This is a genomic window from Nonomuraea insulae, assembly GCF_042656245.1.
Map to the genome: position 1 here is coordinate 1 of NZ_JBHSPA010000059.1, position 99,550 is coordinate 99,550.

The following is a 99,550-nucleotide window of genomic DNA, read 5'->3' on the forward strand; positions in this document are numbered from 1 at the left end:
GCCGCCGCCGCTCGAAGGGTTCGTACGGTGTCGCGGCGGATTTCCGGCTGCGTCAGGACCGGCCTCAGCCAGCGGGCGGTGGCGGCGTCTCCGCGCAGGGTCAGCCGGCCGAACGCGAGCGGGAGCCGCCGGAGCATCCGGAGCCGCATCTGCTGCATGAACAGCCCGAACATCCGGGGTGAGAGTTTGCCGGCGAGGACGAGTGTCCTGCCTGTCAGCCCTGGCGGGAAGTTGTCGAACGCGTCGCATGAGGCGAGCACGACCCGCCCCACGCGTGCGTCGCCGTCGCTCATGAGCAGTTGGACGAGCGCGCCGCCGGTGTCATTGCCGACGAGGGTGACGTCATGGAGATCGAGGCGTTCGAGGAGCTCCGCGACGAGCCGCGCGATCCCGGCGAGCGACAGGTCGGCGTCGGCGTGCATGGCGTGGCGGTGGGCACCCAGCGGCAGCGTCGGCGCGACGCATCGGTGATCGGCCGACAGGTCGGCGATCACCTCGTCCCACAGGGAGGCGTCCATCATCAGCCCGTGCAACAGCACGAGCGTGGGCCCTTCACCCACGTCCTCGTAGGCGACCCTCCCGGCGGACAACTCGATCTCCTTCACCCTCGACCACCCTCGTACGCGGGGGCGGGGGCTGAGCGGTCCGTCGGCGAGCGATCGACCAGGTGCGGGAGGGACTGCTTGGCGTTGACGATCGCCGCCGCGACCAGCAGGGCGAAGGCGAGTACGGCCGCGACCGTACGCGCCGCGTGTGCGATCTGCCAGCGATCACGGATGTCGGCCCAGTTCGGGGGAGGCGCCGTGACGCTCCACCCGGCCTGATCGCCGTTGATGGGGAGGTTGACGATCAGCGTCGTGACGAAGACGGTCACCAGCAGGACGAGCGCCGCCGACGTCAGCCAGAAGGCACGGCCTCTGCCCTTGGCCGCGAGGGCGACCAGGATCGCGGTGGTGATCAGCGCCGGAATCAGGGTGACGGAGGCGAGGGTGTCCAGGCGGTCGAGTTCGATCTGCCGGACCTGGGTGTACACGGACCCGTCGTAGTCGCGCAGGGACAGCTCGAAGATGAGGACCCCGGTGACGAATCCGGCGAACAGCCCTGCGAAGGTCAGACTTAGAAAGCGTATGTATCCAGCGAGCGAATCGTTTCTCATGATCGGTTTCCTTTGCGAGCAGCAATGAGCTCGACTCAGCGTGTCGAGTGGATGAAGGAGTCGATGATGGCGGCGAGTTCCGGTCCCTTGTCTTCCTGGACGAAGTGGCCGGCGTTCTCGATGGTGGTGTGCGCTTGTCCCGCAGCCCCCGCGATGCGGTTGCGCAGGCTGTCCGGGCCGCCGCCGACTCCGTAGTCCCTGTCGCTGAACGCGACCAGGAACGGGGTGTGCAGGTTCTCCAGCACCTCCCACGCCTTGCGGTTCGCCGCCGACGCCTCGTCGACGGGGGTGATCGGGATGAGCAGCGGGAACTGGCGTGCCCCTTGCAGGTACGACTCGTCCGGGAACGGCGCGTTGTACGCGGCGCCCACGGCCGGGTCCAGCTCGTTCACGGTGCCCCTGTCGATGACCTTGGCGATGTCGAACGGGTTTGACCGCTGGCTGAGCTGAAGCCAGATGGCGAAGTTGGCGACGAGCTCCTCTTCTCCCGTGGGGAAAGAGGTGTTGGTCGCCAGCACGCGACGGAACCGGCCGGGGTTCTCGGCCACCATGCGAATGCCCAGCAGGCCGCCCCAGTCCTGGCCCACCAAGGTGATGTCGTGCAGGTCGAGGCGGTCGAGCACCGTCTCCGTCAGCCAGCCGACGTGGCTCTGATAGGTGTAGGAGAACCGGTCGCCAGGCTTGTCGGACTTGCCGAAGCCGATGAGGTCGGGGGCCACGCAGCGATGCCCGGCCGCGACCAGTGGCGGGATGATGTGCCGGTAGATGTAGCTCCACGTCGGTTCGCCGTGCAGCAGCAGAACCGTCTCCCCGGACGCCTTGGCCGGATCGCTCGGTCGTTCGTCCACATAGTGCACGCGCAGCCGGGTGCCGGCGCCGTCGTTCGCGTCGATCTCGACGTAGTGCGGCGCGAACGGGTAGTCGGACAGACTTTCGAAGCGGGCCTCGGGCGTACGCAACACCCGGATGCCCTGCTGCGGAGTGCGCTCTGCGTCAACCATGGTCTTCTCCTTGATCTCTGGACCGTGTCAGTTCTGGAAGGCGGCGGCGTGGTCGGCGACCCACTCGCTGAAGGTGCGCGCGGGGCGGCCAAGGATCTTCTCCACCTCGTCGGTCACGCCCTCGGCGGGCCCGGCACCTCGGGCGTACCTGGCCAGCAGGGCCTCGACGAATGGCTTCGGGAGGCCGCGCTGGATCATGCTCTGCTCGAATGCCTCCGGCGGAACTTCCTGATAGCGCAGCGGCCGGCCGATCACCTCGCCGATGGCCGCCACCAACTCTTCGTGGGACAGGGAGCGCGGGCCGGTGAGCCGCACCTTCTGGAAGGTCAACTCGGCGCCGAGCAGCGCGCGGGCAGCGACCTCCGCCAGGTCCCCTTCGTGGATCAGAGGCTCGGCGAACGCGGCGTACGGGCCGCGGACGACGTCGCCGGCACGGACCTGAGGGGCCCACGTGCGGAGGGTGTTGACGGCGAAGGAGGCGGGCCGCAGGCTCACCCAGTCCAGGCCGCTCGCGACGGCGGCATCCTCTGCCTCCTTGTTCCTATCCCCCTGGAAGCGGGACGGCTGGTCGGCCAGGTCGTCGTCGACGTTGACGGCAGAGAGCGCCACCACTCGTTGGACGCCGCGCTCCTTGGCGAGCGCCAGCAGGTCGGCGGCCGCTTCTCCCACGGCGCGCGGGTGAAGGAAGAGAGAGGAGACGCCCTCCAGGATCGCGCCCATGGTGTCCGGCCGCGACGGGTCGCCCACGACGACCTCGACGCCGGCGGGCAGACCGGCCGCTTGCGGGTCGCGGGTGACGGCACGCACCTTGATGCCTTCGCCGGCGAGCACGCCGGCCAGGGGGCGTCCGACGGTGCCGGTGGCACCGGTTACCAGGATCATGACAGGCCTTTCTTCGGTCAGACTTTCTACGATATTCATATTATATGAAACTGATACGTGGTGCGCGGCGAGGGTCGGCTCGTCGCGTTGTCAGACTGGTTGCGCCGCTGGGGTGTGCACCCGGTGGCGGTGGAGAGCACCGGCGATTACCGGAAGGCGACCTACTCCGGTTGGAGGCCGCAGGATTCGCCTGTGACCTGCTGGACGCGGACGTCCGTAAGCTCACCGCGGATGTGAGCCGACCCTGAGCTGATGACGCTCGCGTCCGCGATCGAGGGCGCCGACGCGGTGCTGTTCGCTCTGGGCTCGCGGAAGAAGACCGAACCGGTGTCTCCTCGACGGGCGCGGACCATCGCCGAGGCGATGCGGGCGACCGGCGTACGCCGTCTGGTCGTGGTCAGCGGCGTGGGGGTCACCACGATCCCTACCCCCGGCCGCCCGAATCCGCCCAGGCGCGAACCGGGCGCCGGCTTCGAGATGCGCTACCTGACCACCCCGTTCGCCAAGATCGTGATCGGCGCACAGATGGCGGATGCCGCGTTGATGGAGGACTTCCTGCGGGGTACCGACCTCGACCGGACGGTCATGCGCGTCCCGCTGGTCGTCGACAAGCAGTCGATCATCGATCTGCGGCCCGTCTACCACCGCCTGGAGGAACGCATCCGTGCGCACGTCATCTTGTGCTGACTCGCGCTGCTGCTCATCCGCATCATCGAAGCTCGCGGCCGAGGGCGGAATCACCTACCACGCACACGTGAATCGACCAAGGCAGCGTGGCGGCAGAGCAGTCGTCACGGCGCCGCTCGGAAATCGATCGTGTTCATCTGTTACGTCTACCCCTCGCGTTTCGTCATGGCAGTGACACCACCGAGATCCAGAATGGAAGAACCCACCATGACCACGTCCACAACGACCGCGCGGGAGAACCGCCAGTCGCGACTGCCCAACCCCGCCACGCTCATCCCCGAGCTGGGAGGGGTCGCCGGAGCCCTGTTCAAGGCCACCGGGAACGGCTCGATCCCGAAAACCACGATCAGCCTGGTCCAGCTGCGCGCGGGCCAGCTCGTCGGTAACACCTACCTGACCGTCCTGCACACCGGCGACCTCCGCAAGGCCGGGGAAGCGGAGGAGCGCATCACCGCCGTGGCGTCCTGGCAGGACGCGCCCTACTTCACCGACGCCGAGCGGGTCGCACTGGCGCTCGTGGAGGCCGTCCTCACCCCCAACCCGCACGGCGAGCGAGTCTCCGACGACCTGTACGCCCAGGCATCCGCCCACTACGACGACAAGGCGCTCGCCACGCTCACCATTTCGATCGGCCAGGTCTTCTTCTTCATCCCCCTCGCCCTCATAGGCAAGCCGCTCCCGGGCGTGTCGCCCGCCGAGCAGTGGAGGGAGTAACACCCAACATGCAGGGTGAGGACACGGCAATCGTGCCTCACCCTGAGTGCTTCCAGCTCAAAGCCAGTTCGCAACTCGGTCACATCACGCTGACAGGGTGGGGCAACACTACTGGGGTGACCTGACGGCCGAGCCCGGCGGCATCGACTACCTCGAAATCAAAGGCCATCGGGGCCCGCGCGCTGCTCACCGGCTACCGCTATTCCCCCGTACATCCCCATCCTGCACCGCTCGATGACTCCGCTACCGCTTACCGCTGGTTGCTCGATCAGGGGATCGACGCCAAGCACGTCGCTCGCGGTCGTCGGCGATTCGTCTGGAGGCGGGTTGTCCGTCTCGACGATGCTGCGCGCCCGCGAGCTGGGCCTTCCCACGGCGGCCGCGGTGATGCTGATGTCGCCGTGGGTGGACATGGCGCTCAGCAGCCAAACCTTCGAGACGAACCGCGAGACGGAAGCCTTCTTCTACAAGGAGGTCGTGGCAGGGCTGGCGGCCATGTTCTTGGGCGGTGCCGACCCGAAGGATCCGCTCGCCAGCCCGCTCTACGCCGACTTGACCGGCCTGCCACCGATGTGCATCCAGGTGGGTGGCGACGAAACGCTCGGCCTTGCCTAGGGGGAGGTTCCCGATTTCGGGAGCCTCCTCGCGCGACGGCCCGGCCACCTTCGCCGCGATGATGCTCAGCGACACAGCGAGGTTCGCCGTCATCGTGTCCCCCGCCCTGGTTACTCGCGTCATCGCCGGCCTGATCCCGGTGGCGGTTGAGGGCTGGACCGGACTCTGCCGGCGGCCGCGATGCGGCTGCCCCTCCGGTGTGGCATCCGCACCTGAAAGACACTCGCCCGATGGTGAACCTGGCGTCAGGTTTGCCCGGGGGCGAACCGCATCCGATTGCCGGGCGTTGAGACGCCTCGGAGCAGGACCGATGAGTTTTGGCAGAGCGCCGCCTCAGTACAGGTAGAGGGTCGGCAGACGACCGAGGTGGCTCCTCCGGGGTTGCGTTACGCGGCGTTCCTGTTGGCCGACGGGGTGAGTTTCGTGCACGTCGTGCTCGTGGAGGGGGATGACAATCCGTTGTCGCGGTTGGCCGCGTTCCAGGAGTTTCAGCGTGGTGCGGCCGACCGCATGGCCGGCCCGCCCGTGAGTGCCGGCGCGACGGTTGTCGGTTCCTACCGTTTCTTCACACCATGATCTAAATGCAGCAGAAGGAGAAGGCAATGGCTCTTCCGCAGGTCGTGTCCCGCGAGGAGTGGCTGGCAGCTCGGCTGAAGCTGCTGCCGCAGGAGAAGGAAGTCATGCGGGCGCAGGACGCGGTCACCGCACAGCGCCGCGAACTGCCGATGGTCAGGATCGACAAGGACTACACGTTCGAAAGCTCCGCCGGTAAGGCCGGCCTCGGCGACCTGTTCGAGGGCCGCCCCCAACTCATCGTCTATCACTTCATGTGGAACGAGGGCTGGGAAGAAGGCTGCCCGAGCTGCTCGTTCGCGGTCGACAACGTGGGGCGCCTGGAGCACCTGCACGGCAGCGACACCACGTTCGTGCTCGTCTCCCGCGCACCGCTGGCCAAGATCGAGAGGTGGAAGGAGCGGATGGGGTGGACGATCCCGTGGTACTCCTCGGCCGGTAGCGACTTCAACTACGACTTTCACGCCACCAACGACGAGTCCGTCGCGCCCGTCGAGTACAACTACAAGGACAAGGCGACCATGGAACGGGAGGGCCTGGAGTACGCCGTGAACGGCGACGCCCAGGCCATGAGCGTCTTCGTCCGCGACCAGGACACCGTCTTCCACACCTACTCGACCTACGGGCGCGGCGCCGAGGTGATGTTGAGCACCTACCACTATCTCGACCTGACCCCGCTCGGCCGCCAGCGCTACGTTAACGAGTTCCCCTATCACGATGCCTACGACGGCGCAGGGGGCCACTCCCACCACGCGCACCACTGAGCCGCATGGCAAGGGTGACGCCTCCGAACGGAGGCGTCACCTCTCCATCTCGAACACGAAGGTCATGGAATGCACGGGAGTCATGGAATGATCGAGTCCGTACCACTCAGGTGGATACTCATCCTTGTGCTCGCGGGCACCGGACTGTGGTTCTTGCTCCGCGGCGTGCGACCCGGCTCCGGTGGCGCGTCATTAGCCGTCACCGACAGGATCTCCCACCTGGCCCACGCTCTCATGGCTGCGGCGATGCTCGCCATGATCTGGCCGATGGGATGAGTGGAGGGGCGATGACGCGGACGGCACAACGACAGCCGGACATGGCCGACGATGCGCCCGACGAGGGGTTCGTCCGGCTGAGCGAGCCCTTCCGGCGGGAGTTGCTGGCGCACTGTTACCGGATGCTCGGCTCGATCCACGACGCAGAGGATGTGCCCTCCGGGCTGGGCGGCCCGAGCGACGACCCGGACGAGACGCTGCGCTCCCACCAGCCGGAGGTGCCATGGCTGCAACCCGCTCCCGACATGCTGTTCGGTGCGGGCGGCGCGGTCGGCGGGTACGCGGTTCAGCTCGCCAAGCGAGCCGGTGCCGGCGTGACCGCGACCGCCAGCGCGCGCATCCGCCCCTTCGACGCGGACCGGATCATCGACTACACCGCCACCCCCGTTCTGGAGGCGGTGGCCGGGCAGCGATTCGACGTGGTGCTGAACCTGGCACCCACCAGCCCGCAGGAGACCGCGCGACCCGGTCACCGACGGCGCAGCCTTTGTCAGCACCACCCCCGGACCCGACGACGCCGGACGCGGGGTGCGGACCGTGCGGGTGTTCGTGCGCAGCGACGCCACCCAGCTCACCGAGCTGATCGCCCGCGCCGACGCCGGTGAGTTGAAGATCGAGGTGGCCGAGCGGCGCCCCCTGACCGACCTGGCCACCGTCCACGACGAAGCCACCGCCGGACGGCTGGCCGGAAAGACCATCCTGATCCCCGTCTGAACGGCGACATTCCCCATAACTACCCATGGAGCAAGCATGATCTGGACAGCCGGCTTCCGCACCGCCGTGATCAGTCCCTACGAGCAGATCCAGCTCACCGAGCCGCGCGGCTTCGCCAACCAGACAGTACGTCAGGTGCTCCACATGGCCGGCGGCGGAGAACGCCTCCGCGTACGCCTGACGAACCTCTACGGCCGCACCCCCTTGACCATCGCCGCCGCGACGGCCGCCACCGAGCACGGGCAGGCCGTCCTCACCTTCAACGGCGCCGAGAAGCTCACCATCCCGCCGGGAGAAGAGGCAGCCGCTGACCCGATGGATCTCCCCGTCGCCGCCGGCGCCGACCTGTTCCTCAGCCTCTACCTCCCTGAGGAGACAGGCCTGGCCACCTATTCCCACAAGCCCATGGAGACCGCTCACATCGTCGGTGGGAACCACGTCACCTCTCCCGCACTCGTTGAGGCCGAGCAGGTAGAAGCCAGGTTCTACGTCTCGGGCGTCGACGTGCTCACCCCGGACGACACCACGATCGCCGTGGCGTTCGGCGACTCCTGGTTCGAAGGAGTCGGCTCCACCACCGGCGCGAACAACCGCTCCGTGGACGTCCTCAACCGGCGCCTCAGGCGGGGATGGGTCGTCAACCAGGGCATCGCCGGAAACCGCCTGCTGCGGGACGAGGTCGGCGAGCACGCGCTGGCGCGCTTCGACCGCGACGTCCTCTCGATTCCCGGCCTGACCCACGTCCTGGTGCACTTCGGCATCAACGACCTCGGCCTCCCCGGCATGTCCGGCGAGCCTCCCGCCACTTCCGACGCCCTCATCGAGGGCTTCAAGGCTCTGGCCCACCGCGCCCACAAGGCCGACCTGAAGATCCTCGCCGCCACCATCGGCCCCTTCGCGGGCGCCATCTACCCCGGGATCAGCACCCCCGAGGGCCTCGTCGCCCGACGCGAGGTGAACGACTGGATCCGTACCACCGACACTTTCGACGCCGTCTTCGATGTGGCCCAAGCTGTCGAGAACCCCGAAGCCCCCGACTACATCCACCCCGCCCTGGACAGCGGCGACGGCATGCACCTCAATGACAAGGGCGCCCAGGCCATGGCCAACGCCGTAGACCCGGAAACCCTCGCCCTCTAGCCCGTTCTCCGCATGATCGTTTCTTGGTTCGGCCAAAGATGGCGGGTTGGACCGTAGGACAGGGGATGAGTGGTCTTTCGGGTCAGCCTCGCCCTGAACGAGGTCGCGGACGCCGGCGTTGCGGTGATCTCTCCGGCTGCGACCTCGGGCGTCCTCATCACCGCGTATGACCAGGGCATGTGCGGCCGCCGACACCTTGCAGGGCAAACTGCTCGGCCATCTCGCTGTCGAGGACGGCTAGCCTACCGCGATGATCTTCACACTGGACGACAGCGCCGAGCGAGCGCTGTCCACCCAGGGCGTGAAGCTGCTCGACCGCCTGGTACACCAGCCCCGAACTTCGCGGCGCGCATCAGGACGGCCGATCCGAGCACGACGATATGAGTTACGCGGCGGAGTCGTACGACGCGGTGGTGCTTGGGGCGCTGGCGGACGTACCCGGTGACCAGCCGGACGTCTACCAGCTCGCCGGTCGGCAGGAGTGTCTGGGAGGCCGCGGCGGGATCGTTTTCACGCAGCCGGGCCATCTCTGGGTCAGGGCTGAACGGGCAGGCCGCATCCCTGCGGATCGGCAACGGAACGTTTTCGGGCATGACAAAGACACTTTCTGCGGGAAGTTCGAGGAATTACGCCTTTTCGAGCCGGCTGGTGAGCGGAAGCAGCACCAGCGGGATCACGACGGCCGCCGAGAGTGCGATCAGCAACGGCACGCGCTCGCCGGGCGTGAGATGGTGCAACAGCCGGATGTGGATCGCCAGGTGCGGCGCGGCGAACACCAGGTACACGGCAAGCGCCGTACGGGCCATGCTCCGCCGTACGATGAAAACGCTCACGCCCAGCACCACCGACGTGGCCAGGCTCATCGCGCCGTAGTCCATCATCAGATGCGCGTTGTACGGCATGCGCATTCCCACCCAGGGGATGTCGAAGAACGAGCGGGGCAGCAACAGCGCCCAGCCCCCCACGGCGAACTGCGCCACGGCGAGGAAGGCCAGGCCCGCGCGCAGCCAGGTGCGGGCGCTCATGCGGTGAGGAACTTCTCGAAGGTGATCCGTCCGTCGGCGTGCTCGGGGGTCAGATGTCCACCTTCGCGGAAGCCGCGGATGCCGGCCCCAGGCATTGGCACCGACACCACCGGCCGGCGGCTGGAGCGCGAGCGAGCATAGACGCGGGCCAGATCGGCGGCGGGGCGCACCTCGGGCCCGCCCAGGTCCGGCACCCGGCCGGCCGGCGGCGCGCCTGCCAGCGCGGCCAGGCGGGCGGCCACCTCGCTCGCGTCGATGGGCTGGAAGCTGACACCGCTGGGCATCACGATCGCCGGCAGCCACCGCTGGCTCGTGCACATCCAGACGATGAGCTCGTGGAACTGGGTCACGCGCTGGATCGTCCACGGCAGGCCGGAGCGTTCCACGAGCTGCTCACAGGCCAGCTTCGCCCGATAGTAGGGCATGTCCACCCGGCCGACGCCGACGATGGACACGTACACCAGATGCGGGCGCCCTGCTCGCACCGCCGCCTGGATGAGGTTGCGCGTGCCATCAATGTCCGCACGGTCGTTACCGGTCGCGCAGTGGACGATCACGCCGACGCCGTCGAGCGATTCCTCCAGGCCCTCACCGGTGAGCAGGTCACCACGGCATGTCTGCTCGTCCGACGGCGGCTTGCGGCTCAGCACGCGGACGGCATGACCGGCCGACAGAAGTTGTGGCACGAGCGCGCGGCCGAGCCGGCCGGTACCGCCCGTCACCAGGAACGGGTTCGTCACGGGTAGAAACCCCTCACGGAGAGCGCGATGCCGGAGCGTTCCGGCCTCGCGCGGCTGTCAGGTCACCGCCTCACGCCGGGTCCCGGCGTTCGCGGTCACCCATTTAGAACCGGATAGGCCTCCGGAATGTGACAACCGGAGTTTGTCGGGGTTGGCGATGATGCGAATCCCGCTGATCCGGCCGTCCGACGTCTCCGGCACCAGCACGCCGACCAACTCCTCACCGGCGCGGGCCAGCAGCCCCAGCGTGCCGTTCACCTCCGCGGCCGACAACCTCACCCCTTGGCCGGAGATGCTCAATGAGCCCACCAGGTAACGCGCCACCCGGGCGATACCGGAGATGGGCCGCCGGGCAGCGCCGACCCTGCCACCACCGTCCACCCACACGGTCACGTCCTCGGCCAGCACCCTCTCCAACCCAGGCAGGTCCCCCTGTTCCGCGGCTGCCAGGAAGCTTTCCACCAGGTCGAGGCGGTAGGCATGGTCCACCCGGCGATCGAAGCCGCCACGCGCCTCGGCCAGACGCCGGCGAGCTCGGGTGTACAGCTGCCGGGAGTTCGCCTCGGACGAGTCGATGACCTCGGCCACCTCTCGATGGCTGTAGTCGAAGGCCTCACGCAGGACGAACACCGCGCGCTCCACCGGGTTGAGCCTTTCCAGCAGCACCAGGAAGGCCAGCGAGACCAACTCCCGCTGCTCGGCGCTGTCCAGCGGGCCCAGAGCGCCGCCCTCGGTCAGCACCGGCTCCGGCAGCCAGAAACCGACATAGCTCTCCCGGCGCGCACGCGCGGACGTCAACCGGTTCACACACAGGTTGGTGGCGACCTTGGCCAGCCACGCCCACGGCGACTCGACAGTGCTCGCCTGATGCCAACGCAGGAAGGTGTCCTGGACGACGTCCTCGCCTTCCTCAGCCGAACCCAGCATCCGATAGGCCAATCCGAACAGCTTCGAGCGGTGCCGCTCGAACTCCTCAACCGCATCAACTGTCACGCCCACAGCCTCTCAGGCCACCTTGTGGGCCTGGTCGTATGGATGGCATGCGCGGCGTCGTTCACCCTTACGACAGCGCCCGACGCAACAGCTCCCCGGGTACAGCCGACGCGGGGCCGGACCGGCAGGTCGTTCCGGCCTCAGCGGCTCACGGCGGTCTCCTGTTCCATACGCGACAGCTTCTCGGGATTGCGTACGTGGTAGGCGCCGGTGACGTAGCCGTTCTCCACTCGCACCGCCAGCACGCCGTCGATCTCGCCGTTGACTCGGACGAGCAGCCCCGGGCCGCCATTGATCTGCACCAGCTCGACCGACCTTTTCCCGTCGCGCTTCCACCAGCCGACGGCCAGCAGGCGAGCGACGTTGTCGATCCCCACAATGGGCCGCAGCAGGGCATGCTTGACACCGCCGCCGTCGCTCAGGGCGACGACGTCCGGCGCGAGGATGTCGAGCAGGCTCTGCAGCTCGCCGGTTTCGACCGCTCGCTGGAAAGCCTGGAGGGCGGCTCGGTGCTCGGCCGGGGAGCCGGCGCCGCGTGGCCGGCGCGCGGCGACGTGTGCCCGTGCCCGGTGGGCGATCTGGCGGACCGCGGCTGGGCTCTTGTCGACGGCCTCGGCGATCTCGTCGTAATCCAGATCGAACACCTCGCGCAGCACGAACACCGCCCGCTCGGTCGGCTGAAGCGTCTCCAGTACCAGCAGCATCGCCATCGAGACGCTGTCGGCCAGCTCCACGTCCTCGGCCACGTCAGGCGAGGTCAGCAACGGCTCGGGCAGCCACGGCCCGACGTAGGACTCCTTGCGCCGGTCCAGCGTACGCAGCCGTTTCAGCGCCTGCCTGGTGGCGATCGTTATCAGGTACGCGCGCTGGTCCAGCACCGGGCCCAGGTCGACGCTCACCCACCGCAGCCAGGTCTCCTGCAGGACGTCCTCGGCGTCGGCGGCAGAACCGAGGATCTCGTAGGCGAGGGTGAACAGCAGGTTGCGGTGGGCGACGAACGCCTCGGTAGCCGAGTTCATGCGGTGGTCACGAGCGAGGGGCTCGGGTGTGCCCGTCGGTTGCTCGCTTCGTTCGCTCATCGCTGGTTCCCGCCTGTTCGTTCGCGACCGTGCAATATCCATACGATCCCGGTCTCCGCCGCTTTGTGACACCAACGGTCGGTGGTCTATGTCACATGGGCCTGGCTGTCACAAGGAGCGGGTCGCCGGGATCTCTTGCTCGTAACGACGCAACACCACGAATAAGGAAGTCCCAACCATGTCCACACCCACGACGACCGACCTCCGGTCGCGCATGCCCAACCCCCTCCCGTTCGTCCCCGAGATGGCGGTGGTCGCCGAAGGCCTGCACAAGGTCATGAAGAACGGCTCGATTCCGCAGGTCACCATCCACCTGCTGCAGCTGCGCGCCGGACAGATGCTCGGCAGCACGTACTTCACCATCAGGGAAACCGGCAACCTGCGCCAGGCGGGGGAACCGGAGGAGCGCATCACCGCCGTGGCGACCTGGCGGGACGCCACCTACTTCACCGACGCCGAACGGGTCGCGCTGGAGCTGGTGGAGGCGGTGCTGTCCCCGAACCCGTCCGGGGAGCGCGTCCCCGACGAGCTGTACGCCAAGGCGTCCGCACACTACGACGACAAGGCGCTCTGGACGCTCATCATGGCGATCGCCCACATCGGCTTCTTCACCCCCGCCGCTCTCATCGCCAAGCCGATCCCCGGCATGCCCCCCGGCCAGAACTACAGCGAGCAAGAAAGGCAGGAAGCATGAGCATCACCAAGTACGCGGTGGCAGGAGCGACCGGCCGGCTGGGCCGCCACGTCGTCGACGTCCTCACCGAACGGGGGCACCAGGTCGTGCCGATGTCCCGAGCCACCGGCGTGGACATCATCACCGGTGAGGGCCTGGCCGAGGCCCTGCTCGGAGTCAAGGCCATCATCGACGTCGCCTCGTGGCACGCCTCCGATCAGGAGGCGGCGACGGAGTTCTTCCGCACGTCGGCCCGCAATCTGCACGAGTACGGCCGCAAGGCCGGAATCGCCCAGATCACCGTGGCGTCCATCATCGGCGTCGACAAGGCCACCGCCGGGTTCCTCGCCGCCAAGAAGGTGCACGAGGAACTCCTCCTGTCCGGCCCGCTGCCCGTGCGCATCCTGCGGGCCGCGCAGTTCCACGAGTTCGTCGCTCAGCTCCTGGACTGGCAGCAGGACGACGTCGCCTACATCCCGGCCCTGCCCACCCAGCTCGTAGCCTGCCGCACCGTGGCCGAGACACTGGTCGACCTGGCCCTCGACCCCGGCGAGCCCGCCCCGGGAACGCCGATCCCCGAGATCGCCGGACCCCGAAAGGAGAGCTTGGCGGAGGTGGCCGCGCTCCTCGGCGCCCGCCGAGGCATCAAGGTCGTCGGCGTCGACGGCTCGGGCATGCCCGATGCCGAGATCGCCGCCGAGGGCGGGTTCCTGCCCGGCCCGCACGCCAAGCTCGCCGGCCCGACCTTCCAGGAGTGGCTCGACACCCAACCCTGAGCCGGCCACTGGTTTCGGAGCTCCACGACGCTGAGCTTCGAGAACAAGGGCTTCCTCCGAACCTTGCCCCTCGGGGACTCAGCAGTTCCCTCTGAGCCAGACGCACGGTCCGATCTCCTTGGGCGCCTGGATTCGTCACCGCATCCTCAGAAAGGGACTCACCCATGCCCGTCACCACGATCGACACAACGACCGCACTCGTCCTCATCGACCTGCAGAACCTCGTCGTCGCCCTCCCCACCACCCCCTACACCGGCCCCGAGGTGGTGGCCCGTGCGGTCGACCTGGCTGACGCCTTTCACCACCACGGTGCCCCGGTTGTCCTGGTCCGGCTCACGGGCGGCGCGGACGGACCAGATGCTGCTCCAGGACGCACCGAGATTCCACGCCCGCCCGGCCCTCTGCCCGCGGGCTGGGACGTCATCGTCGATGACCTGACCGGCCACCCCGGCGACATCACCGTGACCAAGCGCACCTGGAGCGCCTTTCACGGCACCGACCTTGACCTGCAGTTGCGCCGCCGCGGTGTCACACAGCTTGTGCTGGCCGGGATCGCCACCAGCATCGGCGTGGAGTCCACCGCCCGCGCCGCCTACGAACACGGCTACAACGTCACGCTGGTGGCCGACGCCATCGCCGATCGGGATGCGGAGGCGCATCGCCACAGCATGGAACGGATCTTCCCACTCCTCGGCGAGAGCGCTACCACCGCCGAGATCATCGACCTGCTGGCCAAGACCCGCGCCTGACGGTCTCACACGATCACGAGATGAATGGACAGACGATGACGCAAACGCCGGAATTGCCGCTGCACATGCGGCGCAATGGGTTCGACCCGGTCGAGGAGCTGGCCCGGGTACGCGACGGAGAGGGTGTGGTCCGGGTCGAGACGCCGTTCGGCTCGTCCGCCTACCTGGTCTGCCGCCATGAGGACGTTCGCCAGGTGCTGTCGGATCCGGCCCGGTTCAGCAGCGCCTTGACGCCGTTCCCGGGATCTGGGCAGATGAGCGCCGACGAGTCGGCCAGGATGCAGGCCGGGCAGCTGATCGGGTTCGATCCGCCCGAGCACACGCGGTTGCGCCGGATGCTCACCCCGGAGTTCACCATGCGCCGGATGCGCAGGCTGGAGCCGCGGATCACCGAGATCGTCCAGGCGGCCCTGGACGATCTGGAGCGGGCCGGTAAGCCGGCTGATCTGGTGGAGCACTTCGCGCTGCCGGTGCCCTCGCTGGTGATCTGCGAGTTGCTGGGTGTGCCGCAGGCCGACCGCGCGGAGTTCCACGAGCGCGCCGTGCGCCTGCTGGACACCTCCTTGCCGATGGATCAGCGCGTCGCGGCGCAGCGGGAGGACCGCGCCTACATGGCCGGCCTGGTGGCCCGCGCGCAGGCGGATCCGGGCGAGGACATGCTGGGCATGCTGGTACGCGAGCACGGCGACGATCTCAGTAGCGACGAGCTGGTCGGCATCGCCGGGCTGCTGCTGCTGGCCGGGCACGAGACGACCTCGAACATGCTCGGCCTGGGCACCCTGGCCCTGCTGCGGCACCCGGAGCAGCTCGCGCGGATCCGCGAGGATCCGGCCCAGGTCGAGCCCGCCGTGGAGGAGTTGCTGCGCTGGCTGTCCATCGTGCAGTTGCTGCCGCCGCGCACGACCACGACGGAGGTGGAGATCGCCGGGCATGCCATCCCCGCGGGCTCGCTCGTGATGTGCTCGCTTCCCGCCGCCAACCGCGACCCCGCCTTCATCGACGATCCCGGCACCCTCGACATCACCCGGGGAGCCGCCGGTCACGCCGCCTTCGGCCACGGGGTGCACCACTGCCTCGGGGCGCCGCTGGCCCGGATGGAGATGCGCATCGCCTTCCCCGCCCTGCTCCGGCGCTTCCCCGGTCTCGCCCTGGCCGACCCGGACGAACAGGCCGACTTCCGGGCCTTCAGCATCGTGTACGGCGTGCACACGCTACGGGTGACCTGGTGAGCGGACAGCCACCGAGAGCCGACACCTCACCCACCCGGCATCTACGTCCGACCCAGCACCGATGCCGTCGCAACTGCGGTTGCCGACCTGGCCCAACCCGGCGCCAACGCCGTTGACATAGGCCAGCTCAATCGCGTGGACCGGGTGGTTTGTCTTAAATGGATCGCGGACGAATCGCCCGCTCTGTCACCGTGGCAGGATCTGCGCAGGACCGCATGCCAGCACGTGGCGAGGAGATGGCGACCACCACCGCCAGCGAGGTGAGAAGGGCACTGCAGGATCTCCTGAAGCGCTGGTCGGACCAGGCCGCGCTGAGCTTCCTCGCATGACGCGCAGGAGGTGGTGGGGCGCGGGCGTCCCACTCCGCGGGCTCCAGGTGGGTCAGGTAGCCGATGAGCAGGATAACGTCGAGGGCGTCCACGTCGGGGCGCATGACGCCCTCGGCACCTTCTTGATATGGACAAGCGACTCGACCTGAGTGCCGCGGCCGGATAAGTCCCCGATCCGGGCCAAAACTCCTAGGGTCCTGTGTCATGACCCTTGTTCAACATCACCTGGAAAATGTTCGAGGCGCCGCCCAGGGGGGCGACTGCGATGCCGCGCGCGAATACGGCAGACTCCTGAGTCTTCTCCCGGGCGAGATGGAGGAGCCCGATGATGAGTGGCCGTGCGTGCGGTGGCTTCGTGTCGCGCTGGAAGCGCGTCCTGAGGATCATGAGGCTGCTGTCTTGCTGGCCGCCCGCCTTTCTCATGACGCCGATGCCCTCGTCCACGCCTTTGGGCTCGACGACGAGGATGAGGATTTCGACGAGGAGGGCGAGGCGGACGACGAGGAAAGCGACCGGGCCAGGAGGGACTGCGAGCGGATGCGAAAGGAGGCGCGGCGGCTCTACGAGCAAGTGCTACGAGCAGATCCCGCGCATCCAGCCGCTAGCAGCGGGTTGGCCGCTTTCGAGGGCACGCCCTTTTCGGTGTCGCCCTACAGCCACTACCTGGTCAAGGGGGAGTATTGGAGCGGCACGGTCGGATGCCGTGAAACACTCGTCGTCAGTGACGCCGAAGAACTGCGGTGGGCGTGCGATGACTGGTTTGCCGATGTCGCTGGTCTCGGCGCCTACCATCTTTCGGTGTACGCCTCGGGTGAGCGGCTGAGCCATGCGAGCCTGGAGCCACTGGTCCCGACTGCCGATGGGTTTCTGGACTGGTCGATGATCACCATCCCGCCACTTCCCGCGGAACCCCTGCCTCACGGCCATCCTGCGCTGCTGGAAAACGGCCACATCTCGCACTACGGCTGGTACTCCCTCGACCTCGGATGACGTCAGGGCTGATCGTAGACGTACGTCCGCGTCCCGATGGGCAGCCCGCTCGTTCCGCAAGGGCATGATCGGTGCGGCCATGCCGTACATCCCGCCGATCGTCTACCCTGGCGTGGTCGCCGCGGTTGCCACCATGGCCCTGGCCGCCACCGCGATCCCGGCTGACCCAGGCGCCAGGCGCCCGCGCGTGAGGGTCCGGCTTCGGCCGGGGGCGCAGGACAACGGCCACCTTTCACTTGCAGACCAACGATCCAGCCCAAGCACCGCACCGGACTGCTCGGCCTGATCTGAGCCTGGGTCTCGAGGTGCGTCAGCGCTGGTCGCGCCAGGCCTCCGCCAGGATGCGGGTGACGGCGGTGCTCAGCACTCGTACGCCGCGGGTTGAGCCGGGCTCGATCCCGACCAGGTCGCGAACCCGTCGGAGCCGGTAGTCGAGAGTGCGGGGATGCACGCGCAGTGCCGTCGCGGTGCGCATCCGGTTCATGTCGTTGCGGTAGTAGGAGTCGAGCGTGGCCACCAGGTCGGGACCACTCGCCAACCGCCAGGTCAGCTCGCGCAGCCACTGGTCGACCTGCGGCATCTGGGCCGCCCCCAACTCCACGAACACGTCGGCCACGCCGTACACCTGGTGGGGGACCCTCTCCACGGGCGCCGCCTGGCAGACCCTGCGGGCCAGCGAGATCGGGTCCGCCAGTGCATACGCCCGGCCCGGGGCCGCCCCGACCGAACACGGTCCGGACAGCTCGGCGAAGTCGCGGATCAGGGACAGCGCCTGGGACCGCGCCGCCGCCTGCCCGTCGATCGGATCGGCGCCGTCGCACGGCACCAGCGCCACGAACTCATCCGACTTGTGCCAGGTCAGCGGCATGTGGTGGCAGTTCAGCAGTGTCCTGACGACCTCGTCGCGCCGCTGGTTGTCAGGCCAGCCGTCGGAGATCCGAGCGATCGTCACCAAGTAGTGGTCTGACACCGGCAGATCGAGTTCGCGGGCCAGCTGTGCCGCCGCAGGCTCGTCGGAGAGGAGCATCCCCGCGAGCATCTGGATCCTGGCCACGACAGGCAGGAAGCGCTCCTGGCCTTTGAGGTATCCGTGCGTGTAGGCGTTCTGCGCGGTAAGGCCATGGTGGGCGACCCATCCGAGCATGCACATCACCCCGCCAAGGTCGTTGGGGCCGGCTGCCTCGTGGATCTCGCGCAGCGTGAGATTGGCGTGCAGGAGCAGGACCTGCCGCTGGGATGCCAGCGAGACGCCCACCTCGCCCCGCGACATCCCGACCGAGGACATGTACGCCCGGTCCTGCTCGGTGAACGGCTGCTCCTCCGCGGCCAAGTCGATGGTGCGGCGCCGGAGCATCACCGCGAAGTCCAGCATCGCGGCGGACCCTCGGGTCTCCGCGGCCAGGCTGCGGTAGTCCGCGAGTTCGTGGGTGTACATCTCGACCGCCCGCCGAGCATTGGCATCCAGGCGGCTGCGTAAAGTCCGGAACAGGTTGCCCATTTCTGCTCTCCTTCACAGCCGGCCATCAGATTGACCGTAATGATCAATGGGTTTACTTGACTGGCATTGATTGCGCAAGATGACAAAGCTCGGAGTGAAGTGATAATTTAAATTTCCTGTTTGACGCGTTAACTCCGCCCGCAGCGGCCCAGGTCGTCGGCGTGGTCCGATGGCATGCCCCTGGGCGGTCGCGGGTCCACGATCACCGCCGCGGGGACGGCTCGTCCTCGCCCGGCAATGCCGCGTCAGACCTCGGCAGCGTGGCCTTCGGCCCGAGACTCTGTGGAGCGCCCAGACGGTGGGTGCGCCCTTGTCACTTGTGACAAGACGCACGGCGGCGGCCCGGCCAGGATCATCACAGCTCACGATGACAAGGTGTAATCCTGCTGAGACCCTGTCCCCATGAGGCGACCACCCATCGCGGCGGCCTTCATCGCACCGCCCGCAACGGCATTGTCCACAGCCAGAACTGATGTCTCTTCCGTCCACTTGACGCTTTAAGGTCGGACCATCGCTCCTTGGAGATGAGTGTGATCACCGTGGCGCTTTCGCTGCAGAAACTGCCGACGAGATACGCCGATGACACGCTCGGCCGGCAAACAATTACGGTGAGAACTTGTTAGGCCACGGCGAAGATTCGCCGCATTCAGCGCCCGGCCGGCCGGGCGGGCACCCGGTCACCGTGGACCTGCGGTCGTCATCGCCTCGCGCCGTCTGGTGGCTGCCGGTGGAGGAGTCCGTGCCGGGCGCGCCGCGGGTCGTGCTCGCCGATCGCGCGGCGCGCGGCGAGTTCGCCGCCCTGCAGGCCGTGCTGCACCAACTCGGTGTGCCGACCGTACGGCTCGACGCCGCGCACGCGGCGGCGCCTCCGGCGTGCCAGGACCCGCCCGCGTATCCGGATGACGGGCTCCCGGGCCGCCCGGACTCGCTTGACCTCACGATTTCCCTCGACGGCGGGCTCGTCACCATGGACGGCCGCTGCCTGCGGCCGAGCGTCGTGTGGGCCCGCGGGCCGATGCCCCGGGCGATCCCGGGAACGCCCGGCCCCGCCGGTTCGCTGATCCGCGCCGACTCCTGGTCCGCCCTGGTCGACCAGCTCGCCGCGATCGCCCCCGCCAGCCTCCCGGGCCGTCGCCTCGGCCGCCTGGCGCAGCTGGCCGGCGCGGCCGCGGCCGGTGTGCGCACGCCGCGCACGATCGTCACGACCGACCCCGGGGCCGCCGCCGCCGAACTGCCGAGGGGCAGGCTCGTGGTGAAGGTGCTGGACGAGCACTTCGTCGAGACCGCGCCGGGACGTATGGTGGGCCTGCTTCCGGAGATCGCTGACCGCGAGACTCTCGTGTGCCGCCCGTCCCCGGGCTTCCCGATGATCGTGCAGGAGTACGTCGAGCACGACCTCGAACTGCGCGTCTACTACCTGGCCGGCGACGTCCATGCCTTCGCCGTGACCAAGCCGTCGCCGGACGCGCCCTGGCGGGACCCGGCCGGCGTGTCGGTCCGCGCGACGCCGGCTCCGCCGCGGGCCGTCGAGGTGGTGCGGCGGCTCGCGCGGGATTGGGGGCTGGTCTTCGGCGCCTTCGATCTGCTGCTCGCCGCCGGAGAAGTCGTCTTCCTGGAGGTCAACGCGGACGGCGACTGGCGCTGGTTCGAGGCCAAGGCCGGCACCCGCGCGGTCACGAACGCGGCCGCGTTGATGGTCAGGACGCTGCACCTGAACGTGCTGCGGGCGACCTCGCCGCCGCCGATCAGCGGCGTACTCGATTTCCTCCTGCTCGGCACCGAAGCGTTGTGACGTCGAGGGAGGCGCATGAGCACCGCCGCATCGTCTCGCCTGTACTGCTCGATACTCGGCCCCCTCCAGGTCCGGGTGGACGAGCGCGACGCCGTCATCGGCGCTCCCAAACAACGGCTTCTTCTCGCGCTGTTGCTGTGCCGGGTGAACGCGGTCGTGCCGGCGGCCGACTTGATCGACGCGTTATGGGGGGAGATACCGCCCCGTACGGCCCGGAAGAATCTGCAGGTCTATGTCTCCGCATTACGTAAGATCGCGGGCGACCGGATCGATTTCCACGGCTGGGGATACCGGTTCCGCGCCGGCCCCGACGAGCTCGACCTGCTGCGTTTCAAGGAGCTGGCCAGGACCGGGCGCAGCGCGATCCACGGCGGGAATCTCGCGGCGGCCGCCGAACTGCTCGGTGACGCGGTCGGCATGTGGCGGGACCAACCGCTGACCGAGTTCGCGCACGTGCCGCAGGTGGTCCGGGAGATGGCCCGGTTCACCGACCTGTTCCTGTCGATCTACGAGGACTGGGCCGAGCTGGAGATCGAACTCGGCCACCACGTCGAGGCCCTGAGCAGCCTGGACGTCTTACCCGCGCGATTCCCCACCCGGGAGCGGATCGCCGCGGCGCGGATGACAGCGCTGGCCCGGTGCGGGCGCGCGTCCGAGGCGCTGTCGCACTTCGAGGAGCTGCGCCGGCACCTGGCGACAGAGATGGGCATCGATCCCAGCCCGGTGCTCAAGAGCCTCTACCAGGACATCCTCACCGGCGTGGTGGCCCGTTCCGCGCCGCCGGCCGCCGGGGTCGGGGCCGGGGTCGGGGGCGGGGGCGGGGGCGGGCCTGGGACCGTGCGGATCCCCGCCCTGGCCAATCAGCTACCGCGCGACATCGGCGACTTCGTCGGCCGGAAGGCGGAGATCCACCGCATCATGGACGAACCGGCCGCGGTCATCCTGATCACCGGCGAGCCGGGCATCGGCAAGACCGCCCTGGCCGTCCACGTCGCGCACACCCTGACCCCCGCCTACCCCGACGGCGCCCTGGTGGTCCCGCTCTGGCGCAGGGGCGGCGGATCGCACGCCATCCGCGACCTCCAGCACGAGATCCTGGAGGCCGTGGGGGTGAGCACCGCCGGGGTGCACGACGAGGACGTGCTGGCGTCGGTATGGCGGTCCTGGCTGGCCAAGCGCCGCGTCCTGCTCATCCTCGACGACGCCCCCGACGAGTCGAGTGTGCGCATGCTGCTTCCCGGCTCTGGGGACAGCCGGGTGCTGGCCACCAGCAGGAGCAGGCTGAGCGGGCTGGAGTCGGTGGCGCGGATCGGGCTGGGCGAGCTGTCGGCCGCTGAGGGCGTCGAGTTCCTGGTCAAGCAGATCGGCCGCGAACGGGTTCTCGCCGACCGGCCCGCGCTCACCGCGCTGTTCGACAGGTACGGGCGCTCCCCGCTGATGTTGCGCCTGCTCGGCGGCCGGTTCGCGCGGCTGCCGCACGTGCCGCTGGGTTTGCTGATCGAGCGGCTGACACGGGCCGAGAGCGTGCTGGACGAGTTCGCCGCCGGCGACGTGTCGCTGCGGGAGCGGTTCGAGGAGTTCTACAACCGGACGTCATGGCCGCACCGGCAGGCGTTCGTCGCGCTGGGCGCGCTGGACGGGCCGCCGTTCAGTCATGAGGAGCTGGTGGCGGCGCTGGACGGGCCGGAGGCGCCCGCTGAGCGCGTCATCGAGTCGCTGCTGGAGGCGAACGTGCTGTCGATGCCCGATCGCGAGATCGACGTGGCGGCAGAGGTCACCGCGCACTCGCTGATGTACACGATGTCACCACTCGCCCACCTGTTCGCGACCGAACTTCGCCGCGCCCTCGACGTCTGATCCTCTCCGGCACGACCCCCGCGGCACGCGTGCCGAATTCGTCGTTCTCTTTTCGCGGATATCTAAAACACCGTCATACGCCCACATTCGTGGGGTTGTACCGCCCGCATATTCCGAGGTGATACTCGACATGAAAACTCGACCCCAATTAACGGGAGAGGTGGCGGGTATGGCCGTGTCGGGCGACGTGGTGACGGCCGAGGCGCTGACCAAACGATATCGACGCAGCGAGACACCAGCCGTGGACGATGTGTCGTTCGAGATCGCGCGGGGCGAGACGATCGGGCTGCTGGGCCCGAACGGGGCCGGGAAGACGACCCTGATCAAGATGATCTGCGGGGTGACCGCCCCCTCCTCCGGCCGGGTCCAGGTGTTCGACGCCGACCCCGTACGCCAGCCGGTGGCCGCCAAGAGCGGCATCGGGGCGATGCACCAGATCGCCCCGTTCGACGAGATGCTGCCGGCGCTGGACAACCTGCGGATCTCGGCGAGGTTCCGCGGCGTGCGGTGGCGGGACGTGCGGCCGTGGGCGCTGGAACTGGCCGAGTTCCTCGGCGTGGCCAAGGCGCTGCCGCAGCTGTGCTTCCAGCTGTCCGGCGGGCAGCGGCAGCGGCTGCAACTGATCCGCGCCCTGATCACGCTGCCCAAGCTGCTGATCCTGGACGAGCCGTCGGCTGGCCTGGACGTGGCCGGACGGCACCAGATCGAACGATTCGTGACCTGGCTGCGCGAGGAGCACGGGGTGACCGTGCTATGGAGCAGCCACCACATCGACGAGCTGGAACGCAACAGCCAGCGGGTGATGGTGATCAACCGCGGCCGGGTGCTGCGCTTCGCCAAGCCGCGCGAACTGGTGGAGGAGTTCGGTTCTGTGCACCTGCGGGTGACCGTGGACGACGCCGGGGCGGGCGGGGCCGTGGCGGCCTGGGCGGAGAACGCCGGGCTGACCGCCACAGCCGAGGAAACCGAGGTACGTATCGAGGGCGCCCGCGCCAGGGAGATGCTGCCCGAGCTGACCCGGCACTGCCAGGACCACGACATCGTGATCAGCGGTGTGTCGACCGCCCTGGACTCTCTGGAGACGGTTTTCCTCCGGATGACCGAGAACGAGGGCTGACATGGCCACCAAGCTGACCTTCGAGACCGCTCCGCCCACCGTGGCCCCGCGGGCCGCCGACCTGTTCGCGGTGATCTACCGGGAGTACGCGCTGCTGGCCCGCAACCGGATCAACCTCATCCTCAGCCTGGCTCCGATGCTGGTGTACCTACTGCTGGTGAACACCTCGCTGAGCAACCTGGTCGGGAGCATCTCCTACCGGGGCGCCGATCTGCGGTTCGCGGTCTTCCTCTTGCCGATGGTGCTGGCGATGTCGATCGTCAGCGCGTCCGGCACCTCCGGGGTCGCGTTGTTCCAGGAGGAGCTGAGCGGGGTGGCGACCCAGCTTTGGTCGTACCCGATGCGCCGTTCCCGGTTCCTGCTCGGCAAGCTGCTGGCCGGGGTGTCGCTGGTGCTGGGCCAGAGCCTGCTGGCGCTGGGCGTCGCGGCGCTGATCTTCGACCTGCCGTTCGGGCTGGAGGGCTGGGCCGGGCTGCTGGTGGCGCTGACGCTGGCCGCGATCGCATTCAACGGGCTGTACCTGGCCGCGGCTATCACGATCACCGACTTCCAGACCTTCATGGTGCTGTCGAACGTGTCGATCCTGGTGCTGGTGTTCAGCGCGCCGTCGATGTACACGGTCGACCAGATGCCGACGGTGCTGCAGTGGATCTCGGCGATCAACCCGCTGACCTACGCGATCAACGGGATGCGGGACGCGGCGCTGTTCGGGTTCGCCGACGCGTGGGTGAATCTGCTGGTGCTGGCACTGATCGCGATGGTCACGTACGGGGTGGCCGGGCGAGCGCTGCTGAACCGGGCGCGGAACCTCTGACCGGGCGGGGACATGCTTACCGAGAGATTTCCTGACGGGCCCAAGATACGGCTCCCCGGCACGGACCGGGCCCGTGATCCGGCGGCCACGCTGGCGATGGCCGGGCGGGCGGCGCGCAAGGTCGGGGTCACCCGGGTCGCCGACATCACCCGGCTCGACACCGTGGGGATCCCGACGTTCCAGGCGATCCGCCCGGCGTCCCGCACGCTCGCCGTGTCCCAGGGCAAGGGCGTCACCCCCGAACTGGCCAAGCTGTCGGCGGTCATGGAGTCCATCGAGCTGTGGCACGTCGAACAGGCCCTGCCGGCGGCCGTGACCGCGCCCCCGCGCGAGGTCGCCGGCCGGCTGGGTTACGACGTCCACGCCCTCGTCCCGGCCGCACCGAGCCTGCTGCACGACGGGCTGCCGCTGGACTGGCTGACGGGCATGTCGCTGGAGGACGGCTCGCCCACGCTCGTGCCCCGGGACACCGTGGCTCTGACGCTGGAACGCGGGACCGGCTGGAACCCGCCGCTGTTCTTCGCCTCCAGCAACGGCCTGGCCGGCGGGAACACGCGGGTGGAGGCCACCCTGCACGCCCTGTACGAGGTGATCGAGCGGGATGCGGTGACGGCCGCGGTGACCGGTGGCCGTCCGTCCGGCGGGGTCCGCGTCGATCCCGGCACGTCAGGTTCGCCGATCGTGGACGAGCTGTGCGCGACGATGGCGCGGGCCCGAGTCCGGCTGGAGGTCAGGCATCTGCCGTCGCCGACCGGGCTCCCGTGCTTCCTGGCGCGGATCACCTGCGATGACTATCCGCCGTCCTTCTTCGGGTTCGGCTGCCACCTGAGCTCGGAGATCGCGCTCACCCGGGCGATCACCGAGTCGGCGCAGGCCAGGCTGGCGTACGTGTCCGGGGCGCGGGACGACCTGCGGGCCGACTTCAACGACGGCGTCCCCCGCCAGGGGCGCCCCGAGCCGCCGCGGGAAGCGGCCGGGCCTGTTCCCGTCCTGCGGGCGCACGACACCCTGGCCGAGGACCTGGAGGACGCGGTCAAGCGGGCTGCGGTCGCGTTCGGCCACCCGCCCCTCGTCGTCGATCTGACCCGCGAGGAGGTCGGCGTACCCGTCGTCAAGGTGGTGGCGCCAGGCGCCCGTGTCTGCCCGGAGGTGATGTGATGAGTCCGGCAGGCGGGCGCACGACCGTGGTCTACGCCGGTCCGACGATCTCTCCCGATGAGATCCGCGAGGTGATCCCCGGGGCGCGGGTCCGGCCGCCCGTGGCCCGCAACGACCTGTTCACCGAGGACTGGGCGCCCGGGGACACCGCGGTCATCATCGACGGCTACTACCGCGAACGCCTGTCGGTGGGCCACAAGGAGATCCTCTGGTTGCTCGCCGAGGGCGTGCGCGTCATCGGCGCGGCGAGCTTGGGCGCGCTACGGGCGGCCGAGCTGGGCCCGTACGGCATGCGCGGCGTGGGCACGATCTTCCACATGTACGTCACCGGCGAGATCGACGGCGACGACGAGGTGGCGGTCCTGCACGGCCCGGCCGAGGTGGGCTACCCGGCCGGCACGGTGGCGATGGTCAACCTGCGTCACGGCTGCCGCGAGGGGGCCAGGACCGGCCTGGTCCCGGAGGCCGTCGGCGCGCGGATCCTGTCGGCGGCCAAGGCCAGGCCGTTCACCCATCGGACCTGGCACGAGCTGGAGGAGGACGTGCCCGAGGAGGGCGTACGGGACGGCCTGCGCACCCTCCGGCAAATGATCGCCGCCGGCGAGTGGGACCTCAAACGCCTGGACGCCCTGTCGGCCCTGCGAGACGCCCGCGACCCGGGCGCCGGATCCCCCGCCGCCCGCCCCGATGACGCGGCGCTGACGGGGATCACCCGGAACCAGGCGCTGGGGTGGGGGTCGAGGCGGGAGTACGCGCCCGGACGCTGGATGTCCGATCTGGATGTGCTGACCGCGGCGCGGCTGTTCGATGATGGCTACCCTCGCCTGCACGAACAGGCGCTGACGGCCCTGCTGGCCGACTTCGCCGCGGCTCGCGGCATGAACCTGGAGGAGTACGTCCGCACCACGCTCGGCGTCGCCGGGGAGTTGCCAAGCCCTCTCGCGGCGTGGCTCACCGAGGCGGAACACGCCACCCTGCCCACGGGCGATCAGCTCCGGCTGGTCATGGTGCGGGTCTGGCCGATCTGGAAGTCGGCCGACTGGCGGCCGGCCGTCATGGCGCGGATCCGCGGCACGGAACAGTGGGAGCAGTGGGCCGACCTGGTCGCGCGCGCCGACGAGGTCGCGGAGCAGAGCAGGGGGCGGCTGGTCGTGCCACCGCCGGAGTTCTGCGGGCGGCTGTTCCTGCGCCACTGGCCCGGTACGCCGCCGGAGCTCGCGATGGCGTGCCGCGGGTTCCTCGGCGTCGAGGACCTGGGGCATGCGGCCGCCCGGTTCTTCGCCCTGGACGTGCACCGCCGGCGCACCCCGGACGGGCCACGGTGACGACCGTGCCGGCGCGGCTGTTCAACCCGGCCGCGCCGGAGCACGCCGCGGACCCGTACCCGATGCTGCGCCTGATGCGAGAACAGGCGCCGGTGTACCGGCACGTCGCCCCGGCGACCGGCCGGGTGTTCTGGTATCTGACCAGGTACGCCGACGTGCGCCGCGCGCTGGCCGAGCCGAACCTGGGCCGGCAGCTCGACCGGCTGCCACGCGAGCTGGCCGCACGGCACCGCGCCTGGGAACACGATCCGCTGCCGATGGTCCGCAGGAACGTGTTCAACCTGGACCCGCCCGACCACACCCGGCTGCGCCGGTTGCTGACCCCGGGGTTCGGTGTACGAGCGGTGGCGGCCCTCGAACAGCGAATCCGACACGCCGCCGACGAACTGGTCGATCGCATGGGCGGCCCCGGGGAAATGGATCTGATCCAGTCGCCGGCGCAACCGCTACCCATTTTGATCATGGCCGAGCTGCTCGGAATCCCGCCAGGGGATCTGCCCCAGCTCCGCCGCTGGAGCGACGGCATCCTGCGCAGCCGGGACATGTCGCTCGCGCGACGCCGCGGAATGGAGCTCATGGCGTATCTGCAGCGCAAGCTCGCCGAGCGCCGCGCCGCCCCTGGTGACGACCTGATGTCGCAGCTCATCGAGGCCGAGCGGGACGGTGGGATCGGGCGTGCCGAGTTGATCTCCAGCGTGTTCCAGCTGCTGCTGGCCGGCGACGAGACGACGGTCAACCTGATCGGCAATGGGATGCTCGAACTGCTGCGTCACCCCGGCGAGGCGGCGCGGCTGCGGGCCCGGCCGGAGTTGATCGACTCGGCGGTCGAGGAGATGCTGCGGTTCAACGGGCCGGTGGGGCACTCCCGGCCGCTGTACGCGCTGGCAGACGTGGAGATCGCCGGCACGACGATTCCGTGTGGCGACACCGTGATGCCGATGCTGCTGGCGGCGAACCGTGATCCGGCGGCGTTCCCGCGGCCGGATGAGTTCGACATCGCCCGCGCGCCGAACCGGCACCTGGGCTTCGGCCACGGCATCCACTTCTGCCTCGGCGCGGCGCTGGCCCGCGTGCAGGTGCGGGCCGCGGTCGGCGCGCTGGTCCGCCGCTTCCCCGGCATGACCCTGGCGGCCGCCCCATCCGACCTGGACTGGACACCGGATCTGTTCGTCCGCGGCGTACGCCGGCTGCCCGTGCGGCAAGGCCGGTGATTCCTCCTCGCCTCGTCCCGGAATCCGGCGGCGAACCGGCAGCGCGGGGCTGAGGGCTGGTCGTGTGTGGTGGCGGGTGGTGCCAGCGTGCGTCGGCCCTGGGGGCGGCACGCCCATATTCATGCGGTTTTCACGAGGCCCACATTTGTGGGGTTGCCCGCCCAATATATCGCAAGCTCATACTCAATAGTGAAACTCGTTCGCCCCGAAAAGAAAGGTGGAAGGGATGACCTTCGACGCGAGGGAAGCGCTGCGTACGGCCGGAATTCTGAACGGCTCAGAGTCGCCGGAAGTGGCGCAGGCGCTCGGCATCCTGTCCCGCGAGGAAGTGGACATGCTGGTGTCGCTCAAGGGCAAGATCTCCGCCGCGTTGCCGGAGGTGCTGGCGCACTCTCTCGGCAACTGGACCACGCCCGAGGCGACGCAGCAGAACTTCGACCCGGCGATGCTGTGCGCATGCGCCATCTGGTCCGGGGCGGGACAGAACGCCTCTTAACCGATAGGCGCGGCGCCCACATTCGTGCGGTTTCCACACGGCCCACATTCGTGGGGTTGCCCGCCCTGGATATCGCAGGGTCATAATCGAGCCGAAACTCGTTCGCCCCGAAAAGAAAGGTGGAAGGGATGACCTTCGACGCGAGGGAAGCGCTGCGCACGGCCGGAATTCTGACCGGCTCGGAATCGCCGGCGGTGACGCAGGCATTCGGTGTCCTGACCCACGAGGAAGTGGACATGCTGGTGTCCCTGAAGGGCCGGATTCCCGCCGCGCTGCCGGAGGTGCTGGCGCACTCTCTCGGCGGCTGGACCGCGCCTGAGGCGACGCAGCAGAACTTCGAGCCAGGCATGCTGTGCGCGTGCGGCATCTGGTCCGGGGCGGGACAGAACGCCTCTTAGCCGGCCTCCCGCCGTAGGAGCGGCCGCGGCCGCTCACCCAGAAGAGCTCGCAGGTGCGGCCGAAGGGCCCGATCCGCGGCGTGCGGCGGGCGGGCGCCGAGATCGCACCTGCGAGCCGACGCAAGAGAAAGGGAGTGGACATGCCCGGGAAGCTGACCGGAAACCGCGCGTTGTTCGAGGTGCCGGATGGGCTGACCTATTTCGTGCGCGACGGAGAACACCTGGTGGTCAACCCGCACGTCGGTGGCCGATGCGTGCTTGATCCGCGGGAATTCGGCGTGCTGCGGGCGCTGGCCCAGCCCGCCGCGAACGGGACTCCCGCGCCACTTGAGCCGACTCTGGAAACCGAGCGGACCCTCGCCAAACTCATTCTGAGCTGGGTCGTCTACTACAACGGGAACCACCCGAACATCAGGCTCAGCGAGCCGGCACTGCGGACGGTGTACTACGCCATCACCGACGGCTGCAACCTGCGCTGTCCTTATTGCTACGCCTCCTCGGAGAAGTGCCTGCCGGGCGAGCTCGACACCGCGGAATCCCTGGACCTGGTCTCGCGGGTCGCCGATCTCGGCACCGGGACCCTCGTGTTCACCGGCGGCGAGCCGATGCTGCGCAAGGACCTGTTTCAGATCGCGGCGCACGCGAACGGCAGCGGCCTGAAATCCAACATCATCACCAACGCGACGATGATCAGGACGCCGGCGCAGGCGGAGCGGATCGCCGAGCTGTTCAGCCAGGTCACGGTCAGCATGGACGGCGGCACCGCCGAGACGCACGACCGCACCCGCGGCGCAGGGGCCTTCGACAAGACGCACCGGGCGCTGCGACTGCTCAACGACGCCGGCGTGACGCCGAACATCAATCACATCGTCACCTCGGAGAACGTGGATCACCTGGAGGATTTCGCGACTTTCCTGGACGGGCTGCGGGTGGATGCCATCCGGTTGATGTACCACAACAACCTGGGCCGCGGCGTGACCGACGAGTACGACTTCGGGTGGGCCGACCATCTGCGGATCCAGCAGCTCGTGTGGACCGTGCCGGTCGCCGGGAAACTGCGCCCGCTCGGACCGAAGCCGATATCGCCGTGCTCGATCAAGGGCAACTGCGGAATGGGCGGCAGCGAGATCTACATCAATTCCCTCGGCGACGTGTATCCGTGCAAGCTGGTCACCGGCCGCGAGCATTTCGCGGGGAACGTCAGACGGCAGTCGCTGGACGAGATATTCGCCACGCCGGTGCTGCGCGGAATGCGGACGAGCACCGTCTTCGGCGGCGAGTACCACGACGACTGCGAACGCTGCTACATCAAGGCCACCTGCGGCGGCGGCTGCCGAGCCGCGCACATGGCCGAATCCGGGGACGTACGCAAGAACAGCCGTCACCTGTGCCGCATCCTGCGGCACGGCGTCGTCACCCAGATGTGGCAGGAGGCCGGCGTCAACCCGCTGGACATCGCCGCGCACGACACCGAGATGACCACGCCGCGCCTGGTCGCCACCGACGAGGTGCACGCGGTGTACGACGACTGGAAGAACTTCGTCCCCATCTCGCCTCCCAAGCCCGGGGGCAAGCCGACGGCCAGGACCAGGCCGCCCGGCGTCGCGGCCAGGGGCGTACGGGTCGGCGAACTGCTCCCGATAACCCCCGTCAAATAACCCGGGTGTAGAGCCGGAATCACAGGAGGTGGCGTGTGTCGCTCCGAATCAGTGACGCGGTGGTATGGCAGGAGACGGGCGAGGGCATCTCGCTGTACCACACCGAGACCGGGGATTTCCGTACCCTGAATGAAACAGGTTCCAAGATATGGCTGCTCGTCGCCAACAGCGGCGAGGCCCAGCCGGTCGCCTCGGCCCTGTCCCGCGAATTCGCCGGCACCAACGCGACCCTGATCAAGCGGATCGTGGTGGACGTCCACGAATTCATCGGCACGATGGTGGAACAGGGCCTGTTTGAGGAGAGCCTGACGTGACGACCGCGATCGTCCTCGGCGGGGGGTTCGCCGGCGTGCTGGCCGCCGCGGTGCTGGCCCGGCACGCGGACGACGTGCTGGTAATCGAGGGCGATCGCTACCCGTCAGGGCCGCACCCCAGGCGGGGGCTGCCGCAGGCGTACCACAGCCACGTGCTGGTCACCGGCGGGGCGCGGGCGCTGGAGGACCTGCTGCCCGGCACCCTGGAGGCACTGTACGCCCGGGGCGCGCACCGCCGCGGGCTGACCGGCGAGGCGCTGATCCTCAGCGCGGAGGGCTGGTTCGGACGGTACGACACCGGCGCGTATCTGGTGTCGTGCACCCGCGGGCTGCTGGACCAGGTGGTACGCCACCGGGCCCTGGCCGGTGGCAGGGTCACCGTGTGGCAGGACGCCCGGGCGCTGGGCCTCTTCGGCGACGCCGACCGGGTCGCCGGCGTGACGATCAGCCGCGGGGGCGGCCCGCCGGAGACCGTCGAGGCCGATCTCGTCGTGGACGCGACCGGCCGCCGGTCGAACGCCCCGAGATGGCTGACCGGGCTCGGCGTGCCGGAGATCGCGGAGGAGGTGATCTCCTCGGGGCTGGCGTACGCGACCCGGCTCTACCGGGCCCCCGCCGGTCTCGCCGCCGGCATTCCGGCGATCATGATTCATCCCGGGGCGGCGGACCGGCAGCCGGGCCAGGGGGCCACGCTGTTCCCGATCGAGGATGACCGCTGGGTCGTCACCCTGACCGGCACCCGAGGCGGCGAGCCGCCGGCGAGGGAGCCGGGTTTCGCCGCGTTCGCCCGCGGGCTGCGCAGCCCGATGGTGGCCGAGCTGATGGCCGCGGCCACGCCGCTCGGCGGCATCCGGCCGTACCGGGACACCTCCAACAGGCGGCGCTTCTTCGAGCGGACGCCCCTGCCCGAGGGCTTGCTCGTGATCGGCGACGCGGTCGTCGCGGTGAACCCGGTGTACTCGCACGGCATGGCGATCGCCGCCCTCAGCGCGCTCCGCCTGGACCGCGAGCTGACGCGGCATGGCGGCGTGAAACCCTCCCGCACCCCCGAACTCCAGTCCGCCGTGGCCGAAGTGGCGGACCCGTCGTGGCGGATGGCGGTCGGTCAGGACAGCCGGTACGCCCTGCCGGATGACGCCCCGCCGACGGAGGCGGCCGCGGTCCAGCGCCGGGCGCAGTCCCTGCTGAGCCGGGCCACGCTGACCAGCCCCGAGCTCGCGACCCGGCTCTTCCACGCCCAGACCTTGATCGCCCCCGCCGCCGAGCAGGAGAGGACGCCATGACCCGTCGAGCCGTCCCGCTGATCCCGCGCGCCCTGTTGTTCGGCAACCCGGCGTACCTGGCCCCCGGGCTGTCCCCGGACGGGACCAGGCTGCGATTCCTCGCCCCGGACGAGGGCGTGCTGAACGTCTGGGCAGGCCCGGCGGACGCGCCGGACGAGGCCAAGCCGGTGACCTGTGATCGCGGGCGGGGCATCCGGTCCTCCGGGTTCTGCCACGACGACCGTACGCTGTACTACCTGCAGGACCGTGACGGCGACGAGAGCTGGCGGCTCTATCTGGTCGATCTTGAGACGGGGGCCGAGCGCTGCGTCACACCGTTCGAGGGCGTGCAGACACGGGTGCTGGCGCACAACCGCTGGCAGCCCGGCACGATGCTGATCGGCCTGAACAAGGACCGGCCCGAACTGCACGACGTGTACCGCCTCAACCTGGCCACCGGCGACCTCATCAAGATCGCCACCAACCCCGGCTACCTGAGCTGGGAGATCGACACCGACCTGCGGGTCCGCGGCGGAACCGCGATGAACCAGGACGGGACCCTCACCATCCACCTGACCCGGTCCGGCGCGGACGAGCCCGCGCCGTGGCTGGAGGTGCCGCGCGAGGACGTCATGGGCACTCGCGTCGCGGGCTACTCCCGCGACGGCCGGACGATCTACCTGCTGTCGTCGATCGGGGCGAACGCCACCCGCCTGTACGCCGTGGACGCGGGCACCGACAGGCGTGTCCTCCTCGCCGAGGACCCCGTCTACGACGTGAAATCCCTGGAGGTGGACCCGATCCACCGGCTCCCGCAGGCAGTGCTGTTCGGCCGGGACCGCGACGAGCGGATGTTCCTCGACGACGCGTACGCGCGGGCCGTCGCCCGGCTCGGCGAGCTGCTCGCGGAGATCGGCGTGCACGGGGAGCTCGACATCGACCGCTCCGAGCGCGGCGACCGGCGGTGGGTCGTGGCGGTGGTGGCGTGCGACGGGCCGGTCCGCTACTACGTCTACGACCGGCACGACGATCGCCTGCGGTTCCTTTTCTCCCACCAGCCGGACCTGGACCGCTACCGGCTCGCCGAAATGGAGCCGTTCGTGTTCGGCGCCCGCGACGGCGTCGAGGTGCACGGATATGTGACCTGGCCGCCCGGCGTCGAACGCCGCGACATGCCGGCCGTGGTGAACGTGCACGGCGGGCCGTGGTGGCGTAATTCCTGGTGTTTCGACGAGGAGGCGCAGTTACTGGCCAACCGTGGATATGCCTGTATTCAGGTTAATTTCCGCGGATCTGTGGGCTACGGCAAGGAATTTCACAACCTGGGCGCCAAGCAGTGGGGCGCGGGGATGCACACGGACCTGCTGGACGCGGTCGCGTTCCTGGCCGCCCGCGGCGCGGTGGACCCGGCCCGCGTGGCCATCATGGGCTGCTCGTACGGCGGTTACGCCGCCCTGGCCGGCGCGGCCTTCACCCCCGGCGCGTTCGCCTGCGCCATCGACCTGTGCGGGCCGTCGAACCTGCTGACGCTGCTGGAGGGCGGGGCGTCGTACCGGCGGACGGTGGACTCCTTCATGCACGCCCACGTGGGCGATCCGGAGACCGAGGGCGACCTGCTGTGGGAGCGCTCGCCGCTGTCCCGGGCCGGCGACATCGCCATCCCGCTGCTGATCGTGCAGGGGGCCAACGACGTGCGGGTGCCCCGTCAGGAAGCCGAGCAGATTGTCGCGGCGCTGCGGGCAGGAGGGGTGCCACACGAGTACCTGCTGTTCGAGAACGAGGGGCACGGCCTGCTCAGGCCGGAGAACCGGGAGGCGTACTACGCCGCCGTCGAGCGTTTCCTCGCCGAGCATCTGGCTTAGGACGAAGCCGCCGCAGGCGGCCAGATGCCCACGTGCAGGAGCTCGTGGGCGTAGCAGTACGCCACCAGCTGGCTGCGATTACAGCACGCGAAGCGGTCCAGCAGTTTGCCTATCCTCTCGGCCACGGTGTATCTGCTCAGGCGCATTTCACGCGCGATTCTCGTCGTCGTGTACCCGGTGGCGAGCATGACGATCAGTTGCCTGTCGCGATCATTAATCAGGTCATCGGAAACGAGAGTCATAAGAAGTCCCCGGACGGATCGTATTGACCGCGGGCGCCCCAGACGAAAGCGCCTCCATCCCGAACGCTAAGAGAACCCGCTTAAATATCGGTATGGCGTGACCATGTGCCCGGTTATACGCCACCGTCAGCGCGGTCCTGTCTCCGCAAGGCGCCGGACGCCGGGAAGGCCGGCTCAGGGCCAGTATGGCGATGACATGGCGGCACCATACCGGCGCAAAACCCACCAGATCTAGCCTGATGGTCAGTGATCCGATGGCCCCGTCGGGCGACGTGATCGGGAGGTAACCGATGAACAGCGACGAGGTGCTGACGCGGTCGGAGCCGTTCGACGCGTTGTCCACGCTGCGCGCCGCCGGCCACCCCATCGACCTGCTGAGCGAGCGGCAGCGGCAGGTGTTCGCCGAGCTCGGCCGGCCGGAGGTGGAACTGCTCAATTCGATCAAGATCCGGCTGGACGCGGCGGCCGGCGAAGTCGAGGGACAGGAACTCAAACTCGTATGAGTGCCAGGGGCGCACGCCCGGCCCGTCGGCGCGTGGTCGTCGTGTTCATCGACCTGGTCGGCTCGACCGAGCTCGCCGAGCGGCTCGACCCCGAGCTGCTGCGCAACGTCCTGGACCGCTACTACCGGGCCTGCACCGCGGGCATCGCCGAGCACGGCGGTGTGGTGGAGAAGTACATCGGCGATGCGATCATGGCCGCGTTCGGCATCCCGATCAGCAGCGAGGACGACGCGCTGCGTGCGGTGCGGGCAGCGCACGCCGCCTTCGGCCGGGTACGCCGGCTCAGCGACGAACTCGCCCCCACCCACGGCATCCGGCTGGACGTGCACTGCGGCATCGCGGCCGGGGAGGCGATGGTGATCGACATGCCGGGCACGGACCTGCGGGTCATTGGCGACACCGTCAACACGGCCGCCCGGCTGCAGTCGGCGGCCGGCACCGGCGACATCCTCATCGGGGACGAGGTGGCCCGGATGGTCCGCGCGCACGCGCGGTTGGAGCCCATGCCGCCGCTGCGGCTGAAGGGCAAACGCGATCCGGTGCGGGCCTGGCGCCTGCTGTCCCCCGGCTCCCAGGACGTGGCACGCGATGATGACCAGGCGCCGCTGATCGGCCGGGACGATGAGGCGCGGCAACTCCACCAGGCGTACCAGCGGGCGGCCCGGGACCACCGATGCTGCGTGGTCACGCTGCTCGGGCTCCCCGGCATCGGCAAATCCCGGCTGGTGCGCGACTTCACCGGCGGGCTGCCGGCGGAGACGTCCGTGCTCGCCGGGCGGTGTCCGTCGTACGGCGCGGGCATCACCTACCGCCCCATCGCCGAGATGCTCGAATCCCTCAACGGCGACTGGCCCCGCGTCGCGCCCGCGCTGGAACCGGCGAGCGTACGGGCGCTGCGCGGCCTCGCCGCAGCCGACGCCGGAGCCGATGCGGCCGGTGTGGAGGAGATCGCGCGGGCGGTACGGGGATTGTTCGAGGCGCTGGCGCGACCCCGGCCACTGGTGGTGATCTGGGAGGATCTGCACTGGGCGGAGCCCACCCTGCTCGAATTGATCGAGGGTTTGGCGGCATGGCTGCTGGACGTGCCGGTGCTGCTGGTCTGCGTGGCACGGCCCGAACTGCTTGATCTGCGGCCCACCTGGGGAGGCGGCATGGCCTGCGCGTACGCGCTGGAACTGGGCCCGCTCGACCCGGCTCAGATGCGTAGCCTGGTCGCCTGTCTCGCGCAGTCGGCCGCAGCGGGGGGATCACAGGACCGGGCGGGCGGTGCGGAGGTGATCGCGCATGGGGTCGAGCCACTGCTTGAGCAGGTGGCGGAGGGGGCCGACGGCAATCCGCTGTTCGCCGAGCTGATGCTGGAAACGCTGGTCGAGGAGGGGGCGGACGCGCCGCTGCCGCCCACCGTCCAGGCGCTGATCGCGGCCCGGCTGGACCGGCTCGGGGACGGGGAGCGCGATGTGCTCGAACGGGCCGCGACCATCGGGCAGGTGTTCACCCAGGACCGGCTCAAGATCCTGCTTCCGGATGACTCGCCCGATCCGAACGGTACGCCGGACCCCGGCGATCTGGGCGCTCCCGACCTGGATGAGCTGCTGTGGAGGTTGCTGCGGCAGCGCGTGATTCGCCGCGCGGAGCTGCCCGGCTCGTACCATTTCACCCAGACATTGACCCGGGATACCGTGTACGCGATGACCCGCAAGGAGCTCAGGGCCGCCTGGCACCTGACCCTCGCCGACCGGCTCTCCCAACGGGCTCGCCACCCACTGGCCGCTTCGCCGGATCCGTCGCCGGCCGCGTCCTTCGAAGAGCCGTCGCAGGGGGATCTCGCCCATCATCTGGAGACGGCGTGCCTGCTCAAACGCGAGGTTCAGCCGGACGACCCACTGCTGCCGACGCTCACGGTGCGAGCCGCCCGCGCCCTCATCGGCGAGGGTACCCAGGCCCTGCACCGTAAGGACCTGCCCGCCGCCCTCGCTCTGCTGGAGCGGGGGCGCGAGCTGCTGCCGCCGGGCGATCCCGGGCATCGGCGGCTCGCGGTGCGGATCTGCGACGCGGGACTGGCGCGCGGCGACCGCGAACGGGCGTTCGCGGCCGTGGAGGCCGCCGAGTGGATGCTGCCCGGCGATCGGCGTACCAGCCTGACCTGCGCGATCCAGCGAGAGACGCTGAGCGTGCGGTTCGGAATCGCCCCGCCGGCGCTGGACCCGCTGCGGGAACTGCTGGCCGCCGATCCGGCCGACGACCTGAGCTGGTGCCGTTTCCACGAATTGGAAGCGCTGACCCGCCTGGGTGAGGGCCGCTTCGGCGGTGCGGAGGCGGCGCTGCGCGCGGGCCTGGACCGGGCCCGCTCCCTGGGCGACCGCTACGAGGAGAATCGGCTGCTCAGCGGGGTGTGCGAGTTGGCCCAGTGGTCGTCCACGCCGATCGCGGAGGGCCTGGCGCTGTGCGCCGAGCTGTCGGCCAGATTCGCCGACGACCGCGCCCTGCTCGTGCCGGTGCTGATCACCCAGGCCCGCTTGCTGGCCCTGGCGGGGGAGATGTCCGATGCCCGCACGGTCCTCGCCACCGCGGCCCGGCACGCCGCCGACCTCCACCTCGACCTCGCGGCCACCGCGGTCACCCAGGTGAGCGGCCTGGTGGAATCGCTCGACGGCCGCCCCCCTGCGGCGGTGGCGCTGTTCCGGCAGGCCGCCGGAGCGCTCCGCGCGGCCGGGCAGCCGGGTCCCGCGGCAACCCTGGACATCTACACGGCGCGGGAGCTGATGCGGCAGGGAAAGCACGGGGACGCCGCGCGGGCGCTGGATCGCGTGGACGCCGCCGGCGTCCGGCTGCAGGCGCGCGGCGAGCTGATCCTGCTGGCCCTGCGCGCTCGCCTCGCGTCGCTCGAAGGCGACCACGGCCGCGCGGTCACGCTGGCGGCGGAGGCCGGGGAACGGCTGGACCACACCGACGACCCGTGCCTGCGCGGCGACGTGCTGGCCGAACTCGCCGACGCCTACCTTACGGCGAACCACCCCGCCCAGGCGGCCGACGCCGCCGACCGAGCCCGGCGGTACTACGCGGCCAAAGGCGCCGCCTGGCCCCGCGGAGGCGTAAGCCCCGCCCTGCGGCTCGCCGACCGTAAGGAGACGGACCGGTGACCACGCGAGTGACCGGATCGCCAGGGACGACACCGCCGCCGTGGCGCAGGGAGCGGCCCGCGTCCTTCCCCGGCATGCCCGCCTGGAGCCTGGCCACCTCCCGCCTGGGCCTGGAGGAGTTCCAGGTGAGCCGCCAGGGGGAGATCGACCGGGAGTGGGCGTGGGGTGGGGCGGACGGGTCGGGGGTACGGGTCTGTGTGGTCGACACCGGCGTCGACGGCGAGCATCCCCTGGTCGACGGCTTGGCCCGATCCCTGGTGGTCGTCCAGGGCGACGCCCCCACGGACGAGGTGAACGCCGGCGCGGCGAAGACCGGCGGCACCGCGCACGCCGACACGGGCATCGTGGCCGCCGACGCACTCTCGAGTGGCGACCGGGACCGCGGAGCGGCGGTCATCGACTGCGAGCCGATCGACCCGGCCGGCCACGGCACGGCCTGCGCGGGCATCATCCGCTCGATCGCCCCCGCCGTCGAGCTCACCTCGGTCCGGGTGCTGACCGACGGCCGGTCCGGCAGCGGGGCGGCCCTGCTCACGGGCCTGCGCTGGGCCGTCGACGAGGGCTTCGACGTGATCAACCTGAGCCTGTCCACCACCCGCCGGGAGTTCCAGGTGCCGTTGCAGGAACTCGCCGACCGCGCCTACTTCCGGCGCAGCCTGCTGGTGGCCGCGGCGCACAACATGCCGCTGCTCAGCTACCCGTGGACGTTCTCCTCGGTCATCTCGGTGGCCAGCCACGACGAACCAGATCCGATGACGTACTACTACAACCCCACGCCGCCGGCCGAGTTCCACGCCCGCGGCGTGCGGGTCCCGGTCGCCTGGCCGGGTGGCAGGAGGATCCGCAGCACGGGGAACAGCTTCGCCGCGCCGCACATCACCGGCATCTGCGCCCTCATCATGAGCAAACACCCGTGGATGACACCTTTCCAGCTCAAGTCGGTGCTCTATTTGGCCGCGAACAATGTCACCGAATCCCATGGAGGCCTCAATGGCCGTACGTGACCCGCTGCCCCCCGGCGACGTCGAGATCACCGAGCGCCGGCTGCTCATGTCCGTCGTCGAGGTGGCCCGGCACGTCTTCGACGCCGCCGCCGCGTCGATCTTCCTGATGGACGGCGACACCGGCGAACTCGTCTTCACGGCCGTGTCGGGCAAGGGCGAGGGACATCTGTTGGGGGCGCGTTTCCCGCGGGGGACGGGGATCGCGGGCTGGGTGGCGGCGAGCGGCCAGCCGATGATCGCGGACGACGTGGAGGAGGTCTCTCAGTTCGCCCGGAACGCGGCCGAGTCCACCGGCTTCGTCCCCTGCAGCATCATGGCGGCGCCGCTGATCCGGTACGAGGAGTGCATCGGCGTGCTGGAGGTGCTGGACCGTTCGGACGCCCTGCGCGGCGAACTCGCCGACGTGGACCTGCTGGCCCTGCTCGCCACGCAGGCCGCCTGCGGTCTGGAACTGCTGCTCCGATTACGCCACACGCACGCCGCCGCGGCGGCGTCCGGCGCCGACGACCTCCACACGCTGCTGGAGCGCATCGCCGTCCGCGTATTGTCGGGGAACGGCTCGGCCAACCCCGTCGCCCTCAAGCTGCTCGTCGCAGCCGACGAACTCCTCGCCTGATCCACGCTCCGCGCCCAGTCGTGCTGCGGCATGATCGCGCCTGCCACCATCATGCTGGTCGTCTTCGCCACCTTGAGAGCTGACTTCCGTCATGCGGGGCCTGTGACACAGCGCACTGACCTTCGCCGAGCGGAGGGCTCATGCTGGCGCCATGACCATTCGTCGATTCAGCACGTTCGCTTCGCGGCTGGGAGCCGCGACTCTGGCCGCCGCGCTGCTCGCGGCCGGCCCCGTGGCCGCCGCTGAGGACGGCGGCCTCGACCGGCAGCGGCTGCGCCAGACGCTGGACGCCATGCACGAGGCCGGCATGTACGGCACCTATGCGAACGTCGTGGACGGCCGGCGGAGCTGGAAGGGTGCCGCGGGCGTCGCCGACGTGAAGACCCGTCGCCCGATGCGTCCCGAGATGGTGCACCGGGCCGGGAGCATCACCAAGTCGTTCGTCGCCGTGGCCGTGTTACAGCAGGTCGGCAAGGGCACGATCGAGCTCGACGCCCCCATCGGCCGCTACCTGCCGGATCTGATCCCTGGTGAGCGCGGGCAGCAGATCACCGTACGCATGTTGCTCAACCACACCAGCCAGATCGCCAACCACACCGAGGTGATCTTCCCGACGATCGAGAGCCTGGACGCCAACCGCTTCCGCGCCTTCCCGCCGGAGGAGCTGGCGCGGGCGGGGCTCGGCGCCCCGGCGACCGGGCAGCCGGGGGTGACACCCGGGGCCTACTCGAACACGAACTACGTCATCGCCGGCCTGCTGCTGGAGAAGGTGACGGGCACGAGCGCCGAGCGGTACATCACCGACCACGTCTTCAGGAAGGCCGGGCTGCGGCACACGTCGTTCCCGCGCACGCCGTACCTGCCTGGGCCGAGCTCCAAGGCGTACGAGGCGTTGTTCGGCTACTTCGATCCGCCCAGGGACTACAGCGTCTACAACATGTCCTGGGCCTGGACGTCAGGTGCGGTCGCCTCGACGATGGAGGACCTCAACCGCTTCTTCCGGCTCCTGCTGCGCGGCGAACTGCTCGACGCGACTCTGCTCGCCGAGATGCAGAAGACCGTGCCCATCCGGGCCTTCTCGGGCGCCGTGATCGACTACGGCCTCGGTATCTACCCCCTCGACCTGCCGTGCGGCAGGTTCTGGGGGCATGACGGGAGCATCCCCGGCATGCAGACCTTCGCGTTCTCCGACGCCGACGGCGGCCGCCAGTTCGCCTTCGGCACCAACCTGAGGAACTACCAGCAGCTCGACGAGAACGGTAGTCCTGTCACGCACGCCATCGACTTCGCCATCGGCAACCACCTGCTGGAGGCGGCGTGCGGGCCCGACGCGGAGGTGGCGACCAGGCTGGCACGGCCGCTCCCGGCGATCGGCGTGGACGGGGGCACGGCCACACCGTGACCGGCGGCGCGGCGCGCCGAGCGCGACAACATCCTCGCCCGCGTACGGCAGGCGAACCAGGGCGGCGACCCGTGGACCAGCGCCGCCCTGGCGCTGAGCCCGCGACCACCTCAGGCAAGCGGGATTGCCGGAGACCACCCTCGGCCTGCACGGCAACCTGGTGAGCTGCTACCGGCGGCTCGGCCGCCACGACCAAGCCTTGGCAAGCCTGGAGGAGGGCCTTGCCCTCGTCAGGGCGCGGGACCTGCCCACGCACGAGGCGCGCTACCTGGCCATGCGCGGCCAGATCTACTTCGACCTCCAGCGCTTCGAGGAATCGGTCGCCGCGCTGCAGGAGAGCCTGGCCCGCTGGGCCGCGCCACCCGCCACCTCGGCGACGTTGAGGTCAGCATGGAGCACACGCGCCAGTCCCTGCTGCTCATGCGCGAACTCGACCTCATCACCCAGGCGGACCCGACCAGCCCTGGCCTCCCTGCACGTCGAACAGTCGATCCCGGACGTCCTCGTGACCTGAGGCCGTCCGGTCGGTTCAGAGTCGAGATCGAGGAGGGCGTCGCGAGATGCGAAAGCGCCTCCGCTTCGCGGCAGTGTGCCGGCTGCCGGCGCGGGGTTGTCCACGGGCCGGACGGGCGCGGATAGTGGCTACGTGGGTGACGGGGTGTTCGTGTCGTACGCGCGCGTCGACGGCGCTGACGTCGCCCGGCGGCTCGTGCGCGACCTCGGCGCCGCCGGCGTCGAGGCGTGGCTCGATAGGCGCGAGTTGTACGGGGGAGTGGCCTGGCGGCGGCAGATCGTCGACGCGATCGGCGACGCGGCGTATCTGGTTCTCGTCTTGACGCAGGCGGCCCTGGAGTCGGATGTCGTGGCCTGGGAGTGGCAGGTGGCCCGCCGGCTTGGGGTGTGTGTCCTGCCGGTCCGCGCCGATCCGGGCCTCGACGTCGCCTTGGCGCCGCGCTGGATGGGAGACCTGCACTGGTACAGCCTCGATGAGGAGTGGGAGACGTTCGTCGCGGCTCTGCGGAGGCCGTGCGAGGCCGGCCGGGTTCCGTTCATGGCCGCCGACCTGCCCTCCGGGTATGTGCCTCGGCGGCGGGAACTCGCGGCCGCGAAGCCGCTGCTTGTCGGGGAGCACGGCGCACCGACCGCCGGGGCCATGGCGCTGCACGGGCCGGGCGGTTATGGCAAGACCACGCTGGCCCTGGGTCTGTGCCACGACGACGACGTCGGCGCGGTGTTCCACGATGGCGTGTTGTGGGTGTCCCTCGGCCGGCAGCCTGACCTGCTCACCGAGCTGGACCGGGTGCACCGCGCGCTCACCGGTGCGCCGACCGGCGCCGTCGACGTGGCCGGCGCCGCCGAGGTGGTGCGGTCACGCCTGCGTGATCGCCGGTGCCTGCTCGTGGTCGACGACGTGTGGGAGCCCGCGCATGTGAAGCCGTTCCTGCACCGCGACTCGCGCAGCGTCCGCGTCGTGACGACACGGCAGTTCGCCGTGGTCGAGGCCGTGGTCGAGGCCGTGTCCGACGTCGGCCGGCTCCGGATCGACACGATGACCGGGCCGGAGGCCGTTGACCTGGTGACCCACGACCTCGCCGCGGATCCGCGTGACCTCGAACCGTATCGCCGGCTGGTGGACAGGCTCGGCGCATGGCCGCTGCTGGTGAATCTTGCCCGCAGCGCGCTACGCACCCGGGTCGCGCGCGGCGCCTCCGCCGAGGCGGCGCTGAGCGCCGTTGCCGAGGCACTGGACCGCCGGCACCTCACCGCTTTCGATGCCACCGACCCGGACGAGCGTAACCAGGCCGCCGCGGTCTCGGTCGCGGTGAGCCTGGAACTGGTGGCCGGCGACGACGTCGCCGCCTGGGCCGAACTCGCGGTATTTCCGGAGGACACCCGGATCCCGCTCGGCACACTGGCCCGGCTGTGGGGATCGGATCGGTTCGAGGCGGAGGAGCGCGCCCTGCGGCTGGCCGACGCGTCCCTCCTGCAGCTCGACCTCGGCCAGGCCGCCATCGAGGTGCACGACGTTCTGCTCGCCGTCGCCCAGCAGCGCGTTGGTGACCTCGGCCCGTTGCATCGGCGGCTCCTCGATGCGTGGGGCGATCCGCACGACCTGCCTGCCGACGACGGGTATGCGTGGCGGTGGGTCGTACACCATCTCGTCGGTGCGGGCCGGACGGACACGATGCGTGAGCTGCTGCTCGACCCGCGGTGGCTGGAACGCCGGCTCGCGGCTGTCACTGTCGAGGCGCTGCTCGGCGACTTCACCCATGTCCCCGACGAGGAGCCCCATCGGACCATCAGGGAAACCCTGCGGACGTCGGAGCGCACCCTGGCCACCGACGCCCGTCAGCTGCCGGGGCAGCTACGCGGGCGACTGCTGTCGGCCCGTGTCCCGGGGCTGGCCTCGGTGCTCGATCGCGCCGGACGGCTGCCCGGGCCCCGGCTTGTCCCCGTGCGTGCGAGCCTGCGCGTCCCGGCGAACGTCCCGCACGACGACGTGGCAATGCACGACAGCCCGGTGGTCGGGCTCGCAATCGCGGACGGCGGCCGCATCGCCGTGTCGGCGTCCGCCGGCGGTGTGCTGAAGGTCTGGGACGTGGCGACCGGCGCCCTGCTGCGGACCATCGACGCCGACCGGGTCGAGGCCGACCCGCCTCCGCCCCCATGGGAGACCCGGCGGCCGACCTGGGGTGGCCGGCGTGGCCCGCTCCTCGCCGGCTTCCCGGGCGTCCGGCACGCTGCGACGTTCGCCGGCGGACGGCTCACCGTCTGGGACCTCGACGGCGGCACCCGCCTGCGCGAGCTCACCGACGTAGGCTCGCCCCACGAGTACGGCGACGGCGCCGTTCCCGCGGGCGGCCTCGTCGTGACGCCGGACGGGCGTTACGTCGTGCTGGCGCGCGACTCGGTCGTCGCGTGGGACCAGGAGACCGGCGAGGTGCGGACGGTCGCCGCGAACCGCGCCACGACCCTCGCCCTCTCCGGTGACCGGCGCGTGGTGACCGGCTCCTCGCACCTCAACGCCGCCTACGGGCCGGAGGCTGTACCGGCGAACGCGCTGCTGGTGTTCGACCTCGACACCGGGCTCACGATCCGGAGCCTGGCCGGCCACCCGTGCGGCGTCAACGCGATCGCCGTCTCGGCGGACGGGCGGCTCGTGGCGTCCGCGCCGAACCCGGGCCTGTACCTGTACCAGGACCCCTGTCCCCGGCTGTGGAACGTCGATACCGGCGAGCACCTTCGGGTCTTCGACGGCCACCTGCACACGGTCACCGCGGTCGCGATCAGTTCGGACGGCCGTCACGTGGTGACCGGAGGTGGCAACTGCTTCCAACGCTACGGTTCCGAGTTCACCGTTCGGCTGTGGGATGCCGAGACCGGCGAACTGCGCGCGGCGGTCAACGCTCACACCGGGCCTGTCGCGGCGCTGCTGGCGACCCCCGACAACCGCTGGGCGGTGTCGGCCGGCGGGCTGTGCGTGCAGGCGCTGGCAGGTGCGGAGCAGGGCACCTCCTACGGCACCCACGACGGGTCGATCCGGTTGCATGACCTCGCGACGGCGACGCTCGCGGCGACGTTCCAAGCCGACGACGCCGTCACCGTCATGGTGCTGGCCGGCCCGCACACGGTGGTGGCCGGTGGGCTGGATGGCGCCGTTCACCTCCTACGGATCGACGGCGCCGTCGATTTGTAGAGCCGTACCCGTCGGACAGGATCTGTGCCGCTTGGGACACCACAATTCCCGGATCACAGCAGGTGCACGGGCACCGCACACGGCACGCCGCCCCTGAGAGGACGGCGTGCCGGCCCGAGACCGGGTCAGCTGGTCAGGGAGCGCAACTCCGCTGCCACTTGCCCGGCCGCGCGCACCGGAACAGGGACGGGTTGGTCGTCGACGGTGGGCGCCACTCCCGCGACGCCTGCTCGTAGGCGTAGGCGAAGGAGAGAAGCTTGGCCTCGGTGTAGGCGCTGCCGAGGAAGCTCATGCCGAACGGCCGCCCGTTGGCCGGGTCGTAGCCGATCGGCACGGCCACGGACGGGTACTGTGCCCGCGCGCCGATCCCGGCCGACCCGCTGCCGGTGAACAGGATCGCGGACAGGTTCTCGGCAGCGAGCACGGAGTCGATGCGCTCCCGGGCGCCGGCCACGCCGTTGTCACGGTCGGCCTCGTAGGCCGCCTTGGTGGCGGGGTCGTCGATGTCGATCTGGTTCGAGGCGTCCAGCTGAGTCTGGCCGAACTTGATCGTGCCCTCGGCGGCATGGGCGAGGTTGAACTTCACCACGTCGTCCAGCGTCTTCATGGGGGCGTTGCGCGGCAGGCGGGCGAGGTAGGCGTTCAGGTCGCGCTTGAACTCGTAGTTCAGGATGCCGGGCGGGAGCCCGCCGGTGTTGACCGTGACGGTGACGACGGTGGCGCCCTGGGCGCGGAGTACGTCGAGGGCCTTGTTGAAGGCGACCGCCTGGTTCCCGGTCGGCGTGCCGGCGACGCCGATGCGCACGCCCTTGAGCGCGTCCGCCTTCAGTGCCGCCGTGTAGTCGGTGCCGACGACGTCCTTGCTGGTCTGCGTCGCGGGGTCCTCGGGGTCGATGCCGGTGAGCGTGCTCAGCAGCGCCGCGGCGTCGTACACCGAGCGGGTCATCGGCCCCGCGGTGTCCTGTGTCGCCGCGATCGGCACGATTCCGGTCCTGCTGACCAGGCCGACGGTCGGCTTCACGCCGACGAGGGAGTTGGCCACGGCAGGGCTGAGGATCGAGCCGGAGGTCTCGGTGCCGATGGTCACCGCCGCGAGCGAGGTGGCAGCTGCCGCGCCCGATCCCGAGCTGGACCCGCTCGGCGTCTGGCTCACGTCGTACGGGTTCAGCACCTGCCCGCCGAGGCCGCTGTACCCGGACGGCATGCCCGAAGTGGTGAAGTTCGCGAACTCGGTCAGGTTGGTCTTGCCCAGGATGACCGCGCCGGCCGCGCGCAGCCGCTTGACGAGGAAGGCGTCGTCCGAGGGGAAGGAGTCGGCCAGCGCGAGCGCGCCCGCGGTGGTCGGCAGCCGCCTGACGTCGATGTTGTCCTTCACCAGCACGGGGATGCCGTGCAGCGGGCCGCGTACCTTGCCCTTCTTGCGGTCCCTGTCGGCCTGCCTGGCCTCCTCCAGCGCGCTGTCGTTGAGCACCCTGACGGCGTTCAGGCCGGGGCCGTCGGTGTTGAGCCGGCGGATGCGCTCGATGTAGTCGCCGGTGAGCTCCTCGGATGTGATCTTCCTCGTGCTCATGGCCTGCTGGAGCTGCGCGACGGTGGCGGTTTCGAGGTCCACTTGGTACCCGGCCGGGGCGGCCGGCGCCACCGCGCCCAGGGCCGCGACAGTGGCGAACGACGCGATGTACACCTTGGAACGGGAGGTCAGACTGCGTAGTGCGGATAAGGCACCAGAACGGTTCATGGGGCGCGTGTCCTTCCCAGGGTGTTCCCCCTCGGCCGCATCGGCGCGAGAGAAACGCTGATCACGCACGGAGGGTGCAATATTCAGGTTATGCCGATATTCCGGATGGGTTACTATCGCTTTCCGATCCTGTTCGCCCATACCGCTTCTTAACGGCTTCACTAGCTGTGAGCTGGGGTTTTTGTCGCTCGGTCAGCTAGCCCGGCGGCACTCATCGATGAGGCCTGCGACGGCGCTCACCGCCCTGACGTGCACGCGCCGCGCCGTACGTGAGTACGAGGCGCCGCAGCAGAGGGCCCGACACCGTCCACTGATGATCGAGTCGTCCAGCCGGCCGCCCCGGCTGGACGATCTGCTCACACCGTCGCGGAGCGGCCCGGTGCGAACTGCCGAATACTGGCCTCGGTGACACCCTCCACGAGGAGGTCGCCCAAGGCCTCGCCGACCGCCGGTGCGTACTTGAATCCTCCGCCGGAGAACCCGTCGGCGACCGCGACGTGCGCGGTGTCCGGGAGCAGCTCGACGACGGGTCGGCCATCTCCTGTGTAGGACTCCACGTGCACCGAAGTCTGTACAGGACGCGGGTTGAGCCGGGGGAGCCAGCGCGCGACGACGTCGGGTGCGCCTCGTGCCGCCGCGTCCCCTGCGCGCGAGCGACGACGCGACACTGTTCATGCGGCACGTCCAGGGACGCGGCGGACTTGCCGGATACCTCCTCGTGGGCGCCGGAACGTACGGACCGCATCATTGCACCCGGGCAGTGCCCTGCCCGGGCAGCACCAGCACCGTACGTCCTGATCGGTGATCAGGTCGTCGGCGCCGCCACGTCGAAGGCCAGCCCGGCGGAGCGCTCGCCGCGTCCCGTGCCTCGCCGTATCGAGAGCCACACCACCACCCGCCCGGTACGGGTCCGCGTGCGGTTGTAGGAGACCGTCAGCCGCGTCCCGGCCCTGGTGACCTCCTCCTCGTTCACGAAGTACGCCTGCCCGGCGTCGAAGCCCTCGCGCAGCAGCGCCGTACGGGGCGGCACCGGGGAGAAGTCGACCTCGCTCGGCAGGGACGCCCGCTGCAGCTGCACGCTGCGGTTGTCGCCGGGCACGTGGACGGGGACGAACGGGATCCAGTTCTCCGGCACCGAGGTCATCACTTGATAGGTGAGCGGCGCGTGCGGCGGGCCCGGCGTCGCGGGCGGGTGCGGGCGGCGCCGTTGCGCGAGCGTCTCGGCGGCGGCCTGGTGACCGTCGCGGCCCTCGCCGGTGGCCAGGCGCACGGTCTTCTCGATGCCCCACACCAGGTTGGCGTTCTCGTCGCGGACGAACACGACCTCCTCCACCGGCGGGCCGTCGGCGACCTTGGGTGTGCCGGGCGGCAGCAGCAGCCCGGGGGAAGCGGCGTCGAGCGTGAACATCGACCAGCGCTGCCACTGCCGGCCAGGACCGGCGCCGGCCGGGGTGATCCAGCGCCGCTGGCCGAACACGTCCGTCACCGCCAGCCCGTCAACGGTGGCCAGGGTCCCGGCGGGCAGGTCGCAGGGCAGCAGGTACCAGTCGTTGCTGTAGACCAGGGCGAACTCCAGGAAGATCAGCCGGGCCAGGTCGGCGCTGTCGGGGGTGACGGCGGCGAAGTTGGTACGCCCGTCCTCGATCGCCCACCAGCGCGGCAGCGGCATCCCGGAGAAGCGCACCTGCGCGGGGAACACGGTACGGTTCAGCGGTTCCGGCACCGTGCCCGCCCCGCCGAGCGAGGCGCCCGGGTCGGGCGAGAACGCGTGCCAGTCCAGCTCGCCACCCGGATACTCGGGCGCGGTCAGCACCCGCTCACCGCCATCAGATGTGGCCGCCGACACCGAGAACGTGTGCTCAAGCCGCCGCGGGTCCCAGCTCGAGGTGTCTGCGGGGGGCTGCTCGATGAGGTCGTCGAACCAGCCGGTCAGCCGCGGGCCCAGCGCGTCCAGGTCGTCGCGGCGGGGGCGCGGCGCGTCGATGCCGTCCGAGGCGCGCCCGCCCGCCTTGAGGTGCTGGTACAGCAGGTATCCGTCCATGCGCCGCCCGGCCACCGCCAGCGTGGCCGCCCACACCTCGGGGTGCGCCACCCGGGAGATGTCGGCGGGGCCGGGCGGGTCGATGGGGTAACGCTCGACGTACTCGTCGGTGAAGCCGCCCAGCCGGGAGGAGCGCGCCAGCAGCTTCAGCCACCGCCGCCCGAGCGCCAGCCGCAGGTCGAACGCGATCGGCTCGGCCGCGAACGCGAACGGCAGCGGCCGGCGCTCCGCGACCGACTCCAGCGGGCGGTCGGCGGGCAGGTTCACGGGCGTCCCGCCGGGGCCGGGGCGGAAGCGTACGGGCGGCGCCGCGGTCACGGAGTACATCGCGGTCACCGGCGAGCCGCCGTCGGTGGCCCGGAACTCGCCGAGCTGCCACTGGCGGGCCAGCAACCACAGCGGGTCGCGTACCTCGGCGCGCAGCGCCCGGCCGAAGTCGGCGGTGCGGGGCCGCCCCTCCAGTCGGTTCCACACGCCGACGGCGGGGTTCTCGCGGCGGGTCAGCGCGCCTGCCAGGTCCTCGATGCGGGTCTCAGTCATGGTCTGCCTTCCAGCGGGCGTTGGCGACCGCGAGGTCGGTGCTGATCGTGATGGGCTGCCGGGTCGCCGACATCACCGTGGCGGGCAGGAGCTGCGCGTACGCCCGGTCGTCCAGGTGCGCGGGCTCCACCAGCCGCGTCCGGGCCAGCTCGAACGTCTCGATCACCGCCGCCACCAGGTCCTCCAGCTTCCACACCCCGGTCTTGGCGGGCGGCACGACCAGCAACATCGCCTGCGGCGGCTCGGAGTCCGGGCTGTCGGAGTGCACGGCGATGCCCGTGGCCTCGCGTTCGGCCGGGATGACCTCGGTCCACTCGTCCAGCAGCAGCCCGCACAGCTCGTCGTCGAAGTCCTCGTCGTCGTCGGCGTAGTGGGCGGTGAGCAGCAGCTTGTCCTCGCCGATCGCGGCCCCGGAGGCGAACTCCATGCCCAGCCAGTGGTCGTGCTGGCGGAACGGGAGCTGGACGGGCCGCAGCTCGGGGCCGTCGTGGTCGCGCAGCGCCTCGCCGAGCAGCACCACCCGCTCCCACAGCCGGGGCATCTCGCGTACCCTGGCCACGCCGTGCAGCCAGTCGTCCACGGGGAAGTCCCGCGTCCCCGTCAGGTGCTCCACCAGGTCGTCGCTGTCGCGCAGCGCATGGCGCAGGTCGTCGGCCAGCGCTTCCGGCAGGGTGTACTCGGGCACGGCCAGCGCGTCGGCGCCGAGCATCGCGCGCAGCGCGTCCAGCCCGGCCCGCAACCGCTCGGGGCCCGGCACCGCCTGGTCGTAGGCGGCCAGCGCCGTGTCGCCCCCGGCCAGCCGGTCGGTCACCTCGTCCTGCAGTTCGAGCGTGCGTTCCAGCAACTCCCGGCCGAAGGCCACGACCCGGTCGCCGAACGGCGTCAGGTCCAGCCCGACAGGGTCCACGTCGTCGAGCGGGAGCCGGTCGCCGACCTCGTCGAGCAGGCCGCTGAGCGTGCGCTCGTCGGTCTCGGCCTGCTCCCGCAAGCCGTCGAGGCGTTTGGCGAACTTCTTGCGGTCGTCCTTCAGCTTCCCGCGAAGGTCCCCTGGCCGGTCGGGCAACTCACTCGCCGGGGTCGGCGAGATCAGCTTCGCGGCCCGGCGCAGCAGCTCCAGGCGCTCCACGTTCGAGGCCGGCTTGGGTAGGTGATCGTAGGCGTCCAGGATCGTGTCGGCCTCGGCCAGCGCCGCGGTCATGCGGCCGGCGACCGCCGCCACCGCGGCCAGCACGTCGGCGTAGACGCCGCGCCGCCAGGCGAACAGCTCGCCCCAGCCGCTGCGTACCATGCCGAACCTGGCCGCCCGCGACACCAGCCCCGCGTAGTCGGCGAGCAGGTCGTCGATGTGCCGCAGCACGTCGGCGCGGTGCGGCGCGGCGGGCGGCGCCGGGTAGAGCGAGGTCAGGTCCTTGAGGTTGTCCGCGGCGTCGTTGCCCAGGTCGGCCAGCGACCTGCGGACCGCGGCCGGGCGTTCGCGCGGCAACGACACCGCCGCGTCGGCGGCCCTGTCGGCCGGGGCGCCGCTCGAGGCCGGTACGAGGTCGCCCGGCACCAGCGGACGGCCCGTGGTCAGCAGCGTGCGCAACGCGGTGACCAGCGGCGACAGCTCGAAGAAGGTGACCTTGCCGGGCACCTGGCGGGTGTATTCGATGTTCAGCTCGGTGTCGGGGCGGATGTGCTCGTGGTCGAGCACGAACCCGACGATGCGGTCGTCCAGGTCCGCCAGGGCAGCGTCGCCCGCGGTACGCACCGTCCACAGCAGCTCGATCGGCTCGAGGCCGAGGTCGTCCTGCGAGACCGTGTGGTCGTGCGCGTGGCCGTCGGCCGGGTCGGTCCAGGTCACCTTCGCCACCACCGCGTCCGGGTCCGGCAGCTGGTCGGACAGCCAGTCGTTGACGGCGGGCTCGGCCTGCGCCCGCGGCGGGTTCTGGCCCGGGTCCAGCCCGCCCCGCAGCTGCAGGGCGAAGCGGTGCGTGAGCGTCGTGCCGCTGCGCGGCGTGGCGATGACGGCGGGGTCGGGCGGCAGGCCGTCCTTGGCGTAGGCGTCGAGATTGGCCGAGGCGCGCTGCGCGTTGCCCGACAGCGCCTGGTGGGTCGACTCGGCCACGGCCAGGTCGGCGACCGCGTCGTTGACGTCGATCAGCCGCTCCACCTCCTCGTTGATGGCCCGCGCCTGGTCCGGGTCGGCGTCGGGCAGCTGCGGCAGCCCGAACTTGTACGCCCGCGGCGCGTTCCCCCGGGTGACGTGCCGGACCAGCGCCAGCCCGTCGATCACGTTGCGGGCCTCGATCTGCTGGATGGCGTCCGGCTCTGTGGCGGTCTGCGCGATCTTCCCAGCCCGCAGCGGGAACGCCAGCCGCAGCGCGGCGATGAAGCGGTCCACCTCGGCTTGGTCGTGCCGGTCGTGCAGGCCGCGCTCGAACCGGTAGCCGAGCAGCGCGCCGAGCGACTGGCCCTGGCGCAGGCCGTCCAGGACGGTCAGCGCGGTCCTGACCCGGTCCGCGCTGAGGTTCACCGCGAACGTGCGCGGCGAGTCGGGCATGCGGTTGGCGGCGTACCCTGCCCGCAGCACCGCCGCCGTGCGCGCCTGGCCGGGCGACGGCGCGTGCACGAAGCCCTCGTTCGCCGGATCGTGCAGCAGCGGCGCGCTCCCGGCGAAGATCTGGGCGAGCCGGCCGGTGAGCGGCACCGGGGTGAGCCGGGCGTTGCCGGGGCACACGTTCTCCAGCCAGCCGTACGCGCCCAGGTGCAGGCCGCGGCTGGGCGGCGCGGCGCCGGACGGCCCATAGCGCAGCTCGTTCAGCCGTTCGGTGGCCAGGCCCAGCCGCCAGGCGTCCAGCCGGTACGTCGCCAGGTCCAGATGCTCGGCCAGCACCCGTTCCAGCCGGGCGGTCGGCAGGTTGGCGAGCACGCCGAGCGCCTTGACCTGCTCGCCCAGCGCGGCGGTGCCGGGCCTGCCCTGCAGCAGCGCCCCCGGGATGTGGTCCACCACGAGCTGGCTCTGGCTGCCCGTCACGGCCGGGTCGGGCGCGTACAGGCGGCGGAAGCGGCTCTCGCTCGGGATCAGCTGCCCGGCGGCGGGGATCCGCACGTGCACGAACGGCGGGTCGGCCAGGTCGTCTGGCCCGGCCCCTGCCAGGGCCCGCGCGGTGTCGGCCCAGCCGAGCAGCACGGCGTGCCGCAGCAGCAGGTACAGCAGCGTCGCCGGGCGCACGTCGTCGGAGAAGCCCAGCTCCAGCCGTACGGCGTGCAGGTCCTTGCCCGCCAGGTCGGCCAGCCGGCGCACGTAGTTGCGCCCGTCAGGGGTGTAGGCGCGGATGAGGTCGGTCTCCGACGGCGGGCGGTCGTCCACCAGCGGGGCCAGCAGCGGTTGTTGCGCGTCGGCGAACAGCCGGCGCAGCACCTCCGGGTTCCCGCCGGGCCCGCCGACGTCCACGCCGAACCTGGCCAGCAGCGACCGCACCGGGGCGGGCTGCCCGAGCAGGTCCAGCGCGGGCAGGACGGAGCCACCGAGGCCGCCCAGGTTCTCCCGGTTGAAGGCGTCCTCGACGCCGCGGGCGTAACGCTGGTGGTACTCGGCCGAGGTCGGGTGGAGGGCCAGGACGTCCAGCAGCGCCTGGTGGGGGTCGGCGTTGCGGTCGCCGAGCCTGGTCACCTTGGCGGTGGCGGCCAGCCAGTCCTCGTGGGCGGCCGACAGGACCTTGTGCAGCGCCTTCCTGTGAGTGGCGGTCGCGGGCCAGGCCAGCCGGGAGAACGCCGTCGTCGGCAGGATCCCGTACGGCTGCCGCCCGATCCGTACGGCGGAGATGGGGCCGCGGCCGGAGACGTACCGGAGGAAGAAGTCCCTGGTGGCCTCCACGGCGGCGGTGCCGAGGACGGGGCGCAGGGCGGTCTGCAGGAAGTAGCCCCAGGTGGCGGGCCACAGGGCGGTGTTGGCGGCGCGGGCGTCGCGCTGGTCGGCGCCGTCGGCGTTCGGCATGCCGGTCAGGGCGGCGGGGTCGAGGCCGAGCAGCTCGGCGAACTGCTGCCCGTCGGTCCGCGTGGACCAGTCGGTCCCGGTGGCGGGGGAGCGGAGGGAGGCGGCGGCCTCGTCCTCGGGGCTCTGCCCCGCCGGGGCCTCGCCGGTGTTGTTGGTGGGCGTGCCCTGCGGGAGCAGCGCGTACCCGTCGGGGCCGCGTAACTGCTGTTTGATCAGGTTCTCCAGGGCGAGCCGCGACTGCGCCGGGCTCGCCTGCTCGCGCAGGCCGAGGACGAGGAGCCGGTCGAACCCGTTCCGCGTGCGGTCGTCCAGGGGGATGCGCAGGCCCATACCGTTCTGTACGGCGCGGTCGAAGTCGGTGAGCCAGCGCAGCTCGTCGGGCACGTGCAGCGCCCCGGTACGCTCGTCGATCGTGATCTGGTCGGGCGCCCCTGGCCGCGGGCCCACCGGCAGCGAGGTTGGCACCGGCGCGCCCGTCGCCGACAGAACCTGCTCGCCGCCCGCGTACCCGAGCACCATGAACCGGTCGGGCAGCAGCCGCGCCGTGGCCGCCTGCGTCCAGGAGCCCCGCGCCACCTTCGCCGGCGGCCGCAGCACCACAAACGCCACGACCACGTCGTTGCCCTTGACGACCGGCGCGGCGGCGAGGCCCACCGGGCGGCGGGCGCGGATCGCGGCGGCCCTGTCGGTGTTCACGGCGTTGTTGAGCGCCTTGTCCGCCTGCCGCAACTTGACCCGGTCGCCGTGCGCCCGCCAGACGGCCGTCCAGTACGTCACGGCGGGCTGCCGGTCGTTGGCCGCCGGCGCGTGGTCGCTCACGATCACCAGCACGGTCGTGCCGGTCGCCACCCCCGACGGCTCGTCGGCCGGGTTCTCCGGGACCCGGGAGGCCAGCAGCCAGCCCGCCCGCGTGGGCGGGATCCGGGTCGCCAGCTCCTGCCAGGCCGCGTCGAGCGCGCCGGCCCGGCCGCCGGCGGCCCACCGGGCGATCCAGTACGCGTCCAGCGCCCCCACCTCGGCCTCCGTGGGGTCGGACTCGAACTTCTCGATCTGCCAGTCGTCGGGGAAGACCCGCACCAGCAGCTCGGCGGGGGTGAAGCGGATCTCCACGCGGACCGGCCCGAGCAGGACCGGGAAGTCGTCACTGAGCTGAAGCGTCATCGCGGCAACATCTCCTGTGCGTGCACGGCCACCAGGACGGGCACCTGGCAGAGGATGTAGGCCAGGTCGGCGGAGCCCAGCCCGGAGAACCAGCGCGGCACGCTCTCGTCCTCGGCGCGCTGGTCCCGCTTCTCCGGCTCGTCGCCCGAGCCGTCGAAGCCGGCCAGTTCGACCGTGGTCGCCGGGTCGAGCGTGAGGAAGCCGCGCCCCTGCGGGTCCACGGCGTCCCAGGTCAGGTCGTTCCACACCTCGACCGGTACGGGCGCCCCTTCGTCGAGGCCGAACCTGGGGTCACCGGGGCGCTCCTTGAGCACGAAGAACCAGCCGGCGTCATCGGGACCTCCCGCCGCCTCTTCTGCCGTCAGATCGAAACCCAGCAGGTAGATGTCGGGCTCGACCTTCGCCTCGTACGTGGGCAGCCGTACCAGCGCCGGGCTCAGGCCGCCCGGCGGATCGACAGGGCGCCGCTGCTGCGTGCGGTCCGGCAGCCCGTCGCCGCCCGGCGGCCACTCGGCCTTCTGCGCGTAGACGGCCGCGTTGGGGTACTTGCGCAGCAGGTCGCCGCGGATCACCAGCACCAGGTCGTCCCGGCCGCGGGCGTTAGTGCCCAGCTCGTTCACGGTCGGCCACTCGTGCAGCGGCGGGATGTCGTAGCCGCGCTCGCGCCGCTGCGCGGGCGTCTCGTTCGGGAGGGGCAGCGCCACGCGCGGGTCCCAGAACTGCCGGAACGGCGTGCCGCGCTGGTCGGTCGGGTACTCGCGCCACAGCAGCTCGCGCGCCATCTCGTGGTTCAGCCCCGCCATGTACGCCTCGATGAACTCCGCGTTGGTCTCCAGCAGGGTGATCGAGTTGGGCGGCAGCAGGCCCAGGTTCGGTACGAACGCGTCGGTGCCCAGCTCCAGCAGGGGGCGGAACGCGGGCAGGTCGAAGATCGGGTACGCCATCGCCTCGATGAAGGCCGACGCGAACGGCCGCAGCCGCTCCGGCAGCGCCACGGAGTCGAGCAGCGTCCTGGGCACCGTCTCGTCGGCGCGCAGGCCGTCGAGCACGTCGGTGGTGGCGGCGTCCACGCCCAGCTGGGGGCGTGCCGGCTCGGTACGGCCGACGGCCGCCGCCTCATCGATCCCTTGGTGCAGCTCGCGCAGGGCGTCCTTGAACCGGACCGCCTCTGGGCCGTCGGCGGTGCCGGGGGTGGGGGCGATGGGGTCGCCGATCTCGCGGATCACGAAGTCCGGGCTCTTCGGCAGCCGGTCCACCGGGTCACCCGCGGCGCCGGGGTGCAGCTCGGCGTCCAGGGCGTCGGCGGTGACCAGCGCGGCGGGCGCGCGCTTGGCGGGCGCGGCGGTGACGCGGCCGATGTCGGCGTCCATCCTGGGGATCAGCGCGTCCGGGGGGCGTTCTGGGGTGAACGGCAGCGTGCGCATGAGCCGTGAACCTGGCCTGGTGATGCGGCGCATCGCCGGGGAGAGCGGCGCCGCCGCCACCTGGCTCGTCGCCACCCTGAACCTCACCGCCACCTTCTCCACCGGCCCGGCCGGCTCGAGCAGCGCGCTCAGGGGTGAGGCGGTGGTCGTGACCCGGGGATGGGCTGGGGCGGTGAGCCGTAACGACCGGCCCGAGCCCGCCGTCTCCAGCATGGCCGAGGGTGCCGGGTCCAGGTGGCGGACCTGCAGCACATGGCCGACCTCGCGGGCCAGCTGCGCCGCGCGGATGCGGCCGTTGGCCGCCAGCACGTCGCCGACCTGCTCCCAGGCCGCCGCCATCAGCTCCTCGTCGTGGGCGCGCACCACCTCGCCGCCCAGGTTCGCCGCGACCCGGAACCTCGGGTCCAGGTTGAGCCGGTGCACCCAGTTGCGGATGTCCGCCGCCGGCAGCGGCGAGCCGTCCTGGCGGGTGAGCAGCCGCGAGGTCAGCGCGTGCCACCGCCCGTACAGCGGCGGCGCGATCACCGGATCCGCCGCTCCCGGCGCTGCGAGACCCTGTACGGCGGCGTTGGCGTCGGCCGGGGTGTGCCGCTGGTAGTCGTCGGCGAGGTTGACGACCGCGGCCAGCGCCTGCTCGAACGGATGCGGGTACGGCGTGCCCGTCGGTGGCGCGCCGTGGAAGTTGTCCCAGTTCTCGGCCAGGTCGATCGGGACGTCGGGGACGCGCAGCGCGCCGCCGAGCGGCAGCACCCCGGCCAGCTGTGGCGGCGTGGTGACGCCTGGCACCTCCAGGCCGCGCCGCCCCACGCGGGGATCGGCGGGCCGGGCGCGCAGCAGGCGCACGAGGAACTCGAAGTCGCCCGCGTCTCCGGTCGAGAACGACCACCGGTGGTAGTAGGGAAGCTGCCCGGGAACGGGCCGGTTCGCGTACGGCGGGCCCCACGCGGAGTACAACGCGCCGGGGGCGAGGTTCGGGTCCAGCCCGAGCCCCGCCAGCCGCCCGCTCTCGAACGCCGGCACCAGGAACGCCTCGTACGCGGTGTCCGGCCGCAACCTGCGCGGGCAGATCAGCCGCGAGCAGGCGGAATCGGGGTTCGTGCGCAGTACCTCGCCCAGCGCGCCCAGCACCGCGGCCGTGCCGTCGGCGGCGACCGGCCCAGCCAGGGGGCCGTTGACGTGCACGTGCGCCCACGCGCCGAGCTGGGCGGGCGGCGGCAGCGTGCCCGCCGGGTCGTGCACGGCGATGGACGGCAGCGGCCCCCGCCCGCCGGCCTCGGCGAACTCCGCCCCCGCGGCGTTCTCACCCGTGCCCCTGGCCAGGACGACGAGGGCCAGCCACGGCGCCAGGCGCGCGGGCGCGGGAGAGGCGGGGCTGTAGCGCCAGACGAAGTCCTCCTCCGAGAACTCGATGTGCGCCAGGAAGTTGGGCTCGAAGTTGACGACGCCGGGCCGCGGCTCCACCCGGGAGATCGCGCGGGCGTCCACCCCGATCACGTCACCCGGGCCGTAGAGCTGCACATCCCGCTTGACCTCCAGCGTCCGGGCGCCGTCGTCCGCGGCGGCCAGCAGCCGCACCGGTACGCTCGCCCGCTCCGCCCCGCCGGGGTCGGCGGCGATCAGCGTCGCGATCCCGGTACGCAGCCACGGCAGGAACGAGTACGCGTTCACGACCCGCCCTCCACGGCGAACACCTCGGCGGTGGGGGTCAGCTCGGCCACGCCCGGGTCGGCGGCGGCCAGCCCGGAGCGTACCGTGCCGCCGGCCACGAGCACCCGCCCATCGGGCAGCGCGGTGGCGGCGAACGACCAGCGCCCGGTCACCAGGCCGCCCACCGAGGTCCAGCGGTCACCGGTGACGTCGTACACCAGGGCGCTGCGATAGCCCGACTCGTCCCGGCCGGCCGCCGCGCCGCCTGTCACCAGCACCTGGTCCTCGCCGAGCAGGATCGCCCGGTGGAAGGCTCGGCCTGACGGCATCGGCCGGACGGCCGACCAGGTTCCCGCCGCCAGGTCGTACACTTCGGCGGTGCGCTGCGAGAACGGGTCGTACGGTGCGGTGCCCGGCGAGCCGGGCGCGGTGCCGCCGGTGACCAGGACGGCATTCTCCGACAGGCGGGTGGCCTGATGGTGACGGCGGCCCCGCTGCAGGCTGCCGGTGGGCGTCCACTTGTCGTCGTGCGGGTCGTACAGCTCGCAGAACGCCAGCGCCGGGTCGTCGGCGGCGCCCACAGGCGCCGAACCGCCCACCACCAGCACCGCCCGCTCCGACAGGACGACGGCGGTGTGGTCGGTCCTGGCGTCGGTCATGGCGCGGGCGGGCTTCCACTTGCCGGTCGTGGCGTTGTACAACTCGGCCGAGCGCAGCGCCGACGTGCTCGCGCCAGAACGGGCGCCGGTCCCGCCCGCCACCAGCACGAACCCGCCCGGCAGGAGGACCGCGCTGTGGCCCCAGCGGGCCGCGGCCATCGGCTCGGCGTCCGTCCAGGTGCTGGTGCCCGGGTTGTACAGCTCGGCCGAGGCCACGCCCTGGCCGCCCGCGTCCAGGCCGCCGGTGGCCAGGACGTTTCCGTCGGGCAGCAGCGTCATCGTGTGCAGGCGTCTCTCCGTGACCAGGTGGCCGGCCTGCTGCCACAGGCCGTTGCCGGGCAGGCGTACCGCGCTGCCGTCGATGGCCGTCGAGGTGGCGTCCGCGCCGCCGGCCACCAGCACCGTGCCGTCGTCGTCGAGGACCACGGGGCCGTCGTGCATGCCGTACCAGGTGGCGGTGGCGGCGGCGGGCAGTGCGCCCGTGCCCGTCCACGACCCGGCGGGCGCTGCGGTGGAAATGGTCATCGGATCTCCTTGAAGGTCATGGGATCAGCACCTCGCCGGTCGCCGCCGGGTCGGACGCGTCCGCGCCGCTCGCCGCGGCGCCCGCACCCGTGATGCCACCGGCCGTCAGGACGCGGTTGTCGGCGAGCTGGACGATGCCGGAGTCGGCGCGGCCGAGGTTCAGGGCGCCGACGGCCGTCCACGTGCCGGACTTGAGGATGTAGGCGAGCGCGGAACGGTGGCCGGCCGTGTGCTCGGGGCCGCCGGTGCCGCCGATCACCAGGACGGCGCCCGCGGTGAACAGGGCACGGTGCCGGGTGCGCCCACCGTCCGGCATGGGGGCCGCCCGCGTCCACTTGCGGGTCTTCGGGTCATACAGTTCGGCGCCGTCGAGGCTGTGCGGGTCCAGGGTGCCGTCGGGCGCGACCACGGCCTCGCCGCCGGTGACCAGCACGCGGCCGTCGGGCAGCAGGGTCGCCTGGTGGCCCGCCCGGGGGATCGCCAGGCTGCCGGTCGGGATCCAGAGGCCGGTGTTCGGATCGTAGAACTCGCAGTACGCGAGCGCGTCGGCCCGGGTCCCGCCGGTGAGGAGGGAGCCACCGGTGACCAGCACCTTGCCGTCCTGGAGCGGTACGGTCTGGTGACCGGTTCTGGCGTCGGTCATGGGTTCGGCGGCGGTCCAGGTGCGGGTGGCAGGGTCGAAGATCTCGGCCGAAGTGAGTGAGCCGGGCTCCTGCTCGCCCCGGGCGCCGGTGCCGCCCGCGATCAGGACGCGGCCCTTGGGCAGGAGGGTGGCCGTGTGGCCGTGGCGCGGGGTGATCATGGGGGCGGGTGCGGGCGTCCACGTCCCCGCCGCGGGGTCGAAGACCTCGGCCGAGCCGAGCGCCCGGCCGCCCGCGTCCAGGCCGCCGGCGACCAGCACCCGGCCGTCCACCAGGCGGGTTGTGGTGTGCCCGCGCCGCGCGGCCGTCATCGCGGGGCCCGGCGACCAGACATCGCCTGTCGGGTCGAACAGCGCGGTGGCCGCCACCGCCGTCCCCGACGGGCTCTCGCCGCCGGCGAGCAGCACTTTGCCGTTCGCCAGTCGTACCAGCTCGGCCCCCGAGACCGGTACGGGCAGCACGCCCGCGGCCGACCAGGTGCCGGGGACGGCGGGGGAGGCCGCCGCCTCGGTCGCCGGGATGACGTGCAGGCGGCCGTCCAGGGTGGGGTCGGCGGTGACGTACTCGGCGAGGGCGTCCTCGGCGGTGGTCCGGCTGCGGAACGTGGCCGCGGCCGGCCGGTCGCCCAGGGTCAGCGTGCCGGGCGGGAACGCCTGACGGTTGCTGCGCGTGTAGGCGACCACGAACCGCTGCGCGGCCACCCGTACGGTGTCGTCGGCGGTGAACGGCTGCCGCAGCGTCTCCTCGCGCCGGGACAGCGGGGCCCGGCTGGTGCTGCTGCCCCGGAGCAACTCGCCGAAGACGGCACTGTCCACGTCATGGAACCGCTTGACCGGCACGGCCGCCCTCCTGACCTGCGCGAGGGCGGGAGCGGGAGCGGGGGTGCCATCAACGATGTGGAGTTCGTAGCGGGCCGCGCGGCGGACCACGCGCGGTGCGGCCAGGGCGCCCTTCTCCGCGGTCAGCTCCAGCCCGGCGTCCTGCGTCTCGTACGAGGGGCGCGAGAGCCGCTGGTCGTCCGGCATGTCCTGGAACTGGGCCATGGCGAACTTGTCGCCGGTGACCGACACGGCCTCCAGCCCGGTGTCCTGGACCGGCGAGACGGTGAAGCGGCGGCCGTCGGCGGCCCGCTGCGCCCCGACCCGGTCGACACGCACTCCAAGGGGCAGCGCCCGCTGCCGTACGAACAGGGTCCCGAGCGGATGCAGCACCAGATCGTCGGTGTCGGGCAGGGGGCGCAGGCTGACCATGGAGCGGTTGCCGCCCGAAGGCAGCCGGGTCTCCCACCCCTCCGGCTTGGCGATCTCGGCGGCCAGCAGCGGCAGCACCTGCACCGGCGGCAGCACGGTGGCCACCGCGTCGCCCCAGATGATGTCGAAGTCCGCGGAGATCGAGAAGAACAGGAACCCGATCGAGCCCCTCCCGTGCGCCCGCCACGGTGCCGGCCCCTCCAGCCGGAAGTCCAGGTGGATGGTGAACGCCCCCACGCCGAACGCTTTGAGCGTGACGTCCCCGTTGATGCGCACGGAGAACGCGAACGGCGAGAACCGGAAGAGCGCGTCGAAGGCGAGGTTCCCCTCGATGCCGAAGTCGTCGAACCCGAGCCGCAGCTCGATACCCGCCCCGAACTGCACGGTGTTGCTGGTGATCGCGAAGTACCCGGTGGCCCGGATGAGGGCGTTGGAGCGGTTGAGCAGGTTCACGGCCATCCGGGCGGGCACGTCGAACGGCAGCGGTGGCGGCCGGTAGTCGGGGTGGAAGCCGCCCACACTGATCACCAGGTCCGGGTTGTCGCCCCAGGCCACCAGCAGGCCCATGCCGCCCTCGAGCGTCATGGACAACACCCGCGAGAGGAACAGCTGGGCCACGAACCACAACCGCGACTTGTCCAGCTCCAGCGCCCCCAGGAACTGCACCTGGAGCAGCAGCAGCGCGTCGTCGGCCGACGGCAGCGCGGCGCGCAGCACGCCGAGGATCGCGATGTCGCCGGGGATCTCGATGATCAGACCGAGGGAGATGCTGATCAGCGTGGGCGTGCCCCAGCCGATCTTGGCCATCGGCCCGATGAGGAAGGTGCCCTCCCTGGGCGGGAAGAAGCGGCTCAGGTCGGAGAGGATCCGGGGCGCGTTGGCGATCACGTCGCGGGGGAAGGCCACCGACTCGATCGCGCCGGTGCGTACGCCCTCCACGAGCGCCTGCAGGTTCATGCCCCGGTTCAGCCCCATCAGGCCGCCGACGCCGAGCAGTGTGAAGCCGTACCCGAGCTGGATGCCGCTGCCGAACTCGGCGGTCAGCACCAGCAGCAGTGAGAAGCCGCGCGAGCCGTCGGGCTGCCGGGTGCTGATCAGGCCGATGGCCTTGAGCTGCACGAAGTTGGCGAACTCCAGCTCCAGCACGCCGGTGTACTCGCCGCGTTCGGGGTCGAAGCCGAGGAACCCGCCGCCCGCGAACGCCCCGGCGTCCAGCGCCAGCCCCACGGCGGTCGGCGGCGCGATGCGGAGCGAGACGTCGAACGGCCCCGCGTTGCCGGGCCTGAACGCCACGGGCAGTTCCACGCCGAACCGGTCCACCACGAACGTGAAGGGCCCGAGCGATCCGGAGAACGACGCTGCCGCGCGGGCCACGAGCGCCGGCGCGCCGGTGTCCAGGACCAGCGCGAACAGGGCCCGGTTCACGTGGATGAAGCCCAGGTCGAGGTTGAGGTCGGTGCTGACCTCGAGCCCCGCGCGGGTGGCCAGGCGCAGGCCGGTACGGCTGGACCAGGACAGCTCGGCGGGGATCTCCACCCGCGACTCGCCGCTGCCGAGCACCGTGGCCAGGAACCCGTCGGCGCCTTCGGTGTTGATGACGAGCGCCAGCCCGGTCACCCCGACCGTGACGGACACCTCAGGCCGGCCCTCGCGCAGGTCCACGGACGCGGAGACCGTCATGCCCGACAGCTCCAGGCGGGTCTGCCCCTCTTCACCGAAGAGTCGTACGGGCGACGGCGGCGCGAAGACCAGCGACACGCCGAACCCGGCGCTGGGCAGCGGCTGCCCGGGGGCGCCCGGGTAGCGTACGCCCAGCTCGCCGGGCCTGGCGAACACCCCGAGCTGGTTGGCCAAATCCGTCTTGGCCCGTACGCGCAACGACCAGTCGCCGCCGAGCGGCACGTTGGCGTCGAGGCCGGAGGGCAACACCGGCAGCACGATCATGCCGGGCAGCCTGCCGTCCTCGGCGGGCAGGCCGGTGACCCGTACGCCGACCGGCCGCGTGGTCCCGTCGGGCAGCGGCACCTGGGCGGCCGTCACCGTCATCCCGAGGTTGGCGATGTCGCGCGGGGTGGCGCCGTCGTGCAGCGGCGCGACCTGCTCGTCGGTCAGGATGTCGAGCGAGGCGGGCAGGCCCATGCCGCCCGCCAGCTCGGTGACCAGCTCGACGATCTTGCGGAAATCGAGGTCGGGGGTGCCCCAGCCGTAGATCCTGGCCGGGATGAGCGACGGGTCCGACAGGATCGCCGGGATCTGGTCCCAGTCGAAGCGCACGCGTACGAAGTCCGGCCGCGTGGCGGTGGCCGGATGCGCCTCCAGCGCGACGACGCCCAGCGCCTCGAACGCGGCGAACCAGTCGCGGGCCTCGGACATCAGTTCGCGGCCGAGCAGATACTCGAACAGGCGCCGCCCCAGCTCGGGCAGGAAAGCGGCCGGGTCGATGCCCGCGGGCGCATCGGTCAGGGCGTTGATCGCGCGGTAGACGTCGCCCGCCTTGCCGATGACGGCCACGATCTCCTCTGTGGTGGCGCCGTCGGTCAGCCGTTCGAGGGCGGCGACGGCCTGCGCGACCGTGTCGGCGACCGCGAGGTAGGAGGCCGGCAGGCCGTCGGCCTCCCACCCCAGTTGCAGCAGCAGGACGCGGAAGGCGTCCTCGTCGGAGAACGCCTCCTCGAGGGGCCGTACGGTGCCGACGAGGCGGGCGGCCAGGCGGCCGAGCGTGCCCTGGTCGCCGCTCATGACTGCGGCCTGAGGTAGCGGGCCCGGTATTCGGCGTCGACCTGGGTGTGGAGGGTGGGGTCGGCGGTGTCCACCATGGCGTAGCGGCAGACGATGCACAGGTCGTTGAAGTTCACCGGTTTTTCGTTCACGTCCTCTTGGGCGTTCTGGACCATGAGGCAGACGCCCGTGGGGCGGTAGATGCCGCAGTTGTGCCGGCCCCCGTTCTCGAACAGGCCGATGTTCCAGGAGGAGAACGTGGGCAGCGTCGGCGCGACGCCGCCGGGGAAGTTGCTCGCGGCGGTGGGCACCGGCAGGTTCGTCTTGTTGTCGCAGGCCCGGCCCTTGGCGTCGCCCGGCAGGGCGTTCAGCGGGTTGTTGGTGTCCGTCAGGCGCTTGAGCACGGTCTTCTTGTCGGCCAGGAACAACTCGGCACCGTCCTTGTCGAGTACAGGGGCGAACAGGATGCTGCCGGAGGGGAAGTCGCCCGCCTTGAAGGAGGTCTGGCCGGGCTGTGGCGAGATCACCACGTGGTCGGCGTCGGGGAGCGAGTCGATCGTGCAGAGGGAGGAGGGGGCGCCTGCGGTGCCGAGCGGGCGGCGGCGCAGGCGTACGGCGTCGCCCTTGCGGAAGCCGATCTTCTGGGCGTCGGCGAGCGCGACCGTGTACGGGCCGCTATCGGGGCCGGTGGTGCCCAGTGTCGCGCCCGCCTTGGCGATCCGCTGCCACCCGGCCCACTTGATCTTGGTGACGTCGATGACGCCGCCGGGCGCCACCACGTCGCGGGGCGCGATGTTGGGCCGGGCGGCGGCGTCGGACAGTTCGACCTTCGTCGGCGGCGCGACGAGACCCCCGTACTCGTCGCCCAGGCCGAAGGAGTGGCCCAGCTCGTGGGCGGTGTTGAGCCACAGAGAGTAGAACACGTCCGTGGGGATGGCGTCGGGCACCAGGTCGAACCCGTCGTTCTGGGGGTTGGCCGCGAGCTGGTGGAACGGGCGCTCAGCCATGGTCACCCCGATGGTGCGGCCGAACTCCGTCTTCGACAGGCGGCGGGAGTTGTTGACCCCGCCGTCGCGCGAGGACCGGCACACGATCACCACGAGATCCCTGTCCTTGCCCGTTGTCCAGAGCGTGCCGAGCGCCCGGTTCTTCTTGTCGACGAGCCCATCGAGGAAGCCGTTGAGGTCCTCGTCCGCCAGCCGGTACGGGTTCACGACGGGCGTGTGCTCGTCCTCCGTGACGTCCAGGGACGGACGGGTGCCGAAGGCCATGTGGAACGCGGTGTCGCGCTCGTTGAGCAGCACCCGGTCCCGCAGCTCGAACCAGGCGGGGAACGCCGGCGCCGCCAGCGCGGCGGTCACGGCCGTCCCGTAGATGCTCCGCCAGGTCGCCACCCTGGCGCCCAGGTTGTTGCCCTCGACGTCATGCGGGTTCGGCAGGCCGACGGCGCTGATCAGGTCGGGCAGGTCCCAGCTCGCCGCCGCCGGATCGAAGATGGTCGGCAGAGACACGGGCTCGCCTCTGGTGACGCCGTTCACAGTGATCGTGCGGTCGAGCTCGGTGGGCACGGTGATGCCGGCGTCGGGCGAGGCCAGCCAGCCGCGCCAGTAGTTGACCTTGCCCGGCATCAGGCCGAACGGTGAGCTCCTGCCGCGCACCTCCAGCCGTTTGACGATCATGGCGATGCGCTGCTCGTACGTCGTCTTGTCGTCCTTGGTGAAGCCGTCGGGCAGGAACAGGATGTTGAAGACGAAGTTGCTGCTCTTGATGCCGGGGCCCGCCACGAGGTCCACCACGCGTTGCGTCTTCCAGGGCACGGCGCACTCGGCCCGCGCCGTGGCCGTGGTGGTGCCGAGCTGAACGGTGACGTCGTTGCCGCCGGTGCTGGCGGAGGCGGTCAGCACGCCGGTCTGCGGGTCGGCCTTCACCGGGCCCGTGGCGGACGACCAGGTCAGGACGGGGGCGTTGGCGCCGGTGCGGTGGACGTAGGTGAAGTCGGTGTCGCCGTTCGGCGTGGTGAGCGGCGACCAGTTCGTGATGTCGCCGATCGTGTCGTCGTCGAACTGGGCCAGCACCGAGAACCGTACGTCCTTGGCCCCGTTGCGCACGGTCAGCCGTTTCGGGGTGAGCCACATCCGTTTGATCGCGTTGTGGACGTGGATCCGGATCCGGGTCTCGGCGCTCGCGCCGTCCGCGGTCGCCGTCGCCCTGATGACGAACGAGTGCCCGGCCAGGTTGTTCTGGAAGGCCACGGCGACCGAGCCCCTGCCCGGGTCCATGGGGGCGCCGTTGGCCTGGCCCAGGCCCCTGAGCGGCTCCTCGGCGAACTCGAACGTCACGTTGTTCACGGTGAACGCCGGGACCTCCGTGATCGTGCCGTTCGCGTCCTGGACGTTGGCCACGAGCAGGCGGAACAGCTGCGGCGACGTGAACTCCGGCAGGAGGTGGATATCGGCGGCCCTGGTCTTGATCCAGCGGAGCCCGACGAGCGTCACGGCCGCCTCCCGTTGTGCGTGTTACCCACGGTGCCGCCTCTCGCGGTCGGGGCGGAAAATGCCTGATGGTTACTAAGGCGTTCCATCCCGTGCCATCAAGTTCCGTGGGTGCCGGGCCGTCAGGGGACGCAGCCGAGCGTCGTGTGGTGGACGCTGGCGACGCGCAGCCCGGCGAAGCTGGGCCGAGCGCACCCACAACCTCACCCGCTTATCTGCGCCTGGCCGATCTACGCAACTTCCATCCCCGCGATGCGTCTGGCTGCAATTCCCTGGCGAAGGCCGTGCGTGCAGCTGTGGGCCAGGGATCGGCGCCTTTTGCGGCGGCCTCGAATGCTCAACCATCGAACGGCCACTGGGCCGCCGGGCGCCAGCAGGTCCTGCTCGTCAGGCGGGCTGAGAATGTGCCGCGAAGCCGTCGAGCAGCAGGTCGGCGACCTGGGGTCCAATGGTGGCGGGGTCGGTGCGCAGGGTGCGGGCGAATCTGGTGACGACGTGCAGAGTGCCGGTGATGGCTTGCGGGAGCAGCTCGGGTGGCAGGTCGTTGCGGAGCAGCCCTTCCTGCTGGCCGCGTTTGACCAGGGCGAAGACGGCTTGGTGCATGCGTCGGGAGGCCGGGGGCGGCGAGGGGCGGTGGGAGTCGGTGGGCAGGGGCTGCCACTCGGCGCTGACCGCCAGCACCGGGTAGCGCTGGATGATCGCGGCCATTTCGATGATGAGCGCGCGCAGGGCGGCGCGCGGGTCAAGATCGCTGCTCAGAGCGTTGGTGATGGCCTGCTGGGCCTCGGTGGCGGCGCTCTCGAAGATGGCCAGGCGCAAGGCCTGACGGTTGCGGAAGCGGCGGTAGACGGTCATGCGCACCAGTCCGGCCTCGTCGGCGATGCGTTGCATGGTGGCGTTCGGGTCCTCGGCCAGCACCCGGGCGGCGGTGGACAGAATCAGGGCATCGTTGACTCGGGCGTCGCTGCGCGATCTCCGACGGCGAGTCGAAGGCGCAGGCGGGGTCGGGGGCCGAGACGCGGAGCTCACCCATTAAATGTTACACATCTGCCTCAGGTAGTGGCCTAGCTTCTGCGGCATGTCCACTCGATCGACAACGCAACACGAGCGTATCGACCCGTACCTGCTCAAGCTGGGCCTGGTTCTGGTGCTCGGCATCGTCATGAGCATGCTCGACACGACCATCGTCAACGTGGCGCTGGACACACTCGGCCAAGATCTGGACGCCGGCCTGGCCACGACCCAGTGGGTGGTGACCGGCTACATGCTGGCCCTGGCCGTGGTGATTCCGGCCACCGGATGGTTGACGGATCGGTACGGCGCCAAACGGCTGTTCGTGCTGGGTGTGGGTCTGTTCACGGCCGGATCGGGCCTGTGCGCCGCGGCCTGGGACGTGGACAGCTTGATCACCTTCCGCGTGGTGCAGGGCATGGCGGGAGCGTTGCTGATGCCGGTCGCGCAGACCATCCTGGCCAGGGCTGCCGGGCCCGAGCGGATGGGAAGGGTGATGACCCTGGTCGGTGTGCCCGCACTGTTGGCACCGATCCTCGGGCCGGTGGCCGGCGGGCTCATCGTGGACCACCTGACTTGGCGCTGGATGTTCCTCATCAACGTGCCGGTGGGCGTGGCGTCGGTACTGATCAGCCTCCGCCGGCTGCCTGCGGACCCGCGCCCGGGCCAGAGCGGGCAGCGGTTCGACTTCGGTGGGCTGGCGTTGCTGGGGCCGGGCCTGGCGTTGCTGGTGTACGGGCTGTCCGGGGCGGGCCGCGCCGGCACCTTCGACGATGCCGGGGTGTGGGGTCCAATGGCAGGTGGAGCGCTCCTGGTGGCCTTGTTCGTCGGATACGCCGGTGCGCGGGGGGAGCGGGCGTTGATCCCTTTGGCCTACTTCCGCGATCGCGCGTTCGCCAGCGCCGGCACCGTCGGCTTCATGATCAGTATCAGCGTCTTCGGTGTGATGCTCCTGCTGCCGCTGTACTACCAGCAGATCCAGCACGACAGCGCCCTGTCCGCGGGTCTGCTGCTGGCCCTGCAGGGTCTGGGCACCGCCGTGTCCATGCCGGTCGCCGGCGCGCTGGCCGACAAGGTGGGCCCGCGTCGCGTGGTGGTGACGGGGATGACGCTGGTGGCGCTCGGCACGCTGGTGCTGACCCAGGTGCAGGCCGGCGTGCCGTCCTGGGCGGTGGCCGTGGCGCTGGTCGTGCGGGGCCTGGGGTTCGGCGCCGCCATGATGCCGGCGATGGCGGCCGGCTACCGCAACCTGCCCGCCTCGGCGGCCGGGCACGCCAGCAGCGTGCTGCAGATCTTCTCCCGAGTCGGCGGCACGATCGGGGCCGCGCTGATGGCGGTGATCCTCGCCCAGGCCGGCGACTTCGGTATTGCGCTCTGGTACGCCACCGCCATCACGGCCGCGGGCGCCCTGGGCGCGCTTCTCCTGCCGGGCGGCGACACCGTCCCGGCTCACACCCAACCGAAGGAGCAATGATGATCAGCAGAGAGATCCACCTCGTCCGCCATCCCGAAGGCGAGCCCGGCCTTGCGGACTTCCGCCTGGTGGAGACCCCTCTCCCCGCCCTGGGGGACGGTCAAGTGCTGGTACGCAACCGATACTTCGCGCTCGCCGCCGTCATGCGCACGCTGATGACCGGCGCCGACATCGGCATGCCGCTAGGTACCTACCGGCCCGGTCATGCCCTGTTCGGCTCCGCGCTGGGAGAGGTGGTAGACGTCGGAACGGCCGCCGACGGCGACCTGCGCCCGGGCGATCTGGTCATGCACCATTACGGCTGGCGCGACCACGTCGTCGAGTCTGCCGAGCGCTTCCGCCGGGTGCCTGCCGGGGCGCTGCCCGATCCGACCCTGCATCTCAACCAGGGGCTGACCGCGTATGCCGGGCTGGTCCGGGTGGCCGCGATACGTCCGGGTGACATCGTGTTCGTCTCCGGCGCCGCCGGCGCGGTGGGCACCATGGCCGGCCAGATCGCCCGGCTGAAGGGAGCGGGCCGGGTCATCGGTAGCGCCGGCTCCCCGGACAAGCTCAAGCTGCTGACCGGCAGACTCGGCTACGACGCCGCGTTCGACTACCACGAACCCCCCGTCCTCGACAGGTTGCGCGAGGCAGCCCCGGACGGCATCGACGTCTACTTCGACAACGTCGGCGGCGAGCAACTCGCCGCGGCGTTGGAGTTGGCCAGGCCCGGCGCCCGATTCGCCTTGTGCGGGGCGCTCCAGGACCAGCTCGGCGGCACCAGCGCCGCGGTTCTGGTGGACCCCGCCGAGATGATCGGCAAGAGGCTCACGCTGGCCGGGTTCCACGTGGCCGACCATCGCGACCTGCAGGGGCCGTGGCTGCAGGACTTCGGCGGCTGGGTGCGCGCCGGGCGCATCGAGGTGCCGCAGGTGGTCGTGCCCGGGTTGGAGGCCGCGCCGGGCGCGCTGCTGTCGCTGCTGCGCGGCGAGTACGCCGGGATGGTCGTGGTATCGGTGGTCTGAGCAGGATGCGGTAACGCGCCGAGCGGGCCTTCTCGTGCACCGTCATCGGGATGGCTCGACCTCCGTTTCCCGTCTCCTGCGGGACGGCAGGGACGGGATGCCGAGGCTGACGATCGGTCGCCGTGCCTGGCGCTCTGCGACGGTCGAGCATTTTCGGGCTGACGCTCAGCATCGGGCAGCGGATGCAGGCGTGCTCGTGCTGGCATGGAGTGCCGTAGGGCCTGCCGCAGGAACCCAGCTCGACCTTGCGCTTGTCGAAGTGTTCCTCGAACTCTCGCCATTCCTCAGGGCTGGTCGGGCGGTATTCGTCGCCGAGGCGCAAGGCACGGCGGTTGGCGAGGCAAGCGGTGTAGTGGCGGACGACGTCCTCGTCGAAGACGGCGACGTAGCCGCGGGTGGTCTGGATGTTGAGGTGCCCCAGCAGAGATCATCGCCACGCCGCACACGCCAGATCGACTCACCCGGCTTGAGCGCCCCGACCTCGTCGAGATAGCGCGCCAGCCGCACGAACGCCTGCGGCGACGCCGGCACCGGCTGCCGAAGCCGCGTTCCCTTTGAGAGGCGGTTCGCGAGTTGATGTCCCTTTGACCGCTTGCGCTGCATGAGGAGGGCTGGTCAAAGGGCTCGTTGCCGGGCTATGGATGCGGCTGAGCGAACAATCCCGGCTCCCTCTCCGCGATGATGCCCAGGCTGACCAGGCGTTTGAGCTTGGCGCGGGTGTTCTCGATGTTTCTTACGCGCCAGGGGCAGGTCCAGGGCCAGGCAGAGGTCGCGCGCTCGTGCGGGCCAGGCCGGTGTTGGTCATGAGGGTGAAAATCTGCTGGTGGGCGGGGTGGTCGGGGACCGCAGGGAGCCGGTATGCGGCGGGGGTGCTGGGTCACGCGCATAGTGGACATACCACCGACATACCGCCCATCCCTAAAGTGGCCCTTCGTCCGTACCGAATCACCCCAGACGAAAGGGCGTCATGCGAGTGACAGGCATACTTCGGAAGACCGCGATCTTCGGAGCTCTGGGGGTGGCTTTGTCGATCATGCCCACGGCCGGCGTCTCGGCCTCGGCGACCTCCGCCTCGGGGCAGCGGGAGCTCAATGACAGCTGCGTAGAGTGGGACGACTACGAAGGGCAGCTCAGGGTCTTCTACACGCCGAACGGCTACGCCGACGTTGTCGACGAGATCAAGTACTGGCTGGGCACCGAGAACAACAAGGACCTTGGCAAGAAGAGCAACGTGAGATTGAGAATCCGCGAGTCCCTGGCCGATCGGCCCGACAAGACGCTGTGGGAGTGGAATTCCGGAGACAACGTCAAGCCAGGCTGGCACAAAGAGAAGACCTGGCGGCAGGTGGAGTACAAGAAGAGGTGGCATGTCGACGCCAAGTTCGTCTTCGATGTCGGCGGCATCGACCCGAAGTGCACCGCCACCACCGGTAATGCCTGACGCCACGTGACGGGTGTGCCGCGGGCGGCGCGGCACACCCTCTCTCCCAGGAGCAGAATCTGTGATGTCCCGAGCCGCGCTCGCCCTGCTGGTGTTCCTGACCGGCTGCAGCGCCGCGACCGCTCAGCCGGAGCCCGACGCGCGGCCGCCGGCGATCGTGGCCGTGTCCGCGGAGGGTGTCGTGGTGGCCGACAACCGGGCCGAGGCGTTCTACGGTCTGGACCGGTCGGGCAGGGAGCTTTGGCGAGACCCCGCCGCGTACGCCGGGGGCGCCGACGTGATCTGCCAGGCGCGCTGTCCCAACCCGGTGTTCTCCGGCTCAGCGGAGGCACCGGACCCCGAGCCACGTTCCCTCTCGGGCGTGTTCGCGCAATCTGGCGCCCGGATCAGGCGAGTGCTGACAGCACGCGATGCCTCGGACGCCGTGATCGTCGAGAGCGACGGCGCGGAAAAGGGCAGCCTGCGCCTGATCCGGCCCTCGGGCAAGGACGTGCGCATCCCACTGAACGGCGCCTTTTCCTGGGCGGAGGACGCGTCCAGGAACACCGCGGTCGCGACCTCCGGCAAGCAGGCGCTGTGGTTCCGGCACGACCGGCGGGGTTGGCGCAAGGTGGCCGGCAACACGTTCGACGAACCGGTCAGGTCGCTCTGCGCATCGGGCGCCACCGCGGTGGTCAAGGGGGAGCGCGCCTATGTGCTGACCGGCTCGGGCAAGCCGGTACCGATCACCACGAGCCTCCCGGTCGTCGCCGGATGCGCCGCCGGGACGCAGGGCCTCGTCGTGTACGCCTACTGGCGCGACGGAGGCAGCAGGCGGTTCACCGGCATCAGCGGCGTCGACTCCCTCGGCAAGCAGACGTGGTCACGCGAGATAGCCGACGAGGCGCAGATCCGTGCCCATCCGTCCGGCACAACCTTCGTGATCACGTACGGTGGTGCGGCCGAGGTGATCGACCCGGCAGGCCGTACGGTGGCCAGACACTCGGGCACCGCCTCGGCCGCCTACACCGCGGACGGTGAGCTGGCCCTCCTGACCACCGAAGGAAAGCTGCGCTGGCTGGCCCATTAGGCGGTCGCGCGCGAAACTCGTGGCGACGTCGATGGTCATCCCGCGACAATCGCCGATGTGGAGAAGGCCGAGGACGTCGTCGCCCATCACGAGCACGCGACCTCTGCCTGGCCCTGGACCTGCCCCTGGCGCGCCAGCCCTCCTCATGCGGCGCAAGCGGTCAAAGGGAGATCAATCCGCGAACCGCCCTCTGAGATCACAAAGATCTGCCGCCCGGCCCAATCGACGTCCTCCGGAGTCACGCCCAGCAACTCGGCAGCACGAGCCCCGCTGGAGACGGAAAACTCCAGCAACGCCCGATCGCGCTCGCAGCCCATCGCCTCGAACAGCTCATCCCACAGCCGGTCGGGGATCGCCCGCGGCGGCCGGTCGGGAACCTTCTGGCGGAGCCGGGCCCGGCCTGTCACCGGCTTCGGCTCCAGCGGGCTCAGGTGGGACAGGGCCCGCCGACGCTGGGGGGAGGAGGGCACTGGGTTGATAACTGGTCCGTGACCGCGATGACCGTGGAACTCGTAGAAGCCGCTCACCACGGACAACGCGTGGTTGACCGTCCGCTTCGCGTACCCCTGTGCCAGCGTCGGTTTGCCCGTGCGCAGGTTCACCGACCTGGCTCCGGCACGCCCGGCGTCCGGCGGCGCCGCTGAGGGTTGGGGGCGCTGCGCAGCCATCCCACCATGGCCGCGACGTCCGCCTCGGTGGCTCGCTCCCAGTGCACTTCCAGTATCCACAGGAGCCGGAACCATCGCAGCAGGCCGTACGCATGGCTACGGCAGGTCAGTGGGCTGCAGTCGCTCAAGGCAAGGTCCTCCAGGTACTCGGTGACCGGGCGGAGCTCCTTGGCGGCCCGGTCGAGAACGACGAACGGCGGATGCATCCGCGCCACCTTGGTGACGGAGCCGACGCTCGGGACTCGCCCGCGACATCGTCGAGTTCTTCCGCGCCTATCGGTGAACGCCGAAAAGTTGTCCGACGGGCCGGACCTTACCTGCGCGGTTCGCTCTGGTGCCGGGTGGCGTGGATGGAGCCGAGGAGATCGAGGGCCTGGGCACTGGGGCTGCCCGGTTCGGCATGGTAGATCACGAGCTGCTGTCCAGGGGCGTCGCGTACGTCGAAAGCCTGGTAGGTGAGCGTGAGGGGCCGACGTCGGGGTGCAGGAAGTGTTTGGCGTCCTGGGTCTTGCCGTGTACGGTGTGGGCGTTCCAGAGGCGGGCGAAGTCCGTGCTCTGGCCGGTGAGGGTGCGGACGAGGTCGGCCAGGTGCGAGTCGTCGGGGTCGAAGCCGGCTGCCTGGCGGAGGTTGGCGACGACGGCCTGGGCCGCGCGGTCCCAGTCGGTGTAGAAGCTCCGGCCCGCCGGATCGAGGAAGGTCATGCGGGCCAGGTTGTCCGCAGGATCGAACGGAGCGTAGAGGGCGTCGGCCAGCGCGTTGGTGGCCAAAATGTCCAGGGTCCGGTTCATCACGAACGCCGGTGTGTGGGCGCCATCGTGAGCACGGGCTCCTACGTCTGCACCGTCGGGATGCCGGACGGTGCCGCCTACGCGGCGTCCAAGGGCGCCTTGGCCCAGCTCACCAAGGTCCTCGCGTCGAGGGCGGCCCGCTGGGCATCCGGGCCAACCTCGTGGCCGCGGGCGTCATCGAGACCGACTTCCTCGACACCTTCCGCCCGGACAGCCGCGCGTACCTGGCCTCCTTCGCCGGCGCCCAGCCGCTCGGCCGGGTAGCCCAGCCCGAGGAGATCGCCGAGGCGCTCTGCTTCCTCGCCTCACCCCGCGCCAGCTTCATCACCGGTGCCGTGCTCGCCGCCGACGGCGGCTTCACCGCGATCTGAGAATCATGAACACGATGGCGATGATCAGTGCCGGGATCCACAGTGATCGCATCGTCATGTCCGGCTCGTGCGATTGTCCTCGCCCCGAGAAGGGCGGCATGCCGATCACATAGAGATCACGGGCTGAGTCGGAGACAGAGTCCGGCATGTCCAGGTAGAGGATGATCATCCGCTGGCGGACGATGTCGATGAACTGCCCGACGGGTCCGCTCCAGCCGTAGGTGTCGAGGAACAGCCGCAGCCTTCGGGGGGCGAACGCGGTTGAAGCCTTCCGCTGCCACGACGTCGCGGGCGTGCAGCGGCACCCAGGCGAAGGCGAGGTCCCACTCCGGTGTGACGAGAGCGGCGAAGTCCCAGTCGGAGAAGCCGACAAGGCGTCCATCGGCCCAGGCCGCGTTGTAAGGGCGGCGTCGTTGTGGCCGACGATCAGATCGGGTCGCCAGATCCCTCGCGAGTGAACGTCTCGGTTCGCCTGCTGGATGTCAACTGGCGAGTCGTCGGGCCTGGGCGGGCCACCTTTCCGACGGCCAGCTCAGCGACGCGGTCCCGCACCGGCGGCTCCAATACGCTTCATGGCGATAGTGGCGTTTCAGCCCGGAGGCCTGGGCGTGTGGAAAGATATGATCTTTTCATCTGGTAACTGCCCGATTGTCGGAAGGCTTCCATGACCCACCCCCTCAGCCGCCGGTCCGCCCTGCTGGGCACCGCGGCCGTGGCCGGCCTCGCCCTGTGGGACGGACCGGCGGAGGCGGTCGGCGCCGCCGCGTTCGACGCCGCGCGTGAGCGGTGGGTGGGCCTGCTGGCCGGCGGGTCGTACAACGCCGCCTACGCCGAAAAGACGCAGGCGGTCGAGGGCTCGGCCAATGCGGTGCTGCGCAAGCTGAAGCCCGCCCCCGGCCGCCCGAGCCTGTGGCCCGACCTGCCGCTCGAGGACCCCAGGACGGGCAACTTCAACCGCGCCTACAACCGCATGCGCACACTGGCGCTGGGCTGGGCCACGCCCGGCACCGCCATGCACCGGGACATGCGGGTCGCCGAGACCGCGGTCAGTGCGCTGGACTTCCTGTACGAGCACGCCTACCACGAGAGTCTCGACCGGCACGGCAGCAACTGGTTCTGGTGGGAGATCGGCGTCCCTCGCTCGCTGACCGACACCTGCGCCCTGCTCTACGACGGCCTGCCCAAGGACCGCCTCGAGCGCTGGCTGCGACCGCTGCGCCGCTGGTGCCCCGACCCGGAGCGCCGCGTCAGCCACCCCGGCGTCGTCGAGACCGGCGCCAACCGGGCGAGCAAGGCCATGGCGGTGGCGATGCGCGGACTGCTCACCCACGACGCACAACTCATCAAGCGGGCCAAGGACGCGGTCTCCGACCTGCTGCGGCCGACCGCCGGCCCAGGCGACGGCTTCTACCATGACGGATCGTTCATCCAGCACGACATCTACCCCTACACCGGCAGCTACGGCGTGGAATACCTGGCGAGCGTGGCCAAGCTGATCGCCATGCTCACGCGGTCGCCATGGGAGATCACTGAGATCGGGAACGTCTACGACATCGTGGACCGCTCGTTCGCGCCGTTCATCTTCGACGGGCTGATGATGGACTGCGTACGCGGCCGGCAGGTCTCCAGGCAGGGCCACCGTGACTACCACTCGGGCCAGGAGGCGGTCGAGGCCATCCTCACCCTGCTGGGGGCGGCGCCCGAGCCCTACGCCCAGCGCTGGCGGCCGATGGTGAAGGGCTGGCTCGCCCGCAACCAGGCCATCCCCTACAACACGGTCGCACCGCTGGGGAGCATCGCGGGGGCCAGGGCCCTGCTGGAGGACCCGTCGGTGCCCGTCGGCCCGCGCACGACGGGCACGTACGTCTTCGCCGACATGGACCGGGTCGTGCACCGCCGTCCCACCTGGGCCTACGCGATCGCGATGAGCTCGGAGCGCATCGGCGCGGCCGAGGCCATGAACCAGGAGAACCTGCGCGGCTGGTACACCGGCGACGGCATGACCTACCTCTACACCGGCGACCTCACGCACTGGAACGATGACCTGTGGCCCACGATCGACCCGTACAGGTTGCCGGGCACGACCGTCGACCGCCGCGGACGCGCCGATCTCCCGCACGGCAAGCGCCGCCGGCCACCCACCCCGTGGGCGGGCGGCGTGGCGCTCGACGGCGAGTACGGCGTGGCGGCCATGAAGCTGATCGCCGACGGCTCCTCGCTGCGGGCCAAGAAGGCGTGGTTCCTCCTCGATGACGCGGTGATCGCCCTCGGCACCGGCATCGCCGCCTCCGATGGCCGCCGCATCGAGACCATCGTGGAGAACCGCAACACCCACGACACGCATCCACCACTGTCCCGGGGGGACGGCTGGGTGCACCTGTCCGGTGTGGCCGGTTACGCGTTGCTCGACGGCGCCGATGCGCAGGTGATCCGCAAGAAGCGCACCGGCCGCTGGCACGACATCGACAAGGGCGCCACCACCAGAGGCGACAAGACCCCCGTCACCAAGCATTACACGACGATCCTCATCGACCACGGCGTCGATCCGCGCAAGGCACGCTACGCCTATGCCGTGCTGCCCGACGCCTCCGCCGAGCAGACCGCGGCGTACCGCGGGCGGGTGGAGATCCTCGCCAACTCCGGAGCGGTGCAGGCCATCTCCCGCGACAACATGCTCGCCGCCGTCTTCTGGCGCGCGGGTACCGTCGAGACCGCGGACGGCCCGCTCGCCGCCGACGGACCGTGCACGCTGCTGATCCGCCGCGACAGCAAGGAGGTGCGGCTCGCGGTCTCCGATCCCTCCAGGACCACCGGTGAGGTACGGCTCGCGGTCTCCGACCCGTCCAGGACCGCCGACGAGGTGAAGATCACGCTGCCCTGGCCGGTGACATCGGTCGAGAAGAGCGACCGCGGCGTGCGCAAGGCCGAGAGCGCGGTCAAGGTGGCGGTCGGGGGCAGCCGCGGGCACGCCCACACCGCGGTGGTGCGCGCCTGAACCTCCGGGGCCGATCGCGCGGGGCGCCTATGAGGACGTGGCCGCCGGGGAGTCGAACCCCTTGCCCGCCAGGACCTCCGTGAGGTTCGAGACCTCGATCGGCGTCATCCCGGAGCGGTACCGGGCGATGAGGTCTCGCTCGCTCCGGACGCGTTCCTCCGACGACTCGACGGCGAAGGCGAGGTCGGCACGGCGTACCACCACGACGCCGTCCGCGTCGCCCTTGACGAGGTCGCCGGGCCGGATGAGCTGCCCTCCGACCACGACCGGCTCGTTGAGAGCGCCGATGGTCTCCTTGACCGTGCCCTTGATCGACACCGACTTGGAGAACACGGGGAACCCGAGCGCCACGATGTCGCGGCTGTCGCGCACGCCCGTGTCCGTGACGAGGCCCGCTATGCCGCGCGACTGCGCCGCGTTGGCGAGCACGTCGCCGAACGACCCGGCCTCGGCATAGTCGCTGGCCGAGACCACGATGACGTCGCCGGGGGCGGCGTAACTGATGGCGACCTGCAGCATGAGATTGTCGCGGGGAGCGCAGACCACGGTGAACGCCGGGCCGCACAGCTCCATCGCGGCGTCGATGGGCTTGATGTCGGAGTCGAGTGCCCCGGCGCGTCCCTGAGCCTCGTGGATCGTGGCGGCGGAGTACGAGGCGAGCCGGGCGATGAGGTCACGATCCGAACGGGAGATGGGCTGAGAGGTCATGTCTTTTCTGGACTCCATGTTCACTTGATGGCGCCGGCGGTCATGCCGCTGACGAGGAAACGCTGGCACGCCATGTACAGGACGACGACGGGCGCGCGTGCTGGACACGCATGCCGAAGCCGGTTCCGCGCCGGGCGACAGCCTGGCCGATCTCGCCGTACCCGACCAGCCCCAGCGTCGCGCCCGTCACGTCCAGCCCGAGGTAGCCGTCCATGCGGGACTCGGTCCAGCCGCCGGTCAGGAGGCTGCGGGCGGCGGCCCCCAGGCGCCGCCGCGCCATCAGGATGAGGGCGAAGGCGAGGTCGGCGGTGGTCTCGTGCAGGATGCCCGGCGTGTTCGTCACCACGATGCGGCGGCTGTGCGCGTCCGCGACGTCGATGGCGTCGTAACCCGCGCTGGACAGCGCGAGAACGCGCAGCCGATCGCCGGCGTCGAGGACCGACGCGTCGAGGTGGTCCCCGTTCTGGCACAGCAGCGCGTCCGCGCCCGTGACGAGGTCGCGCAACTGTTCGCTGGTCGGAGGCTCGTCATGCGGCCACCGGCGGACGTCGGCGACGCGGGCGAGACGCTCCAGGCCGTCTCCGGGCAACGTCGGGCGGGAGATCGCGGCCACCGGCCTCGTCACGGCCGGTGTCATCGTGCCGCCCCCAGGTCGAGGAGCACCTTACAGGCGCGGCGGCGGTCGGCGGCCAGCGCGAAGGCCGTCCGCGCGTCGGCCAGCGGGACCGTGGCGGTGACCACCGCGTCGACCGGCAGCCCGTCGGCCAGCAGGGCCAAGGCCTCGTCGAACTCGCCGCCGAAGCGGAACGCGCCGGACACGGTCAGCTCGCGGGTGACGACGAGGTTCCCTGGAAACGGCGCGTCGCCCGGGGGCAGCAGGCCGACCAGGACCACCGTGCCGCCTCGCCGTACCCGGTTCAGGCAGGTGCCGAGCGCGGCGGCGGCGCCGGAGGCCTCGATCGCGACGTCGTACTCCGACGGCAGGGCGGTGTCATCCGCCAGGACGGTCGCGGTCGCCCCCACCTGCCCGGCGACCGACAGCGCCTCCGGCAGCAGGTCCGTGATCGTCACGTCGGCGGCGCCGTACTCCCGGGCCACGGCCGCCACCAGGCAGCCGATCGGGCCCGCGCCCGTGATCAGGACCCGCCGTCCGGTGATGTCCCCGGCCCGCCGCACGGCGTGCAGGGCGACCGACAGCGGTTCGGCCAGGACCGCGCGGGCGGAGGAGAGTTCGCCGGGCAGCGCGCGCAACTGCGCCGCGGGGACCGTCACTCGGTCGGCGAACCCGCCCTGTACGTGCGGCATTCGCGCGGCGCTGCCGAGGTAGCGCACGTCACGGCAGACATTGGTATGCCCCGACCGGCATTCAGGGCACAGTCCGCAGGGGGTCGCCGGATGCACCGCCACCCGCGTGCCAAGAGGCGGGGCGACGGCGCCGGGTCCGGCCCCGGCCACGACGCCGACCACCTCGTGGCCGAGCGTCATCGGCTCTCGCACCAGGAAGTCGCCGACCCGCCCGTCCCGCCAGTAGTGCAGGTCGGAGCCGCAGATGCCGCCGAGTTCGACCGCCACCGACACCTCACCGGGACCGGGTGGCCGCTCGGGGACCTCCTGCACCCTGAGGTCGCCCGCGGCGTGGATCACGCAAGCACGCATGTGGCCTCCTCCTTCACAGGACCGACGACATTCCGCCGTCGACATAGATGATCTGGCCGTTCACGAAGTCGCTCGCGGGGGAGGCGAGGAACAGCAGCGCCCCGATCAGGTCGCCCGGATCGCCCCACCGGCCCGCGGGCGTGCGCCGTCGTACCCATGCGGTGAAGTCGGGGTCGTCGACCAGCGGCCTGGTCAGCTCGGTCCGGATGTAACCCGGGCCGAGCCCGTTCACCTGCAGGCCGTGGGGAGCCCAGTCCGCGCACATGCCCTTGGTGAGCATCTTCAACGCCCCCTTGGTCGCCGCGTACGCCGCGATGCCGGGCCGCGCCACCTCGCTCTGCAGCGAGCAGATATTGATGATCTTGCCGTGGCCGCGCGGGATCATGCGCCGGGCTGCCGCGCGGCCGACCAGGTAGGCGCTGGTGAGATTGGTGTCGAGCAGGTGCCGCCAGGCGTCGTCGGGGAAGTCCAGCAGCGGCGCGCGGTGCTGCAGCCCGGCGTTGTTGACCAGGATGTCCAGAGGGCCGGCGACCTCCTCTGCCGCCGCCACCCCGCGGCTGACCGCTTCGGCGTCGGTCACGTCGAAGGCGACGGCGTGCACCGTGCCGCCGGTCGCGTCGGCCAGCTCGCCCCGCGTCCGGTCGAGCGCCGCCGTGTCCCGTCCGTTGACGACGACGGCGCAGCCCGCCTCCAGCAGGCCGCTCGCCAGCGCGCGGCCGATGCCTCGGCTGCCTCCGGTGACCAGGGCGACCCGGCCCTCGATGGCGAACAGCGGGGAATGAGAGGCCATTGCCGGTACTCCCTGAAATCACTTCGGTGGCCCCCTCCTGTGAGGAACGACCCGTTGGCTGGCGAAGCTACCCGCTCGGCAATATTTGCAGCAAGAGCGTTGCCAAAATTTGCCATGGCTCGCACAATGAACGCGGAGCGGTGATCAAGGGAGCGATGTGGCTGTCACCCGAGGAAGAACCAAGAGCGTCACCATGGCCGACGTGGCCGAGGCGTGCGGGCTGGCGATCTCGACCGTGTCCCGCGCGCTAAAGAACCCGGACCGGGTGAGCGAGTCCACCCGCGACCTCGTGCTGCGCACGGCACGCGAACTGGGCTACGGCCAGTCCCCGCGCCCGGCGGACGTGCGGGACCCGGGGAACTCGATCGCCCTGATGCTGCCCAACCTCGCCAACCCCTACGTCCTGGATCTCATCCGGGGCAGTCAGGGGCAGGCGCAGGCCGCCGGATACCACTACCAGCTCGTCAACTTCATGGAATCCGTGCAGCTCGAGGCCGATTTCCTGCGCGCTCTGTCCTCGGCGGCCGGCGGGATCGTGTTGTCGTCGCCCCGATCCGCGAACGCGGTGTTACAGGAGGCGGCGGGCAAGGTGCCGCTGGTGGCCATCAACCGGGCCGTCCCGGGTGTGCCCTGCGTCGTCGTGGACAGCAGCGCGGGTCTCGCGAACGCGGTCGAGCACCTTGCCGGGCTCCGCCACACGCGGATCGCCTACGTGCACGGGCCGCCCACCTCGTGGTCGGACCAATACCGCTTCCGTGCGATCCGCGCGGCGGTGAACCGGCACGGGATGAGCTGCGCCGAGCTGGGCCCGTTCTACCCCTCCCTGCAGACGGGCTCGGCCGCCGCGGACGCGGTGCTGCTCAGCGGGGCGACGGCGGCCATCTTCTTCAACGACGTGCTCGCGCTCGGAGCGCTGACCCGCTTCGCCGACCGCGACGTGGCGGTGCCCGGCGACATCAGCGTGATCGGTTGCGACGACGTCTTCGGGACCACGTTCTCCTCCCCTCCGCTGACCACCGTCACCGCGCCGGGGGAGATCATCGGGCGCGCGGCCACCGACGTGCTGATCACCAACATGACCGGCACGACGCCGGTGCAGAAGGTCGAGCGGTTCACCGCCCATCTCACCCTGAGGCAGACGACGGGTCCGGCTCGTTCCTGACCGGCGGAGGTCGAACGGGGCCCGGCCTACGCATTCGTGCTCAACCACGTCGTCGATAGCATCACGCCCACCGGTATGTTCCGCATCGAATACGGAGACAACCACCATGGCTGACACCACGGCGCCTCGTGCGGCGCCTCCGAGCACCGTCGGCGACCTCGCACTCGAGGTCAGGTCCAAGAACGCCGGCACGATCCAGATGTTCCGGATCCCGTCGCTCAACGTCGTCAAGACCTCCTTCCCGCGACCCGTCTCGCAGGGATCGCTGTGGGACCGCGACATGCACGCCGGCCAGCACCACGTACCCCTCGCCGTGCTCCGCGTGCCGGTCACGACCGCGAGCGTGAGCCGTGGCTGACGCCGACATCATCGTCGTAGGGGCGGGCCTGGCCGGCCTGGTGGCCGCCGCCGAGGCCGCCGACGCCGGCCGATCGGTCGTGCTGGTGGAGCAGGAGGGGGAGCAGTCGCTGGGGGGCCAGGCGTTCTGGAGCCTGGGCGGCCTCTTCTTCGTGGACAGCCCCGAGCAGCGCCGGATGGGCATCAAGGACTCGCGCGAGCTGGCCTGGCAGGACTGGCTCGGCAGCGCGCAGTTCGACCGCGAGGAGGACCGCTGGCCCCGGGCGTGGGCCGAGGCGTACGTCGACTTCGCCGCCGGCGAGAAACGTGCCTGGCTGCGTGAGATGGGGCACCGGATCTTCCCGGTGGTGGGCTGGGCCGAGCGCGGCGACGGCCGCGCCGAAGGTCACGGCAACTCCGTCCCGCGCTTCCACATCACGTGGGGGACGGGACCCGGTGTGATGGCGCCCTTCGAGCGCCGCGTACGCGCCCATGCCGACGGCGGACGCATCCGCTTCGCCTTCCGCCACCGGGTCGACGCTCTCGTCGTCGAGGGCGGTGCGGCCGTCGGGGTACGCGGACAGGTGCTCGAGCCGACGGACGCGGAGCGAGGGCGCCCGACGTCGCGCATCGCCATCGGCGACTTCGAGCTGCGCGCCCAGGCCGTGATCATCACCAGCGGTGGCATCGGCGGCGACCACGACCTGGTCCGCAAGGTCTGGCCGGCCCGGCTGGGGCCGCCGCCGCGGACGATGGTGTCCGGGGTGCCGGCGCACGTGGACGGCCGGATGCTGGGGATCACCGAGGCGGCCGGCGCCCGGGTCGTCAACCCGGACCGGATGTGGCACTACGTCGAGGGTCTGCGCAACTGGGACCCGATCTGGGACAACCACGGCATTCGCATTCTCCCCGGCCCCTCGTCGCTCTGGCTCGACGCCACCGGCAAGCGGCTGCCCGCACCGTACTTCCCGGGCTTCGACACCTTGGGAACGCTGCGTCACCTGCGGCAGACGGGCTACGACTACTCGTGGTTCGTGCTCACCCAGAAGATCATCAAAAAGGAGTTCGCGCTCTCGGGATCCGAGCAGAATCCCGATCTCACCGGCAAGGACATCAAGCTCGTCCTGTCGCGCGTCAGGGGCGGGGCGCCGGGGCCGGTGGAGGCGTTCAAGCGGCACGGCGCGGACTTTGTCGTCGCCGACAACCTCACCGACCTGGTCGCGGGCATGAACAAGCTCGCAGACCAGGACGTACCGGCGATCGAGGAGCCGGCGCTCCGGTCCCTCGTCGAGGCACGTGACCGTGAGATCGACAACGCGTTCACCAAGGACGCGCAGGTGACCGCGATCCGGGGCGCGCGCAACTACCGCGGCGACAGGCTGAGCCGGGTGGCGACCCCGCACAAGCTGCTCGATCCGAAGGCGGGGCCGCTGATAGCCGTGCGGCTGCACATCCTGTCGCGCAAGATGCTCGGCGGTCTCGAGTCCGACCTCGACGGTCGATGCCTGCGTGCCGACGGCAGCCCCTTCCCCGGGCTCTACGCCGCGGGAGAGGTCAACGGGTTCGGCGGCGGCGGAATGATGGGCTACAACGCCCTTGAGGGCACGTTCCTCGGGGGATGTCTCTTCTCAGGACGGGTGGCCGGGCGAGCCGCGGCCCAGGCGCTGGGCTGATCGTCGAGCTCCCGCCGGACGCGATCCGCCTCTTCGGACCCGCCTGACCTGGGGGGCGGCGTCTGGCATCCGTATACCTGCCGCCTTGACCGATTCCTTTCGCAGGGGCGCGGAGTCCATAGAGGTGACGGCAATCCGACCGAAAGGGCCGATCATGATGGAGACGACGGAGATTCGGCTGGGCGGCCTGGTGCTGGGCAGCGACGATCCGGAACGGCTCAGCGACTGGTACCGCGAGGCGTTCGCGCCGGCGGCCGGATCGGGGACGGTGCTGATGGTGGGCGGCGGCCGGTTGATCTTCGACCGCCGTGATGATCTTGAGGAGAGAACGCGGGAACCGGGCCGGATCCTGATCAACCTCTACGTCGGAGACATCCGGGCGGTCGTCGCCCGTCTGCGGTCGCTGGGCGTCACGCAGTGGATCCGCCCGGTGGAGGAGTTCGGGCCGGGACTCATCGCCACCGTGGAGGATCCGGTGGGGAACTACGTGCAGCTCGTCGAGCTCGCCGCCGGGCAGTGACGCGGATGGGCGCGGCGGTGATGCCCGACGGCGACCTCTTCGCGCGGCTGACCAGCCCCTACCGGCCGGAGCTGCTGGCCTACTGCTACCGCATGCTCGGTTCTGTCCACGACGCCGAAGATCTCGTGCAGGAGACGTACCTGCGCGCGTGGCGCTCGTACAGGGCGTTCGAGGAGCGGGCGTCGCTGCGTACCTGGCTCTACCGGATCGCGACCAACCTCTGCCTCACCGCGCTGGAACGCGGCAAGCGCAGGCCGCTGCCGTCGGGTCTCGGCGGGCCCGCCGACCCCGAGGACCCGCTGGCGCCGCCGCCGGAGGTGAGCTGGCTGGAGCCCTTCCCCGACCGGCTGGTCCACGCCGGTTCCGGTGATCCCGCCGCCATCGTCGCGGCGCGGCAGAGCCTGCGGCTCGCCCTGGTCGCCGCTCTGCAGTATCTGCCGCCGCGCCAGCGCGCCGTGCTCATCCTGCGCGACGTGCTGGCGCTGCGCGCCGCGGAGGTCGCCGCGTTGCTCGGCATCTCCGTCCCCGCGGTGAAGAGCGTCCTGCAGCGCGCCCGAGCCCAGCTCGGTCAGGTGACACCCGCCGAGGACGACACGACCGAGACCTCCGGCGCGTACCAGCGGGAGCTGCTGGACCGCTATGTCGCGGCCTTCGAGAACGCCGACGTCGCCGCCCTGATGGGGCTGCTGACCGAGGACGCCGTCCTGGAGATGCCGCCCGCACCGACCTGGTTCGCCGGCCGCGAGTCCGTCGGCCGATTCTTCGGGTCCCGCGTTCTCACCGAGCCGGGCGCCTTCCACCTGGTGGCGACCGCGGCCAACGGGCAGCCCGCCGCCGCCATGTACGAGCGCGGCCCGGACGGCGTCCATCACGCGCACGCCGTGACGGTCCTGTCGGCCTCCGGCGCGGGGATCGCCCGCATCGTCGCCTTCCGTGACGAGGACCTGTTCGCACTCTTCGCACTCCCGCGGACACTTCGATGGCGCAGTCACTCAACAGGGGCAGGCCCAGCGCGAACGCGATGATCAGCAGGAGGGATCGGGTCATAAGATCAATAGTCCAGTACTGCGGGGCACGACGACGAACGGACACCCGGTGACATACACACGCCAGGAAGTCAGGAAGAACGGGCTGGTGGCGGCATGAGCGGCCTTGGGAGGTGGAGCCTCGGTAGCGGCGTCGGGCTCCTGGTCGTGGCCGTGCTGTGCGCGGTGCTGAACCTGATCCCGGTCGCGGTGATCACCGGCATCCTGGCGCTGATCGCGCTCGTCATGGCGGGGAACGACGCGATCTACAACTGGCTGGACCGGGCCGGCCCGCGCCGTCGGGAAGCCAGGGCCCGCCGGGAAGATGAAGGCCGCCAGGGCCGCTGAACGGAGAGCCGGATCTCGTCCCGCACAGGGATCGGGAGGAACTTCACCGTCTCCGTTGAAAGGTGCCGCGGGAATCGCGCGGCCTGGTGGGATCGTTGTTATCGGTGTGCTCGCCTGGCGACGGGCGACGTTTCGATCGCGTGTTCGGCTTTCGCCGTTCCCCGGGCCGGCCCCAGATCCCGCCACCAGCGCCGCCGCCACGTGACGCCTTGCTACCATCCTTTGATCCACCGCTACACCAGGAGTGTGCATGACCGACCGTATCTCCGCCGCAATGATCAGTCAGGCGGCCGAACGGTTGCGGCCGGTGGTGCGCCGTACCGCGCTGGAGCCGAACCAGCGGCTGTCCGACCTGCTCGGCAGTCAGGTGCTGCTCAAGCGCGAGGACGCGCAGGTCTGTCGTTCCTACAAGGTGCGCGGAGCGTTCAACCTGATCGCCTCACTCACGGAGGAGGAGCGGCGGCGCGGCGTGGTCTGCGCGAGCGCGGGCAACCACGGGCAGGGCGTCGCGTTCGCCTGCGCGCGTCTGGGGATCAGCGGTCGCGTGTACGTCCCGTCCACCACACCACGGCAGAAACGCGAGCGCATCGCGGCATTCGGCGGCGACCGGGTGGAGGTCGTGGTCGGCGGCGGCACCTACGACGAGGCGAGCGACGCCGCGCACGCCGACAGCGAGCACACCGGCGCGATCTACGTGCATCCGTTCGACGACGTCAGGACGATGGCCGGGCAGGGCACGGTCGGCCTGGAGATCCTGGCGCAGTGCGAGGAGGAGCCGCACACCGTGGTCGTCCCGGTCGGCGGAGGCGGCCTGATCAGTGGCATCGCCGTCTGGCTGCGCGAGCACTCACCCGGCACCCGCATCGTGGGCGCGGAACCCGCCGGAGCGGCCAGCATGCGCGCCGCCCTCGACCACGGTGAGCCGCTCGCCCTGCCCGAGCTGGACACCTTCGTGGACGGCGCCGCCGTCGGAAGGGTGGGGGACATCACGTTCCCCCTGGTCAAGGACCTGGTCGACGAGATCGTCTCGGTCGATGAGGGCGCGGTGTGCACCGAGATGCTGGATCTCTACCAGACCGACGGCATCATCGCCGAACCCGCCGGAGCTCTCGCGGGTGCCGCGGCTCGTGAGCTCGTGCCCTACGCCTCCGGGCAGCCCGTGGTGTGCGTGGTGTCGGGCGGCAACAACGATGTCAGCCGGTACAACGAGGTGCTGGAGCGCTCTCTTGTGCACATCGGGCTGAGGCACTACTTCCTGGTGACCTTCCCGCAGCGCCCGGGCGCCCTGCGTCACTTCCTGGATGAGGTCCTGGGGGAGGGCGAGGACATCATCGCCTTCGAGTACGTCAAGAAGAACAACCGCGAAACCGGCCCGGCGCTCGTCGGCATCGAACTCGAGCGGGCCGGCGACCTCGACAGTTTCCTGTACAGAATGAAGGCCAGCCCGCTCACGGTGGAGCGCATCCCACCCGGCTCGCCACTGTTCACCTTCATTCTCTGACCCGGCTGGTCAGCGGCTCCCGCTCCGGGGCGGCACCGCGGGCTGAGGGATCTCCTGCGGCTCGGGTCGTCCGCGGCGGATGAGGTACTCGGCGATCGCGAGGGCGGCCGCGCCGAGCAGCACCTCACTGACGGTGGAGACCAGACGGCTGGCCAGGGCCACCGCCGCGGCGGCCGGGGCGGGCAACACCACGGTCAGCGCGGCCGTGAGCACCGCCTCGCGGACGCCGATCCCGTCGGGGATGAACAGGCTCGCGATGCCGATCGAGGTGGCGAGCGTGAACGCGCCGACACACAGCGCGAGCGAGCGGGACGGAGGCGCTCCCATCGCGATGGCCAGGGGCCACAGGTGCAGTCCTGTGACCATCCAGGACAGGCTCTGCCAGGCGACCGCGAGCCGCACCCCCCGGACGGAGGCGGCATTGGCCGCCGCGGGCCGGCGCAGCAGCCGCAGCAACAGCGCGGAGCTGTGGTTGACGATCTGCGGGCGCACCAGGACGAACACGATCAGCACGGCGGCTCCGGCCAGCCACGCCGCCTGCGCCCCCAGCATCTGCACGCCCGCGAGCAGCCCGACCGTGAACCCGCTCAGCAGCACCAGGCTCATGACGAGCGCCGCCGCGGTCATCAGCCGGCCGAAGGTGACGCCGTTGGCCGTGGCCACCTTGGTGGTGGCGATCATGCCGGGCACCCTTCCCGGCACGTACTTGGACAGGAAGCCGACGAAGAAGATCCGCACCACGCGCGGCTCGCTGACCGGAGGGCCGAGCTCCAGCAGCACGACCCGCCAGGCGAGGAACCCGAGCGACAGTCCCGCCATGCTCGCCAGCACCGAGCCGCCGAGCAGGAGGCTGATCTGCCCGGCGTCGCGCCGGGTGAACAGGACACCGACCACGCTCCAGTCCAGCCGCGACATCGTCCAGGCGATCGCGGTCACGACGGCGAGGGCGAACGCGGCGGCCAGCGCCCGCTTCAGCGGACGCGGCAGCCGCGGCAGCCGGGGCAGTCTGATCGATCTCACTCGCGCGCCCCGGCCGACGGCGCCGGGGACAGGCCCGTCCTGACCGGCTCTCCCTGCCGGCGGCCCAGCTCGTAGACGACGCGCAGCAGCCCCACGCAGGCGCCGAGGAAGAAGGCCGTGTGGAAGCAGAGCTGCATCCAGCCGACCCACAACCCGAAGCGGACGCCCCGATATCGGCGGGCGAAGCCGATGAACCTGCGGTTCATGAAGAGGAACACGCCGAGCGTCGCCGCCGGCACGACCAGCAGCCAGGGGCTGACGAGCGGGAGCGGCAGGGTGAGGAACGTGGCCGTCGCCGAAGCGGAGGAGACCCGGGGTGGTTTGCGACGCTTGTGCTGGCCCGTTCCGATCATTGAGAGGTGGAAGCCGACCTTGCCCTCACCACGCAGCCGCCGCGCCCGCAACATGATCACCGGCAGCGTGGTGGACCGGAGGAACCGCTCCGCCAGGCATCCCCAGAACCGGTCCTCGTCGTCGGCCTTGGTGACCACGGAGGTGGTGACGACCAGCCGGTAGTGGGCCGGGACGCGCGTGCCGAACTCGAAGTCCTCGCCGTCGCGCAGCCGTTCGTCCAGCCCGCCCGCCTCCTCGAAGACGTGGCGCGGGATCAGGGTGCAGGACAGGAACGTCGCCGTGGTCCGGCTGCGCTCGTAGTGCTCGCACAGAACCCGGTAGCGTTCGACCCAGCCGTCGTCGTACAGCGGCTCGATGTCGTAGATGCCCTGGACCATGCCGCAGTCCGGCGTCTCCCGATACGCCTTGACCGCGTTGTGTATCGCGTCGGGGGCGAGTGCCGTGTCGGAGTCGACGAAGAACAGCAGCGGGGCCGAGCTGCGGGCCACCCCGAGGTTGCGGGCCCCCGCCGGCCCCTGGTTGCGCGGCGACCGGACGATCGTGCACGGGAACCGCCGGGCTATCTCCAGCGAGCCGTCGGTGCTGACGTCGTCGACGACGATGACCTCGACCGGGCGGTAGGTCTGCGCGTACACCGACTCCAGGCAGGCCCGCAGGGTCTTGCGCTTGTTGTAGTTCGGTACGACGACCGCGACGTCACCATGCCAGGCCACCTCGTCAGGCATATCTTTCCCTTCGTTGGTCGGGCGCGCCAGTCAGTGGGCCGGTCAGGACACCGACACGAGCATGCGCTGGGCCCGATGGTCGGACAGCCCTTCCGCGCCGGGCAGGTCGTAGCGGTGCACGGTCACGTCGGGGCTGGTGAACAGCCAGTCGATCCGCCACAGCTCGGCGGTCCCGGCCAGGTAGGTCGCCGGATAGAGGGACGAGAGCGCGGGCGTCCTGTCGATCAGCCGCTCGGGGAGCAGGCGCAGGATGCCCATCGCCGGGGAGGTGTTCAGGTCGCCGGAGAGCACGACGGGATGGGGGTTGGCCGCGATGTCCGCGCCGATGGCCAGGAAACTCGCCTCCCGCCGCAGGGTCCTGCTGAAGGCGATGTCACGGGACCCGGCGTCGTACAACCGCCATTCGAGCGGGGGCTGGGAGATCTGGCCGTCGTAGAAGCTGACGACCTCGCCGTTGACGTCGATGTCGGTGCGCAGCGTCTCGACCGTGTAGCCCTCGGGCCAGCCCCGCAGCGCCTCGGGGGTCTCCTTCTGGTCGGCCGGCAGCCAGGGGCGCAGGTCCAGGCCGCGGTGCCCGACGATCGGGAACCGCGAGAGCGTGATCTGCTCGCCGGACACCGCGACGTGGTAGCCGGGGAACTCGCGGCGCAGCTCGGCCAGCTTGTCGATGCGCATCGCCAGGTCGGCGGTCCAGCGCTGGGACCGCATGTCTCCCGCCCTGGTGTCCACGTACAGGTACTCCGTCAGCAGGTAGACGTCGGCGTCCAGCTTGTGCAGGTAGGCGTAGAACTCGGGGGAGTACCGGTCGCCCTCGGCGGTGCGCCAGTCCTGGTCCCAGAACTCGGTGTTCCAGGCGGCCACGGTGATGGCTCCCGGGCCCGCGGGCGGCGGCGCGTACCAGAGGGTGGCGTAGTTGACCCCGCTCCGCCCGGCGCCCAGCACCACGGTGACCACCAGCAGTGTCATGATCCGCCAGCGCACGGGCCGGGCCAGCGGCGCCACGACCAGCAGCAGCGCGGGGACCGCCAGGAACAGCAGCGGCGGCACCAGCTCGATCGGCGCCCACAGCGAGGTGCGCCCGCTGGCCAGCAGGTGACAGAGCACGAAGAGCAGCCACGCCACCGAAGCGGTCACGACCAGTTTGGTGCCCAGGCACCAGCGGCGCCGCGGGCGGACGAAACGCCTGACACGTTCCGTCCAGGACCTTTCCCGCTGGGGCGGTGCGGGCATGAGCCGCTGCTTGATCACTGCGTCCCCGTCGCTCATCAAGTCCGTCCTCGTGGGTGGGCCGGCGTCGAACGTACTCGGGCGGCCTTGTCGCATCCTTGTCAGCGGCGGCGGCCGGGCGGCGGCGTCCGGCGCGACAAGAATGGGACAAGCCGCCGTGCCTAGCGTGGGCCGGACACGAGGTCTGACACGGCCAATGGAGCACATCATGAGTCGGGAGCACCCGCTAGTCTCGGTCATCGTCCCCAGCTACAACCGGTCCGAGGTGTTGGGACTCTGCCTGGACGCGCTGGAAGAACAGACTTATCCGCATATCGAGGTCATCGTGGTGGATGACTGCGGCACCGAGGACGCGGCGCAGGTGGCCGCGTCCAAGGGCGTCAAGGTGGTACGCACCAAGGTCAACGGCGGCCCGACCCCCGCGCGCAACCTCGGCGCCGAGCACGCCGCCGGGGAGATCCTGTTCTTCCTCGACGCCGACATCGCCCTCGACCCGGACGCCGTGGAGAACGCGGTGCGGATCCTGGAGTCCCACCCGGAGATCGGCGCCCTGGGCGGCATCCTGCGGCCGGAGTCTCTGGCGTCACAGAGCCTGGCCTCCCAGTACCGTGCCGTGCAGATGCACCGCTGGTGGATGCCCGCCCACCGGCCGACGCTCGAGCTGCACGCGGCCGTGCTCGCGGTCCCCGCCAAGGTGTTCGCCGAGATCGGCCCCTTCGACCCGCGGCTGCGCGAGACCGTCTCCTCCGACTACCGCATCAGGATGACGCGGTCGTACGAGGTGAAGCTGAGCGACGCGATACGCGGCCGCAAGGACCACGACGCCTTCGTGGGGACGATCCTGCGCAAGGTGTTCCGCCGCGCCCGCATCAGCGCGCTGGACTGGCACCAGGGGGAGACGCCCGGGGACTCCGTGCCCCGCGCCGTCGGCGGCGTCCTGCTGCTCGCCGCCGTCCCGGCGCTCGCCCTGCCCGTGGTGGCGGGCCGCGCCGGCGCACTCGTCCCGCCCGCGCTGGTCGCCGCCGCCATGGCCATGGACGCCGGCACCTACCGCTTCGCCTACACCCAGCGGGGCGTCGCCTTCGGCCTGTATTTCTCCGGCGTCCACCTCGCAGTCACCTTCACCGGCGCGCTCGGCGGAGCGGTGGGCGTTCTGCAGCGGTTCGCGCTCGCCCGCCTGGACAAGCCGGCCAGGGACTGAACGGGCATGCGGGTCATCGGCACCGGCTTCGGCCGGACGGGGACGCTCTCCCTCAAGACCGCGCTGGAGCGGCTCGGTCTCGGGCCGTGCCACCACATGGTGGACGTGTTCGCCCATCCCCAGCAGATCAGGTCGTGGCTGGCCGCCGCCACGCCCCGCGCGGTGAACTGGGACCATCTGCTCGTCGGCTACGAGTCGTGCGTGGACGGCCCGACCTCCGCCTACTGGCAGCAGCTCGCCGGGCACTACCCGAAAGCCAAGATCATCCTCACCACGCGCGACCCGGACCGATGGCTGGCCAGCATGCAGCGGACCCTGTTCGCGCAGCGGCGGCGCATCGAATCGCCGCCGGGCAGGGCCGCCATCCTGCTGTCGTCCCTGCTCGGCACCGACCTCGCCGCGTTCGTCAAGATGGTCGGCACGACCCTCGACGCGCGGACCTTCGCGACACCGGCCGATCGGACGCCGGAACGGGCCGTCCGGCTGTTCGAAGAGCATGCGGCCAGGGTGATCGCCGCCGTCCCCGCCGACCGGCTGCTCGTCTTCGACGTCGCCGACGGCTGGGGCCCGCTCTGCGAGTTCCTGGAGGTCCCGGTGCCGGCCGAGCCCTTCCCCCGGGTGAACGACGCCTCGGACTTCACCAGGAGCGGCCTCGGCCGGCCCCTGCCGTTGTTACTGCGCCGGACGAGGCGAGAGGAACACCGATGACGCCGCAGGTACGGCCACTGGTCTCGGTCATCGTGCCGAACTACAACTACGCCCGCACGCTCACCCTGTGCCTGGACGCGCTGGAGCGGCAGACGTACCCGCACATCGAGGTGATCGTCGTCGACGACCGCAGCACCGACGACTCGGTGGCGATCGCGCACCGGCACGGGGCGCGGGTCGTGGTCACCGACACCAACATCGGCGCCCCGGCGGCGCGCAACCTCGGCGTCGAGCACGCGCGCGGCGAGGTGTTGTTCTTCCTCGACTCGGACCTGGCGCTGGCCGAGGACGTGGTCGAGCACGCGGTGAACCTGCTCACCGCCGATCCTGCGCTGGGGGTGGTGTGCGGCACCTATGACCCGGAGCCGCTGATCCTCGACAGCCACGTGGAGCGCTACCGCAGCCTCCAGTTGCACTACTGGATCTCCGGTGACGAGGGCGAGATCACCACGATCTACTCCGCGCTCTTCGCCATGCGGGCGGAGGTCTTCCGCGAGGTGGGCCCGCTGAACCCCGCCCTGCGCCACAGCGAGAACGCCGAGTACGGCCACCGCGTCACCCAGCGGTACCGCATCGTGCTGGACAACAGGATCAGGGGCAGGCATGACCACGACGACCGGCTCAAGGTGGTGCTGTCGAAGTTCTTCCACCGCGCGCGCCTGCACATCCCGCTGTACCTGCGCCGCCCGGACTTCAACGGCGGCCCGGCCAACAGCAGCCGCGGCTGGGGCTCGCTCGCCGCGCTGTTCGCCGTGCTCACCGTGCCGCTGCCGGTGGTGCTCGGCCCGGCCTGGCTGGCCGCGCCGGTCGCGCTGCTGGCCGGCTCGATAGCGGCGGACCTGGGCATGTACCGCTTCGTCCGGCGCTACGCCGGCACGCGCTTCACCCTGTACTTCACCGCGGTGCACTTCCTGGTGAACCTCACCGTCGCGGTGGCGGTGTTCGCCGGCGCCGCCCAGTGCCTGCTGTCCAGCCGGTTCCGTCGAACCTACGACCTCCCGGCCCGTTCCGCGTCGGCGGAGGTGTGAGCGATGACCGAGCAAGGGCCGCTGGTGTCGGCGATCGTGCCCAACTACAACTACGCCGCCTCGCTGACGTTGTGCCTGCGTGCGATGCGGGCGCAGACCTACGGGCCGATCGAGCTGATCGTCGTGGACGACGGCAGCACCGACGACTCGGTCGAGGTCGCGCGGGGGCTCGGCGTGCGGGTGATCCGCACGGAACGCAACATGGGCGTGGCCGGTGCGCGCAACCTCGGCGTCGCGCACGCGCGCGGTGAGATCCTGATCTTCGTGGACTCCGACGTGGCCCCCTACCCCGACGCCGTCGAGGTGGCGGTGGGCATGCTCGCCGCCGATCCCGGGCTCGGCGCGGTGTGCAGCATCCACGACCCCGAGCCGCTGATCCGCGACAGCCTCGTCGAGGAGTACCGGGCGCTGCAGTACCACTACTGGACGGTCAGCTCGGAGGGGCCCATCTCGTTCCTGTTCCCGGCGCTGATGGCGATGCCGCGCCGCGTGTTCGACGACATCGGGCCGTTCAACACGCGCCTGCGCGAGACCGAGGAGGTCGACTACGGCCACCGTCTCACCCAGCGGTACGAGATGGTGCTCACCAGCGCGGTGCGCTCACGGCACGATCACGACCACAAGCTGTTCAAGCTGCTGCGCAAGCTGTACCGGCGGGGGCGCGCCCGGGTGCCGCTGTACGCGCGCCGGCGGCGCTTCGCCCGCGGGTTCGAGACCTCCAGCCGGGCCGGCGGCAGCCTCGCCGCGCTGGCGGCGCTGGCCGCGGCACCCTTGGCGATCCCGCTCGGCCCGGCCGGCGCCGCGCTCTCGGCCCTCGCCCTGGCCGTGTCGCTGCTGGCCGACCTCGGCATGTACCGCTTCGTGCTGCGCAGGCGCGGCCCGCTGTTCCTGCTCTATTTCGGCGTCGTGCACTTCCTGGTGAACGTGACCATCGCGGCCGGGGTGGCGGCCGGGGTCGCGCGGTGGTTGTGCTCGGCGCGCTTCCGCCGGCTCTACGACCCCGACGTGAGCATGCGTCACCCGGCCACCGGCGAGGCGGCCACGTGACGGCTCCCCTGCGAGCGCTCCTCGGCCAGGCGCACACGACCGACGCGACACGGGCCCGCGATTCCCGGCGCGCTTTGGGGACACGCCGAAGGATCCCGCTGGTGTTGTGCGCGGCGACCGCCTGGCTGGTGTTCGTGCTGCTGCACCGCGCCCTGTCCGGCCGGGTGTGGTGGTGGCAGGTCCCCGAGCTCGTCCCGCCGCTGGCGTTGGCGGCCGTTCCCGTGGTGCTGCTCGCCGCGGCCCTGGCGATGGCGCGCCGCGCGCGCCGGGCGGCCGCCGCGGTGGCGCTGGTGTCCTTGACGCTGGGCGGGGGCGCGAGCGGGCTCAACCTCGCCTCGTTGTGGCACCGCGCCGCCCCGGCCCCGCCTGACTCGATCAAGGTGTTCTCCTGGAACACCTGGTACTGGGACCAGCCGGTCGGCGGCACGATGCCCCCGCCCACCGGAACGCCGGCGCGGGACGTCGCCGCCTTCTACCGCTACCTCCACGCTCAGGACGCCGACGTGCTGCTGCTGCAGGAGTACGTCTACTTCGGCGCGGACTCCCGGCCGATCCGGGTCCACGACCTGGACAGGCTGCGCAGGGAGTTCCCCGGATTCCACATCGCCACGGCGAGCGAGATGGTGACGCTGTCGCGCTTCCCCATCGTCCTGGAGCGCGGCCTCGGCCCGCGTCCGGAGGACAGCCGGGACACGCCCGTGCCGCCCGGCTCCGACTGGCCCGGCTTCTACACGGTGAAGACGCTGCGCACGGACCTGCGCATCGGGAACAGGACCGCCTCGTTCTACAACTCCCACATCAGCTCGCCGGTCGACCCGTCCGCGGGCGGCCTCGACCTTCTCAGCCTCGGCCGCACGCAGCACGAGGCACGCCAGGCCGACCTCCGCGCGCTCGCGGCCGACATCCAGGCGAACCCGCTGCCCGCCTTCCTGGCCGGGGACTTCAACGTCTCGCCCGCGATGGGCATCCTGCGCCTGGTGCCGGGGCGGATGGCCGACGCCACCCCGGCTCTGCGCTCGCTCTACCCCGCCACCTGGGACGACCGGTGGCCGTGGTGGCGGATCGACTGGGCGTACACCACTCAGGAGATCACCGTCCACGAGTATCGGCTGGTCCGCTCGAACGGCCTGTCCGACCACAGCGGACAGCGGCTGGTGCTCTCGCTCAGCCGGTGACCTGGGCGTACAGCAGGCCGGGCCGGCCGGACGGCCGGGTCAGCGGGTCCTGGCCGGCGCGCAGGATCCCGAGATGCAGCGCACGCAGCTCCGGCCCCGGCTCGATGCCCAGGTGGTCGGCGAGGTAGCCGCGCAGGCGGGCGTACAGGGCCACGGCCTCCGCGCCGCGTCCCAGGGCGCACAGGCCGCGCATCAGCATGCTCGCCAGCGGCTCCGCGAGCGGGTAGCGCGGCACCAGCGGGGTCAGCTCGGTGACCACGATGTCGGGGCGGCCCAGACGCAGGTGCGCCTGGGCCCAGGTGACGATGGCGCCGACGAACTGCTGCTCGATGCCGTACCGCATGCGGGCGGCCCACTCTCCGGGGATGCCGGTGAGCGGCGTGCCGCGCCACAGTTCCATCGCCTCGGCCAGCAGCCGGGTCCGGGTGAAGTCGTCGCAGGCGCGTAGCTGCGCCTGCTTGGCCAGCCGCCGGAACCGGTAGGCGTCCACCCGCTCGGGGTCCACGTCGAGGGCGTAACCACCGTTCCGGCGCTCGATGGAGACCCCGGTCGCGGTCAGCGCCTGCCGCAGGCGGGCGATGTGGGCGTACAACGAGTCGGTCGCCCGGTCCGGCGGATCGTCCCAGACCCGCTCGATCAGTGCGCGCAGCGACACGGGCCGATCGGCGTCGATCGCCAGGGCGGCCAGCACCGCGCGTCGCTGGGGTGGCCCCAGAGGGACACAGCGGTCACCGAGGGTGACCTCGACCGGTCCCAGTAAGCGGACGTCCATCGCCTTCCTCTCACACATCGTTCTCACAGGTGGACGACCGCCGCCAGGGACGGGTGGTGGACGAGCACGAGCGTCACACCCAGGGTGGCGGCCCACAACATCGAGTTCACGACCATGACGCGGTCGCGCAGCAGGACGCGCACCGGGTCACCGCCCGCCTTGTCCATGAGCTGCATCTGCAGATACCGGAAGAGGGCGAAGAGCGCGAAGGGAGTGGACAACATCATCGCCGTCTGGCCGTGCTGCGGGCCGAACGGTCCCTCGTCACGCAGGTACATCAGGCCGGAGACGAGGGCGAGCACGGAGGCGATCTGCAGCAGCCAGTTGGTCAGCTCCATCGAGTAGCCACGCAGCGCGGGCCGGTGGACGGCCCCGGCCTCCAGCAGTTCCCTGCGGCGCTTGCCGATGAGCAGCAGCAGGGACATCGAGAACACCGTGATCAGCAGCCAGGCGGGCACCCGGTCTCCGGTCACCTCGTACCCCTGCACGACGCGCAGGACGAAGCCGACCGCGACCGTGCCCACGTCGACCAGCGGAATGTGCTTGAGCAGGCGGCTGTAGGCGATGTTGAGCACGAGGTACACCAGCACCGGCCAGGAGGACACCGGCTCACGGGCGACGATGGCCGCGAGCACCGCCAGCAGGACGGCGCAGCAGACGCCCGCGGTCAGCACCCCCACCCGGCCGGCCGCGATGGGGCGGTCGCACTTGACGGGATGGAGACGGTCGCGGCGCCGGTCGGCGATGTCGTTGCCGATGTAGACGGCGGCGGAGGCGACCATGAACGCCACTGTCGCCCAGACGACGCCGGCCACCTCGGCCGGGCTGAGCGAGGGCGCGCCGATGAGCGCCACGGGCACGAGAAGGATCGCCTTGGCGGCGTGGGAGGGGCGGATCAGCGCGGCCAGATCCGCGACCAGGCGCTTGCGGGTCTTCACGATCCGGTCCTGCGCCGCTTCCTGACGCTGCGGGCTCTCTGGAACGTCTGCCGATTCGACAAGGCGCATGTGCTTTACCCCGATAGCTCAGAAGAAGACCTTCGCCAGCGACAGCGCGCCCTGCCGCCACGCGTCACGGCTCGTCGCGCCGCGCGGGGAGCCGGTCGCGCGGTGTTCCCGCCACCATGCGTACGTGCGGACAATCGCCTCCTTGTTGGACAGTTGTGGACGGAAGCCGAGCCGTTCACGGGCCTTGTCGATGCTGACATAGGAGTCGGCGAGCAGCTTGCGCGCCAGCCGCCCGTACACCGGGGACAGCCGGCTGCGCTCCAGCAGCCGGAGCCCGGCCAGGGCCGGTCCCGCGGGCAGCGAGACGACCCGCTTGCCGTGGCCGGCCGCGTCGAGAACCGCCTGGAAGTTCTCCCGCAGCGTGCCGAACTCGGCGGCGGCCAGGTTGTAGGTGTCGTCGGCGACGTCGGCCGGCGCGTCGAGCACGATGGCCACGGCGTCCACCAGGTCCTCGATCGCGAACATCTGGATGCGCTTGTCCCCGCTGCCGAGCACCGGGAAGTTGCGGCCCTCCTCGGCCCACTCGAAGAGCATCGCGAACAGGCCCATCCGGCCGGGGCCGAGAAAGGTCTTGGGGCGCAGGATGGGCACGCACATGCCGTCGGCCCGGTACTTCTCCGCCAGTTCCTCGGCCGCCGTCTTCGCCCTGGTGTAGGGGTCGACCGGCGCGCGCGGATGGTCCTCCGGCGTGGGCACGAGCGTCGGCAGCCCGTATACGGCGGTGGAGGAGATGTGGACCAGCCGCTCCACGCCGGCCCGGCGCCCGGCCTCCAGGACGGTGCGGGTGCCTCCGACGATCAGTTCGTGGATCTGCTCGGCCGGGTAGCTCGGCAGCGCGCCGGCGCAGTGGACGACCGCGTCCGCCCCGGTCATGGCCTCGATCATCAGTGGCAGGTCGCGCACGTCGCCGATCCGGTGCCCCGCCGCAAGCAGCGGTTCGGCCTGGGGGCGCAGGTCCACCCCGAGCACGTCGTGGCCGTCGAGCACGAGCCGGCGGGCCAGGTGGCCGCCGAGCATCCCGGCGCTGCCGGTGACTACGACCCTGCGGGCCATCGCGACCCCACCTTCTCCCGCACGAACCGGGCGAGCAGCCGCGGCAGGCCCTTGGCCAGCGTCTTGTCGAGGCTGTCCAGGAAGTACTCGAGGGCTTCCTGTTCGATGGCGAGGGTCGGCGCGACGACGAGGGGGTTGTCGGCGTTCGGGCTGTAGTAGGCGACGATGCCGTGCTCGCGGTAGAGGTCGGCGATGACCGACAGCGTGATCAGCTTGGTGCGGAACTGCGGGTCGCCGGAGAAGCCCGGCGCGAGCTTGGCGGCCAGGTCGAGCACCTTGGGCCCGCCGGTGAGGAACACGCCCCACAGCGCGCCCACCCCGCTCACCCGGGCGACCACGTCGGGGTGGCGCTTGTGGATGTTCTGCAGGCCGGGACCCAGGACGCGCTCGATCTGCCGGGCCCTGGCGGGGTAGTCGTCCTCGACGACGATGTTGACGGCCTCGATGGCGGTGACGGTCTCCTCGCCGAAGCCGTAGTAGGTGGTGCTGTGCAGGATGACGTCGGAGAGCCGGTCGTACGCCTTGCGGAAGACGGGCTCGCGGGCGGTGTACCCGGCGATCGACGCCTTGCCGCCGCCGAGGGACTTGGAGTAGACGAGGATGTCGGGCAGCAGGTCGGGATAGCGCATGAAGTAGAAGAGGCTGCCCGTCTTGCCCCAGCCCGTGTAGACCTCGTCGAAGATCAGCATGATGTCGTCGGCGTCGCAGAGCCGCCGCAGCTCGTACAGGTCGCTCTCCGACCAGCAGCGCATGCTCGACGCGCTGTACGGCTCGACCATGATCGCGTAGACGTCGCACTTGCCGTCGGGGGTGCGAGCCGCCTCGACGGCCGAGCCGACGGCCGCGACGTCTCCGTAGGGATAGACGACGATGCCGGGGAGACCGGGGAAGTGGAAGGAGTTCTCGGACGATCCGGTCAGGCTGCCCGCGCCCAGAGTCTTGCCGTGGAAGCTGATGTCGGCGCGGAGGATGGTGTTGCGGCGCCCCTCGTGGTACTTGTACGCCATCTTGACGGCGCCCTCGTTCGCCTCGGCGCCGGAGTTCGGGAAGTAGGAGGTGTTCAGGTCGCCCGGCAGCAGCGTGGCGATGTTGTGGCTGAGGGCGGCCACGTACGGCGAGAAGAACGCCTTGTGCACCTCCATGCGCCGGCGCTCGGCGAAGCGACGCCGTGCCTGGAGGATGCGGGGATGGTTGTGGCCGTGGTTGAGCACGCCGACCCCCCCGGTCACGTCGAGGACCCTGCGGCCGTCGCGGGTCTCGATCCAGGCGCCCTCGGCGCTCCCGACGAGTTCCCGGCCGAAGCCGAAGGAGGTCATGAGGTTGACTTGACTGCGGCTGACATACTTTCTGTAAAGGTCCTGGACCTGTTTTACGGTGAAACTTTCACACTCGTCTACCCCGATCAGCTCAGACACGTCCGCCCTTCCCGGTTCGCGCGAATTTCCGCTGGTGCCCGGCCTTCTTCTCGGCGCTGAGAAAAGGTGAGACATCTCGTCAACAATGTCGAATCCGGCTATACCCTGTGCCATGCAAATCTGTATAGGTCGGCGGCGGGCGATGAGACGGCGGAGCAGAAAAAGCGGCCGGGGACGGATCGCCGGGTGTTTATCGGTCAGATCTCGCGGCGAATACGGATGATTTCCCGTGTGCGGCGCGGCTCCACCCGGCCTCAGCTCTTCGCGGTCATGTAGGTGGCCGGCTGAGCGGGCGGCGTCCAGACATCACGCCGCACCCGCCGGACGGCCTGCGCCTGGTCCTCCTCGGTGTCCTCCTCCCTGGCCCGCTCGCGGGCGAACAGGCGGAGCAGGTCGTGCAGGCGATACCGGTCGTGGTCGCACACCTCCAGGAGCTGGGCTTCGGCGAGGTGGTCCAGCAGGTCGGCGGTGCGTGGCTCCGGGCGGTCGGCCAGGGCCGCGGCGGCCGTGACGCTGATGGCCGCGCCGCCGAGCAGGCCCAGCAGCCGGAACATCCGGGAGGACTCGGCGTCCAGGCTCCGGTAACTCATCATGAAGCACGCCCGTACGGCCTGGTCGTCGGCCTGGAGCTCGGACAGGCGGCGGTCCTCGACCGCCAGCCGGTCGGCCAGGGCGCGCAGCGACAGTCCCGGCCGGGCGATCAGCCGGGCGGCGGCGATCCTGATCGCCAGCGGCAGCCCCGCGCACAGCCGCACGATCGCGCGCGCCGCCCGCTGCTCGGCCGCCACGCGCTCCTCCCCGATCAGGCGGCCGAGCAGCGTGGAGGTCTCGTCCTCGGCCATGACGCCGAGGCGGAAGTGCGACGCGGCGTCCAGCGAGGTGAGCATCCTGCGAGCGGTGAGCAACACGCGGCAGGTCGGGCTCGCCGGCAGCAGCGGGCGCACCTGCTCGGCGTCGCGGGCGTTGTCGAGCAGGAGGAGTTCGGCTC

83 protein-coding genes and 5 pseudogenes are annotated in these 99,550 nt (G+C 70.8%); 53 read left to right on the forward strand and 35 right to left on the reverse strand.

Annotated features, from left to right (window positions below; all coding sequences use genetic code 11):
• The 4 genes from ACFPZ3_RS44310 to ACFPZ3_RS44325 form a co-directional block, all read right to left on the reverse strand.
• On the reverse strand, positions 1 to 605 hold a 605-nt coding region (locus tag ACFPZ3_RS44310), incomplete at its 3' end, for an alpha/beta fold hydrolase (protein ID WP_379520401.1).
• Positions 602 to 1,156, reverse strand: coding sequence for an anthrone oxygenase family protein (locus tag ACFPZ3_RS44315; RefSeq protein ID WP_379520402.1), 555 nt, complete (start codon positions 1,154 to 1,156; stop codon positions 602 to 604). The genes ACFPZ3_RS44315 and ACFPZ3_RS44310, both read right to left, overlap by 4 nt.
• 35 nt (positions 1,157 to 1,191) lie before the next feature.
• Positions 1,192 to 2,157, reverse strand: a complete 966-nt coding sequence (locus ACFPZ3_RS44320; RefSeq protein WP_379520403.1) for a haloalkane dehalogenase — start codon at positions 2,155 to 2,157, stop codon at positions 1,192 to 1,194.
• Between the two features lie 27 nt (positions 2,158 to 2,184).
• A complete protein-coding gene (locus tag ACFPZ3_RS44325; RefSeq protein WP_379520404.1) occupies positions 2,185 to 3,039 on the reverse strand; it encodes an NmrA family NAD(P)-binding protein in 855 nt (284 codons plus the stop codon).
• Between the two features lie 252 nt (positions 3,040 to 3,291).
• Here ACFPZ3_RS44325 and ACFPZ3_RS44330 point away from each other — a divergent pair.
• From ACFPZ3_RS44330 to ACFPZ3_RS44370, 9 genes and pseudogenes are all read left to right on the forward strand, one after another.
• A pseudogene (locus tag ACFPZ3_RS44330) lies at positions 3,292 to 3,642 on the forward strand (NAD(P)H-binding protein); the annotation flags it as partial.
• Positions 3,643 to 3,933: 291 nt separating this feature from the next.
• Positions 3,934 to 4,440, forward strand: coding sequence for a carboxymuconolactone decarboxylase family protein (locus tag ACFPZ3_RS44335; RefSeq protein ID WP_379520406.1), 507 nt, complete (start codon positions 3,934 to 3,936; stop codon positions 4,438 to 4,440).
• A 164-nt stretch (positions 4,441 to 4,604) separates the two neighbouring features.
• Positions 4,605 to 4,712: pseudogene (locus ACFPZ3_RS44340) on the forward strand (alpha/beta hydrolase fold domain-containing protein); the annotation flags it as partial.
• Entirely contained in the window at positions 4,675 to 5,055 is a 381-nt protein-coding gene (locus ACFPZ3_RS44345) for an alpha/beta hydrolase fold domain-containing protein (RefSeq protein WP_379520407.1), read from the forward strand. The pseudogene ACFPZ3_RS44340 and the gene ACFPZ3_RS44345, both read left to right, overlap by 38 nt.
• A gap of 381 nt (positions 5,056 to 5,436) precedes the next feature.
• On the forward strand, positions 5,437 to 5,631 hold the full coding sequence (locus ACFPZ3_RS44350) for a hypothetical protein (RefSeq protein ID WP_379520408.1): 195 nt from the start codon (positions 5,437 to 5,439) through the stop codon (positions 5,629 to 5,631).
• Between the two features lie 26 nt (positions 5,632 to 5,657).
• Positions 5,658 to 6,392, forward strand: coding sequence for a DUF899 domain-containing protein (locus ACFPZ3_RS44355; protein ID WP_379520409.1), 735 nt, complete (start codon positions 5,658 to 5,660; stop codon positions 6,390 to 6,392).
• Positions 6,393 to 6,679: 287 nt separating this feature from the next.
• Positions 6,680 to 7,273: a hypothetical protein gene (locus ACFPZ3_RS44360; RefSeq protein WP_379520410.1), complete on the forward strand. Its 594-nt coding sequence runs from the start codon at positions 6,680 to 6,682 to the stop codon at positions 7,271 to 7,273.
• Complete coding sequence (locus ACFPZ3_RS44365) at positions 7,218 to 7,382, forward strand: zinc-binding dehydrogenase (protein WP_379520411.1); 165 nt, start codon at positions 7,218 to 7,220, stop codon at positions 7,380 to 7,382. Before ACFPZ3_RS44360 ends, ACFPZ3_RS44365 begins: the two co-directional genes overlap by 56 nt.
• A gap of 36 nt (positions 7,383 to 7,418) precedes the next feature.
• Entirely contained in the window at positions 7,419 to 8,522 is a 1,104-nt protein-coding gene (locus tag ACFPZ3_RS44370) for an SGNH/GDSL hydrolase family protein (RefSeq protein WP_379520412.1), read from the forward strand.
• Between the two features lie 626 nt (positions 8,523 to 9,148).
• Here the strand turns inward: ACFPZ3_RS44370 and ACFPZ3_RS44375 are convergent.
• The 4 genes from ACFPZ3_RS44375 to ACFPZ3_RS44390 form a co-directional block, all read right to left on the reverse strand.
• Positions 9,149 to 9,547, reverse strand: a complete 399-nt coding sequence (locus ACFPZ3_RS44375; protein ID WP_379520413.1) for a hypothetical protein — start codon at positions 9,545 to 9,547, stop codon at positions 9,149 to 9,151.
• Positions 9,544 to 10,287, reverse strand: a complete 744-nt coding sequence (locus tag ACFPZ3_RS44380; protein ID WP_379520414.1) for an SDR family oxidoreductase — start codon at positions 10,285 to 10,287, stop codon at positions 9,544 to 9,546. Before ACFPZ3_RS44380 ends, ACFPZ3_RS44375 begins: the two co-directional genes overlap by 4 nt.
• 57 nt (positions 10,288 to 10,344) lie before the next feature.
• Complete coding sequence (locus ACFPZ3_RS44385) at positions 10,345 to 11,280, reverse strand: RNA polymerase sigma-70 factor (RefSeq protein WP_379520415.1); 936 nt, start codon at positions 11,278 to 11,280, stop codon at positions 10,345 to 10,347.
• Between the two features lie 140 nt (positions 11,281 to 11,420).
• Complete coding sequence (locus tag ACFPZ3_RS44390; protein WP_379520416.1) at positions 11,421 to 12,359, reverse strand: RNA polymerase sigma-70 factor; 939 nt, start codon at positions 12,357 to 12,359, stop codon at positions 11,421 to 11,423.
• A gap of 178 nt (positions 12,360 to 12,537) precedes the next feature.
• Here ACFPZ3_RS44390 and ACFPZ3_RS44395 point away from each other — a divergent pair, with 178 nt between their 5' ends.
• The 5 genes from ACFPZ3_RS44395 to ACFPZ3_RS44415 all read left to right on the forward strand — a co-directional run bounded on the left by ACFPZ3_RS44395 (position 12,538) and on the right by ACFPZ3_RS44415 (position 17,105).
• A complete protein-coding gene (locus ACFPZ3_RS44395) occupies positions 12,538 to 13,053 on the forward strand; it encodes a carboxymuconolactone decarboxylase family protein (protein ID WP_379520417.1) in 516 nt (171 codons plus the stop codon).
• Complete coding sequence (locus tag ACFPZ3_RS44400; protein WP_379520418.1) at positions 13,050 to 13,808, forward strand: SDR family oxidoreductase; 759 nt, start codon at positions 13,050 to 13,052, stop codon at positions 13,806 to 13,808. The genes ACFPZ3_RS44395 and ACFPZ3_RS44400 overlap by 4 nt, the downstream gene beginning before the upstream one ends.
• 164 nt (positions 13,809 to 13,972) lie before the next feature.
• Positions 13,973 to 14,557 (forward strand): isochorismatase family protein, encoded by a 585-nt coding sequence (locus ACFPZ3_RS44405; protein WP_379520419.1) that lies wholly within the window; start codon positions 13,973 to 13,975, stop codon positions 14,555 to 14,557.
• A gap of 35 nt (positions 14,558 to 14,592) precedes the next feature.
• Positions 14,593 to 15,786: a cytochrome P450 gene (locus ACFPZ3_RS44410; RefSeq protein WP_379520420.1), complete on the forward strand. Its 1,194-nt coding sequence runs from the start codon at positions 14,593 to 14,595 to the stop codon at positions 15,784 to 15,786.
• Positions 15,787 to 16,319: 533 nt separating this feature from the next.
• Positions 16,320 to 17,105 (forward strand): hypothetical protein, encoded by a 786-nt coding sequence (locus tag ACFPZ3_RS44415; RefSeq protein WP_379520421.1) that lies wholly within the window; start codon positions 16,320 to 16,322, stop codon positions 17,103 to 17,105.
• 310 nt (positions 17,106 to 17,415) lie between these two features.
• On the opposite strand, the gene ACFPZ3_RS44420 is transcribed toward ACFPZ3_RS44415, so the two are convergent.
• Positions 17,416 to 18,603, reverse strand: a complete 1,188-nt coding sequence (locus ACFPZ3_RS44420; protein WP_379520422.1) for a PucR family transcriptional regulator — start codon at positions 18,601 to 18,603, stop codon at positions 17,416 to 17,418.
• 682 nt (positions 18,604 to 19,285) lie between these two features.
• Between ACFPZ3_RS44420 and ACFPZ3_RS44425 the strand changes: the two genes are divergently transcribed.
• From ACFPZ3_RS44425 to ACFPZ3_RS44485, 13 genes are all read left to right on the forward strand, one after another.
• A complete protein-coding gene (locus ACFPZ3_RS44425) occupies positions 19,286 to 20,395 on the forward strand; it encodes an ATP-grasp domain-containing protein (protein ID WP_379520423.1) in 1,110 nt (369 codons plus the stop codon).
• Between the two features lie 15 nt (positions 20,396 to 20,410).
• A complete protein-coding gene (locus tag ACFPZ3_RS44430; protein ID WP_379520424.1) occupies positions 20,411 to 22,252 on the forward strand; it encodes an AfsR/SARP family transcriptional regulator in 1,842 nt (613 codons plus the stop codon).
• 130 nt (positions 22,253 to 22,382) lie between these two features.
• On the forward strand, positions 22,383 to 23,369 hold the full coding sequence (locus tag ACFPZ3_RS44435; protein ID WP_379520425.1) for an ABC transporter ATP-binding protein: 987 nt from the start codon (positions 22,383 to 22,385) through the stop codon (positions 23,367 to 23,369).
• 1 nt (position 23,370) lies between these two features.
• Positions 23,371 to 24,183, forward strand: coding sequence for an ABC transporter permease (locus ACFPZ3_RS44440; protein WP_379520426.1), 813 nt, complete (start codon positions 23,371 to 23,373; stop codon positions 24,181 to 24,183).
• A 12-nt stretch (positions 24,184 to 24,195) separates the two neighbouring features.
• On the forward strand, positions 24,196 to 25,341 hold the full coding sequence (locus ACFPZ3_RS44445; RefSeq protein ID WP_379520427.1) for a YcaO-like family protein: 1,146 nt from the start codon (positions 24,196 to 24,198) through the stop codon (positions 25,339 to 25,341).
• A complete protein-coding gene (locus ACFPZ3_RS44450; RefSeq protein ID WP_379520428.1) occupies positions 25,341 to 26,666 on the forward strand; it encodes a TfuA-like protein in 1,326 nt (441 codons plus the stop codon). Before ACFPZ3_RS44445 ends, ACFPZ3_RS44450 begins: the two co-directional genes overlap by 1 nt.
• Positions 26,663 to 27,877, forward strand: a complete 1,215-nt coding sequence (locus ACFPZ3_RS44455) for a cytochrome P450 family protein (RefSeq protein WP_379520429.1) — start codon at positions 26,663 to 26,665, stop codon at positions 27,875 to 27,877. The genes ACFPZ3_RS44450 and ACFPZ3_RS44455 overlap by 4 nt, the downstream gene beginning before the upstream one ends.
• 226 nt (positions 27,878 to 28,103) lie before the next feature.
• Positions 28,104 to 28,373 (forward strand): StsA-related sactipeptide RiPP, encoded by a 270-nt coding sequence (locus ACFPZ3_RS44460; RefSeq protein WP_379520430.1) that lies wholly within the window; start codon positions 28,104 to 28,106, stop codon positions 28,371 to 28,373.
• A 128-nt stretch (positions 28,374 to 28,501) separates the two neighbouring features.
• Positions 28,502 to 28,771 (forward strand): StsA-related sactipeptide RiPP, encoded by a 270-nt coding sequence (locus tag ACFPZ3_RS44465; protein ID WP_379520431.1) that lies wholly within the window; start codon positions 28,502 to 28,504, stop codon positions 28,769 to 28,771.
• Between the two features lie 140 nt (positions 28,772 to 28,911).
• Positions 28,912 to 30,429 (forward strand): StsB family radical SAM/SPASM domain sactipeptide maturase, encoded by a 1,518-nt coding sequence (gene stsB, locus ACFPZ3_RS44470; protein ID WP_379520432.1) that lies wholly within the window; start codon positions 28,912 to 28,914, stop codon positions 30,427 to 30,429.
• A gap of 35 nt (positions 30,430 to 30,464) precedes the next feature.
• Complete coding sequence (locus tag ACFPZ3_RS44475; protein ID WP_379520433.1) at positions 30,465 to 30,743, forward strand: PqqD family protein; 279 nt, start codon at positions 30,465 to 30,467, stop codon at positions 30,741 to 30,743.
• Positions 30,740 to 32,026: an NAD(P)/FAD-dependent oxidoreductase gene (locus ACFPZ3_RS44480; RefSeq protein ID WP_379520434.1), complete on the forward strand. Its 1,287-nt coding sequence runs from the start codon at positions 30,740 to 30,742 to the stop codon at positions 32,024 to 32,026. Before ACFPZ3_RS44475 ends, ACFPZ3_RS44480 begins: the two co-directional genes overlap by 4 nt.
• On the forward strand, positions 32,023 to 33,867 hold the full coding sequence (locus ACFPZ3_RS44485) for a S9 family peptidase (protein ID WP_379520435.1): 1,845 nt from the start codon (positions 32,023 to 32,025) through the stop codon (positions 33,865 to 33,867). Before ACFPZ3_RS44480 ends, ACFPZ3_RS44485 begins: the two co-directional genes overlap by 4 nt.
• Here ACFPZ3_RS44485 and ACFPZ3_RS44490 read toward each other — a convergent pair.
• Positions 33,864 to 34,109 carry a LuxR C-terminal-related transcriptional regulator gene (locus ACFPZ3_RS44490; RefSeq protein WP_379520436.1) on the reverse strand — a complete coding sequence of 82 codons (246 nt, stop codon included), beginning with the start codon at positions 34,107 to 34,109 and terminating at the stop codon, positions 33,864 to 33,866. The genes ACFPZ3_RS44485 and ACFPZ3_RS44490 overlap by 4 nt on opposite strands.
• Positions 34,110 to 34,399: 290 nt before the next feature.
• On the opposite strand from ACFPZ3_RS44490, the gene ACFPZ3_RS44495 reads away from it, so the two are divergent.
• From ACFPZ3_RS44495 to ACFPZ3_RS44525, 7 genes are all read left to right on the forward strand, one after another.
• Positions 34,400 to 34,612: an aroma-sacti cluster domain-containing protein gene (locus tag ACFPZ3_RS44495; RefSeq protein WP_379520437.1), complete on the forward strand. Its 213-nt coding sequence runs from the start codon at positions 34,400 to 34,402 to the stop codon at positions 34,610 to 34,612.
• Positions 34,609 to 37,752 carry an AAA family ATPase gene (locus tag ACFPZ3_RS44500; protein WP_379520438.1) on the forward strand — a complete coding sequence of 1,048 codons (3,144 nt, stop codon included), beginning with the start codon at positions 34,609 to 34,611 and terminating at the stop codon, positions 37,750 to 37,752. The genes ACFPZ3_RS44495 and ACFPZ3_RS44500 overlap by 4 nt, the downstream gene beginning before the upstream one ends.
• Positions 37,749 to 38,756 (forward strand): S8 family serine peptidase, encoded by a 1,008-nt coding sequence (locus tag ACFPZ3_RS44505; RefSeq protein ID WP_379520439.1) that lies wholly within the window; start codon positions 37,749 to 37,751, stop codon positions 38,754 to 38,756. The genes ACFPZ3_RS44500 and ACFPZ3_RS44505 overlap by 4 nt, the downstream gene beginning before the upstream one ends.
• Positions 38,743 to 39,372 (forward strand): GAF domain-containing protein, encoded by a 630-nt coding sequence (locus ACFPZ3_RS44510; protein ID WP_379520440.1) that lies wholly within the window; start codon positions 38,743 to 38,745, stop codon positions 39,370 to 39,372. Before ACFPZ3_RS44505 ends, ACFPZ3_RS44510 begins: the two co-directional genes overlap by 14 nt.
• Positions 39,373 to 39,523: 151 nt before the next feature.
• On the forward strand, positions 39,524 to 40,774 hold the full coding sequence (locus tag ACFPZ3_RS44515) for a serine hydrolase domain-containing protein (protein WP_379520441.1): 1,251 nt from the start codon (positions 39,524 to 39,526) through the stop codon (positions 40,772 to 40,774).
• Positions 40,775 to 40,898: 124 nt separating this feature from the next.
• The gene (locus ACFPZ3_RS44520) at positions 40,899 to 41,288 is read left to right on the forward strand and encodes a tetratricopeptide repeat protein (RefSeq protein ID WP_379520442.1); all 390 of its coding nucleotides are present in this window, start codon (positions 40,899 to 40,901) and stop codon (positions 41,286 to 41,288) included.
• Positions 41,289 to 41,420: 132 nt separating this feature from the next.
• On the forward strand, positions 41,421 to 44,471 hold the full coding sequence (locus tag ACFPZ3_RS44525) for a TIR domain-containing protein (protein ID WP_379520443.1): 3,051 nt from the start codon (positions 41,421 to 41,423) through the stop codon (positions 44,469 to 44,471).
• 133 nt (positions 44,472 to 44,604) lie between these two features.
• Here ACFPZ3_RS44525 and ACFPZ3_RS44530 read toward each other — a convergent pair whose 3' ends face one another.
• From ACFPZ3_RS44530 to ACFPZ3_RS44570, 9 genes are all read right to left on the reverse strand, one after another.
• Positions 44,605 to 46,209, reverse strand: a complete 1,605-nt coding sequence (locus ACFPZ3_RS44530; protein ID WP_379520444.1) for an amidase family protein — start codon at positions 46,207 to 46,209, stop codon at positions 44,605 to 44,607.
• A gap of 356 nt (positions 46,210 to 46,565) precedes the next feature.
• Entirely contained in the window at positions 46,566 to 46,766 is a 201-nt protein-coding gene (locus ACFPZ3_RS44535; protein WP_379520445.1) for a hypothetical protein, read from the reverse strand.
• A gap of 248 nt (positions 46,767 to 47,014) precedes the next feature.
• Positions 47,015 to 48,790 (reverse strand): hypothetical protein, encoded by a 1,776-nt coding sequence (locus tag ACFPZ3_RS44540; protein WP_379520446.1) that lies wholly within the window; start codon positions 48,788 to 48,790, stop codon positions 47,015 to 47,017.
• Entirely contained in the window at positions 48,783 to 53,930 is a 5,148-nt protein-coding gene (locus ACFPZ3_RS44545; protein WP_379520447.1) for a hypothetical protein, read from the reverse strand. The genes ACFPZ3_RS44540 and ACFPZ3_RS44545 overlap by 8 nt, the downstream gene beginning before the upstream one ends.
• Positions 53,927 to 57,022, reverse strand: coding sequence for a hypothetical protein (locus tag ACFPZ3_RS44550; protein WP_379520448.1), 3,096 nt, complete (start codon positions 57,020 to 57,022; stop codon positions 53,927 to 53,929). Before ACFPZ3_RS44550 ends, ACFPZ3_RS44545 begins: the two co-directional genes overlap by 4 nt.
• The gene (locus ACFPZ3_RS44555) at positions 57,019 to 58,185 is read right to left on the reverse strand and encodes a Kelch repeat-containing protein (protein WP_379520449.1); all 1,167 of its coding nucleotides are present in this window, start codon (positions 58,183 to 58,185) and stop codon (positions 57,019 to 57,021) included. The genes ACFPZ3_RS44550 and ACFPZ3_RS44555 overlap by 4 nt, the downstream gene beginning before the upstream one ends.
• A gap of 16 nt (positions 58,186 to 58,201) precedes the next feature.
• Entirely contained in the window at positions 58,202 to 62,815 is a 4,614-nt protein-coding gene (locus tag ACFPZ3_RS44560) for a DUF6603 domain-containing protein (protein WP_379520450.1), read from the reverse strand.
• Positions 62,812 to 65,289: a hypothetical protein gene (locus ACFPZ3_RS44565; protein WP_379520451.1), complete on the reverse strand. Its 2,478-nt coding sequence runs from the start codon at positions 65,287 to 65,289 to the stop codon at positions 62,812 to 62,814. Before ACFPZ3_RS44565 ends, ACFPZ3_RS44560 begins: the two co-directional genes overlap by 4 nt.
• 384 nt (positions 65,290 to 65,673) lie before the next feature.
• Positions 65,674 to 66,315, reverse strand: coding sequence for a TetR/AcrR family transcriptional regulator (locus ACFPZ3_RS44570; RefSeq protein ID WP_379520452.1), 642 nt, complete (start codon positions 66,313 to 66,315; stop codon positions 65,674 to 65,676).
• Positions 66,316 to 66,364: 49 nt separating this feature from the next.
• On the opposite strand from ACFPZ3_RS44570, the gene ACFPZ3_RS44575 reads away from it, so the two are divergent.
• From ACFPZ3_RS44575 to ACFPZ3_RS44590, 4 genes are all read left to right on the forward strand, one after another.
• Complete coding sequence (locus tag ACFPZ3_RS44575) at positions 66,365 to 67,771, forward strand: DHA2 family efflux MFS transporter permease subunit (RefSeq protein ID WP_379520453.1); 1,407 nt, start codon at positions 66,365 to 66,367, stop codon at positions 67,769 to 67,771.
• Entirely contained in the window at positions 67,771 to 68,778 is a 1,008-nt protein-coding gene (locus ACFPZ3_RS44580; RefSeq protein ID WP_379520454.1) for a zinc-binding dehydrogenase, read from the forward strand. The genes ACFPZ3_RS44575 and ACFPZ3_RS44580 overlap by 1 nt, the downstream gene beginning before the upstream one ends.
• A 973-nt stretch (positions 68,779 to 69,751) precedes the next feature.
• A complete protein-coding gene (locus ACFPZ3_RS44585) occupies positions 69,752 to 70,219 on the forward strand; it encodes a hypothetical protein (protein WP_379520455.1) in 468 nt (155 codons plus the stop codon).
• 64 nt (positions 70,220 to 70,283) lie between these two features.
• Positions 70,284 to 71,288: a hypothetical protein gene (locus ACFPZ3_RS44590; protein WP_379520456.1), complete on the forward strand. Its 1,005-nt coding sequence runs from the start codon at positions 70,284 to 70,286 to the stop codon at positions 71,286 to 71,288.
• Between the two features lie 143 nt (positions 71,289 to 71,431).
• Here ACFPZ3_RS44590 and ACFPZ3_RS44595 read toward each other — a convergent pair whose 3' ends face one another.
• The 3 genes and pseudogenes from ACFPZ3_RS44595 to ACFPZ3_RS44605 form a co-directional block, all read right to left on the reverse strand.
• A complete protein-coding gene (locus tag ACFPZ3_RS44595) occupies positions 71,432 to 71,890 on the reverse strand; it encodes a hypothetical protein (RefSeq protein WP_379520457.1) in 459 nt (152 codons plus the stop codon).
• Entirely contained in the window at positions 71,887 to 72,162 is a 276-nt protein-coding gene (locus tag ACFPZ3_RS44600; RefSeq protein ID WP_379520458.1) for a site-specific integrase, read from the reverse strand. Before ACFPZ3_RS44600 ends, ACFPZ3_RS44595 begins: the two co-directional genes overlap by 4 nt.
• 107 nt (positions 72,163 to 72,269) lie before the next feature.
• Positions 72,270 to 72,745, reverse strand: a pseudogene (locus tag ACFPZ3_RS44605) (MmyB family transcriptional regulator).
• 15 nt (positions 72,746 to 72,760) lie between these two features.
• On the opposite strand from ACFPZ3_RS44605, the pseudogene ACFPZ3_RS70345 reads away from it, so the two are divergent.
• A pseudogene (locus ACFPZ3_RS70345) lies at positions 72,761 to 72,874 on the forward strand (SDR family NAD(P)-dependent oxidoreductase); the annotation flags it as partial.
• Positions 72,875 to 72,906: 32 nt separating this feature from the next.
• Positions 72,907 to 73,116 carry an SDR family oxidoreductase gene (locus tag ACFPZ3_RS44610; protein ID WP_379520459.1) on the forward strand — a complete coding sequence of 70 codons (210 nt, stop codon included), beginning with the start codon at positions 72,907 to 72,909 and terminating at the stop codon, positions 73,114 to 73,116.
• Here the strand turns inward: ACFPZ3_RS44610 and ACFPZ3_RS44615 are convergent.
• Positions 73,103 to 73,285: a hypothetical protein gene (locus ACFPZ3_RS44615; protein ID WP_379520460.1), complete on the reverse strand. Its 183-nt coding sequence runs from the start codon at positions 73,283 to 73,285 to the stop codon at positions 73,103 to 73,105. The genes ACFPZ3_RS44610 and ACFPZ3_RS44615 overlap by 14 nt on opposite strands.
• Positions 73,286 to 73,780: 495 nt before the next feature.
• Between ACFPZ3_RS44615 and ACFPZ3_RS44620 the strand changes: the two genes are divergently transcribed.
• On the forward strand, positions 73,781 to 76,111 hold the full coding sequence (locus ACFPZ3_RS44620) for a polysaccharide lyase 8 family protein (RefSeq protein ID WP_379520461.1): 2,331 nt from the start codon (positions 73,781 to 73,783) through the stop codon (positions 76,109 to 76,111).
• Positions 76,112 to 76,138: 27 nt separating this feature from the next.
• On the opposite strand, the gene ACFPZ3_RS44625 is transcribed toward ACFPZ3_RS44620, so the two are convergent.
• From ACFPZ3_RS44625 to ACFPZ3_RS44640, 4 genes are read right to left on the reverse strand one after another with little or no spacing between them, the layout of a single operon-like run.
• A complete protein-coding gene (locus ACFPZ3_RS44625; RefSeq protein ID WP_379520462.1) occupies positions 76,139 to 76,819 on the reverse strand; it encodes a 4-carboxy-4-hydroxy-2-oxoadipate aldolase/oxaloacetate decarboxylase in 681 nt (226 codons plus the stop codon).
• A 40-nt stretch (positions 76,820 to 76,859) separates the two neighbouring features.
• The gene (locus tag ACFPZ3_RS44630) at positions 76,860 to 77,444 is read right to left on the reverse strand and encodes an NAD(P)-dependent oxidoreductase (RefSeq protein ID WP_379520463.1); all 585 of its coding nucleotides are present in this window, start codon (positions 77,442 to 77,444) and stop codon (positions 76,860 to 76,862) included.
• Positions 77,445 to 77,452: 8 nt separating this feature from the next.
• Positions 77,453 to 78,475 carry an L-idonate 5-dehydrogenase gene (locus ACFPZ3_RS44635; RefSeq protein ID WP_379520464.1) on the reverse strand — a complete coding sequence of 341 codons (1,023 nt, stop codon included), beginning with the start codon at positions 78,473 to 78,475 and terminating at the stop codon, positions 77,453 to 77,455.
• Between the two features lie 13 nt (positions 78,476 to 78,488).
• The gene (locus ACFPZ3_RS44640; protein WP_379520465.1) at positions 78,489 to 79,265 is read right to left on the reverse strand and encodes an SDR family oxidoreductase; all 777 of its coding nucleotides are present in this window, start codon (positions 79,263 to 79,265) and stop codon (positions 78,489 to 78,491) included.
• 157 nt (positions 79,266 to 79,422) lie between these two features.
• On the opposite strand from ACFPZ3_RS44640, the gene ACFPZ3_RS44645 reads away from it, so the two are divergent.
• The 7 genes from ACFPZ3_RS44645 to ilvA all read left to right on the forward strand — a co-directional run bounded on the left by ACFPZ3_RS44645 (position 79,423) and on the right by ilvA (position 85,830).
• On the forward strand, positions 79,423 to 80,427 hold the full coding sequence (locus ACFPZ3_RS44645) for a LacI family DNA-binding transcriptional regulator (protein WP_379520466.1): 1,005 nt from the start codon (positions 79,423 to 79,425) through the stop codon (positions 80,425 to 80,427).
• 106 nt (positions 80,428 to 80,533) lie between these two features.
• Positions 80,534 to 80,785, forward strand: coding sequence for a DUF4387 family protein (locus ACFPZ3_RS44650; RefSeq protein WP_379520467.1), 252 nt, complete (start codon positions 80,534 to 80,536; stop codon positions 80,783 to 80,785).
• A complete protein-coding gene (locus ACFPZ3_RS44655; protein ID WP_379520468.1) occupies positions 80,778 to 82,436 on the forward strand; it encodes an FAD-binding dehydrogenase in 1,659 nt (552 codons plus the stop codon). The genes ACFPZ3_RS44650 and ACFPZ3_RS44655 overlap by 8 nt, the downstream gene beginning before the upstream one ends.
• Before the next feature lie 154 nt (positions 82,437 to 82,590).
• The gene (locus ACFPZ3_RS44660) at positions 82,591 to 82,956 is read left to right on the forward strand and encodes a VOC family protein (protein WP_379520469.1); all 366 of its coding nucleotides are present in this window, start codon (positions 82,591 to 82,593) and stop codon (positions 82,954 to 82,956) included.
• A 5-nt stretch (positions 82,957 to 82,961) separates the two neighbouring features.
• Positions 82,962 to 83,981: a sigma-70 family RNA polymerase sigma factor gene (locus ACFPZ3_RS44665; protein ID WP_379520470.1), complete on the forward strand. Its 1,020-nt coding sequence runs from the start codon at positions 82,962 to 82,964 to the stop codon at positions 83,979 to 83,981.
• Positions 83,982 to 84,098: 117 nt separating this feature from the next.
• Positions 84,099 to 84,329: a hypothetical protein gene (locus ACFPZ3_RS44670; protein WP_379520471.1), complete on the forward strand. Its 231-nt coding sequence runs from the start codon at positions 84,099 to 84,101 to the stop codon at positions 84,327 to 84,329.
• 250 nt (positions 84,330 to 84,579) lie between these two features.
• Complete coding sequence (ilvA, locus tag ACFPZ3_RS44675; protein ID WP_379520472.1) at positions 84,580 to 85,830, forward strand: threonine ammonia-lyase IlvA; 1,251 nt, start codon at positions 84,580 to 84,582, stop codon at positions 85,828 to 85,830.
• A 9-nt stretch (positions 85,831 to 85,839) separates the two neighbouring features.
• On the opposite strand, the gene ACFPZ3_RS44680 is transcribed toward ilvA, so the two are convergent.
• From ACFPZ3_RS44680 to ACFPZ3_RS44690, 3 genes are read right to left on the reverse strand one after another with little or no spacing between them, the layout of a single operon-like run.
• Positions 85,840 to 86,850 (reverse strand): lysylphosphatidylglycerol synthase transmembrane domain-containing protein, encoded by a 1,011-nt coding sequence (locus ACFPZ3_RS44680; protein WP_379520473.1) that lies wholly within the window; start codon positions 86,848 to 86,850, stop codon positions 85,840 to 85,842.
• Entirely contained in the window at positions 86,847 to 87,929 is a 1,083-nt protein-coding gene (locus ACFPZ3_RS44685) for a glycosyltransferase family 2 protein (protein WP_379520474.1), read from the reverse strand. The genes ACFPZ3_RS44680 and ACFPZ3_RS44685 overlap by 4 nt, the downstream gene beginning before the upstream one ends.
• Positions 87,930 to 87,971: 42 nt before the next feature.
• On the reverse strand, positions 87,972 to 89,195 hold the full coding sequence (locus ACFPZ3_RS44690; RefSeq protein WP_379520475.1) for an endonuclease/exonuclease/phosphatase family protein: 1,224 nt from the start codon (positions 89,193 to 89,195) through the stop codon (positions 87,972 to 87,974).
• Between the two features lie 169 nt (positions 89,196 to 89,364).
• Between ACFPZ3_RS44690 and ACFPZ3_RS44695 the strand changes: the two genes are divergently transcribed.
• From ACFPZ3_RS44695 to ACFPZ3_RS44715, 5 genes are read left to right on the forward strand one after another with little or no spacing between them, the layout of a single operon-like run.
• A complete protein-coding gene (locus ACFPZ3_RS44695) occupies positions 89,365 to 90,357 on the forward strand; it encodes a glycosyltransferase family 2 protein (protein ID WP_379520476.1) in 993 nt (330 codons plus the stop codon).
• Between the two features lie 6 nt (positions 90,358 to 90,363).
• Positions 90,364 to 91,065, forward strand: a complete 702-nt coding sequence (locus tag ACFPZ3_RS44700; RefSeq protein WP_379520477.1) for a sulfotransferase family protein — start codon at positions 90,364 to 90,366, stop codon at positions 91,063 to 91,065.
• Entirely contained in the window at positions 91,062 to 92,093 is a 1,032-nt protein-coding gene (locus ACFPZ3_RS44705) for a glycosyltransferase family 2 protein (protein WP_379520478.1), read from the forward strand. Before ACFPZ3_RS44700 ends, ACFPZ3_RS44705 begins: the two co-directional genes overlap by 4 nt.
• 3 nt (positions 92,094 to 92,096) lie before the next feature.
• Positions 92,097 to 93,140 (forward strand): glycosyltransferase family 2 protein, encoded by a 1,044-nt coding sequence (locus ACFPZ3_RS44710; RefSeq protein ID WP_379520479.1) that lies wholly within the window; start codon positions 92,097 to 92,099, stop codon positions 93,138 to 93,140.
• The gene (locus ACFPZ3_RS44715; RefSeq protein ID WP_379520480.1) at positions 93,137 to 94,315 is read left to right on the forward strand and encodes an endonuclease/exonuclease/phosphatase family protein; all 1,179 of its coding nucleotides are present in this window, start codon (positions 93,137 to 93,139) and stop codon (positions 94,313 to 94,315) included. Before ACFPZ3_RS44710 ends, ACFPZ3_RS44715 begins: the two co-directional genes overlap by 4 nt.
• Here the strand turns inward: ACFPZ3_RS44715 and ACFPZ3_RS44720 are convergent.
• The 5 genes and pseudogenes from ACFPZ3_RS44720 to ACFPZ3_RS44740 all read right to left on the reverse strand — a co-directional run.
• Positions 94,305 to 95,087, reverse strand: coding sequence for an AfsR/SARP family transcriptional regulator (locus ACFPZ3_RS44720; protein WP_379520481.1), 783 nt, complete (start codon positions 95,085 to 95,087; stop codon positions 94,305 to 94,307). The two genes, ACFPZ3_RS44715 and ACFPZ3_RS44720, sit on opposite strands and share 11 nt — an antisense overlap.
• A 23-nt stretch (positions 95,088 to 95,110) precedes the next feature.
• A complete protein-coding gene (locus ACFPZ3_RS44725; RefSeq protein WP_379520482.1) occupies positions 95,111 to 96,025 on the reverse strand; it encodes a UbiA prenyltransferase family protein in 915 nt (304 codons plus the stop codon).
• Between the two features lie 87 nt (positions 96,026 to 96,112).
• A complete protein-coding gene (locus tag ACFPZ3_RS44730) occupies positions 96,113 to 97,147 on the reverse strand; it encodes an NAD-dependent epimerase/dehydratase family protein (RefSeq protein WP_379520483.1) in 1,035 nt (344 codons plus the stop codon).
• On the reverse strand, positions 97,129 to 98,463 hold the full coding sequence (locus ACFPZ3_RS44735; RefSeq protein WP_379520484.1) for an aspartate aminotransferase family protein: 1,335 nt from the start codon (positions 98,461 to 98,463) through the stop codon (positions 97,129 to 97,131). Before ACFPZ3_RS44735 ends, ACFPZ3_RS44730 begins: the two co-directional genes overlap by 19 nt.
• 353 nt (positions 98,464 to 98,816) lie before the next feature.
• Positions 98,817 to 99,550, reverse strand: a pseudogene (locus ACFPZ3_RS44740) (NB-ARC domain-containing protein); the annotation flags it as partial.

What these genes read in the sequence shown, in the direction of transcription:
- ACFPZ3_RS44400 (WP_379520418.1), top strand. Translation starts at nt 13,050, where the DNA reads ATGAGCATCACCAAGTACGCGGTGGCAGGAGCGACCGGCCGGCTGGGC.
- ACFPZ3_RS44460 (WP_379520430.1), top strand. Translation starts at nt 28,104, where the DNA reads ATGACCTTCGACGCGAGGGAAGCGCTGCGTACGGCCGGAATTCTGAAC.
- ACFPZ3_RS44410 (WP_379520420.1), top strand. Translation starts at nt 14,593, where the DNA reads ATGACGCAAACGCCGGAATTGCCGCTGCACATGCGGCGCAATGGGTTC.
- ACFPZ3_RS44345 (WP_379520407.1), top strand. Translation starts at nt 4,675, where the DNA reads ATGACTCCGCTACCGCTTACCGCTGGTTGCTCGATCAGGGGATCGACG.
- ACFPZ3_RS44560 (WP_379520450.1), bottom strand. Translation starts at nt 62,815, where the DNA reads ATGAGCGGCGACCAGGGCACGCTCGGCCGCCTGGCCGCCCGCCTCGTC.
- ACFPZ3_RS44405 (WP_379520419.1), top strand. Translation starts at nt 13,973, where the DNA reads ATGCCCGTCACCACGATCGACACAACGACCGCACTCGTCCTCATCGAC.
- ACFPZ3_RS44335 (WP_379520406.1), top strand. Translation starts at nt 3,934, where the DNA reads ATGACCACGTCCACAACGACCGCGCGGGAGAACCGCCAGTCGCGACTG.
- ACFPZ3_RS44635 (WP_379520464.1), bottom strand. Translation starts at nt 78,475, where the DNA reads ATGCGTGCTTGCGTGATCCACGCCGCGGGCGACCTCAGGGTGCAGGAG.
- ACFPZ3_RS44600 (WP_379520458.1), bottom strand. Translation starts at nt 72,162, where the DNA reads ATGCATCCGCCGTTCGTCGTTCTCGACCGGGCCGCCAAGGAGCTCCGC.
- ilvA (WP_379520472.1), top strand. Translation starts at nt 84,580, where the DNA reads ATGACCGACCGTATCTCCGCCGCAATGATCAGTCAGGCGGCCGAACGG.
- ACFPZ3_RS44415 (WP_379520421.1), top strand. Translation starts at nt 16,320, where the DNA reads ATGACCCTTGTTCAACATCACCTGGAAAATGTTCGAGGCGCCGCCCAG.
- ACFPZ3_RS44695 (WP_379520476.1), top strand. Translation starts at nt 89,365, where the DNA reads ATGAGTCGGGAGCACCCGCTAGTCTCGGTCATCGTCCCCAGCTACAAC.
- ACFPZ3_RS44640 (WP_379520465.1), bottom strand. Translation starts at nt 79,265, where the DNA reads ATGGCCTCTCATTCCCCGCTGTTCGCCATCGAGGGCCGGGTCGCCCTG.
- ACFPZ3_RS44615 (WP_379520460.1), bottom strand. Translation starts at nt 73,285, where the DNA reads ATGATCATCCTCTACCTGGACATGCCGGACTCTGTCTCCGACTCAGCC.
- ACFPZ3_RS44510 (WP_379520440.1), top strand. Translation starts at nt 38,743, where the DNA reads ATGGCCGTACGTGACCCGCTGCCCCCCGGCGACGTCGAGATCACCGAG.
- ACFPZ3_RS44375 (WP_379520413.1), bottom strand. Translation starts at nt 9,547, where the DNA reads ATGAGCGCCCGCACCTGGCTGCGCGCGGGCCTGGCCTTCCTCGCCGTG.
- ACFPZ3_RS44355 (WP_379520409.1), top strand. Translation starts at nt 5,658, where the DNA reads ATGGCTCTTCCGCAGGTCGTGTCCCGCGAGGAGTGGCTGGCAGCTCGG.
- ACFPZ3_RS44490 (WP_379520436.1), bottom strand. Translation starts at nt 34,109, where the DNA reads ATGACTCTCGTTTCCGATGACCTGATTAATGATCGCGACAGGCAACTG.
- ACFPZ3_RS44590 (WP_379520456.1), top strand. Translation starts at nt 70,284, where the DNA reads ATGTCCCGAGCCGCGCTCGCCCTGCTGGTGTTCCTGACCGGCTGCAGC.
- ACFPZ3_RS44730 (WP_379520483.1), bottom strand. Translation starts at nt 97,147, where the DNA reads ATGGCCCGCAGGGTCGTAGTCACCGGCAGCGCCGGGATGCTCGGCGGC.
- ACFPZ3_RS44440 (WP_379520426.1), top strand. Translation starts at nt 23,371, where the DNA reads ATGGCCACCAAGCTGACCTTCGAGACCGCTCCGCCCACCGTGGCCCCG.
- ACFPZ3_RS44325 (WP_379520404.1), bottom strand. Translation starts at nt 3,039, where the DNA reads ATGATCCTGGTAACCGGTGCCACCGGCACCGTCGGACGCCCCCTGGCC.
- stsB (WP_379520432.1), top strand. Translation starts at nt 28,912, where the DNA reads ATGCCCGGGAAGCTGACCGGAAACCGCGCGTTGTTCGAGGTGCCGGAT.
- ACFPZ3_RS44430 (WP_379520424.1), top strand. Translation starts at nt 20,411, where the DNA reads ATGAGCACCGCCGCATCGTCTCGCCTGTACTGCTCGATACTCGGCCCC.
- ACFPZ3_RS44465 (WP_379520431.1), top strand. Translation starts at nt 28,502, where the DNA reads ATGACCTTCGACGCGAGGGAAGCGCTGCGCACGGCCGGAATTCTGACC.
- ACFPZ3_RS44735 (WP_379520484.1), bottom strand. Translation starts at nt 98,463, where the DNA reads ATGACCTCCTTCGGCTTCGGCCGGGAACTCGTCGGGAGCGCCGAGGGC.
- ACFPZ3_RS44545 (WP_379520447.1), bottom strand. Translation starts at nt 53,930, where the DNA reads ATGACGCTTCAGCTCAGTGACGACTTCCCGGTCCTGCTCGGGCCGGTC.
- ACFPZ3_RS44575 (WP_379520453.1), top strand. Translation starts at nt 66,365, where the DNA reads ATGTCCACTCGATCGACAACGCAACACGAGCGTATCGACCCGTACCTG.
- ACFPZ3_RS44315 (WP_379520402.1), bottom strand. Translation starts at nt 1,156, where the DNA reads ATGAGAAACGATTCGCTCGCTGGATACATACGCTTTCTAAGTCTGACC.
- ACFPZ3_RS44370 (WP_379520412.1), top strand. Translation starts at nt 7,419, where the DNA reads ATGATCTGGACAGCCGGCTTCCGCACCGCCGTGATCAGTCCCTACGAG.
- ACFPZ3_RS44700 (WP_379520477.1), top strand. Translation starts at nt 90,364, where the DNA reads ATGCGGGTCATCGGCACCGGCTTCGGCCGGACGGGGACGCTCTCCCTC.
- ACFPZ3_RS44720 (WP_379520481.1), bottom strand. Translation starts at nt 95,087, where the DNA reads ATGGACGTCCGCTTACTGGGACCGGTCGAGGTCACCCTCGGTGACCGC.
- ACFPZ3_RS44685 (WP_379520474.1), bottom strand. Translation starts at nt 87,929, where the DNA reads ATGCCTGACGAGGTGGCCTGGCATGGTGACGTCGCGGTCGTCGTACCG.
- ACFPZ3_RS44495 (WP_379520437.1), top strand. Translation starts at nt 34,400, where the DNA reads ATGAACAGCGACGAGGTGCTGACGCGGTCGGAGCCGTTCGACGCGTTG.
- ACFPZ3_RS44515 (WP_379520441.1), top strand. Translation starts at nt 39,524, where the DNA reads ATGACCATTCGTCGATTCAGCACGTTCGCTTCGCGGCTGGGAGCCGCG.
- ACFPZ3_RS44580 (WP_379520454.1), top strand. Translation starts at nt 67,771, where the DNA reads ATGATCAGCAGAGAGATCCACCTCGTCCGCCATCCCGAAGGCGAGCCC.
- ACFPZ3_RS44450 (WP_379520428.1), top strand. Translation starts at nt 25,341, where the DNA reads ATGAGTCCGGCAGGCGGGCGCACGACCGTGGTCTACGCCGGTCCGACG.
- ACFPZ3_RS44485 (WP_379520435.1), top strand. Translation starts at nt 32,023, where the DNA reads ATGACCCGTCGAGCCGTCCCGCTGATCCCGCGCGCCCTGTTGTTCGGC.
- ACFPZ3_RS44540 (WP_379520446.1), bottom strand. Translation starts at nt 48,790, where the DNA reads ATGACTGAGACCCGCATCGAGGACCTGGCAGGCGCGCTGACCCGCCGC.
- ACFPZ3_RS44445 (WP_379520427.1), top strand. Translation starts at nt 24,196, where the DNA reads ATGCTTACCGAGAGATTTCCTGACGGGCCCAAGATACGGCTCCCCGGC.
- ACFPZ3_RS44705 (WP_379520478.1), top strand. Translation starts at nt 91,062, where the DNA reads ATGACGCCGCAGGTACGGCCACTGGTCTCGGTCATCGTGCCGAACTAC.
- ACFPZ3_RS44420 (WP_379520422.1), bottom strand. Translation starts at nt 18,603, where the DNA reads ATGGGCAACCTGTTCCGGACTTTACGCAGCCGCCTGGATGCCAATGCT.
- ACFPZ3_RS44660 (WP_379520469.1), top strand. Translation starts at nt 82,591, where the DNA reads ATGATGGAGACGACGGAGATTCGGCTGGGCGGCCTGGTGCTGGGCAGC.
- ACFPZ3_RS44670 (WP_379520471.1), top strand. Translation starts at nt 84,099, where the DNA reads ATGAGCGGCCTTGGGAGGTGGAGCCTCGGTAGCGGCGTCGGGCTCCTG.
- ACFPZ3_RS44690 (WP_379520475.1), bottom strand. Translation starts at nt 89,195, where the DNA reads ATGAGCGACGGGGACGCAGTGATCAAGCAGCGGCTCATGCCCGCACCG.
- ACFPZ3_RS44710 (WP_379520479.1), top strand. Translation starts at nt 92,097, where the DNA reads ATGACCGAGCAAGGGCCGCTGGTGTCGGCGATCGTGCCCAACTACAAC.
- ACFPZ3_RS44650 (WP_379520467.1), top strand. Translation starts at nt 80,534, where the DNA reads ATGGCTGACACCACGGCGCCTCGTGCGGCGCCTCCGAGCACCGTCGGC.
- ACFPZ3_RS44500 (WP_379520438.1), top strand. Translation starts at nt 34,609, where the DNA reads ATGAGTGCCAGGGGCGCACGCCCGGCCCGTCGGCGCGTGGTCGTCGTG.
- ACFPZ3_RS44320 (WP_379520403.1), bottom strand. Translation starts at nt 2,157, where the DNA reads ATGGTTGACGCAGAGCGCACTCCGCAGCAGGGCATCCGGGTGTTGCGT.
- ACFPZ3_RS44360 (WP_379520410.1), top strand. Translation starts at nt 6,680, where the DNA reads ATGACGCGGACGGCACAACGACAGCCGGACATGGCCGACGATGCGCCC.
- ACFPZ3_RS44620 (WP_379520461.1), top strand. Translation starts at nt 73,781, where the DNA reads ATGACCCACCCCCTCAGCCGCCGGTCCGCCCTGCTGGGCACCGCGGCC.
- ACFPZ3_RS44625 (WP_379520462.1), bottom strand. Translation starts at nt 76,819, where the DNA reads ATGACCTCTCAGCCCATCTCCCGTTCGGATCGTGACCTCATCGCCCGG.
- ACFPZ3_RS44555 (WP_379520449.1), bottom strand. Translation starts at nt 58,185, where the DNA reads ATGACCATTTCCACCGCAGCGCCCGCCGGGTCGTGGACGGGCACGGGC.
- ACFPZ3_RS44435 (WP_379520425.1), top strand. Translation starts at nt 22,383, where the DNA reads ATGAAAACTCGACCCCAATTAACGGGAGAGGTGGCGGGTATGGCCGTG.
- ACFPZ3_RS44665 (WP_379520470.1), top strand. Translation starts at nt 82,962, where the DNA reads ATGGGCGCGGCGGTGATGCCCGACGGCGACCTCTTCGCGCGGCTGACC.
- ACFPZ3_RS44390 (WP_379520416.1), bottom strand. Translation starts at nt 12,359, where the DNA reads ATGAGCGAACGAAGCGAGCAACCGACGGGCACACCCGAGCCCCTCGCT.
- ACFPZ3_RS44395 (WP_379520417.1), top strand. Translation starts at nt 12,538, where the DNA reads ATGTCCACACCCACGACGACCGACCTCCGGTCGCGCATGCCCAACCCC.
- ACFPZ3_RS44530 (WP_379520444.1), bottom strand. Translation starts at nt 46,209, where the DNA reads ATGAACCGTTCTGGTGCCTTATCCGCACTACGCAGTCTGACCTCCCGT.